The 112,775-nt window shown below is 66.4% G+C and carries 105 protein-coding genes and 2 pseudogenes (2 of these 107 running past the window's edge); 37 read left to right on the top strand and 70 right to left on the bottom strand.

Going from position 1 to position 112,775, the window contains the following annotated elements:
- The 3 genes and pseudogenes from QKY98_RS13485 to QKY98_RS24005 all read left to right on the top strand — a co-directional run.
- Positions 1–215, top strand: the end of a protein-coding gene (locus QKY98_RS13485) for an acetolactate synthase large subunit (RefSeq protein ID WP_027597019.1). Its footprint begins 1,432 nt before the window's first position; only the last 215 of its 1,647 coding nucleotides appear in the window; the start codon falls outside the window, past its left edge; its stop codon occupies positions 213–215.
- Between the two features lie 349 nt (positions 216–564).
- Positions 565–1,764 (top strand): annotated as a pseudogene (locus QKY98_RS24010) (methyl-accepting chemotaxis protein); the annotation flags it as partial.
- A gap of 33 nt (positions 1,765–1,797) precedes the next feature.
- Positions 1,798–2,670, top strand: a complete 873-nt coding sequence (locus tag QKY98_RS24005; RefSeq protein ID WP_420893620.1) for a methyl-accepting chemotaxis protein — start codon at positions 1,798–1,800, stop codon at positions 2,668–2,670.
- Positions 2,671–3,055: 385 nt separating this feature from the next.
- On the opposite strand, the gene QKY98_RS13475 is transcribed toward QKY98_RS24005, so the two are convergent.
- On the bottom strand, positions 3,056–3,925 hold the full coding sequence (locus tag QKY98_RS13475; protein WP_284671054.1) for a LysR substrate-binding domain-containing protein: 870 nt from the start codon (positions 3,923–3,925) through the stop codon (positions 3,056–3,058).
- Between the two features lie 134 nt (positions 3,926–4,059).
- On the opposite strand from QKY98_RS13475, the gene QKY98_RS13470 reads away from it, so the two are divergent.
- Positions 4,060–4,701 carry a DUF998 domain-containing protein gene (locus QKY98_RS13470; RefSeq protein ID WP_074584483.1) on the top strand — a complete coding sequence of 214 codons (642 nt, stop codon included), beginning with the start codon at positions 4,060–4,062 and terminating at the stop codon, positions 4,699–4,701.
- Positions 4,702–4,735: 34 nt separating this feature from the next.
- On the opposite strand, the gene QKY98_RS13465 is transcribed toward QKY98_RS13470, so the two are convergent.
- Positions 4,736–4,996, bottom strand: coding sequence for a DUF2798 domain-containing protein (locus QKY98_RS13465; RefSeq protein WP_077171901.1), 261 nt, complete (start codon positions 4,994–4,996; stop codon positions 4,736–4,738).
- A gap of 117 nt (positions 4,997–5,113) precedes the next feature.
- Between QKY98_RS13465 and QKY98_RS13460 the strand changes: the two genes are divergently transcribed.
- Positions 5,114–6,046: a LysR family transcriptional regulator gene (locus QKY98_RS13460; protein WP_284671053.1), complete on the top strand. Its 933-nt coding sequence runs from the start codon at positions 5,114–5,116 to the stop codon at positions 6,044–6,046.
- A gap of 26 nt (positions 6,047–6,072) precedes the next feature.
- Here the strand turns inward: QKY98_RS13460 and QKY98_RS13455 are convergent, their stop codons facing one another.
- The 7 genes from QKY98_RS13455 to QKY98_RS13425 form a co-directional block, all read right to left on the bottom strand.
- Positions 6,073–6,774 carry an ATP-dependent Clp protease proteolytic subunit gene (locus QKY98_RS13455; RefSeq protein WP_284671052.1) on the bottom strand — a complete coding sequence of 234 codons (702 nt, stop codon included), beginning with the start codon at positions 6,772–6,774 and terminating at the stop codon, positions 6,073–6,075.
- 96 nt (positions 6,775–6,870) lie between these two features.
- Positions 6,871–7,227, bottom strand: a complete 357-nt coding sequence (locus tag QKY98_RS13450; RefSeq protein ID WP_007159345.1) for a YajD family HNH nuclease — start codon at positions 7,225–7,227, stop codon at positions 6,871–6,873.
- Between the two features lie 78 nt (positions 7,228–7,305).
- Positions 7,306–8,925 (bottom strand): bifunctional aspartate transaminase/aspartate 4-decarboxylase, encoded by a 1,620-nt coding sequence (locus QKY98_RS13445; protein WP_284671051.1) that lies wholly within the window; start codon positions 8,923–8,925, stop codon positions 7,306–7,308.
- A 16-nt stretch (positions 8,926–8,941) separates the two neighbouring features.
- Positions 8,942–10,594, bottom strand: coding sequence for an aspartate-alanine antiporter (gene aspT / locus QKY98_RS13440; RefSeq protein WP_284671186.1), 1,653 nt, complete (start codon positions 10,592–10,594; stop codon positions 8,942–8,944).
- 525 nt (positions 10,595–11,119) lie between these two features.
- A complete protein-coding gene (locus tag QKY98_RS13435) occupies positions 11,120–11,551 on the bottom strand; it encodes a carboxymuconolactone decarboxylase family protein (RefSeq protein ID WP_027597025.1) in 432 nt (143 codons plus the stop codon).
- A gap of 3 nt (positions 11,552–11,554) precedes the next feature.
- Positions 11,555–12,193 carry an FMN-dependent NADH-azoreductase gene (locus QKY98_RS13430; protein ID WP_284671050.1) on the bottom strand — a complete coding sequence of 213 codons (639 nt, stop codon included), beginning with the start codon at positions 12,191–12,193 and terminating at the stop codon, positions 11,555–11,557.
- Positions 12,190–12,639: a GNAT family N-acetyltransferase gene (locus tag QKY98_RS13425; protein ID WP_074584473.1), complete on the bottom strand. Its 450-nt coding sequence runs from the start codon at positions 12,637–12,639 to the stop codon at positions 12,190–12,192. Before QKY98_RS13425 ends, QKY98_RS13430 begins: the two co-directional genes overlap by 4 nt.
- An 86-nt stretch (positions 12,640–12,725) precedes the next feature.
- Between QKY98_RS13425 and pdxR the strand changes: the two genes are divergently transcribed.
- From pdxR to QKY98_RS13405, 5 genes and pseudogenes are all read left to right on the top strand, one after another.
- A complete protein-coding gene (gene pdxR / locus QKY98_RS13420) occupies positions 12,726–14,126 on the top strand; it encodes a MocR-like pyridoxine biosynthesis transcription factor PdxR (protein ID WP_284671049.1) in 1,401 nt (466 codons plus the stop codon).
- 348 nt (positions 14,127–14,474) lie between these two features.
- Positions 14,475–15,248: pseudogene (locus QKY98_RS24000) on the top strand (CHASE3 domain-containing protein); the annotation flags it as partial.
- Positions 15,243–16,106, top strand: a complete 864-nt coding sequence (locus QKY98_RS23995; protein ID WP_394373029.1) for a methyl-accepting chemotaxis protein — start codon at positions 15,243–15,245, stop codon at positions 16,104–16,106. The pseudogene QKY98_RS24000 and the gene QKY98_RS23995, both read left to right, overlap by 6 nt.
- 129 nt (positions 16,107–16,235) lie before the next feature.
- The gene (locus QKY98_RS13410) at positions 16,236–17,429 is read left to right on the top strand and encodes a DUF2252 domain-containing protein (RefSeq protein ID WP_027597030.1); all 1,194 of its coding nucleotides are present in this window, start codon (positions 16,236–16,238) and stop codon (positions 17,427–17,429) included.
- 85 nt (positions 17,430–17,514) lie between these two features.
- The gene (locus tag QKY98_RS13405; RefSeq protein WP_284671047.1) at positions 17,515–20,127 is read left to right on the top strand and encodes an excinuclease ABC subunit UvrA; all 2,613 of its coding nucleotides are present in this window, start codon (positions 17,515–17,517) and stop codon (positions 20,125–20,127) included.
- Here QKY98_RS13405 and QKY98_RS13400 read toward each other — a convergent pair.
- Positions 20,124–21,257 carry an MFS transporter gene (locus QKY98_RS13400; RefSeq protein WP_284671046.1) on the bottom strand — a complete coding sequence of 378 codons (1,134 nt, stop codon included), beginning with the start codon at positions 21,255–21,257 and terminating at the stop codon, positions 20,124–20,126. The genes QKY98_RS13405 and QKY98_RS13400 overlap by 4 nt on opposite strands.
- A 203-nt stretch (positions 21,258–21,460) precedes the next feature.
- Here QKY98_RS13400 and cobF point away from each other — a divergent pair, with 203 nt between their 5' ends.
- A complete protein-coding gene (gene cobF, locus QKY98_RS13395; protein ID WP_044341518.1) occupies positions 21,461–22,222 on the top strand; it encodes a precorrin-6A synthase (deacetylating) in 762 nt (253 codons plus the stop codon).
- Here cobF and QKY98_RS13390 read toward each other — a convergent pair.
- Positions 22,189–22,734 carry a GNAT family N-acetyltransferase gene (locus QKY98_RS13390; RefSeq protein ID WP_284671045.1) on the bottom strand — a complete coding sequence of 182 codons (546 nt, stop codon included), beginning with the start codon at positions 22,732–22,734 and terminating at the stop codon, positions 22,189–22,191. The genes cobF and QKY98_RS13390 overlap by 34 nt on opposite strands.
- 103 nt (positions 22,735–22,837) lie before the next feature.
- Between QKY98_RS13390 and QKY98_RS13385 the strand changes: the two genes are divergently transcribed.
- From QKY98_RS13385 to QKY98_RS13375, 3 genes are all read left to right on the top strand, one after another.
- Positions 22,838–23,245, top strand: coding sequence for a hypothetical protein (locus QKY98_RS13385; protein WP_284671044.1), 408 nt, complete (start codon positions 22,838–22,840; stop codon positions 23,243–23,245).
- 89 nt (positions 23,246–23,334) lie between these two features.
- The gene (locus QKY98_RS13380; RefSeq protein ID WP_284671043.1) at positions 23,335–24,708 is read left to right on the top strand and encodes a PepSY-associated TM helix domain-containing protein; all 1,374 of its coding nucleotides are present in this window, start codon (positions 23,335–23,337) and stop codon (positions 24,706–24,708) included.
- 315 nt (positions 24,709–25,023) lie between these two features.
- The gene (locus QKY98_RS13375; protein ID WP_108581305.1) at positions 25,024–25,632 is read left to right on the top strand and encodes an FMN-dependent NADH-azoreductase; all 609 of its coding nucleotides are present in this window, start codon (positions 25,024–25,026) and stop codon (positions 25,630–25,632) included.
- Between the two features lie 131 nt (positions 25,633–25,763).
- Here QKY98_RS13375 and hutC read toward each other — a convergent pair whose 3' ends face one another.
- The 8 genes from hutC to QKY98_RS13335 all read right to left on the bottom strand — a co-directional run bounded on the left by hutC (position 25,764) and on the right by QKY98_RS13335 (position 35,847).
- Entirely contained in the window at positions 25,764–26,477 is a 714-nt protein-coding gene (hutC, locus tag QKY98_RS13370) for a histidine utilization transcriptional repressor HutC (protein ID WP_284671042.1), read from the bottom strand.
- Positions 26,478–26,553: 76 nt separating this feature from the next.
- Positions 26,554–28,086 (bottom strand): histidine ammonia-lyase, encoded by a 1,533-nt coding sequence (gene hutH / locus QKY98_RS13365; RefSeq protein ID WP_284671041.1) that lies wholly within the window; start codon positions 28,084–28,086, stop codon positions 26,554–26,556.
- A gap of 3 nt (positions 28,087–28,089) precedes the next feature.
- On the bottom strand, positions 28,090–29,760 hold the full coding sequence (gene hutU, locus QKY98_RS13360; RefSeq protein ID WP_284671040.1) for a urocanate hydratase: 1,671 nt from the start codon (positions 29,758–29,760) through the stop codon (positions 28,090–28,092).
- Positions 29,761–29,793: 33 nt separating this feature from the next.
- Positions 29,794–30,738 (bottom strand): formimidoylglutamase, encoded by a 945-nt coding sequence (gene hutG, locus QKY98_RS13355; protein WP_144960142.1) that lies wholly within the window; start codon positions 30,736–30,738, stop codon positions 29,794–29,796.
- A complete protein-coding gene (gene hutI / locus QKY98_RS13350; RefSeq protein ID WP_284671039.1) occupies positions 30,728–31,942 on the bottom strand; it encodes an imidazolonepropionase in 1,215 nt (404 codons plus the stop codon). Before hutI ends, hutG begins: the two co-directional genes overlap by 11 nt.
- A gap of 159 nt (positions 31,943–32,101) precedes the next feature.
- Positions 32,102–32,458 carry a hypothetical protein gene (locus QKY98_RS13345; RefSeq protein WP_027602602.1) on the bottom strand — a complete coding sequence of 119 codons (357 nt, stop codon included), beginning with the start codon at positions 32,456–32,458 and terminating at the stop codon, positions 32,102–32,104.
- A gap of 27 nt (positions 32,459–32,485) precedes the next feature.
- Complete coding sequence (locus QKY98_RS13340) at positions 32,486–33,367, bottom strand: transglutaminase family protein (protein ID WP_284671038.1); 882 nt, start codon at positions 33,365–33,367, stop codon at positions 32,486–32,488.
- Entirely contained in the window at positions 33,367–35,847 is a 2,481-nt protein-coding gene (locus QKY98_RS13335; RefSeq protein WP_284671037.1) for a circularly permuted type 2 ATP-grasp protein, read from the bottom strand. Before QKY98_RS13335 ends, QKY98_RS13340 begins: the two co-directional genes overlap by 1 nt.
- 312 nt (positions 35,848–36,159) lie before the next feature.
- Between QKY98_RS13335 and QKY98_RS13330 the strand changes: the two genes are divergently transcribed.
- Positions 36,160–37,359, top strand: coding sequence for a zinc-binding metallopeptidase family protein (locus tag QKY98_RS13330; RefSeq protein ID WP_144946850.1), 1,200 nt, complete (start codon positions 36,160–36,162; stop codon positions 37,357–37,359).
- Positions 37,360–37,371: 12 nt separating this feature from the next.
- Here QKY98_RS13330 and QKY98_RS13325 read toward each other — a convergent pair whose 3' ends face one another.
- Together QKY98_RS13325 and erdR are read right to left on the bottom strand one after the other, a co-directional pair.
- On the bottom strand, positions 37,372–37,740 hold the full coding sequence (locus QKY98_RS13325) for a diacylglycerol kinase (RefSeq protein WP_007159374.1): 369 nt from the start codon (positions 37,738–37,740) through the stop codon (positions 37,372–37,374).
- A 110-nt stretch (positions 37,741–37,850) separates the two neighbouring features.
- Positions 37,851–38,501, bottom strand: coding sequence for a response regulator transcription factor ErdR (erdR, locus tag QKY98_RS13320; protein ID WP_007159375.1), 651 nt, complete (start codon positions 38,499–38,501; stop codon positions 37,851–37,853).
- 172 nt (positions 38,502–38,673) lie between these two features.
- On the opposite strand from erdR, the gene QKY98_RS13315 reads away from it, so the two are divergent.
- A complete protein-coding gene (locus tag QKY98_RS13315) occupies positions 38,674–39,570 on the top strand; it encodes a DMT family transporter (RefSeq protein WP_027602598.1) in 897 nt (298 codons plus the stop codon).
- Here QKY98_RS13315 and QKY98_RS13310 read toward each other — a convergent pair.
- Entirely contained in the window at positions 39,563–40,300 is a 738-nt protein-coding gene (locus QKY98_RS13310) for a tRNA-uridine aminocarboxypropyltransferase (RefSeq protein ID WP_027602597.1), read from the bottom strand. The two genes, QKY98_RS13315 and QKY98_RS13310, sit on opposite strands and share 8 nt — an antisense overlap.
- Positions 40,301–40,441: 141 nt before the next feature.
- On the opposite strand from QKY98_RS13310, the gene QKY98_RS13305 reads away from it, so the two are divergent.
- Both QKY98_RS13305 and QKY98_RS13300 read left to right on the top strand, forming a co-directional pair.
- Positions 40,442–40,849, top strand: coding sequence for a quorum-sensing-regulated virulence factor family protein (locus QKY98_RS13305; protein WP_027597050.1), 408 nt, complete (start codon positions 40,442–40,444; stop codon positions 40,847–40,849).
- A 15-nt stretch (positions 40,850–40,864) separates the two neighbouring features.
- Complete coding sequence (locus QKY98_RS13300; protein WP_181084082.1) at positions 40,865–41,944, top strand: LOG family protein; 1,080 nt, start codon at positions 40,865–40,867, stop codon at positions 41,942–41,944.
- 378 nt (positions 41,945–42,322) lie between these two features.
- Here the strand turns inward: QKY98_RS13300 and recX are convergent, their stop codons facing one another.
- The 3 genes from recX to QKY98_RS13285 all read right to left on the bottom strand — a co-directional run bounded on the left by recX (position 42,323) and on the right by QKY98_RS13285 (position 44,471).
- Entirely contained in the window at positions 42,323–42,775 is a 453-nt protein-coding gene (gene recX, locus QKY98_RS13295) for a recombination regulator RecX (protein ID WP_007159380.1), read from the bottom strand.
- A gap of 65 nt (positions 42,776–42,840) precedes the next feature.
- Positions 42,841–43,884, bottom strand: a complete 1,044-nt coding sequence (gene recA / locus QKY98_RS13290; protein WP_007159381.1) for a recombinase RecA — start codon at positions 43,882–43,884, stop codon at positions 42,841–42,843.
- An 86-nt stretch (positions 43,885–43,970) separates the two neighbouring features.
- Positions 43,971–44,471, bottom strand: a complete 501-nt coding sequence (locus QKY98_RS13285) for a CinA family protein (RefSeq protein ID WP_027597052.1) — start codon at positions 44,469–44,471, stop codon at positions 43,971–43,973.
- A 163-nt stretch (positions 44,472–44,634) separates the two neighbouring features.
- Between QKY98_RS13285 and QKY98_RS13280 the strand changes: the two genes are divergently transcribed.
- From QKY98_RS13280 to fdxA, 9 genes are all read left to right on the top strand, one after another.
- A complete protein-coding gene (locus tag QKY98_RS13280) occupies positions 44,635–45,672 on the top strand; it encodes a LacI family DNA-binding transcriptional regulator (protein ID WP_074583774.1) in 1,038 nt (345 codons plus the stop codon).
- A 57-nt stretch (positions 45,673–45,729) separates the two neighbouring features.
- Entirely contained in the window at positions 45,730–46,512 is a 783-nt protein-coding gene (locus tag QKY98_RS13275; RefSeq protein ID WP_284671036.1) for a sugar phosphate isomerase/epimerase family protein, read from the top strand.
- The gene (locus QKY98_RS13270) at positions 46,505–47,434 is read left to right on the top strand and encodes a sugar kinase (RefSeq protein ID WP_027597055.1); all 930 of its coding nucleotides are present in this window, start codon (positions 46,505–46,507) and stop codon (positions 47,432–47,434) included. Before QKY98_RS13275 ends, QKY98_RS13270 begins: the two co-directional genes overlap by 8 nt.
- Before the next feature lie 37 nt (positions 47,435–47,471).
- On the top strand, positions 47,472–48,755 hold the full coding sequence (locus QKY98_RS13265) for an MFS transporter (RefSeq protein ID WP_074583776.1): 1,284 nt from the start codon (positions 47,472–47,474) through the stop codon (positions 48,753–48,755).
- Positions 48,756–48,769: 14 nt separating this feature from the next.
- Positions 48,770–49,753, top strand: a complete 984-nt coding sequence (locus QKY98_RS13260) for a 2-hydroxyacid dehydrogenase (protein ID WP_027597057.1) — start codon at positions 48,770–48,772, stop codon at positions 49,751–49,753.
- Between the two features lie 53 nt (positions 49,754–49,806).
- Positions 49,807–50,013, top strand: a complete 207-nt coding sequence (locus tag QKY98_RS13255) for a hypothetical protein (protein WP_007159388.1) — start codon at positions 49,807–49,809, stop codon at positions 50,011–50,013.
- A gap of 64 nt (positions 50,014–50,077) precedes the next feature.
- On the top strand, positions 50,078–52,027 hold the full coding sequence (locus QKY98_RS13250; protein ID WP_284671035.1) for an ATP-binding protein: 1,950 nt from the start codon (positions 50,078–50,080) through the stop codon (positions 52,025–52,027).
- Positions 52,028–52,119: 92 nt separating this feature from the next.
- A complete protein-coding gene (mutS, locus tag QKY98_RS13245; RefSeq protein ID WP_284671034.1) occupies positions 52,120–54,696 on the top strand; it encodes a DNA mismatch repair protein MutS in 2,577 nt (858 codons plus the stop codon).
- Positions 54,697–54,764: 68 nt separating this feature from the next.
- Positions 54,765–55,088 (top strand): ferredoxin FdxA, encoded by a 324-nt coding sequence (gene fdxA / locus QKY98_RS13240; protein ID WP_007159459.1) that lies wholly within the window; start codon positions 54,765–54,767, stop codon positions 55,086–55,088.
- A 407-nt stretch (positions 55,089–55,495) separates the two neighbouring features.
- Here the strand turns inward: fdxA and rpoS are convergent, their stop codons facing one another.
- From rpoS to QKY98_RS13200, 8 genes are all read right to left on the bottom strand, one after another.
- Positions 55,496–56,488, bottom strand: coding sequence for an RNA polymerase sigma factor RpoS (rpoS, locus tag QKY98_RS13235; protein WP_007159460.1), 993 nt, complete (start codon positions 56,486–56,488; stop codon positions 55,496–55,498).
- Between the two features lie 110 nt (positions 56,489–56,598).
- On the bottom strand, positions 56,599–57,444 hold the full coding sequence (locus QKY98_RS13230; RefSeq protein ID WP_007159461.1) for a peptidoglycan DD-metalloendopeptidase family protein: 846 nt from the start codon (positions 57,442–57,444) through the stop codon (positions 56,599–56,601).
- Positions 57,445–57,620: 176 nt separating this feature from the next.
- On the bottom strand, positions 57,621–58,259 hold the full coding sequence (locus tag QKY98_RS13225) for a protein-L-isoaspartate(D-aspartate) O-methyltransferase (RefSeq protein WP_007159462.1): 639 nt from the start codon (positions 58,257–58,259) through the stop codon (positions 57,621–57,623).
- 38 nt (positions 58,260–58,297) lie between these two features.
- Complete coding sequence (gene surE, locus QKY98_RS13220; RefSeq protein ID WP_284671033.1) at positions 58,298–59,053, bottom strand: 5'/3'-nucleotidase SurE; 756 nt, start codon at positions 59,051–59,053, stop codon at positions 58,298–58,300.
- On the bottom strand, positions 59,041–60,099 hold the full coding sequence (truD, locus tag QKY98_RS13215) for a tRNA pseudouridine(13) synthase TruD (RefSeq protein WP_077171872.1): 1,059 nt from the start codon (positions 60,097–60,099) through the stop codon (positions 59,041–59,043). Before truD ends, surE begins: the two co-directional genes overlap by 13 nt.
- Entirely contained in the window at positions 60,096–60,569 is a 474-nt protein-coding gene (ispF, locus tag QKY98_RS13210; RefSeq protein ID WP_027597063.1) for a 2-C-methyl-D-erythritol 2,4-cyclodiphosphate synthase, read from the bottom strand. Before ispF ends, truD begins: the two co-directional genes overlap by 4 nt.
- 66 nt (positions 60,570–60,635) lie before the next feature.
- Entirely contained in the window at positions 60,636–61,490 is an 855-nt protein-coding gene (gene fghA, locus QKY98_RS13205) for an S-formylglutathione hydrolase (protein WP_284671032.1), read from the bottom strand.
- A 38-nt stretch (positions 61,491–61,528) separates the two neighbouring features.
- Entirely contained in the window at positions 61,529–62,641 is a 1,113-nt protein-coding gene (locus QKY98_RS13200) for an S-(hydroxymethyl)glutathione dehydrogenase/class III alcohol dehydrogenase (RefSeq protein ID WP_074583781.1), read from the bottom strand.
- Positions 62,642–62,742: 101 nt separating this feature from the next.
- Between QKY98_RS13200 and QKY98_RS13195 the strand changes: the two genes are divergently transcribed.
- From QKY98_RS13195 to yedF, 4 genes are all read left to right on the top strand, one after another.
- Positions 62,743–63,648, top strand: coding sequence for a LysR substrate-binding domain-containing protein (locus QKY98_RS13195; protein WP_284671185.1), 906 nt, complete (start codon positions 62,743–62,745; stop codon positions 63,646–63,648).
- Positions 63,649–63,754: 106 nt separating this feature from the next.
- The gene (locus tag QKY98_RS13190) at positions 63,755–64,921 is read left to right on the top strand and encodes a baeRF3 domain-containing protein (protein ID WP_284671031.1); all 1,167 of its coding nucleotides are present in this window, start codon (positions 63,755–63,757) and stop codon (positions 64,919–64,921) included.
- Between the two features lie 71 nt (positions 64,922–64,992).
- Positions 64,993–66,219, top strand: a complete 1,227-nt coding sequence (gene yedE, locus QKY98_RS13185) for a selenium metabolism membrane protein YedE/FdhT (RefSeq protein ID WP_284671030.1) — start codon at positions 64,993–64,995, stop codon at positions 66,217–66,219.
- Positions 66,185–66,433, top strand: a complete 249-nt coding sequence (gene yedF / locus QKY98_RS13180) for a sulfurtransferase-like selenium metabolism protein YedF (protein WP_284671029.1) — start codon at positions 66,185–66,187, stop codon at positions 66,431–66,433. Before yedE ends, yedF begins: the two co-directional genes overlap by 35 nt.
- Before the next feature lie 3 nt (positions 66,434–66,436).
- Here the strand turns inward: yedF and ispD are convergent, their stop codons facing one another.
- From ispD to rpsB, 23 genes are all read right to left on the bottom strand, one after another.
- Positions 66,437–67,138 (bottom strand): 2-C-methyl-D-erythritol 4-phosphate cytidylyltransferase, encoded by a 702-nt coding sequence (gene ispD, locus QKY98_RS13175; protein ID WP_074583784.1) that lies wholly within the window; start codon positions 67,136–67,138, stop codon positions 66,437–66,439.
- The gene (locus QKY98_RS13170; protein WP_007159473.1) at positions 67,138–67,416 is read right to left on the bottom strand and encodes a septum formation initiator family protein; all 279 of its coding nucleotides are present in this window, start codon (positions 67,414–67,416) and stop codon (positions 67,138–67,140) included. Before QKY98_RS13170 ends, ispD begins: the two co-directional genes overlap by 1 nt.
- A 167-nt stretch (positions 67,417–67,583) precedes the next feature.
- Positions 67,584–68,873: a phosphopyruvate hydratase gene (gene eno, locus QKY98_RS13165; RefSeq protein WP_007159474.1), complete on the bottom strand. Its 1,290-nt coding sequence runs from the start codon at positions 68,871–68,873 to the stop codon at positions 67,584–67,586.
- Positions 68,874–68,952: 79 nt separating this feature from the next.
- Positions 68,953–69,801 carry a 3-deoxy-8-phosphooctulonate synthase gene (gene kdsA / locus QKY98_RS13160; protein WP_042136053.1) on the bottom strand — a complete coding sequence of 283 codons (849 nt, stop codon included), beginning with the start codon at positions 69,799–69,801 and terminating at the stop codon, positions 68,953–68,955.
- A gap of 2 nt (positions 69,802–69,803) precedes the next feature.
- The gene (pyrG, locus tag QKY98_RS13155; RefSeq protein ID WP_007159476.1) at positions 69,804–71,432 is read right to left on the bottom strand and encodes a CTP synthase; all 1,629 of its coding nucleotides are present in this window, start codon (positions 71,430–71,432) and stop codon (positions 69,804–69,806) included.
- 142 nt (positions 71,433–71,574) lie between these two features.
- Positions 71,575–72,891 (bottom strand): tRNA lysidine(34) synthetase TilS, encoded by a 1,317-nt coding sequence (gene tilS / locus QKY98_RS13150; protein ID WP_284671028.1) that lies wholly within the window; start codon positions 72,889–72,891, stop codon positions 71,575–71,577.
- 10 nt (positions 72,892–72,901) lie between these two features.
- Entirely contained in the window at positions 72,902–73,852 is a 951-nt protein-coding gene (locus tag QKY98_RS13145) for an acetyl-CoA carboxylase carboxyltransferase subunit alpha (RefSeq protein ID WP_017639042.1), read from the bottom strand.
- Between the two features lie 140 nt (positions 73,853–73,992).
- Positions 73,993–77,514 carry a DNA polymerase III subunit alpha gene (gene dnaE / locus QKY98_RS13140; RefSeq protein ID WP_145153256.1) on the bottom strand — a complete coding sequence of 1,174 codons (3,522 nt, stop codon included), beginning with the start codon at positions 77,512–77,514 and terminating at the stop codon, positions 73,993–73,995.
- A 76-nt stretch (positions 77,515–77,590) separates the two neighbouring features.
- The gene (gene rnhB / locus QKY98_RS13135; RefSeq protein ID WP_007159480.1) at positions 77,591–78,226 is read right to left on the bottom strand and encodes a ribonuclease HII; all 636 of its coding nucleotides are present in this window, start codon (positions 78,224–78,226) and stop codon (positions 77,591–77,593) included.
- Complete coding sequence (gene lpxB / locus QKY98_RS13130) at positions 78,226–79,386, bottom strand: lipid-A-disaccharide synthase (RefSeq protein WP_284671027.1); 1,161 nt, start codon at positions 79,384–79,386, stop codon at positions 78,226–78,228. The genes rnhB and lpxB overlap by 1 nt, the downstream gene beginning before the upstream one ends.
- Positions 79,370–80,146: an acyl-ACP--UDP-N-acetylglucosamine O-acyltransferase gene (gene lpxA / locus QKY98_RS13125; RefSeq protein WP_007159482.1), complete on the bottom strand. Its 777-nt coding sequence runs from the start codon at positions 80,144–80,146 to the stop codon at positions 79,370–79,372. The genes lpxB and lpxA overlap by 17 nt, the downstream gene beginning before the upstream one ends.
- Complete coding sequence (fabZ, locus tag QKY98_RS13120; RefSeq protein ID WP_007159483.1) at positions 80,143–80,583, bottom strand: 3-hydroxyacyl-ACP dehydratase FabZ; 441 nt, start codon at positions 80,581–80,583, stop codon at positions 80,143–80,145. Before fabZ ends, lpxA begins: the two co-directional genes overlap by 4 nt.
- 45 nt (positions 80,584–80,628) lie before the next feature.
- Complete coding sequence (lpxD, locus tag QKY98_RS13115) at positions 80,629–81,702, bottom strand: UDP-3-O-(3-hydroxymyristoyl)glucosamine N-acyltransferase (RefSeq protein WP_423814617.1); 1,074 nt, start codon at positions 81,700–81,702, stop codon at positions 80,629–80,631.
- A complete protein-coding gene (locus tag QKY98_RS13110; protein ID WP_007159485.1) occupies positions 81,702–82,205 on the bottom strand; it encodes an OmpH/Skp family outer membrane protein in 504 nt (167 codons plus the stop codon). Before QKY98_RS13110 ends, lpxD begins: the two co-directional genes overlap by 1 nt.
- 38 nt (positions 82,206–82,243) lie before the next feature.
- Complete coding sequence (gene bamA, locus QKY98_RS13105; RefSeq protein WP_144960103.1) at positions 82,244–84,613, bottom strand: outer membrane protein assembly factor BamA; 2,370 nt, start codon at positions 84,611–84,613, stop codon at positions 82,244–82,246.
- A gap of 73 nt (positions 84,614–84,686) precedes the next feature.
- Positions 84,687–86,039 carry a sigma E protease regulator RseP gene (gene rseP / locus QKY98_RS13100; RefSeq protein WP_284671026.1) on the bottom strand — a complete coding sequence of 451 codons (1,353 nt, stop codon included), beginning with the start codon at positions 86,037–86,039 and terminating at the stop codon, positions 84,687–84,689.
- Positions 86,040–86,105: 66 nt separating this feature from the next.
- The gene (ispC, locus tag QKY98_RS13095; protein ID WP_278895149.1) at positions 86,106–87,287 is read right to left on the bottom strand and encodes a 1-deoxy-D-xylulose-5-phosphate reductoisomerase; all 1,182 of its coding nucleotides are present in this window, start codon (positions 87,285–87,287) and stop codon (positions 86,106–86,108) included.
- Entirely contained in the window at positions 87,284–88,099 is an 816-nt protein-coding gene (locus QKY98_RS13090; protein ID WP_007159489.1) for a phosphatidate cytidylyltransferase, read from the bottom strand. The genes ispC and QKY98_RS13090 overlap by 4 nt, the downstream gene beginning before the upstream one ends.
- Complete coding sequence (uppS, locus tag QKY98_RS13085; protein WP_027602572.1) at positions 88,099–88,848, bottom strand: polyprenyl diphosphate synthase; 750 nt, start codon at positions 88,846–88,848, stop codon at positions 88,099–88,101. Before uppS ends, QKY98_RS13090 begins: the two co-directional genes overlap by 1 nt.
- 18 nt (positions 88,849–88,866) lie before the next feature.
- Positions 88,867–89,424 (bottom strand): ribosome recycling factor, encoded by a 558-nt coding sequence (frr, locus tag QKY98_RS13080; RefSeq protein ID WP_007159491.1) that lies wholly within the window; start codon positions 89,422–89,424, stop codon positions 88,867–88,869.
- A complete protein-coding gene (pyrH, locus tag QKY98_RS13075; RefSeq protein WP_007159492.1) occupies positions 89,421–90,164 on the bottom strand; it encodes a UMP kinase in 744 nt (247 codons plus the stop codon). The genes frr and pyrH overlap by 4 nt, the downstream gene beginning before the upstream one ends.
- A gap of 192 nt (positions 90,165–90,356) precedes the next feature.
- A complete protein-coding gene (tsf, locus tag QKY98_RS13070; protein ID WP_007159493.1) occupies positions 90,357–91,226 on the bottom strand; it encodes a translation elongation factor Ts in 870 nt (289 codons plus the stop codon).
- Between the two features lie 131 nt (positions 91,227–91,357).
- Positions 91,358–92,095, bottom strand: a complete 738-nt coding sequence (gene rpsB, locus QKY98_RS13065) for a 30S ribosomal protein S2 (RefSeq protein WP_007159494.1) — start codon at positions 92,093–92,095, stop codon at positions 91,358–91,360.
- Between the two features lie 286 nt (positions 92,096–92,381).
- Here rpsB and map point away from each other — a divergent pair, with 286 nt between their 5' ends.
- Genes map through dapC form a run of 3 tightly spaced genes read left to right on the top strand, consistent with a single transcriptional unit; the run spans position 92,382 to position 97,107 of the window.
- Positions 92,382–93,164 carry a type I methionyl aminopeptidase gene (map, locus tag QKY98_RS13060; protein ID WP_007159495.1) on the top strand — a complete coding sequence of 261 codons (783 nt, stop codon included), beginning with the start codon at positions 92,382–92,384 and terminating at the stop codon, positions 93,162–93,164.
- 10 nt (positions 93,165–93,174) lie between these two features.
- Entirely contained in the window at positions 93,175–95,874 is a 2,700-nt protein-coding gene (locus QKY98_RS13055) for a [protein-PII] uridylyltransferase (protein WP_027602571.1), read from the top strand.
- Positions 95,875–95,913: 39 nt separating this feature from the next.
- Positions 95,914–97,107 (top strand): succinyldiaminopimelate transaminase, encoded by a 1,194-nt coding sequence (gene dapC, locus QKY98_RS13050; RefSeq protein ID WP_197850870.1) that lies wholly within the window; start codon positions 95,914–95,916, stop codon positions 97,105–97,107.
- On the opposite strand, the gene QKY98_RS13045 is transcribed toward dapC, so the two are convergent.
- Positions 97,104–98,738: a Na+/H+ antiporter gene (locus QKY98_RS13045; RefSeq protein WP_007159498.1), complete on the bottom strand. Its 1,635-nt coding sequence runs from the start codon at positions 98,736–98,738 to the stop codon at positions 97,104–97,106. The genes dapC and QKY98_RS13045 overlap by 4 nt on opposite strands.
- 211 nt (positions 98,739–98,949) lie before the next feature.
- On the opposite strand from QKY98_RS13045, the gene QKY98_RS13040 reads away from it, so the two are divergent.
- Positions 98,950–99,264, top strand: a complete 315-nt coding sequence (locus tag QKY98_RS13040) for a hypothetical protein (protein WP_284671025.1) — start codon at positions 98,950–98,952, stop codon at positions 99,262–99,264.
- A gap of 50 nt (positions 99,265–99,314) precedes the next feature.
- Here the strand turns inward: QKY98_RS13040 and cysN are convergent, their stop codons facing one another.
- The 3 genes from cysN to QKY98_RS13025 form a co-directional block, all read right to left on the bottom strand.
- A complete protein-coding gene (gene cysN, locus QKY98_RS13035; protein ID WP_027597084.1) occupies positions 99,315–101,213 on the bottom strand; it encodes a sulfate adenylyltransferase subunit CysN in 1,899 nt (632 codons plus the stop codon).
- Position 101,214: 1 nt separating this feature from the next.
- Positions 101,215–102,132, bottom strand: coding sequence for a sulfate adenylyltransferase subunit CysD (cysD, locus tag QKY98_RS13030; RefSeq protein ID WP_007159501.1), 918 nt, complete (start codon positions 102,130–102,132; stop codon positions 101,215–101,217).
- A 165-nt stretch (positions 102,133–102,297) separates the two neighbouring features.
- Positions 102,298–103,053, bottom strand: coding sequence for a Nif3-like dinuclear metal center hexameric protein (locus QKY98_RS13025; protein WP_044341486.1), 756 nt, complete (start codon positions 103,051–103,053; stop codon positions 102,298–102,300).
- Positions 103,054–103,168: 115 nt separating this feature from the next.
- Between QKY98_RS13025 and QKY98_RS13020 the strand changes: the two genes are divergently transcribed.
- The gene (locus tag QKY98_RS13020; RefSeq protein WP_042136073.1) at positions 103,169–104,290 is read left to right on the top strand and encodes a S1C family serine protease; all 1,122 of its coding nucleotides are present in this window, start codon (positions 103,169–103,171) and stop codon (positions 104,288–104,290) included.
- A gap of 2 nt (positions 104,291–104,292) precedes the next feature.
- Here the strand turns inward: QKY98_RS13020 and hisC are convergent, their stop codons facing one another.
- From hisC to QKY98_RS12970, 10 genes are all read right to left on the bottom strand, one after another.
- Positions 104,293–105,348 carry a histidinol-phosphate transaminase gene (hisC, locus tag QKY98_RS13015; RefSeq protein WP_284671024.1) on the bottom strand — a complete coding sequence of 352 codons (1,056 nt, stop codon included), beginning with the start codon at positions 105,346–105,348 and terminating at the stop codon, positions 104,293–104,295.
- The gene (gene hisD / locus QKY98_RS13010; protein WP_284671023.1) at positions 105,345–106,664 is read right to left on the bottom strand and encodes a histidinol dehydrogenase; all 1,320 of its coding nucleotides are present in this window, start codon (positions 106,662–106,664) and stop codon (positions 105,345–105,347) included. Before hisD ends, hisC begins: the two co-directional genes overlap by 4 nt.
- Positions 106,665–106,954: 290 nt before the next feature.
- The gene (hisG, locus tag QKY98_RS13005) at positions 106,955–107,587 is read right to left on the bottom strand and encodes an ATP phosphoribosyltransferase (protein WP_007159506.1); all 633 of its coding nucleotides are present in this window, start codon (positions 107,585–107,587) and stop codon (positions 106,955–106,957) included.
- A 9-nt stretch (positions 107,588–107,596) separates the two neighbouring features.
- Positions 107,597–108,862, bottom strand: a complete 1,266-nt coding sequence (murA, locus tag QKY98_RS13000) for a UDP-N-acetylglucosamine 1-carboxyvinyltransferase (RefSeq protein WP_007159507.1) — start codon at positions 108,860–108,862, stop codon at positions 107,597–107,599.
- 22 nt (positions 108,863–108,884) lie between these two features.
- Positions 108,885–109,124, bottom strand: coding sequence for a BolA family protein (locus QKY98_RS12995; protein WP_007159508.1), 240 nt, complete (start codon positions 109,122–109,124; stop codon positions 108,885–108,887).
- Positions 109,125–109,197: 73 nt separating this feature from the next.
- Positions 109,198–109,512 carry an STAS domain-containing protein gene (locus tag QKY98_RS12990; RefSeq protein WP_027597089.1) on the bottom strand — a complete coding sequence of 105 codons (315 nt, stop codon included), beginning with the start codon at positions 109,510–109,512 and terminating at the stop codon, positions 109,198–109,200.
- Positions 109,509–110,159 carry an MlaC/ttg2D family ABC transporter substrate-binding protein gene (locus QKY98_RS12985; RefSeq protein WP_007159510.1) on the bottom strand — a complete coding sequence of 217 codons (651 nt, stop codon included), beginning with the start codon at positions 110,157–110,159 and terminating at the stop codon, positions 109,509–109,511. Before QKY98_RS12985 ends, QKY98_RS12990 begins: the two co-directional genes overlap by 4 nt.
- Positions 110,160–110,173: 14 nt before the next feature.
- Positions 110,174–110,650 (bottom strand): outer membrane lipid asymmetry maintenance protein MlaD, encoded by a 477-nt coding sequence (mlaD, locus tag QKY98_RS12980; protein ID WP_007159511.1) that lies wholly within the window; start codon positions 110,648–110,650, stop codon positions 110,174–110,176.
- Positions 110,650–111,444, bottom strand: coding sequence for a lipid asymmetry maintenance ABC transporter permease subunit MlaE (mlaE, locus tag QKY98_RS12975; RefSeq protein WP_007159512.1), 795 nt, complete (start codon positions 111,442–111,444; stop codon positions 110,650–110,652). The genes mlaD and mlaE overlap by 1 nt, the downstream gene beginning before the upstream one ends.
- A complete protein-coding gene (locus QKY98_RS12970) occupies positions 111,444–112,253 on the bottom strand; it encodes an ATP-binding cassette domain-containing protein (RefSeq protein WP_027597091.1) in 810 nt (269 codons plus the stop codon). Before QKY98_RS12970 ends, mlaE begins: the two co-directional genes overlap by 1 nt.
- 204 nt (positions 112,254–112,457) lie before the next feature.
- Between QKY98_RS12970 and QKY98_RS12965 the strand changes: the two genes are divergently transcribed.
- A protein-coding gene (locus tag QKY98_RS12965) for a KpsF/GutQ family sugar-phosphate isomerase (protein WP_007159514.1) crosses the window boundary here: on the top strand, positions 112,458–112,775 show its 5' end (the start). It continues 657 nt past the right edge of the window; 318 of the gene's 975 nt are visible here — the first part of the coding sequence; its start codon is at positions 112,458–112,460; its stop codon lies beyond the right edge, outside the window.

Below are 112,775 nucleotides of genomic sequence, written 5' to 3'. Positions count from 1 at the left end.
ACTTCGGCCTGGACTACGGCAACCCGGACTTCGTCCGCTACGCCGAAAGCTACGGCGCCCACGGCCATCGCGTGGAAAGCGCGGCGGCCTTCGCGCCACTGGTGCAGCACTGCCTGGACACCCCCGGCGTCCACGTCATCGACTGCCCGGTGGACTACTCCGAGAACGACCGCATCCTGCACCAGGACATCAAGGAGCGCAGCGCGGCGGTCTAATCGCTTAGCCCCGGCGATCCCTACGACGCCCCGGCCTCCAGGTCGGGGCGTTTTTCATGGCGCCCGAAGCAGCCAGTTAGTCCTCTCCGCCATCCAAGCTGGCGCCATATCGTCAAACTAATAGGCAGAAAAAGCCTGAAAAAACAAACAGATACGATGTGGGACCACACAAGACCCTGCCGGCTATCCGGGTAATCACACAGCCTATCGTCCGGACTCGAATATCGCGGCGATTCGCGTTCTATTAAGCAACCCTTAAGCACCGCGGTGGATGAGTTCTCGCCGTCCTTGAGCCGTCCTGACGAGCGCCCTGCCCTCGCCGAGGTCACGGATCGGGACCCGACGGCAGATGGCTCGGTACCCGCAAAGAGTCCTTGGGGTCAATCCGTGGTTACCCGCACAAGCTGCCAAGCGCCCCCTTCGCGCCGCCGGCTTCTGCCGGCCGGCTGACGAATCGACAGAGGCTGCCGTAACCGCGAAGCACGAGGCGCGAGGTCCCCGGACCCGCACCTTCCAACGCTCCGCTATCCAGGTAGTCCACATGCAGCAAGTTGGCTGGAATCCACTAAGCAATATAAGCGTCAGGGCCAAGCTGGGCCTTGGCTTCGCCCTGCTCATCGGCATGATCCTGCTGGTGGCCTACACCGGCTGGTCGGCCACCGATACCCTGCGCGATCGCAGCGAGCGCATGAACGATATCGCCGGCTACAGCACCCTGGCCCGCGACATGCGCATCGAGCGACTGGTGTATTTCACCAAGGCCGATGACGCCCAGGCGGCCAAGTGGCTCGCCGCCCTGGACAAGACAGAAGGCCAGTTGCAGGCCATCGTCCCGCACTTCAACTCCCCGGCGAACAAGGCCCTGCTCGACGAGGCCGGGGCCGCGCTCAAACGCTATCGCGACTTCTACAACCAGACGATCACCGCCACCCGCGAGCGGGAATCCATCCGCAAGATCGCCAGCAATGCGGCAGAGGCGGCCAATGCCCAGCTGCTGGCACTGGCCGAAGAGGCGAATGGCGAGACCGGCCGCCAGGCCGATCGCCAGCAGCTGGCGGCGCTGTTCATCGGTGTACAGCGGATGAGGGTCGATTTCCGCGGCTACGCCAGCTTACCCGGGAAGGACACTGAGCAGACGGCACGCACCTCCGTCAATGCCACCCTCACCCAGGCCAAGGCGCTCGGCACCACGGCGTTGCCGACCGAGACCGTGCAAAAGCTGGTCGGTGAAATCACCGCCTACGGGCAGCGTCTCGACCAGCTGGTGGCCGCGCAGGCGCAGGTGGATCAGGCGCAGGGCGGTATCACCACCACCATCACCACCCTGCTCGGCATCGCCGACAAGCTCACCGCCATCCAGCAGGAATTCCGCGCGGCCGACGTGGCCGGTGCCCGTCAGCTGCTGTTGATCTGGCTGGCCGTCGCCATCGCCCTGGGCCTGACCTGTGCCTGGCTGATCACCCGCTCTATCGTCAAGCCCTTGCAGGACACCGTGACCCTGGCCAAGCAGGTTGCCAACGGTGACTTCACCCATCAGCAGCAGGTCACGCGCAAGGATGAATTGGGCGCCCTGCAGACCAGCATGCAAGGCATGACCGGCAACCTGCGGCGCCTGATCGGCGAGGTGCGCGACGGGGTGGTTCAGGTGGCCAGTGCCGCCGAGCAGCTGTCGGCGGTCACCGAGCAGACCAGTGCTGGCGTGCAATCGCAAAAGGTCGAGACCGACCAGATCGCCACCGCCATGCAGGAAATGACCGCCACCACCCACGAGGTGGCGCGCAACGCCGGGAATGCCGCCAAGTCCGCACTGGAAGCGAGTCGGCAGGCCCAGCAAGGGGAGCAGTCGGTGAGCAAGGCGGTCGACCAGATCGAGGTGCTGGCCCGGGAAATGGAATCGACCAAGGCCGCCATGGCCACCCTGCGCGGCCATGCCGATAGCATCGGCGGCGTGCTCGACGTGATCAAGGCCGTCTCCGAGCAGACCAATCTGCTGGCGCTCAATGCCGCCATCGAAGCCGCTCGGGCCGGCGAGGCGGGCCGCGGCTTCGCCGTGGTCGCCGACGAGGTCCGCGGCCTGGCCCAGCGCACCCGCTCCTCGACGGACGAGATCGCCCAGCTCATCACCGGCCTGCACCAGAGCACCGACCGCATGGCGACGGTGCTCGACCACAACGTGCAGCTGACCGACAGCAGCGTCGGCCTGTCGCGCGAGGCGGGCGAGATGCTCAAGCGCATCACCCAGTCGGTCAAGGACATCGAATCGATGAACGAACAGATCGCCTGCGCCGCCGAGCAGCAGAGTTCGGCCGGCGAGGAGATCAGCCGCAATGTCACCAACGTCCGCGACATCTCCGACCAGACCGCGGCCGCCAGCGAGGAGACGGCTTCCTCGAGCATGGAGCTGGCCCGCATCGGCGTGCGCCTGCAGGAGATGACGGCGCGCTTCAAGGTGTAGGTCTGGCGCCGGGAGCTTCCCTCACCCCGACCCTCTCCCCCAGGGAGAGGGGGCGCACCCGGTGTGGCCCGCGCAGGGTGGAAAACGGCGCAGCCTTTTCCACGCGGAAGAGCCCGCTGCAATAGCGACTTCGCTGTAAACCAACCTGCAGATCCCTCACCTCGACCCTCTCCCCCAGGGAGAGGGGGCACACCCGGTGCGTCCCGCGCAGGGTGGAAAACGGCGCAGCCTCTTCCACGCGGAAGAGCCCGCTGCGATAGCGGCTTCGCTGCAAACCAGCCTGCAGATCCCTTACCGCGCCCCCAGGGAGAGGGAGCGCACCCGCTATGCCCCAGCGCAGGGTGGAAAACGGCGCAGCCTTATCCACCCTCGGGTAGCAATTCCCCTACTCCAGGCTGGCCTCTTCCAGCAACCACCGCTCGAAAAGCGCCAGCGTCGGATTGACGGCCTCCGCGGGACGGGTCACCAGCACATAGCGCTCGCGCAGTTCGGGCATGACCGGCCAGGGCGCCTGGAGGCGGCCGGTGGCCAGGTCTTCCTTGATGTAGCGCTGGGGCACCAGAGCCATGCCGAAACCGGCCTTGGCGGCCTCGATCAGCAGCGAATAGCGATCATAGGTAGGGCCGGTCGCCTGGGCACCTAAGGGCAGTCCGGTGAGCGCGGCATAACGACGCCAGCTGTGCGGACTCTCCCGCTTGTGCAACAACGGCAGACTGGCCGGCGGATGATCGGCCAGCCGCGGATGACAGACCGCGACCAGTTGCGCCTCGAACAGCCGTTGCACCCTCAGGCTCTGCCAGGCCGGATGCTCGTAGTTGATCGCGGCATGCAGGCCGCTGCCCTCCAGGGCGAAGGGCTGCGTCCGCTCGCGCAGGTTGACCTGGATCTCCGGATGGCGCTCGTGGAAACGCGCCAGGAGGGGGATCAGCCAGCGACCGGCCAGGGTCGGGATGACGCCGATCTCCAGCGTCGTGGCGCCGCGGGCCTGGGCGATCAGCTGCTGGGTATGGCGCTCGATGTCGGCGAGTGCCGTGCGTATATGGGCGGCATAGCCGGCACCGGCGGCGGAGAGCTCGACGCGATTGCCGATCCGATTGAACAGCCGGACACCCACCGCAGCCTCCAGCTTGGCGATCTGCCGGCTGATGGCGCCCTCACTCAGCGCCAGCTCCTGCGCGGCCTTGGCGAAGCTGAGATGGCGGGCAGCCGCTTCCAGGGCCACCAGCGCCGTGGTGCTGGGCAGGCGTCTAGTCATCGGCGGTCATCCTTGGCGGCGGGGCGGCACAGGATGACGCCTGGGCAAGCTGCCTTGCAAAAAAATCCGTAACGCTCGCCGGCCAGCGCCTCCTAGCATGAGCGGACCTGAAGACCAAGGAAGCGCGAGCCATGATGACGAGGACGTCCACCTTGAACAGGGTCGACCGGGTTCTGCTGGGCTTGGGTCTGGTGATTCCTGTCTGGTTGACGATCGGTGTAGGACTGACCGCCCTGGCCTATCCCGGCTATAGCCATGTTGACCACGCCCTGAGTCGGTTGGGCGCCATCGATGCGCCTACCCAGGGCTTTTCCGCCTGGATCAATAACCTGCCGCTCGGCGTGCTCTTCGTGCTGGTGGCCCTGGGCCTGGCCCGGCGCTTTCGCGGTTCGCGCCTGGCCCGCCTGAGTGCGGCCCTGATCCTGCTGCATGGCCTGGCGAGCTTCGCCACCGGCGTCTTTCCCTGCGATCAGGGCTGCGCCCCGGTGCAGCCCTCGCGCTCGCAAACGCTGCACAACCTGGCAGGCCTGGTGATGTTCCTGTCGCTGACCCTGGCCAGTGCACTCTGGGGCTGGCTTGGCAGGCGCCTGCTGGCCTCGCCGGGCTTTGCCTGCTTCTCGATCCTCTGCACCGCGCTAGCGCTGGTCACCGCGGCCCTGATGGCGGGAGCGGTCACCGACGGCCAGGGCTTCGGCCTCTACCAGCGCCTCAACTACGCCACGGGCGTCTGCTGGCTCGCGGTCCTGGCCTGGCTGGCCCGGCACGAACGCGGGTAACCGGCGGCCAGCGGCAAGCGCCATTCCGGACGCCTCAGGCCTGTACGGTCAGGGCGACCAGCCGCGCCACCAGCGGTCTGACCAGCAGCACGCAGACGAACGCCGCAGGCATCGCCACCTGGTAGGCGTTCATCACATTCCTGAAGTAATGGGCATCGAACCCGAACTCGGCCAGGGTGATCACCAGGCACATCAGCAAGGCCATGATGGTCGACATATAGAGGGCGAACACATAGGGCGTCACGCCCTTGGGCAGGCGTCGTCTGGCGGAAAGCGCTGGAGTCTGGGAATTCATCGGCTAGTCTCTGGTGGATGGGCGAGGCCAAGCTAACAAGCAGCGGAACCGGCCGGTAGCCGCCTCGTCGTTGGTTCACCTTCAACAGAAATCAACGAATACAGCGACGGGGATCTCGTGGACATCCTGGGTTTGATCAGTACCTACATCAAGGTCGTGGAAGCCGGCAGCATCGCCGGGGCTGCCCGTGGCCTGGGCCTGAGTGCGGCCGCGGTGAGTCAGAGCCTGGCCCGACTGGAGGCGCATCTGGGTGTGCGCCTGCTGTCGCGGACCACGCGCCGCCTGGCCATGACGGAAAGCGGGGCCCGCTATTTCGACCAGGTCCGACATATCCCGCAGGAGGTCGAGAGTGCCGCCCAGTCGGCGACCCTGGCCAGCGAACCCCAGGGAGCGCTGCGAGTGGCGACCACCGCCGCCTTCGGCCGGCATCTGCTGGCGCCGCTGCTGCCGGCGTTCAAGCGCCGCTATCCGGGCATCGACATCGAACTGATCGGCTCCGACCGGCGCCTGGATCATCGCCTGGAACAGATAGACGTCAGCCTGAGGATCAAGGCGCAGCTCAGCGACAGCCTGGTCGCCCGACGCATCGCGTCCCGGGCCTTTCTGTTCTGCGCGGCGCCCGCCTATCTAGCACACGCGGGCACACCGCGAACTCCGGAAGACCTGCAGCAGCACGCCTGCCTGCTGTTTCGCTATCCCACCGACGGGCGCTATCTGCCCTGGCGATTCGAACGCGAAGGCCAGGTCTTCGAGGCAGCCACGCGTCCCGGTTTCGTCTGCGACGACATCGACATCCTGGCGCAGATCGCGGTGAACGGCGGCGGCATCGCGCGCCTGGCGGACTTCGTCGCCCTGCCGCTGATCGAGCGCGGGCAGCTGGTACCGCTGTTCGGCGCGGCTAGCCAGGGCGCCACGTCGGCCCAGTCGGAAGCCATGGATATCTATGCCTGCGTCGCCGAACGTTCGGCGCTGACCGGCAAGGTGCGCGCCTTCATCGACTTTCTCGAAGAGGCGTTGCAGACCCGCGACGGGACGGTGCCCGCTCACTGAACAGGCCTGCGTCGGCAGCGCTGCGGTCAGTGCCCCCCGCCGTCGGTGATGAAGTAGGTAGCCCGGTCCAGGCCGCGTGGCAACTGCTCAGGGGTTCGGTTGATCAGGCCGATGTCCTTGGCGGCATCGTAGCCCAGGCGCCGTCTGTTGCTCTCGGAGGACAGCAGGGTGGTGAGCTCCTCCGGCGCCAGCTTGAGGCAGCCCTTGTAGATCTCACTGAACTTGAGGTTCGCCCGTTCCGCATCCTCGAAGGCCTGCCTGGCCTGGTCGGGCTTCATGTAGCCGTTGACGGCGATGGACGTCGCGGCCGGATGCAGGAGAAAGGTGGACAACGGCGCGGCATAGCGATCCTCGGTCGCGCAGTAGATCAGCGTGGCGGAAGAGTCCGTCGCGGCGGCATTGATGGTGTTTAGATGCAGCGGATAGTGACGGATGAATTCGTAGGCCACATAGCCCGCCTCCAGGTCGCCACCATGGCTGTTGAGATAGAGATTGACGTTCTTGACGGCGGGGTATTTGAAAGCGATGTCGCTGAGGGCGGCCAGCAGGGAGCTGACCGCTCGATCGCTGATGCCGCTGTTGAAGTACACCGAGGCGGTGTCGGCAGTGGCCGCTCCGCCCTCCCCGCGGATGACGGTCATGTCGGCCACAGCCTCCGTCACCCAGCTCGCGGCCAGCAGCGCCAGGACGACCCTGGACAGCCGTGGCGCACGCGTCGAACGTCCCATCCCTGCTCGCTCCCTTCTCGGCATCAGGCCTGAAAAGGTAGATAGCGCGGCTTAAGGTCGGCTTAACCCGCCAGGGCGAATCGGCGTTCGGTGCCCTCAGTCCTTTTTCAGCAGCCCGGCCAGTCCGGCGAAGGGATTGTGGGTGGCCTGGGCCACCTTGGGCGAGCTCAGGGAGCTGTCGCTGAAATACTGCTGATCGGTGTAGCGGCTGTGCTCGTTGTCGTGGCAGTACAGGCACAGCAATTCCCAGTTGGAGCCATCCTGGGGATTGTTGTCGTGGTTGTGGTCACGGTGGTGCACGGTCAGCTCGCTCAGGCGCTTGCCGGAGAATTCGCGGGCACAGCGACCGCAGACGTGGGGATACATCTTCAGCGCCTTGTCGCGGTAGCCGCGTTCGCGCTCGCGCTGGGTCTCGGCGAGGATTCGATCCAGCTTCGAGGTATCGGTGGCCATGCTGCGTCCTGAGGGGTCGTGTCGGGAGGCTCAGTATAGCCCGCGCCTGGCCCCGCGGGTGATCAGGCACGAGTCCACTCAGGGCTTCTTCTGGGCGCCCCCCTCCTCCCCCTCGAATTCGGCGAAATACTGCTCCGCCATGGCCCGCAACGAGCGGCCGATGTTGGCGTACTCGTATTCGTTGAGGTTGGCGAGGGACACCCGGGCAGCCGGTTGCTGGGTGCCGAAGCCCTTGCCGGACAGGAGCACGATGCCGGTCTCCCTGGCGATGCGGAACAGCAGGTCGCCACTGCTGAATTTGGCTTTCACCCAGGTGGCGAAGGCGTCGCCATGGAGCTTGCGCGCCAGGTCTTCCAGATCCAGCAGGGTGTAATAGTCGACGGCGTTGGGATCGTTCTCCGGGGCGACACCCAGTTCGCGATAGAGGGCGGCTTCGCGGCGCCGCACCAGCTTTTTCAGCTCGGTCTTGTAGCCGTCGCTTTCGTCCATCAGGGCGAACAGCGCGAACAGCACCATCTGCACCTGCTGCGGCGTGGAGAGCCCGGCCGTGTGGTTGAGCGCCACGGTGCGGCTGTCGGCGACGAGCCGATCGAGGAATTTGAGGCCGCGCACGTCCGGCAGCAGGCTGCCGTAGCGGCGGTCCAGGGAGGCCTTGGTCGCCTCGGGCAGTTCGGCCAGGGCCTGGTCGAAGATGCTGTCCTTGTGCGCGCCTATCACCCCCAGGCGCCAGCCGGTGGCACCGAAGTACTTGGAGAAGGAATACACCAGCAGGGTGTTGCGCGGGCAGGTGGCGAACAGCGAACGGAAGTCGTCGGCGAAGGTGCCGTAGACATCGTCGGTGAGGATGAAGAGGTCCGGACGCGCCTCGGCGACGAGGCGGGCGACGGTGGCCAGGCTGCGGTCGTCCATCTTCACCGAGGCCGGATTGCTGGGGTTGATGCAGAAGAAGATCTTGATCGTCGGATCGCGCAGCTTGTCGAGCTCGCTGTCCGGATACTGCCAGTTCGCCTGGGGATCGGCGTGGATGTGCACCTGCTCCAGCCCGAATTCTTCCAGCTCCGGGATCTCGATGTAGGGGGTGAAGGCCGGCATGCCGATGGCCACCTTGTCGCCCCGCTTGACCAGGCCGTTCTGCTGCAGCGAATGGAAGATGTAGGTCATGGCGGCCGTGCCGCCCTCCACGGCGAAGAGGTCGACCGAGCCGGCGGGCATGTAGCCGCCGATCATCTCCTTGACGATGTAGTGGCTGACCACCTGCTCGGAGATCTTGAGCATGCGCGGCGGCACCGGATAGTTGGCGCCGAGGATGCCCTCCACCATCTCGTGGAGAAAGGCCGAGGCCGACAGGCCCAGCTGGTCGCGCACATAGCTCAGGCTCTTGGCCAGGAACAGCACGCCGGGCTGGTCGCGGTGTTCGGCGGTATAGCGCTCGAAGCGCGCCTCGATGCCATCGATCTGCGGCAGGCCGCCGACCCCGTGGGGCATGTAGGAATAGGACAGTTCCGCCTCGCTGGTGGCGAACAGGCCGAGGCGAAAGAAGGCCCGCCGCGGCAGGGTGGCCAGGAAGTTGGGATTGCCGCGACCGGCGTTGAGCATCAGGCGGTTCTCGCTGCCCGAGGCGAGCTTGATCAGTTCGTCCTTGAGTTCGAACGGACTCAGTTTGGCGTACTGGGCGTAATCGTCTTGAACTTCGCTCATGACTTGTTTCCTTCGATTAGGCGAAGGCCACGACCAGTGGCCCGAGCAGGGTGAGAAACACGTTGGCCAGGGCGTAGGTGACCGCGAAGGGCACCGTGGGGATCGAGTTGCCGGCCTTGTCCAGCACCTCGCCGAAGGCGGGGTTGGCGCTGCGCGCACCGGCGACGGCCCCGGCGAACAGCGCCAGGTTGCGGTAGCGCAGCACATAGCGACCGACCAGGATGGTGATGACGATGGGCACCACGCAGACCACCACCCCAATGAGGAAGATGGAGAGGCCCTGGGTGGCGATGGTCTCCACCGCCTGGCGCCCGGACTGTAGTCCCACCACCGCCACGAAGCCGGCCAGGCCAAGGTCGCGCAACAGGGTCGAGGCCGGCAACGGCAGGTTGCCGCGGGTCAGGTGGCGACTGCGATACCAGCCAAAGACCAGGCCGGCGATCAGCGCCCCGCCGCCGCTGCCCAGGGTCAGGGGGATGGCGCCCAGGCGGATCACGACCAGGCCGATGAGCAGCCCGACGGCCAGACCGAAGCCATGGAAGACGAAGTCGGTCTTGTCGCTGGGGACGATGATGGAGCCGACCTGCTGGGCGACTCTCTGGATGTCGTCTGGGGTGCCATAGAGGGTGACCAGGTCGCCTGCCTCGATGACGGTATCGGGCTCCAGCGCCAGGGGCCGCCCGGCGCGTTTCACGCCAACCACGTAGACGCCGTGGCGCAGGGCCTGGCTGGCGGCCTGGCGGATCTCGGCCACGCGGCGACCGACGAAGGTCGGGTTGTCGAGGCTGACGTCGCGCTGCACCACCACCACGTCCATGTCGGGCGAGGACTGCAACTCGGCGCCCAGGCGCCCGGCGATGGCCACCACCCCGGCGCGCCGCCCCACCACCAGTACCACGTCGCCGGCTTCCAGCACCGTCGTCGGGGTCACCCCGACCAGGGCGCCGCCGCGCTTGATGCGCTCGATGGTGAGGGCCGCCTGGGGATCGCCCTGGTCGCTGACCTCCAGTTGTGCCACGGTCTGGCCGGCTGCCTGGTCGATGCGATAGAGCCGTCCCACCAGCGGCGGGATGGCGGGCAATTCCCCTGGGCCATAGACCTTGGCCCCGGCCAGCAACTCGGCCTCGGCCTGGGTCGCATCGTCGCGGATGCTGCGCCGCATGAACCAGGGCAGCACATTGACGCAGAGGATGATGGCGCCAAAGGAGCCGAAGATGTAGGTCACCGCATAGCCCACGGCGACGTTGCCCTGCAGTGCCTGGATCTGCTCCAGCGGCAAGTCGAGCTTGGCGATGGCGGCGCTGGCGGTGCCGATGATGGCGGACTGGGTCATGGAGCCGGCGGCGATCCCCGCGGCGATGCCCTTGTCGAGGCCGAACAGCCGGGCGCAAGCGATGACGGTCAGCAGGCCGCTGAGCGCCATTACCGCGGCCAGGACGATCTCGCGCAACGATTGCCGACCCAGGGAGCGAAAGAACTGCGGTCCGCTCTCGAAGCCTACGGCGTAGATGAACAGCGCGAAGAGCACCGACTTGATGCCGTTGTCGATGCTGATGCCGATCTGGCTGATGACCACCGCCACCAGCAGCGAGCCGGCGACCCCACCCAGCTGGAACTTGCCGAACTGGATGCTGCCGAACCAGTAACCGATGGCCAGGGACAGGAACAGGGCCAGTTCCGGTGCCTAATTCAAGATCTGCCGCAGGTATTCCATGGGAGCCGCCTTCGACCAGGGATTCGAGAGCGGAACGAAGTGAAGGGGGTCCGGGCTGGCCTTCGAACGGCCCGGCGAGCCACGGCTCCACCTGCTACGCCACCTTGCCCTGCAGGAAACTCCTGACAGCGAGGGCGCCCCGCCGACGTTAGTCTGGTCATATGAAGACCTATGGCGGCATGGCCCAAAGAACCTAAGCACAGCATTCTAGAGCTGTCAAAAGCGCAGCCACCGTGAATCGGCGCCGCGAAGACAGACTTCGCGGGCGTGAAATCCGCTCCCCATGGCGGGGCTCGGCAGGCCACCGGCAGCCCGCCGACACTGGCCTGGCAGGAAGGTCGAGCGCGCCAGCGCCTGGCGTTCTTCGGGTGAAACTCACCTGGCACCCGTACCTGCCATTCATCGGGTACTTCGGCGCGGTTCGTCCGGGTTTCGGCTGATCCTTTCACCCTCGGCCGCTGCCCTTGGCCGCGTCACCGGCTAGAGCTTCATGCCCACCGCCAGCCGGTTGAAGGCGTTCATCAAGGCCACGGCAAAGGTCAGGTCGGCGATTTCGGCATCGCTGAACTGCGCCTTGAGCGGTTCGTAAGCCGCATCGGGCGCGCCCTTCTCGGCGACGGCGGTCAGGGTTTCGGCCCATTCCAGGGCCGCGCGCTCGCGGGCGTCGAACAGCTCGCTGATGCGCCAGCCGGCCAGGCGATCCAGCTTGGCCTGGCTGACGCCCTGCCCACGCAGGGTCTCGGCGTGCTTGCCCAGGCAGAAGGCGCAGCCGTTGATCTGGGAGATGCGCAGGTAGATCAGCTCCACCAGCTTTAGGCCGAGGGCGCTCTGCGCCAGGGCCTGGCCTGTGGCGATCAGACCCTGATAGGCGGCGGGCGAGAGGGTGGAAAACGGCAGTCGTAGTTGGCTCATGGCTTACTCCAGGGTCGTGGTCACCGGGTGGGCGAGATGGCGGAAGGGCACCTCGCGGGAAAGTTGTTCACGGGCGCTCGCCAGGGTGTCGGCCACCTCAGCCGAGTCGCCGACCAGGCCCTCCAGATAGCTGAAGTGCAGGTCGAACAGCCCGAGCGTGCCCAGCGCATGGCGCACGTAGGAGGTCAGGAAATCCGGCTGCCGTGCGCGTGGCCCGCGGTGATGACCGCCCGAACTGACCAGCAGATAGACCGGCCGGTCGGTCAGCAGGCCGCGCTTGCCATCGGCGGTGGACTCGAAGGTACGGCCGATGCGCAGCACGAAGTCCAGCCACAGCTTGAGCGCCGCCGGCAGGGTGAAGTTGTGCAACGGCGTATTGATCAGCAGCAGGTCACTGGCCTCCAGCTCGCCGATGAGGGTTTCGGACAGGGCGAATACCGGCGCCTCCGGGGGCGTCCGCCGGGTCAGGGCCTCGGCATAGTCGGTGCTCAGCGGTGGCAGCGGCGCGGTAGCCAGATCCCGCTCCAGTACCTGCAGGCGGGGATAGCCCTGGCGCAGGGCAGCCAGGAGTTCGCCGGCCAGCCGATGTCCTTGGGAGGCGGCCGGGCGCGGACTGGCGTTGAGGTAGAGGGCGGTCTTCATGCCGGCACCTCTCCGCTCAGGCGCTCGGCGAAATGCAGGCCACGGGCGAGCAGGCCCTGACGGAAATAGAAGCGCTGGGCCAGGGGCATATGCAGCCCGGTATCCAGGATCAGATGGGAGCAGCCGCGCTCCAGGGCCTCGCTACGGACCGCTGCCAGCAGGCGGGCCCCCAGGCCATCGCGCTGGCGAGCCGGCGCCACCACCAGATCGTCCACATAGAGGAAACGACCGTAGAGCAGATTTTCCAGTTCGCGGTAACCGGCCAGGCCGACCACCTCGCCCTCCTCCAGGGCGGCCAGCAGCCGATAACCCTGAGCCGCCTGGCGCTGAAGTTGCGCCTGGTAGCGCTCGGCGTCGGCGAGATGGGGGCGCAGAACCTGCATCAGCGGCAGACTGGCCTGGCACAGGGGATGATCGGGCAGCAGTGGCTGGAAGGTCAGGGCCATGGTGAGGGTCTCTAGGAAAGATGCCGCCACTCTAGGCCGCCAATGGCCTAGGCTATAGAGCCAAGAAAGCTACAAACGACCAGGCCATGACCCTGAACGGCGCCCTCGACAGCCGCCTTGCCCTGCCGCTCTATCGCCAGCTCTACCAGCGCTTTCGCCAGGCGCTGGACGAGGGCCAGCTGCGGCCCGGTGACCGGGTCCCGGCGGTGCGCGCCCTGGCGGCGGAGTTGAACGTGGCCCGGGGCACGGTGGAAATGGCCTACCAGCAGCTGATCGCCGAAGGCTTTCTACTGCCGCGCGGTCCGGCCGGGACCATCGTCTCGCCGCAGTGGAGTCGCCCGACCGCTCCACCAGCGGCCGTACCCTCCTCGCCGACGGCCTCGGCAACCCATGCCGGCGGCGCGCCGTTGCCGCTGCAGCTGGGTCTGCCGGCGCTGGACGCCTTCCCGCGCAAGCTCTGGACGCGCCTGGCCGCGCGGCAACTGCGCAGCCAGGGACTGGAGGGTCTGGTCTATCCCGATGCCCGGGGTCACGCCGGCTTGCGCGCCGCCCTCGCCACCTACCTCGGCCTGTCCCGCGGGATCGCCTGTCGTCCGGAGCAGGTGTTCGTCTGCGCGGGCTATCGCGCCTGCCTGGATCTGATCGTGCAGACGCTGCTGGCGCCGGGTGCTGCCTGCTGGTTCGAGGAGCCCGGCTATTTCATCGCCCGCCGGGCATTGCAGGACGCCGGCCTGGAACTGGTGCCGGTTCCGGTGGACGCGGCGGGACTGGATGTCGCCGCCGGCCTCGCCCGGGCACCGACCGCCCGTTGCGCCCTGGTCACCCCCAGTCACCAGAGCCCGCTGGGCGTGTCTCTCGCCCTGCCCCGGCGGCTGGCACTGCTGGACTGGGCGGGGCGGCAGAACGCCTGGATCATCGAGGACGACTACGACAGCGAATACCGCTATCAGGGCAAGCCGCTGCCCGCGCTCAAGAGTCTGGATGACGGGGGACGGGTGCTCTACACCGGTACCTTCAGCAAGGTGCTGTTTCCCGGCCTGCGCCTCGCCTACCTGGTGGTGCCGCCCGGTCAGGTCGCCGCCTTCGGTCGCAGCGCCGACCGCTTGCACAACCACGCGCCCCTGCTGCTGCAGGGCACGGTGGCGAGCTTTCTCGAAGAAGGGCATTTCGCCCGCCATCTCAATCGCATGCGCAGCCTCTATCGGCAGCGCCGCCAATGGCTGGCCGAGGCGCTGGCGAATGCCTTGGGCGACGCGGCGCGGATCGAGCTGCAGGCCGGCGGCCTGCACCTGCTGGCACGCCTGTCCCAGGGCGACGATCGCCGCTGGGCGGAGGCCGCCCGGGCCGACGGCCTGGCGGTCCAGGCCCTGTCTCGCTGGTATCTGGAGACGCCCAGTGCCCAGGGCCTGCTGCTGGGCTTCACCAATGTCGTCAGCGCGGCGGAAGCCGTAGCCCTGGCCCGGCGGCTGGCTCAGCTGGCGCCCTGACCGCTCGCTGTTCGTCTCGGCCCTTCGCCCGTCCCGTCATCAGGGGCTGCCCCGAAGCGCAAAAATGTTTATTGCGTCACATTAAACTTTTTCAGATGCGACTGCTCAAAGACCAGGCTCGGAGGCTCTAGCCTGCCACTCTTGATCGGAAAGCCAGCCTTTTCGGCACTTACTCTATAGGGAGCGCTACGAGCAGAGTCACCCGCGATACCTGCACTACCAGGAGCTACGCTTCCCTGCCGTCCACGCAAGACACGGATCAGTCGCGTTTCCCTCCGCTCGTTCGCTGTACTCCCAAAACGTTGCCCTCTGGGCGTGAGTCGACAACCTGGCGCGTGAGGCCTTCCCATGCTGCAACAGCTGACCATCGCGAACAAACTCAGACTCGGCTTCGGTGCCATTCTGGTCATCATCCTGGCGCTGATCCTGGCGGCCCGGCAGGGCTTCAACCAGGTCAATCTGGCGGTTCAGCAGAACATTCATTCCTACCACGTCCTGCAGGATTCGGACGCGGCCCTGCTGGCGCTGGTCAACATGGAGACCGGCATGCGCGGTTTCGCCCTGACCGGCAAGGAAGAGTTTCTCGAACCCCTGAACAGGGGCGAGCAGCGCTTCGCCGAGCAGTTGCAGGAGCTGACTCAGCTCACCCGCGACAACCCCGCCCAGCAGGCTGATCTGGCGCAGCTGGGCCAGGCCAAGCAGCAGTGGAATAGCGAGTCCGTCCAGCAGATCCTGGCGTTGCGCCGGCAGGTCAATGCCGGCACCCAGCCGCTGGATGCCCTGACCGCCCGCATCGCCACCGCCCAGGACAAGGGCAGGATGGATGGCATGCGCGAGTTGTTGGCGCAGATCAAGACCCGTGAGAACGCCTTGCTGGACAGCCGGACCCAGTCGATGGCCGACGCCAAGCAGCAGGCCATGGCGATCCTCATCAGTGGTGGCATCCTCGCCGCCCTGCTGGCGCTGGGCATCGCCTGGTCGCTGACCCGTACCATCGTGGGTCGGCTCACCCAGACCGTCGCCATCGCTCGCACCATCGCCGCCGGCCAGCTGGATTCGCCGATTCCCACTGGCGGACGCGACGAACTGGGCCAGCTGCTGACCGCCTTCGGCCAGATGCAGGACAAGCTGCGCGGCATGATCCAGGGGATCAAGCAGGGCACCGACCAGTTGGTGGCCGCCTCCCACAGCATCTCGGCCAATTCCCAGCAGCTGTCCGCCGCTGCCCAGGAACAGTCCAGCGCCGCCTCCAGCATGGCGGCTACCGTGGAAGAGCTGACCGTGAGCATCAACCACGTTTCCGACAACGCCGGGGAAGCCCACGACCTCTCCAGCCAGTCGGGCCGACTGGCCCAGGACGGTGGCCAGACCATCCAGGCCTCGGTGGACAGCATGAGATCCATCGCCGGCACGGTGCAGTCCTCGGCCGCCCGCATCGGCGAACTGGGCGAGCATTCCGAGCGGGTCTCCTCCATCGTCAGCGTGATCAAGGGCATCGCCGACCAGACCAACCTGCTGGCGCTGAATGCCGCCATCGAGGCGGCGCGGGCCGGCGAACAGGGACGCGGCTTCGCCGTGGTGGCCGACGAGGTGCGCCAGCTGGCGCAACGCACCACCAATTCCACCCAGGAGATCGCCGCCATGATCGAGAAGATCCAGGCGGCGACCCAGGCCGCCATGAGCGACATGGAAGTGGGCGTGCGCCAGGTCAACGGTGGGGTCGACCTGGCCAATCAGGCCGGTGAAGCGGTGGTCAGTATCAACACCTCTTCGGACAAGGTGGTGCGGGTGGTCAACCAGATCTCCCTGGCCCTGCGCGAGCAGACCGCCGCCAGCCACGACGTCGCCCGTACCGTGGAGCGCCTGGCGCAGATGGCCCAGCAGAACAGCGAAGCCATCGGCGAGACGGTGCAGACCGCGGTGTCCCTCGACGCCCTGGCCAACGACCTGAATCGCCAGATCGGGCAGTTCCGCTGCTAGCGCCAGGCTCCCCCGCACCGCCTTTCCATCGATCCCGGTACCTGGCCGGGATCGCCTCGCCGAAACACCTCGCAACATTCTCTTAACGCAACGGTCACAAAGGCGTCTCCCTCAAGGCCTGCGCCCTGCATGAAAACCCCGCGTCCCGTCGATCGTCTGCCCCGCCTCAACCAGCTGCGCAATTTGAAAATGGCCCGCTCCGCCCACGCCTACGTCCGCGGCAGCACGGTGCAGTTCTACGAGTGGCTGCACAGCCAGCCCGGCCGCAACCTGCCCAATGGGCCAGCGGTGTGGATCTGTGGCGACTGCCATGCCGGCAACCTGGGCCCCACCGGCGATCTGCACGGCTCCACCGACGTCAACATCCGCGACCTGGATCAGACCGTGGTCGGCAATCCGGCCCATGACCTGGTGCGTCTGGCGCTGTCGCTGGCCACGGCGGCGCGCGGCTCCGACCTGCCGGGGGTGACCACGGCGCGGATGCTCGAAGAGATGATGCGCGGCTACGAGGTGGCCTTCGAAGACGATCTCGAGCGCGAGGTCCCGCGCCCCGCCCAGGTCAAGGCCGGGATGCGCAGCGCGGTACAGCGCACCTGGAAGCACCTGGCCAAGGAGCGCATGGAAAACACCCGCCCCAAGCTGCCGCTGGGCAAGCACTTCTGGCAGCTGAGCAAGGACGAGCGCAAGGCCATCGCCGATCTGTGCGAGACGCCGGGCATCCATGCCCTGGTGACCTCGCTCAAGGGTCGCAGCCACGACAGCCGCGTCGAACTGCTGGACAGCGCCTACTGGGTCAAGGGCTGCAGCTCCCTGGGGCTGCGCCGCTACGCCGTGCTGCTGGGCGTGGACGACGGCGACGACCAGGACTACTGCCTGATCGACGTCAAGCAGGCGGTGGCCGCCGCCGCTCCGCGCGTGGCCCATGCCACCATGCCCCGCGACAACGGCAAGCGCGTGGTGGAAGGCGCCCGCCAGCTCTCCCCGGCCCTGGGCAATCGCATGCTGGCGGTGCGCATGCTGGATCACTCCTTCTTCATCCGCGAATTGCTGCCTCAGGACCTCAAGCTTGAACTGGACGAACTCAGCGCCCGCGAAGCCATGAGCGCCGCCGCCTACCTGGCCCGCGTGGTCGGCCGCGCCCACGCCCGGCAGATGGACCTGGCCACCCGCGTCGAGTGGATGAGCGACCTGCAACGCAATCGCACCCGCACCCTGGATGCCCCCTCCTGGCTATGGAGCAGCGTGGTGCAACTGGTAGGCGCCCACGAAATGGGTTACCTCGCCCACTGCCGCGCCTATGCGCTGGAGCATGCGCAGGACTGATCCCGACGGCGCAGCACGCGCGGGGCACTGGTAAGGTTTGCTCAGGGTCCCATCCCCTATAGTCCAAACGAGTGCCCCTTCTGCCATGCCCTCCTCCCCCCGTCCCGGTTTCGTCTCCGTCCGCGGTGCCCGCGAGCACAATCTGAAGAACGTCGACGTGGACATCCCTCGCGATGCCTTGGTGGTCTTTACCGGGGTGTCCGGCTCGGGCAAGTCGTCGCTGGCCTTCGGCACCCTCTACGCCGAGGCCCAGCGCCGCTACTTCGAATCCGTGGCGCCCTATGCGCGGCGACTGATCGACCAGGTCGGGGTACCCCAGGTGGAAGCCATCGAGGGTCTGCCGCCGGCGGTGGCCCTGCAGCAGCAGCGCGGCCAGCCCAGCAGTCGGTCGTCCATGGGCAGCGTGACCGGACTGTCCAGCCTGGTGCGAATGCTCTACTCCCGCGCCGGGCGCTATCCCGCCGACCAGCCGATGCTCTATGCCGAGGACTTCTCGCCCAACACGCCCCAGGGCGCCTGCCCGGAGTGCCACGGCCTGGGCCGGGTCTACGAGGTGACCGAGGCCTCCATGGTGCCGGACCCCGCGCTGACCATCCGCCAGCGCGCCATCGCCGCCTGGCCCACCGCCTGGGGCGGGCAGAATCTGCGAGACATTTTGGTCACCCTGGGCTATGACGTCGACATCCCCTGGCGCGACCTGCCGCAACAGCAGCGCGACTGGATCCTCTTCACCGAGGAGCAACCCACCGTCCCGGTCTATGCCGGCCTCACCCCCGAGCAGACCCGCGCCGCGCTCAAGCGCAAGGCCGAGCCCAGCTACCAGGGCACCTACACCGGTGCACGGCGCCATGTGCTGCACACCTTCGCCAATTCCCAGAGCGCCAAGATGAAGCAGCGCGCGGCGCGCTTCATGATCGGCCAGACCTGCCCGCTGTGCCATGGCAAGCGGCTGACCCGGGCGGCGCTCTCGGTGACCTTTGCCGGCCTGGACATCGGCGAGCTGTCGCGGCTGCCGCTGGACGACCTCACCGTACTGCTGCGCCGGGTCGCGGCCGGCGATTTTGACGAGGCGAAGGATGTCCGCGTGCTGGACGCCCAGACCGGCAAGCAGGATCGCGCCCGGCGCAAGGCCGCCGGTGGCAGCGACCACGCCGGCGCACCGGACGTGCGCCGCACCCCCGATCTATCCCCGGAGAAACGCCTGGCCGCCCAGCGCATGGCCAGCGAATTGCTGGAACGGCTGCAGACCCTGACCCGCCTGGGCCTCGGCTACCTGGCGCTGGAGCGCAGCACCACCACCCTCTCTTCCGGCGAGTTGCAGCGGCTGCGCCTGGCCACCCAGCTGGTGTCCCAGCTGTTCGGTGTGGTCTATGTGCTGGACGAACCCTCCGCCGGTCTGCATCCGGCCGATGGCGAATCCCTCCTGGAAGCCCTCGACGGCCTCAAGGCCCAGGGCAACTCGCTGTTCGTGGTGGAGCACGACCTGGCCACCATGAAGCGTGCCGACTGGCTGGTGGATGTCGGTCCCGCCGCTGGCGAAGGCGGTGGCCGGGTGCTCTACAGCGGTCCGCCCGCCGGTCTCGCCGAGATCGAGGAATCAGTGACGGCGCGCTATCTGTTCGCCGCGCCGCAACGCGAGACCCGGCCACCGCGCGAGCCCCAGGGCTGGCTGCGGCTGGCCGGGGTCACCCGCAACAACCTGCAGGGCCTGGACGCCGCCTTTCCGCTGGGCTGCCTGACGGCGGTGACCGGTGTCTCCGGTTCGGGCAAGTCCAGCCTGGTCAGCCAGGCGCTGCTGGAACTGGTGGGCGTCGAGCTGGGCCAGCGCGCCGCCGAGGACAGTGACGAGGCAACGGAGCTGGAGGCCGATGCCCTGCCCGCCACCACCGGCCAGGTGGTCGGTGGCCTCGGCGGCATTCGTCGCCTGGTGCCGGTGGACCAGAAACCCATCGGCCGTACCCCACGCTCCAACCTCGCCACCTATACCGGGCTGTTCGACGGAGTGCGCAAGCTGTTCGCCGCCACCCCAGAAGCCCAGGAAAGAGGCTTCGACGCCGGACGCTTCTCCTTCAACGTCGCCAAGGGCCGCTGCCCGACCTGCGAGGGCGAAGGCTTCGTCAGCGTCGAGCTGCTGTTCATGCCCAGCGTCTATGCCGCCTGCCCCACCTGCCAGGGCGCGCGCTACAACCCCGAGACCCTGGAGGTGCGCTGGCAGGGCAAGACCATCGCCGAGGTGCTCGGCCTGACGGTGGACGAGGCCCTGGCCTTCTTTGCCGAGGAAGCCCCGGTGGCGCGAGCGCTGCGGGTACTGGCCGACATCGGCCTGGGCTATCTGCGCCTCGGCCAGCCGGCCACCGAACTCTCCGGCGGCGAGGCCCAGCGCATCAAGCTGGCCACCGAGTTGCAGCGCACCAGCCGTGGCACCACCCTCTATGTGCTGGACGAACCCACCACCGGCCTGCACCCGGCCGACGTGGAGCGCCTGATGCGCCAGCTGCACGGCCTGGTCGACGAAGGCAATACCGTGGTGCTGGTGGAGCACAATCTGCAGGTGGTGGCCGGCAGCGACTGGCTGATCGACATCGGCCCCGGCGCCGGCACGGCCGGCGGTCGCATCGTCGCCAGCGGCACGCCACGCGCGGTGGCGGACGATCCCGCCAGCCCCACGGCGCCCTATCTGCGCCCCCTGTTCGACTAGCTGGCCAGCGGTGCCAGGCTGCGGCGACAGGCCGCCAGCACCAGCAGGGAAGCCACCGCCGCCAGGGCACCGAACTGGAAGGTGGCGGCGGAGCCGAGAAAGTGCCAGAGCGCGCCGGCGATGCTGCTGGTCAGCAAAAGGGCGATGCCACTGACCAGGTTGAACAGGCCGAAGGCGGTGCCGCGCAATTCGGCTGGGGCGGTGCGGGCGACCATGGCGGCAAGCAGCCCCTGGGTCATGCCCATGTGCAGGCCCCAGAGCACGACGCCCAGCGCCAGACCGGTCCAGCCGCTGCTGAAGGCCAGCGCCAGGTCGGCCAGGATCAGCAGCACCAGGCCCCAGGCCAGCAGCGCGCGGTGACTGACCCGGTCGGATAGCGCCCCCAGCGGATAGGCCGACAGCGAGAACACCAGGTGCATGCCCACCATCACCAGCGGCACCAGCGCCAGGGGTACCCCCACCTGCTCGGCCTTGAGCACCAGGAAGGCTTCGCTGAAACGCGCCAGGGTGAAGACGCCGCCGAGCAGCGCCACCTGCCAGAAGGCCGCCGACAGCTTGCGCAGCTGGCTGCGGGTCAGCGGATTGGTGCGCGCCTGGACGATGGCCGCCCTGGGTTCGTCCAGGCCGAAAACCAGCAGGGCCACGGCGATGAAGGCCGGGATCACCGCCACCCAGAACACCGCGCGGAAATCGTTGGCCCAGAGCAGCATCAGCCCCACCGCCAGCAGCGGGCCGAGAAAGGCGCCGAAGGTGTCCAGCGACTGGCGCAGGCCATAGGCGGCGCCACGGATCTCCGGCGGCGTCACGTCGGCCACCAGGGCGTCGCGCGGCGCGCCGCGGATGCCCTTGCCGATGCGATCCATGAAGCGCGCGCCGAATACCAGGCCGGCACCGCTGGCCAGGGCGAACAGTGGCTTGCTCAGGGCGCCCAGGCCATAGCCCAGCACCGCCAGGCCCTTGCGCTTGCCCAGGTAGTCGCTGAGTACGCCGGAAAAGATCTTGGTGATGAGCGCGGTCGCCTCGGCCACCCCTTCGAGAATGCCGATGTAGAGCACGCTCAGGCCCAGGCCGGTGGCCAGGAACAGCGGCAGCAGGCTGTGGATCATCTCCGAAGAGATGTCCATGAACATGCTCACTCCACCCAGAATCCAGACCCCTCGGGGTATCCGTCGCCAGCTCGCCGTCATCGTCACGCCCCTGTCCCCCTCGATCCCGTCCATCCCTGCCTGGCGGCAGGCAAACCGGTCGAAACTAGCATGACGATTGCCTGAGTCTCTACGGACGTGACATCCCCCGTTACACTGGGCGCCGCTCCTTTCCTCGAGGCCACCCCATGAAAACCCTGCTGGTCATCGGCATCGGCGCCGGCGACCCCGACTACCTCACCCTCCAGGCCATCGCCGCCCTCAATCGCGCCAGTACCTTCTTCCTGTTCGACAAGGGCACGGAAAAGGACAGCCTGATCCACCTGCGCGAAACCATCTGCGCCCGCCACATCCGTCAGGCGGACTATCGCTTCGTCACCGCGCCCATCCCCGAGCGTCGCCGCGAAGGCGACTACCGCCAGGCGGTGGACGACCTCAATGCCGCCAAGCAGGCGCTGATGGTGGAGATGATCGAGCAGGAACTGGCGGACGATGAATGCGGCGCCTTTCTGGTCTGGGGCGATCCGGCGCTGTACGACAGCACCCTGCGCATCCTGGCGGCGATCAAGCGCGAAGGCCGGCTGGACTTCGACTACGAGGTGATCCCCGGCATCTCCAGCGTCCAGGCCCTGGCCGCGCGCCACCGGGTGCCGCTCAATCGCATCGGCCAGGCCCTGGAGATCACCCCCGGTCGGCGCCTGGAGCGCTTCCCCGCGCACCTGGACAGCCTGGTGGTGATGCTCGATTCCCACGAAGCCTATCGCCGCCTGGACGAACCCGGCCTGTATATCTACTGGGGTGCCTATGTGGGTACGGCGGACGAGCTCCTCATCGCCGGTCCGCTGCAGGAGGTGGCCGAGGAGATCCACCGGGTGCGCAGCGCCGCGCGTGAAGAGCACGGCTGGATCATGGACACCTATCTGCTCTGTCGGGGGCCGGCGGACGCCTGAGAGTTGTCCAGGCGTCGATCCAGGTGAAGGGTCTGCCAGGGCAAGGCCGTCTCCCGCGCGACGACCTGAAACCCCTGGTCGAGCCAGAAGGCCTCGGCCCCGGGCAGGAAGGGATGGGTGTGCAGGTAGAGGCGCTCGACCGCGTCGCGCCGTGCCTGGGCCAGTAGCGCCGCGAACAACCGCCGCGCCAGGCCCTGGCGCCGCTGCCGGGGCACCACGAACAGTCGTACCACTTCGACCACCCTTTCACCGGGATAGGCCAGCTGGGGAAAGCGTCGGTCGTAGGGTCGATAGGCGATGCTGCCGATCGGCTCTCCGGCGGCGCCCCGGGCGAGCAGCAGGCAGCCACGATCCGCACCATAGTGGTCGGCGAAGCACCGTAGATCCTGGGGTACGGCCGTCGCCTCGACCCGGCTACCGAACAGCTCGCGATAGCTCGCCAGCAGAAAACCCAGCGTCTCGTCATCCGCCACGGTGAGCCGTTCGAGGGTGATGGGTGGCGCTTCGCTCATGGTCCTGTTCGTCTCTCCAGCAGCGGCAGGGCCGCGACATTTCGGCGCAGGTTCGCGCCGGCCGGGCTGTGCGTGGCCCGCGACGATGATACAGTCCCCCGCCATGATAACCGTCCGTTCCCCGCGCGCCTCGCTCGCCTGGATGCTGCTCGCCTGCATCCTGCTGAACGGACTCGTCTGCGCCCTGGGCCATGGCCAGATGCTGGCGCGCTTCACCCTGCCGGTCTCGCCGCCGCTGGCTCAGGGGCACGAGCACCACCACGGCCTGCACGCCCAGACCGCCCAGGACGACATGGCCGGCATGCATGCGGGCCTGCCGGGCGGCAGCGTGACCGCCCTTTCCCCCACGGGTGACTGCGTGTTCGCCGCCACCCTGTTCCTCGCCACGCTGGCCGCCGTCGTGCTGCAGTGGCTGCTGCGCCCCGGCGATCCTCATCGTCCTCGCTACCAGAGTGCCCTGCCGCCGCCACCCCGCGCACGGCGCTCCACGCTGCATCCCCAGGCGCCCTGACACCCCGGCGACGAAAGACGGCTGTCCTCCTTTCTCGTAATCCTGCGCGTGGCCCCTTGCTGGCCGCGCGTCGCTCCGTGGTGAACGCTATGACTTCGCACCCCTCCACTCCGGCCACCAAGACGCCGGGGCCGCTGCTGCAACTGTTGGCGCGGCTGCATTTCCTCATCGGTCTGTTCGTCGGTCCCTTCCTGCTGGTGGCCGCCGCCAGCGGCCTGATCTATGCCCTCACGCCGCAACTCGAGGCCCACCTCTATGCCGAGGCCCTGCACACCCCCAGTCGCGGCAAGCCCCTGCCGCTGGCCGAGCAGATCCATATCGCCCAGGCCGCGGTAGGCCCCACCCTGACCCTGGGCGCGGTACGCCCGGCGCCGGCCGAGGGCGACACCACCCGGGTGATGTTCAACGATCCGTCGCTGGGCGAGTCGACCCACCGGGCGCTGTTCATCGACCCGGTCACCGGCGCCATCCGCGGCGATCTGGCGGTCTATGGCACCAGCGGCATCCTGCCGCTACGCACCACCATCGACCAGTTCCACCGCAGCCTGCTGCTGGGCGAACCCGGTCGCCTCTACAGCGAACTGGCCGCCTCCTGGCTGTGGGTCGCGGCCCTCGGCGGTCTGACCCTGTGGCTGGTGCGCCGCCGCCAGCGCCGCCCGACCCGCGGCCTGCGCGGCCTGCATGCCAGCACCGGGTTCTGGCTGCTGGGTGGCCTGCTGTTCCTCTCCGCCACCGGTCTGACCTGGTCGCGCTTCGCTGGCGACAACATCGGCGTGCTGCGCGCCCACTACGGCTGGTCCACGCCGGGCGTGAAGACGGCCCTGGGCACCGCACCCGCGCCGGCCGTGGCCCATGACGAGCACGCCGATCACCATGGCGCCATGCACATGGCCAAGGCACCGGTTCTGGATCCGGCCACCTTCGACGGGGTGCTGGCCAGCGCCCGCGCCGCCGGCATCGACGCCGGCAAGCTGGAGATCCGTCCGGGGCGCAGCGCCGACAAGGCCTGGACGGTCAGCGAGATCGACCGCCGCTGGCCGACCCAGGTGGATGCCGTCGCCGTCGACCCGACCAGCTTCAAGGTGGTCGATCAGGTGCGTTTCGCCCAGTACTCGCTGCCGGCCAAGCTGACCCGCTGGGGCATCGATGCCCACATGGGCGTGCTGTTCGGCCTGGCCAACCAGCTGGTGCTGGCGGTCGTCGCCCTGGGCCTGCTGGTGATGACCGTCTGGGGCTATCTGCTCTGGTGGCGCCGCCGCCCCAGCCGCGATCCGGCGCAACCCGGCCTGATCACCCTCTGGCGCCAGCTGTCGCCCCTGCCGCGTCTGCTGGTCCCGGCGACGGCCCTGCTACTCGGCCTGTGCCTGCCGGTGCTGGGCGGCAGCCTGCTGCTGTTCCTGGTGGTGGACGCCCTGCTGGGCCTGCGCGGCCCGGCGCTGCGCACGGAGGCCGGTTCGGCCTGAGGTGGGGATGGGTGGTTGTTGGGCTTCGCCCTGACCTAGTCGTAGCGTGGAAAACCGCGCAGCGTTTTCCACCTGTGCCCACCCCGGACGCGTGGACAAGGCTGCGCCGTTGTCCACCCTACCCGCACGCCGCCTCCCGCTCGCACCAACCAGCCCTCTCCCTCCGGGAGAGGGCTGGGGTGAGGGCCCGCCCAATACCAGTCGTCACGCCAGGAACCGCCTCACAGACCATCCATCGGCACACCCTATCCGACGCTGGCGCACCCCAGCGAGACGCTTATAGTTATCGCAATCCCCATCCTCCAAGGATCTGCCATGCCTCGCCTGTTGCACGTGATAGGTTCGCCCCGCCAGGATCGCTCCGCCTCGCTGGAAGTCGCCACTGCCTTCATCCAGGCCTGGCAAGGCAAACACCCCGATGCCGAGGTCGATACCCTCGACGTCTGGCAGTGCGACCTGCCGGAATTCGACGGTCCCATCCTCGACGCCAAGTACGCCGGCATCCAGGGCGAGTCCCTCAGCAGCGAGCAGGAGCATGCCTGGAAGGTGGCCAAGGCACTGGCACAGCGCTTCAAGGCCGCCGATGTACTGGTATTCGGCGTGCCCTGCTGGAATTTCGGCATCCCCTACAAGCTCAAGCAGCTGTTCGACGTGGTCAGCCAGAAGGACCTGCTGTTCACCTTCGACGACCGCGGCCTCAATGGCCTGCTCGGCGGTCGCCAGGCGCTGGTGATCGCGGCCCGTGGTGCGGCCCTAGATCGCCAAGAGCACCAGGAGTCCTATCTGCGCACCTGGTGCGAGATGGTCGGCATCGACCGGATGCACACCGTGGTGGTCGAAAAGACCCTATTCGGGCCGGAAGTCGACCAGGCGTCGCGCGACCAGGCCAAACAGGACGCCGTGGCCCTGGTGAGCAAACTCTGATCGCTGACTGCAGGGGCCACCCTCACCCCAACCCTCTCCCCAAGGGAGAGGGGGCAGAGCGGCGCGGGCGAACAGTCGCGTAGGTTGGGTTGAGCGCCGCGAAGCCCAACCCCCTCCCCGCGCCAGGTCCCTCAGCGATGCCGGGTGGTCGAGCTCAGCTTGTACCTGTCGCCCGGATGCAGCAGCCGCACATAGCTGACTAGGTGCTCGTCCGACCAGGTCCGGCGGATCATCGACAGGCAGGCCGCGCCCTCGGCGATGTCCAGCCAGCGTGCGGTCTGGGCGGTGGCCAGCACCGCCTCGACGATATGCTCCACATCACTGATCGGACAGCTGGCCACCAGCACCTCGTTGGGCGTCTGGCGGCTGAAGTCGCTTTCCAGGTAATGCGGCACCCAGCGCGGATTGACGTAACGATCCTCCAGCTGGATGGGCAGGCCGTTCTCGCGGTGCACCAGGATGCTGTGAAACACCTGGCTGCCGATCCGCAGGCCCAGCCGCAGGGCGACTTCATCGTCGGCGGCGATGGCCTCGCTGCGCAGCACCTCGTTGGAATAGACATGCCCGCGGGCGCGCACCTCGGCGGCGATGTTCATCACCTCGTGCAGCGAGGACTCGACCTTGCGCTCGATGACAAAGGTCCCGAGTCCTGCCTGGCGCGTCAGGTAGCCCTGCTGCACCAGGCGGGTGATGGCCTTGTTGGCGGTCATGCGGCTGACCGCGAAATCCCGCGCCAACTGCTCCTCGGTGGGGATCTGGTGATGCACCGGGTAGGCGCCACCCTGGATGCGTTCGAGCAGAAAGTCCTCGATCACCTTGTAGCGCGGGGGTGTCGTGCTGCTCACGCGAACTCCAGGTCGGAAAATGGACAGCCGATGATAACGCGCGGTCCGGCCTTCTGGCTGCCGGACCGCGTCCGCCTCAGAGACTGGGCAGCAGCCGCGGCGTGACCAGCCCGTTCAGGCAACCGCTGGCCAGTAGCGCGCTGGCCGCCTCGATGTCCGGGGCGAAGAAGCGGTCCTCCTGGTAGTAGGGCACCCTCTCGCGCAAGAGGCTGCGCGCCCTTTCCAGGCGTTCCGAACTCTTCAGGCCATGCCGGAAGTCCAGGCCCTGGCAGGCGCCCAGCCACTCGATGGCGAGGATGCCGCGCACATTCTCGGCCATGGCCCACAGCCGCTTGCCGGCATTGGGCGCCATGGACACATGGTCTTCCTGGTTGGCCGAGGTGGGCAGGCTGTCGACGCTGGCCGGGTGCGCCAGGGCCTTGTTGTCGCTGGCCAGGGCCGCGGCGGTGACCTGGGCGATCATGAAGCCGGAATTGACCCCGCCGTTCTCCACCAGGAAGGGCGGCAGCTGGGACATGTGCCGATCCATCATCAGCGAGATGCGCCGCTCCGACAGGGCGCCGATCTCGGCCAGGGCCAGGGCCAGGTTGTCGGCGGCCATGGCCACCGGCTCGGCGTGGAAGTTGCCGCCCGAGATGACGTCGCCCTCTTCCGCGAACACCAGCGGGTTGTCGGACACGGCGTTGGCCTCCACCTCCAGCACCTCGGCGGCCTGGCGCAACTGGGTCAGGCAGGCGCCCATCACCTGGGGCTGGCAGCGCAGCGAATAGGGATCCTGGACCTTGTCGCAATTGGCGTGGGAGCGGGACACCTCGCTGCTGTCAGTGAGCAGCTCGCGATAGGCCGCGGCCACGTCGATCTGACCACGCTGGCCTCGCGCGGCATGGATGCGCGCATCGAAGGGCGCCCGGGAACCGAGCATGGCCTCGACGCTCAGGCCACCGCAGACCGTGGCCGCGGCGAACAGGTCTTCGCCTTCGAACAGCCCGCGCAAGGCATAGGCGGTGGACACCTGGGTACCATTGAGCAGCGCCAGGCCCTCCTTGGCGGCCAGGGTCATGGGTTCGAGACCCGCCATCGCCAGCGCCCCGCGGGCCGGCAGCCACTGGCCCTGGTAGCGCGCCTTGCTCTCGCCGATCAGCACCAGCGACATGTGCGCCAGCGGCGCCAGGTCACCCGAGGCCCCCACAGAGCCCTTGAGCGGGATGTGCGGATAGACCTCGGCATTGATCAGGGCGATCAGCGCCTCGATGACCTGGCTGCGAATGGCGGAGAAACCGCGGGCCAGGCTGTTGACCTTGAGCAGCATGATCAGCCGCACCAGGTCATCATCCAGCGCCTCGCCCACGCCGGCGGCGTGGGACAGCACCAGGGAGCGCTGCAGCTTTTCCAGATCCGCCGGCGCGATCCGCGTCGAGGCCAGCAGGCCGAAGCCGGTGTTGATGCCATAGGCGGTCCGGCCTTCGGCCAGGATGCTTTCCACGCAGGCCACGCTGGCGTCGATGGCGGCATAAGCGGCGGGATCCAGCTCCATGCGTAGCGGCTGCAGATAGGCCTGGCGCAGCTGGGCCAGATCGAGGGTGCCGGGTTTCAGGACAAGGGTGTTCATCGATCAGACTCCTTTGCCGATCATGGGCAGATTCAGGCCCTGCTCGCGGGCGCAGTCGATGGCGATGTCATAGCCGGCGTCGGCGTGGCGCATCACCCCGGTGGCCGGATCGTTGTGCAGCACCCGGGCGATACGGGCGGCGGCGGCGTCGGTGCCGTCGCAGACGATGACCATCCCGGAATGCTGGGAGAAGCCCATCCCTACCCCGCCGCCGTGGTGCAGCGAGACCCAGGTGGCGCCGCTGGCGGTGTTGAGCAGGGCATTGAGCAGTGGCCAGTCGGAGACGGCATCGGAGCCGTCCTGCATGGCCTCGGTCTCGCGGTTGGGGCTGGATACCGAGCCGCTGTCCAGGTGGTCACGCCCGATGACGATGGGCGCCTTGAGTTCGCCGCTGCGCACCATCTCGTTGAAGGCCAGGCCCAGCTTGGCACGCAGGCCCAGGCCGACCCAGCAGATGCGCGCCGGCAAGCCCTGGAAGGCGATGCGCTCGCGGGCCATGTCCAGCCAGCGGTGCAGGTGGGCGTCATCGGGGATCAGTTCCTTGACCTTGGCGTCGGTGCGATGGATGTCCCCGGCATCGCCCGACAATGCGGCCCAGCGGAACGGACCGATGCCGCGGCAGAACAGCGGACGGATATAGGCCGGCACGAAGCCCGGGAAGGCGAAGGCATCGGCGACGCCGGCTTCCTGGGCCATCTGGCGGATGTTGTTACCGTAGTCGAAGGTGGGGACGCCCATCTTCTGGAAGTCGAGCATGGCCTGGACGTGCACGGCCATCGACTGCTTGGCCGCGGCGACCACGGCAGCCGGATCGGTTTGGGCGCGATCACGATACTGCTCCCAGCTCCAACCGGCCGGCAGGTAGCCATTGAGCGGATCGTGGGCGCTGGTCTGGTCGGTGACCATATCCGGGCGCACGCCGCGGCGGACCAGTTCCGGCAGGATCTCGGCGGCGTTGCCCAGCAGGGCGACGGACACCGCGGCACCGGCGGCGGTGTGCCGGGCGATGCGTGCCAGGGCGTCGTCCAGGTCGCTGGCCTGTTCGTCCACATAGCGGGTCTTGAGGCGGAAATCGATACGGCTCTGCTGGCACTCGATGTTCAGCGAACAGGCACCGGCCAGGGTCGCGGCCAGGGGCTGGGCACCGCCCATGCCGCCGAGGCCGGCGGTCAGCACCCAGCGTCCGCGCAGGTCGCCCTGATAGTGCTGGCGCCCGGCCTCGACAAAGGTCTCGTAGGTGCCCTGGACGATGCCCTGGCTGCCGATATAGATCCAGCTGCCGGCAGTCATCTGGCCGTACATGGCCAGGCCCTTGGCATCCAGTTCGTTGAAGTGCTCCCAGCTGGCCCAGTGCGGTACCAGGTTGGAGTTGGCGATCAGCACCCGCGGGGCATCGGCGTGGGTCTTGAACACCCCGACCGGCTTGCCCGATTGCACCAGCAGGGTTTCGTCGTCACCCAGCGCCTTGAGGCTCTCGACGATCCTGTCGTAGCACTCCCAGTTGCGCGCCGCCCGGCCGATGCCGCCGTAGACCACCAGCTCCTCGGGATTTTCCGCGACCTCGGGATCGAGATTGTTCATCAGCATGCGCAGCGGCGCCTCGGTCAGCCAGCTCCTGGCATTGAGCTGGGTGCCGCGGGGGGCGCGAATCTCACCTTCACGAAAGCGGGTCATGGGGTCTTCCTCTCTTGTTGTTCGCGGCAGGCCCTAGAGGTCCAGTGCCAGGGTATGGATCAGCCGCGCCGCGACCCGGGCCGTGCGGCCGTCCTGGTCGAGCGCGGGATTGAGTTCGGCCACGTCGGCCAGGCGCAACTTGCCGCTGGCCTTGAGCCGACGGATCAGCGGTTCCAACAGGGCGAGGCTGACGCCATGGGCGGCAGGCGCGCTGACCCCGGGGGCGTCGGCCGCGGGTAGCACATCCAGGTCGAAGGTGAGATAGAGGGCATCGCAGCCGGCGGCGAAGGCGTCCAGTTCGGCGCCGATGTGCTCAAGACTGCCCTCGCGAATCTCATGGTCTTCGCGGATCAACACATCCAGCTCGGCGGCACGCCTGAGCAGGGTGCGGGTATTGGCCGCCAGACTCAGGCCCAGGCAGGCATAGTGGAAGGGCCAGCCGTGGGTGGCGCAGTGCGCGGCGATCTGGGCGAAGGGCGTACCTGAGGTGGGTCCCCGCGTCGGATCGCGCAGGTCCAGGTGGGCATCGAAATTGACGATGCCGATGCGTGGCTTGGGTAGCGTCTTGGCCAGGTGCAGCGCCAGGCCCGACCAGCTGGCCCAGGCGACTTCGTGACCGCCGCCCAGCACCAGCGGCAGATGACCGCCGTCCAGCAGACCGCGCACGGCCCCGGCCAGGCGCGTCTGAGCGCCTTCCAGATCACCGTCGGCGCAGCGGACATCACCGGCGTCATAGGCCGGGCCCTGCCGCTGCCAGGCGACATTGGCCAGGGCCCGCCGCAGGGCGACGGGACCCTCGGCAGCGCCCACGCGACCCTGGTTGCGCCTTACCCCCTCGTCGCAGGCGAAACCTAGCAGCGCCATACCCGGCGCGCTGTCCACGGCCAGTGGCTGGATGCACTGGTGCCAGCGCAAGGCGTCGGCTTCCGGATCGATACGACCGGTCCAGCATTCCAGGGTCTGGCGATCAGCGAACATGCTGCACCTCCCCGGCGAAGACGCGCTGACGCAGGCGCCCCGGACGCACCTCATAGGCCAGCTCCGCCGGCTGACCGACGTCCCATAGGCAGAGATCCGCCGGGGCGCCCACCTGGATACGACCAAGCTCCGGACGCCCCAGGGCCTGGGCCGCATGGGCGGTCATGCCGGCCAGGGCCTCGCGGGGGGTCAGGCGAAACAGGGTGCAGGCCAGGTGCGCGATCAGGGTCGGCAGATAGAGCGGCGAGGTGCCGGGGTTGGCATCACTGGCCAGGGCCATGGGCACCCCGTACCGACGGAGCAATTCCACGGGCGGATGCTGGGTTTCGCTCAGCATCAGGAAGGCACCGGGCAGGAGCACGGCGACCGTACCGGCGGCGGCCAGGGCACGCACCCCGGCTTCGTCGAGATACTCCACGTGATCCGCCGACAACGCGCCCAGCCGCGCGGCCAGAGCGCTGCCACCCAGGTTGGACAGCTGCTCGGCATGGGCCTTGATCGGCAGACCGTGCTCGCGCGCCGCCAGGAATACCCGCTCACACTGGGCAGGCGAAAAGGCGATGCCCTCGCAGAAGACATCCACCGCATCGGCCAGGCCCTCGGCCACCGCGGCCGGGATCATCTCCCGACAGACCAGATCGACGTAGCCCTCGGCATCGCCCTGGAATTCCGGCGGTACGGCATGGGCGCCCAGCAGCGTGGTGATCACCCGTACCGGCAGCGCCTCACCCAGACGCCGAGCGACCCGCAATAGCTTGAGTTCGTCGGCCACGGTCAGGCCATAGCCGGACTTGATCTCCACGGTGGTGACGCCCTCGTCGATCAGCGCCTGCAAGCGCGGTCGGGCAACGGCGAAGAGCTCCGCCTCGCTGGCCGCCCGCGTCGCGCGCACCGTGCCGAGGATGCCACCACCGGCCCGGGCGATCTCGGCATAGCTCGTCCCTTCCAGCCGCTGCTCGAATTCCCCGGCACGCTGGCCGGCATGGACCAGGTGGGTATGGCAATCCACCAGCCCGGGCGTCAGCACCCCGCCCTCCCTGGCCAGTTCGGCCCCCTCGCCCTGCGCGGCCTGGAAGTCGGCTTCCGGCCAGAGTCCGACAATGCGGCCAGCCTCCACCCGCACGGCCATGGGCGTGGGCCAGGTCTGGAGGCCATCGAACAGGGTGACATGACGCCAGAGCAGCGCTTGGGTAGCGACGGACATGGTGACCTCTCCGGTTAATGTATATACATTTAATCCAGAGTCGATCCCTCGTCAAGCATTCCCGATATAGCTATCGTCTCAAAATAGCAGACAAGCGCCTCCGTTCATGGGCGGCCAATGTTAGGTAAAAAGGCAGCCTATTTTGTATAGACAATAGCTTCAGTGGATATCTGGAAACCAGATGCCCACCTGTTGCCATAGCCAGCTCGTAACTGGCCGCGACAACGGCTCAATCTTGAAAATCGCCACGATCAGTGCCGCTCTTGCCAGCAAGACCAGTAGAGGCGCGAAGCCGTAACGGCAGCGTCGGCTCCAGTCGTCCAGCCAATGAAGGCGCGTAAACACTGCCCAGGTCAGGGGAAGGCCGATCAGTAACAGATACATCCAGGCTTCCGGCGTCGCAGGTCGACCGATCCGGATGCCTAGGAGCAAGGCCAGGAGGACCGTTATGCAGAACAGGAAGGTATTGGGTCGTGCAGGGCCGAGCGGGATGTTCAGCCACTTGGGATCTTTCATCAATGGAGTCCTTTCCAAACCAGCACGCTACAGCGGCGTCACCGTCACCTCGACCACCGGATCGTGGTCGCCGCCGCCGAGGATCACCCCGCGCAGCGGCGAGACGTCGGTGAAGTCGCGCCCCCAGGCCAGGGTGATGTGCTCCAGGTCCGGCAGGACATCGTTGGTGGGATCGAAGTCGACCCAGCCCAGCAGCGGGCAATGCACGCTGACCCAGGCGTGGGAGGCGTCGGCACCGATCAGCCGCGGCTTGCCCGGCGGCGGCCGGGTCAGCAGATAGCCGCTGACATAGCGCGCCACCAGCCCCAGGGCGCGCAGGCAGGCCAGCATCAGGTGGGCGAAGTCCTGGCAGACGCCATGGCGATGCTCCAGCACCTCGCGCAGCGGCGTCGCCACCTGGGTGGCGGTGGCGTCGAAGCGGAATTCGCGGTGGATCTTTTCCATTAGCGCCCGGCAGCCCAGCAGCAGGGGGCGGCCCACTGGGAAGCAGTCCTCGGCGAAGCGGGCGAAGATGGCGTCCAGGGGCACCGCCGGGGATTCGAAGCGGAAGTGATGGACATCCAGCGGCACCCGGGCCGCGGGATAGCGCAGGCCATCGCGCACCTGTTCCCAGGGGGGCGAATCCGCCAGCCCGAGACCGGCGCGGGAGCCCACTTCCACCTCCAGCTCGGTGCCGACATAGAGTTCGTCGTGGGGCCGCTCGAAGGACAGCCGGGTCAGCGGATTGCCGAAGGCGTCCCAGGCGTCCTGGCGCTGGGTCGGCTGCGGCAGGATCACCAGTTGCCGGGACAGGCAACGCTGCCAGGCGCAGTCGCGTGGCAACAGGTGCAGCAGCTGCTGCGACAGCGACACCGGCGCCTCGTAGCGATAGTGGGTGTCGTGCTGGATGCGGTAGCGAACCTGATTCATCACATGGACACCGTGCGCTGGCTGACGGCATCGACATGGGCGAAGCAGCGATAGATGACCCGTTCGGACAGCTGGCTGCTGGCCTCGGCGATCTGTCGCAGCAGGCGCGCCAGGCCCTGCTGCACCTCGACCCGGCCGGCGTCGCCGAACAGGGTGTTCTCCAGGGTGCCGAGGTCGAAGCGGCGCAGGCGGTCGTAGGTATCGTGCAATGCCGGATCGCGGGGCAGACCGTAATAGCGCTCCAGGTGCTCCACGGCGTTGATCAGCGCATGCAGCTGGAAACGGATCGAATAGGGGTTGTGCTCGTGCAGCATCAGCAGATCCAGTACCGGGATCAGCTGGGGCGCCGCCTGGTAGCGCGAGCGATAGGTGATGATGCTGTTGCCCAGCTCCAGCAGCCATTCCAGGCCCGCCGCATCCCAGGTGGCGCCGCCTTCGAGGAAGTGCGCCAGGCTGCCGGCGAGGAATTGCACCCGTTCGATGCGCCGGCCGATCATCAGAAAGCGCCAGCTCTCGTCGTGGGTCATGTCGTCGAAGGTGAAGCCGGCCACCGCCGCCAGCGCCATCACCAGGCGGTTGAGACTCTGCAGCGCCTCGCCCGGCTCGCTGCCGACCTGGCCCAGGCCATGGGCCTCGCGCTCCACCTCCCGGATGGCGCGCCAGTTCTCCGGCGACAGCCGGCCGCGGACCTGGGCCGCAGCCCAGTGCAGCCGTTGCAGATTGGCGCCCAGGCCGCTGGGAAAGTCGCCCGGCCCCAGGGCGGCATGCAGCTGCTCCGCCAGTCGGCCACCCGCGGGCAGCAATTCCAGGGCCGTGGCCAGATCGATGGCCGACTGCACCGCCGGCCCGCCGTCGTCGGCGTCCAGGTAGCGACTCAGGACGATGCGCAGCAGGCGCGCGGCATCCTCGCAGCGCTCGCTGTAGCGACCGTACCAGAACAGATTCTCGGCGGTGCGCGAGGGCAGGAAGGGGTCCTTGCGCACCAGGTCGCGCACCCCCAGCACCCGCGCCCCGGGCACCTCGGCGGCGCCGCGACTGCCGCCCAGCACCCAGGTGTCCTTGCTCGACCCGCCGCGCTGCATGGACACCACCGCGGCGCCTTCATGAGCGACCCGGGTCAGCCCCCCGGGCATCACCCAGTAGCCGTCTTCGCTGGCCACCGCATAGACGCGCATGCCGATGGCCCGCGACTGCAGACTGCTGCCCTGCCAGACCGGCGCCTGGGACAGCTGGATGCGTTCCTGGGCCACAAAGGCGTGGGGCGTGGCCAGGATGCGCGCGCGCAGTTCGGCCAGCCCCGCGGCATCCAGGGCCTTGCCGAACACCGGCTCGAAGCCCTGGGCCGGATAGGCCGGCTTGATCACCAGCTCCGCCAGCCGCGCCAGGGCCGCTTCGCGCACCGGCGTCTCGCCGCACCACCAGGTGGCGACGGAGGGCAGTGCCAGGGTCTCGCCCAGCAGGGCCTGGCAGACACCGGGCAGAAAGCCCAGCAGGCCGGGCGACTCCAGCAAGCCGCTGCCCAGGGCATTGGCCATGATGACATTGCCCTGGCGCACCGCTTCCAGCAGCCCGGGTACGCCCAGCGCCGAATCGGTGCGCAACTCCAGCGGATCGCAGAAGTCGTCGTCCAGCCGGCGGAACACCGCATGGACGCGCCTCAGCCCGCTCAGGGTCTTGAGATAGAGGCAGGCGTCGCGCACCGTGAGGTCCTGGCCTTCCACCAGCGGAAAGCCCAGTTGCCGCGCCTGGTAGAGGTGCTCGAAGTAGGTCTCGTTGTAGCGCCCCGGCGTCAGCAGCACCGCCAGCGGCGCCTCCTCGCCGGTGTCCAGGCCCGTGCTCAGGGTGCGTTGCAGCGCCTGGAAGTAGCCGTTGAGCGGCTGGACCTGCAGATCGCGGTGCAACTCGGGAAAGGCCCGCGCCACAATGTGGCGATTCTCCAGGGCATAGCCGGCGCCGGACGGCGCCTGGGTGCGATCGGCCAGCACCCACCAGCGACCATCGGGCGCCCGCGCCAGATCCACCGCATAGACGTGCAGCCAGGTATCGCCCGGGGGACGCAACCCCTGGCAGGCCCAGAGAAAGTTGTTGTGCCCGAACACCAGCTCCGGCGGCAGCAGCCGCTCGTGCAGCAGGCGCTGTTCGCCATAGAGATCGCCCAGTACCCGATTCAGCAAGCGCGCCCGCTGCGCCACGCCGGCGGCCAGGGGCGCCCACTCCTCCGCCGAGATCAGCTGGGGCAGCAGGTCCAGCGCCCAGGGCCGATCGCTGCCCTTGGGATCGGCGTAGACGTTGTAGGTCACGCCGTTTTCCTGGATCTGCCGGGCGATCAGGGCCTGGCGCTGATCGAGCTGGGCGGGTCGCAGCCCGGCCAGGTGCCCGTAGAAGCGCCGCCAGGGCGGCCGCACGCCGCCCCGCGGACTCCAGAGTTCGTGGTAGCTGCCGGTCATGTCGCTGGCATTGCGGGAAGCGTTCGGGGGCATGGTCAAGGGACGGCTGACAGGGTACGGAAGCGGATTCGGACGGCGCGCAGCGGCGGGGGCGCCGCAACGCCCGCGCCCGTTTCGATGGTCACTAGGGTAGTGGTGTGGCTCGGGATGCGCCACCGCAAACGCGGGCCACCACGGCCAGCGGAGCGTCAGCGGGTGCCGGGACCGATCCCAGAGCCCTCGCCAGTCGTCCCAGGCGACGAACAACCCGGAACTCCAGGGTCTGGCCGCTCTACTAATTCGCTAGCAAGACGCCGGCGCTCCGCCGGCGTCCGACGCGGCCGCTCTCGCCAGGTATCAGCACCCATGCGCAATTTTCTCGGAAGCTACAGTTCCAATCGTCAGCAACGCAACGCCCTGCGCGCCCTGCCCGTCCAGCGCAAGGTCGCCAACTGCACCTGCGGCCAGGCCATCTTCTTTCCCAACAGCGAATGCCTGGCCTGTGGCAACGCCCTGGGCTACGCCCCGGACCAGGGCACGCCGACGGCGCTGCTGCCGGGCGAAGGCGGTCTCTGGCAGTTGCCCGAGGCCGGCAGCGGCCTCTATCGCCGTTGCGCCAACCTGGACACGCCCGCTGCCTGCAACTGGCTGGTGCCGGCCGATTCCGGCAATGAATTCTGCGTGGCCTGCCAGCTCAACCACACCATTCCGGATCTGTCCTTCGAGGGCAACGGCGAGCGCTGGCGCAAGCTGGAGCTGGCCAAGCGGCAACTGGTCGCCCAGTTGCTGGGGCTGGGGCTGCAGGTGATCCCCCAGACCGTGGATGCCGAGCACGGACTCGCCTTCGACTTCCTCGCCCCCGACGCCACCGGCACCCCCACCACCGGGCATGCCAATGGCCTCATCACCCTGAACATCCTCGAGGCAGACGACGCCCACCGGGAAAAGGTCCGTGCCGACATGCACGAGCCCTATCGCACCCTGCTCGGGCATTTCCGCCACGAGGTCGGGCATTACTACTTCGATCGTCTGGTCGCCGGGACCGACTGGGAAGAGCCCTTCCGCGCCCTCTTCGGCGACGAGCGCGCCGACTATGGCGAAGCCCTGCAGCGCCACTATGAACAGGGCGCACCGGCCGGCTGGGAAAGCCAGTACGTCAGCGCCTACGCCACCATGCACCCCTGGGAGGACTGGGCGGAGACCTGGGCGCACTACCTGCACATGATGGATACCCTGGCCACCGCCGCCAGCCTGGGCATGAACGCCGGCAGCCTGCAGCTGGACTTCCAGCCCTTTACCCGCGAGGCGCTATACGAGGCGGAAGACCGCAGCGACGACGAATTCCTCGGCTTCGCCAATGCCTGGATCGAACTGGCGGCCATGCTCAACGAATTGTCCCGCAGCATGGGCCAGCCGGACTTCTATCCCTTCGCCCTGCCCGCCCCGGTGATCGCCAAGCTGCACTTCATCCACAAGGTCATCCATTCGGCCCAGCCCAGCCTGCTGGAACGGGGCCTCGCCACGGACGACACGGCAGCCGGCGCCACCCTGGGCGCGACCCTGTGATCCTCGTCCTGCTCAGCCGAGCAGGACGATGCCCCAGACCACGGCGATGATGATCATGGCCACGAACTGCGCGGCACTGCCAAGATCCTTGGCGTTCTTCGACAGTTCGTGCCAGTCCAGGGAAATGCGATCCACCACCGCCTCGATGGCGGCGTTGAACAATTCGACCACCAGCGACAGCAGGCAGACCGCCACCAGCAGCGCCCGCTCGCCGCGACTCACATCCAGCCAGAAGGCCAGGGGCACCAGCACCACGTTGAGCAGCACCAGCGAACGAAAGGCCGCTTCCTGGCGAAAGGCCGTGCGCAGGCCGGCCAGGGAATAGCCGGTGGCGTTGATGACCCGGCGCAGACCGGTCTTGCCTTTGTAGGGAGAGATCACGAAAAAGCTCCATCCAGCAGGGGCGAACCGCCGACGCACGTGGACGGCAGGTGCGGAAAAAGGGGAAAGCGGGCAGTCACGCCTACGCCGGGCGCCGCTGCCAGCGGACATCAGCCGGACGTGCTCTCCAGCTGCTGCAGCAGCAGGGCCGCCTGGGTGCGGGTGCGGACGCCGAGTTTACGAAAGATGGCCGTGGCATGGGCCTTGACCGTGGCTTCGGAGACATTTAGCTCGAAGGCGATCTGCTTGTTGAGCAGCCCCTCGCAGAGCATGGTGAGCACCCGGAATTGCTGCGGCGTGAGACTGGCGAGGCCGGCACTGGCGGCCTTGGCCTCCTCGCTCAGGGCGGCAGCGCCTTCCACCTGGGGTGGCCACCAGGTATCGCCATCCAGCACCTGACTGACCGCCTGTTGCAGGGTGCTCAGATCGCTGGACTTGGGAATGAAGCCACTGGCGCCGAATTCCCGGGCGCGCTGCACCACGGCGGGCTCTTCCTGGGCCGAGATCATCACCACCGGCACCTGGGGATACTGGCCGCGCAAGAGGACCAGTCCGGAAAAGCCATAGGCGCCGGGCATGTTGAGATCGAGCAGGACCAGATCCCAGTCGGTGCGCTCGGCCAGGCAGGCCTGGAGTTCGGCGATGTCGGCCACTTCGGTGAGCCGCGCCTGGGCACCCAGCCCCAGGGTCAGGGCCTGCTGCAGCGCGCTGCGAAACAGCGGATGATCGTCGGCGATCAGGATCTGGTAGGCAGCCGCCATGGTGTAGCTTTCCTTGTTGTCGTGAGCGCCCCCATCGACCAGGAAGCTGGCGCACGGGCTGCACGCAAGCATGCCGAACGGCGCGGACGGGAGCAAGGCCGGGTGGCTCGCCGACGGTAGGCAAGGCCCTGCGGTTTGCGGCACAGTTGCCGTTTTGCCCAAGAGATGCCCCATGCCCAGCGCCGCCCTGCGTGCCGATCTGCTCATGCTGCTCACCGCCCTTATCTGGGGCAGCGCCTTCGTCGCCCAGACCGGCGGTATGGAGCACATCGGTCCCTTTCTCTACACCGGCCTGAGATTCGCTCTGGGCGCCCTGACCCTGGTCCCGCTGCTACTGTTCCTGCGCCGCCGCGGCCGTCAGCAGCGCCTGACCCGCGACACCCTCAAGGGCGGCCTGCTGATGGGCCTGGTGCTGACCCTGGGCATCAATCTGCAGCAGGTGGGGCTGCTGTTCACCAGCGTGACCAACTCCGGCTTCATCACCGGTCTCTATGTCATCGTGGTGCCGCTGCTGGGGCTGCTGCTCGGCCAGCGCAGCCACCTGGGCACCTGGATCGGCGCCAGCCTGGCGGTGGTGGGCATGGGGCTGCTGAGCATCGGCGACAACTTCCAGGTGGCCTCGGGCGATCTGCTGCAACTGGCCGGCGCGCTGGCCTGGGGTGTCCATGTCCTGCTGGTGGGCCACTATTCCAGTCGCCACGACGCCACGGTGCTGTCGATCCTGCAATTCGGCGTCTGCGCCGTGCTCAGCCTCGCGCTGGCGCTGGCCTTCGAGCCGATCCAGTCGGCCGGGGTCGTCCTGGCCCTGCCCGAGCTGCTCTATGGCGGGGTGATCGCCGCCGGCATCGGCTACACCTTGCAGGTCTTCGCCCAACGCGGCGCCATCGCCTCCCATGCGGCGGTGATCTTTTCCCTGGAGGCGGTGTTCGCCGCCTTCTTTGGTGCCTGGCTGCTGGGCGAGGCCCTCAGCGGCCGTGGCTACCTGGGTTGCGTCCTGATGTTCGCCGGCATGCTCGCCGCCCAGCTCTGGCCGCGCCAGGCGCCGGTCGAGGTCAAGCCGGTCAACTAGCGCGCAGGGTCTTCAGTTGCTGGCTGGCCGGGCTGTCCGCCGCCAGCGGCAGGTGATGCTTGGCATCCAGGTAGCGCTCGCTGAAGACATCCAGATAGGCCTCCAGCAGGCGTCCGGCCGGTGCCTCACCGGCCAGTTCCAGGCACAGGGCGGCGACCTCGGCGGTGCACAGGTGCTCGCCGCGGGTGGAGCGCCGCAACCGGTAGCGCGACAGCGCATTGGGCTGAAAGCTCAGCACCGGCAGGTGGTCCAGATAGGGACTCTTGCGAAACATCTTGCGCGCCTCGGTCCAGGTGGCATCCAGCAGCACGAACAGCGGGCGCTGACCGGGGGCCAGCGGCAGGCTCTCGACCACCCGCTCGGGCGCGGCGTATTCGCCGGGAAACACCAGCAGCGGCTGCCACTCGGGCTGCGCGAGCAAATCCGGCAGCGCCGGATCCACCGCCGTGCGACTCCAGCCGAAGGCGTGGGTGTCGGCCACCACGTCGGCGATCAGCCAGCCGGTGTTGCTCGGCTTGAGCGGCTCGACGTCGTGCATCAGCAGGCACATGCCGGCCTGGGTCTGGCGCAGGGGACGCAGGTCGCAGAGGCAGTGGCTGGGCGCCAGGCGGCAATTCGGGCAGCGCGCCATGCGCGAGCCACGAGCGATGAAGGGCTTGATGCTGCGCGCCAGGCGCTCCTGGCGCAAACGGGCCACGGCATGCAGAGGGGTGTCGCTGATCGGGGTCATGCCGGGCTCGCGGGCAAAAGCGCAGTTTACCAGAGCGATCGGGATGCCCGCGGCGGCCAGGCAGGTTACCCTGCGCAGACGCCTTGCGAACCCCCGCCCGCGACCACGGTCGAAACGGGCTCCTCTACGCTGGAGAACACGATGCCTCGTTTTGCTTTGCTCGCCCTGACCCTCGCCCTGCCCTTCACCGTCCAGGCGGCCGAGTCGCTCAAGGACCACGAGCTCAACCAGATGCTGCGCAAGGTGGCCACCGAAAGCAGCCAGGGCACGCCCCGCGCCATCAACGAGGACATCCTCGACCGCGGCTACACCGTGCAGGGCAAGCAGCTGATCAACAACCTCAGCGTCCGCCCGGCCCATGCCGCCCGCATGCGCGAGAATCCGGCCACGGTGCGGGTGCAGCTCGCCGAGAGCGTCTGCCAGAACAACGGCTATCGCCAGTTGCTGGCCCGCGGCGCCACCCTGGTCTATGACTTCACCGAATACCAGACCAACAAGCCGGTCATGGTCGAGCGCTTCCAGGCCGCCGACTGCGGCCTGGGCAAGTAAGCGGAGACCGCGGCCATGACCGAGGACAGCGACGACAGCTACCTGGCCCGCCATGTGGAGCCCAGCGCCGCGGACCTCGGTCAGCGCATCGACGAATTGCTGGCGCACGCCCTGCCGGGCGGCAGCCCCAATCTCGGCCTCTACCGCGAGATGCTGGTGACGGTGGTGCGCATGGCGCAGACCAATCCGGCGCGCTGGGACGCCAAGATCATGCTGCAGACGCTCAAGGAGCTGGAGCAGGCCTTCCGCACCCTGGAGCGCTTTCGCCGGCGGCGCAAGGTCACGGTGTTCGGCTCGGCGCGGACCCGCATCGATCACGGCCTCTATACCCTCGCCCGCGAGCTGGGCAGCGCCCTAGCCCGCCGCGACATGATGGTCATCACCGGCGGTGGCGCCGGCATCATGGGCGCCGCGCACGAGGGCGCGGGGCCCGAAGCCAGTCTCGGCTTCAACATCACCCTGCCCTTCGAACAGCGCGCCAATCCGACCATCGAAGGCACGGATCACCTGCTGTCCTTTCACTTCTTCTATGTGCGCAAGCTGTTCTTTTTGAAGGAGGCGGATGCCCTGGTGCTCTGCCCCGGCGGCTTCGGCACCCTGGACGAGACCTTCGAGGTGCTCACCCTGATCCAGACCGGCAAGAGCCCCCTGGTGCCGCTGGTCCTGCTGGACACCCCCGACGGCCATTTCTGGGACGACACCCTGGCCTATCTGCAGCGCAATCTGCTGGAAGAAGGCTACATCCTTCCCGCCGATCTCAAGCTGGTGCGCCTGGTGCGTTCGCCGGAAGCCGCCGCGGCCGAGATCGAGCACTTCTACGGCAACTACCACTCCACCCGCCGGCGTGACGGCCTGCTGCACATCCGTCTCAAGCACGCCGTGACCCCTGCCTGCCTGGAGCAGCTGGCCGCGGATTTCGCCGACCTCTGCCGCACCCCGGGCTTCACCCAGCTGGCCCCGGGCGAAGGCGAGGCCGACGAAGCGGAATTCGCCCACCTGACGCGCCTCACCTTCGACTTCCACGGCCGTCACTATGGCCGTCTGCGCGAACTGGTGGACGAACTCAATCGGCCGGAGCATTGGGCAGCCACGTAGGTTGGGTTGAGCGCAGCGAAGCTCAACGCTCTCCAACACCAGAATCGATGTTGGTCTGCACTCTGCTCAGGGCAAACCTGCGCGACCGAGGTTGATTGCTGACATCGCGGCCATGGGCCGCTCCTACAGACGCTGATTTGACTGTAGGAGCGGCCCATGGCCGCGATGGCTCTGACCGCGATCCCTTTCTGGCAAGCGCACGGGAAATGGCGCCGGCTTTTCCACTCGGCATCACCGCGAAGCGCCCTCACCCCAACCCTCTCCCTCAGGGAGAGGGGGTTAGCCGTGCGTGCGTTTGTCTTCCACAATCAGGCCTCACCGCGGGCGGGATGGACCTGCGGTCTGGGTCAAGCGCAGCGAAGCCCGGCACCCCAGGCACTACCGCCGGCTCAGCACCCGGTTGATCCCGTCCATGGCATAACCTCGGTAGGCCAGGAAGCGGCCCTGCTTGGCGCGCTCCTTGGCGTCGGCCGGCGGTGTACCGAATTTCCGGCGCCACACCTCTTCCAGCTGCGCCTGCCAGTCCACATCCGCTTCGCGCAGGGCCGTTTCCACCTGCTCTCTTTTCAGGCCACGCTGGCCCAGTTCTTCGCGGATCCGCATGGGGCCGTAACCGGAACGGGCACGACTGGCGATATAGCTCTCCAGATAGCGACTTTCGTCGAGCAGGCCATCCTCGGCCAGGCGATCCAGCACCGGACCGAGCAGGCTTTCCTCGGCCCCGCGCCGCCGCAGCTTGCGCGACAGCTCTTCACGGCCATGCTCGCGACGCGCCAGGAGGTCCATGGCGGCGAAACGGATGGCAGCGGTGGTATCCAGTGGATTGCCCAAGGGTGATCCTCCTTATGCGAAAACCCCCGCACGGGGCGGGGGTCGTCTAGAGCACTGGCCGGCGATCAGAAATCGACGTCAGCGTCTTCTTCAGCGGCCACTTCGGCCTTCTGATTGGTCGGCTGGCTCAGCAGCTTCTCGCGGATCGCCTTGTCCACGGCGCCCTTGATCTCGGGGTTGTCTTCCAGGAACTTGGCGGCGTTGCCCTTGCCCTGGCCGATCTTGCTGCCCTGGTAGCTGTACCAGGCGCCCGACTTCTCGATCAGACCCAGTTGCACGCCCAGATCGATGATCTCGCCGTTCAGGTAGATACCCTTGCCGTAGAGGATCTGGAACTCGGCCTGACGGAACGGCGGTGCCACCTTGTTCTTGACCACCTTGACACGGGTTTCGCTGCCGATCACCTCGTCGCCTTCCTTCACCGCGCCGATGCGGCGGATGTCGAGACGGACCGAGGAGTAGAACTTCAGGGCGTTACCGCCGGTGGTGGTCTCGGGGTTGCCGAACATCACACCGATCTTCATGCGGATCTGGTTGATGAAGATGACCAGACAGTTGGCGTTCTTGATGTTGCCGGTGATCTTGCGCAGCGCCTGGGACATCAGACGCGCCTGCAGACCCACGTGCATGTCACCCATCTCGCCTTCGATCTCGGCCTTGGGCACCAGGGCGGCCACGGAGTCGACGATGATGACGTCGACCGCGTTGGAGCGCACTAGCATGTCGGTGATTTCCAGGGCCTGTTCGCCGGTATCCGGCTGGGACACCAGCAGGTCGTCGACGTTGACGCCCAGCTTGCCGGCATAGTCCGGGTCCAGCGCGTGCTCGGCGTCGACGAAGGCGCAGGTGGCGCCCTGCTTCTGGGCCTGGGCGATGACCGACAGGGTCAGGGTGGTCTTGCCTGAGGACTCGGGACCGTAGATTTCGACGATACGGCCCTTGGGCAGACCGCCGATGCCGAGGGCGATGTCGAGACCCAGGGAGCCGGTGGAAATCGCCGGAATGGCCTGGCGATCGTGATCGCCCATGCGCATCACGGTGCCCTTGCCGAATTGCTTTTCAATCTGTCCCAAGGCCGCGGCCAGGGCACGCTTTTTGTTGTCGTCCATTAGATTCCTCTCGGAGAAAGAAGGGCCAGACGGCCGTGGATACCTGTATAAGTGAACAGTATTAAACCATAGTCGCCCCCTGGTTGCTACACCTGAGGGCCTTTTTCCTCGGTCAGAAACGCCAATAAAACCTCCAGCGCGCGGACCTGGGTCTGCTGGCGGACGGCGGCGCGATCGCCGGCAAAGACCTGCCGTTCAGTGCGCAATTTCTCGCCGTCGCGCCAGGCCAGCCAGACGGTGCCGACCGGCTTGCCCGGCACCGCGCCACCCGGCCCGGCGATCCCGCTCACCGCCACGGCGAAGCGCGCCCCGGCGCGCTGTTGCGCACCCAGCGCCATGGCCGTCACCACCTCTTCGCTGACCGCTCCGACCTGCTCGAACAGGGCCTCGGGCACGTCCAGCTGCAAGGTCTTCTGGCGGTTGGAATAGGTAACGAAGCCGGCCTCGAACCAGGCGGAGCTGCCGGCGATGCGGGTAATGGCTTCGGCGATACCGCCACCGGTGCAGGATTCGGCGGTGGTGACTTGGGCGCCGGCCGCCTGCAGGGCTTCACCGAGGCGTTGGGCCAGGCTGTCGAGGAGGTCCATCGAGAGCTTCCTGTGCAAAGAGACTTAGAAGGTGACCGCGGCAAGCGAGTGGCTGCGGCGACCACTGGTCGGCCTGCACCTTAGACCGGCTTGCCGCCGTGCGTGAGAAAAGATTTACTGAAACCGGTTTCAGGCACCCACAAAAATCTAACAGCGGTACGCCATGAACGATGTCTACCTCCCCGGTCCGCGCGCCACCCGTGCGACCATCGCCGAAGTGGCCGCCGCCGCCGGCGTGTCCAAGGCCAGCGTGTCCCGCTACATCAGCGGTGATCGCCGCCTGCTGTCCGACTCCCTCGCCGCGCGCATCGAGCAGGCCGTGATCGCCCTCGATTTCCAGCCCAACCAGATGGCCCGCGGCCTCAAGCGCGGTCGCAGTCGCCTGATCGGCATGCTGGTGGCCGACCTGCTCAACCCCTACTCCACCGCGGTCATGCATGGCGTCGAAACCGCCTGCCGCCAGCAGGGCTATTCGCTGCTGATCTGCAACACTGACCAGGACGCCCGCCAGGAGCGCCAACAACTGGCCGCGCTGCAGTCCTACAGCATCGAAGGCCTGATCGTGAACACCTTCGGCCAGCACGCCGCCGACCTGCGCCAGCTGGGCAGCCGCCTGCCGCTGGTGCTGCTGGACCGCGAACTGCCCGGCGTCGAGGCCGATCTGGTCGGCCTCGACAACCACCAGGCCATCGCCACCGGGGTCGCCCACCTGCAACGCCAGGGCTATCGCGACCTGCTGCTGGTCAGCGAACCCCTGGACGGCACCAGCTCCCGTCGCCAGCGCCTGACGGCCTTCGACACGGCACTGGCCGAACACCCTGGCTGCCGTGGTACCCATTGCGCCCAGGCTGACGATGCCCTGGCGCTGCAGACCGCCCTCGCCACCTTCCTCGCCGCTCCCGGTCCCGGTCCCAAGGCGCTGCTCACCGCCAACGGCGTGGCGACACTGGCCACCACCCTGGCGCTGCAGGCCCTGGGCGAGCCCCTGTTCGAGCGCTTCGGTCTGTTGGCCCTGGATGATCTGGATTGGTTTCCCCTGGTGGGCGGCGGTATCAGCGCCCTGGCCCAACCGACCCATGCCCTGGGCGTGGCCGCCTTCGAGCGCCTGCAGCGGCGTATCGACGGCGATCGCAGCGCTCCGGTGCAGCAGACCTTCGGCGCGGAGTTGCGTATCCGCCAGTCGACTCGCGCCAGAACCTAGGGGCACCTTTCGTCCTTTTGTGCGTCTTTCTTTGAAACCGGTTTCAGGAGAACAACAATGCCACCGGAGATCGCCATCACCACCTCGGCCTTTGGCGCCGACGGGGTCCGTGCCCAGGGTCAGGCCGCCTGGCTCGATCTGATCGCCGCCGCGGGAGCCTCCCATGTGGAGATCCGCGCCGAACTCTTTACCGAGGCCCCCGACTTCGCGGCCCTGGGCGCCGCCATCCGGGCCGCCGGCCTGGGCTGCATCTATTCCGTCCCCCTGGAGCTCTGGCCCGAAACCGACGCCGCGCTCTCGCCGCGCCTCCCCGCCGCCCTCGCCGAGGCCCGCCTGCTGGGCGCCGACACGCTCAAGGTGTCCCTCGGGCACTATCGCGCCGCAGCCGATCTGGCGGCGCTCGCCCCCCTGCTGACCGACGCGGGCCCTCAACTGCTGGTGGAAAACGACCAGACCGCCCAGGGTGGCCGGATCGAACCGCTGCGCGCCTTCATCCAGGCGGCGCGGGCAGCGCAGCTGCCGGTGGGACTGACCTTCGATGTCGGCAACTGGCGCTGGCAGGACGAAGACCCGCTGCAGGCCGCCCGCCTGCTCGGCCCGGACGTCCGTTACCTGCATTGCAAGGCGGTGCGCCGGCGTGCCGGCGGCCTGCATGCGGTGCCGCCGGAGGCCGCGGACCTGCTGGCCTGGCAGGGGCTGATGACGCACTTCCCCAGCGGCCTGCGGCGGGCCATCGAATTTCCCCTGATGGGTGCGGATCTGCTGGCCGAGACCCGTCGCCAGGTGGCGGCGTTGCGCACCCTGGATGCCCAGGTTCAGGAGGCGCGCCGGCATGGCTGACATCGACATCCTCGCCTTTGGCGAAACCATGACCATGTTCGTCGCCGAGACGCCGGGCGAGCTGGCCACGGTCGGCCAGTTCGGCAAGCGCATCGCCGGCGCCGACAACAACGTGGCCATCGGCCTGAGCCGCCTGGGCTTCAAGGTCACCTGGCTGTCGCGGGTCGGCGATGACTCCTTTGGCCGCTTCGTGCGCGCCAGCCTCGAAGCCGAGGGGCTGGACTGCCGCCGCCTCAGGATCGATCCCCGGCACCCCACCGGCTTTCAGCTCAAGTCTCGCGCCACCGATGGCAGCGATCCGGTGGTCGAGTACTTCCGCCGCGGCTCGGCGGCCAGCCACCTCAACATCGAGGAAGACTTCGACCCCAGCCTGCTCCAGGCGCGTCACCTGCATGCCACCGGTATCCCGCCAGCGCTGTCGCCCAGCGCCCGCGCCTTCAGCCGGCACCTGCTGCAGGCCATGCGCGACGCCGGCCGCAGCATCTCCTTCGATCCCAATCTGCGGCCGTCGCTGTGGGACAGCGAAGACCAGATGCGCCGTGAACTCAACGACCTCGCCGCCCTGGCCGACTGGGTGCTGCCCGGCCTGGCCGAGGGCCGCCTGCTGACCGGCTACGACACCCCGGCGGACATCGCCGCCTTCTACCTCGACCGTGGCGCCAAGGCCGTGGCCATCAAGCTCGGCCCCGAGGGCGGCTACTGGCGCACGCCCGACGCCGAGGGCGAGGTCCCCGGTGTGCCCGTGGCCGAAGTGGTCGACACCGTCGGCGCCGGCGATGGCTTCGCCACCGGCTTCGTAAGCGCCCTGCTCGACGGTCTCGACGTCGCTACCGCCGTCGCCCGTGGCAACTGGATCGGCGCCCGCGCCGTGCAGGTGGTCGGCGACATGGAAGGACTGCCCTACCGTCACGAACTACCCTGATCTACACCCCTACAAGAACAATCAAGCAGGTGACCCCATGAACGCCTCTTCTCTCGCTCCACGCCGCTGGTGGTATCTGATGCCGGTGGTCTTCATCACCTACAGCCTGGCCTATCTCGATCGAGCCAACTATGGCTTCGCGGCCGCCTCGGGCATGGCCGACGACCTGGGCATCACTCCGGCGATGTCGTCGCTGCTCGGCGCACTGTTCTTTCTCGGCTACTTCTTCTTCCAGGTGCCTGGCGCCATCTACGCCGAGAAGCGCAGCGTCAAGCGGCTGATCTTCTGGAGCCTGATCGGCTGGGGCGGCCTGGCGACCCTGACCGGCATGGTGCCCAACGTCACCCTGCTGATCGCCATCCGCTTCCTGCTCGGTGTGGTGGAAGCCGCGGTGATGCCGGCGATGCTGGTCTATCTCTGCCACTGGTTCACCAAGCGCGAGCGCTCCCGGGCCAACACCTTTCTGATCCTCGGCAATCCGGTGACCATCCTCTGGATGTCGGTGGTCTCGGGTTATCTGATCCATGCCCTGGATTGGCGCTGGATGTTCATCATCGAAGGCCTGCCGGCGGTGATCTGGGCCTTTATCTGGTGGCGGATCGCCGACGAGCGCCCCAAGGATGCCAAGTGGCTCGATCAGGCCGAGAAGGCCCGCCTGGAAGAAGCCCTGAAGGCCGAGCAGCAGGGCATGAAGCCGGTCAAGAACTACGCCGAAGCCTTCCGCTCGCCCAAGGTCATCCTGCTGTCCCTGCAGTATTTCTGCTGGAGCATCGGCGTCTACGGCTTCGTCATCTGGCTGCCCTCGATCCTGCGCAAGGGTGCCCAACTGGACATCGTCCAAGCCGGCTGGCTGTCCTCGCTGCCCTACCTCGCCGCCGTGCTGGCCATGGTCGGCGTGTCCTGGGCGTCGGATCGCCTGCAGAATCGCAAGCTGTTCGTCTGGCCGCCATTGCTGATCGCCGCCCTGGCCTTCCTCGGCTCCTTCGCCCTCGGCACCCAGCACTTCTGGTGGTCCTATGCCCTGCTGGTGGTGGCCGGTGCCTGCATGTACGCCCCCTATGGCCCCTTCTTCGCCATCGTCCCGGAAATCCTGCCCGGCAACGTCGCCGGTGGCGCCATGGCGCTGATCAACAGCATGGGTGCCCTGGGCTCCTTTGCCGGCTCCTACCTGGTGGGCTATCTCAATGGCGTGACCGGCGGTCCCGGGGCGTCCTTCGGCTTCATGGGTGGCGCCCTGCTGGTGGCCGTGGTCCTGACCCTGCTGCTGCGCCAGGAGCCGGTCGCCCGCGCCGCGGCGCTCAAGCCCGCCACCAGTCACTAGAGGAAACGCTGTCCATGAAAAAGAAGGTGATCCACTACAAGGCCCTGTCCCCGGCGCTCACCGCGCGCCTGGAAGAAGCCTTCGACCTGGAATACGTCGACGTCAAGGCGCCGGGCGGCGAAGCCCGGCTGCGCGAGCGTCTGCCCGAGGCCCAGGGCCTGCTCGGCTCCAGCTTCAAGTTGACACCCGAGTTGCTTGACCTGGCGCCAAGGCTGGAAGCCATCGCCAGCGTCTCGGTCGGCTTCGACAGCTATGACCTGCCCTATCTGCAGCGGCGCGGCATCCTGCTCTGCAACACCCCGGATGTCCTGACCGAGAGCGTGGCCGACGCCGCCTTCGCCCTGCTGCTCGCCACCGCGCGGCGCATCGTCGAGCTGGCCGACTGGGTGCGCGCCGGCCAGTGGCAAGCCAGTCTGGGCGAGGCGCACTTCGGTTGCGACGTCCATGGCAAGACCCTGGGGCTGGTGGGCATGGGCCGCATCGGCCAGGCCATCGCCCGCCGCGCCCACCTGGGTTTCGGCATGCAGGTCAACTACACCGCCCACGCCGCCAAGCCCGAGGTGGACGAGCGCTTCGGCGCGCGCTTCCTGCCGCTGCCCGAGTTGCTGGCGAGCTGCGACTTCCTCTGCGTCACCGTGCCCCTGAGCGAGGAGACCCATCACCTGCTGGGCGCCGCCGAGCTCGCGCGGCTACCGGCCCACGCCATCCTGATCAACGTCTCGCGCGGACCGGTGATCGACGAGGCCGCGTTGATCACGGCCTTGCAGGAAGGCCGCCTGCGCGGCGCCGGCCTGGATGTCTTCGATCAGGAACCCGTGGCAGCGGACTCGCCCCTGCTGCAACTGCCCAACGTGGTGCCTACGCCGCACCTGGGCTCGGCGACCCGGGAGACGCGTGAAGCCATGGCCCGCTGCGCGGTGGACAATCTGCTGGCCGCCCTGGGCGGTCAACGACCGGCGAATCTGGTGAATCCCGAGGTCTGGCAGCGGCGCGAGTGAGCCTTGGCCGTCATTTGTGGTCAGACAAGTATCATCCCCACGGAGAATGCCCCATGACCGCCTTCGACGATCCCCAAGCCTTCGTCAACCGCGTGCGCGAGCAGGCCGCCGATGCCGAGCGCAGCGGCGACATCCCGCGCCTGCTGCAGCTGGTCAACGAACTGGCCACCGCCTTCGAGCGTCAAGCCCGCAGCACGGCGGCGGACAATGCCGAGGTGGCACGTGCCGTCGAGGAATTCGAGCGGCACGAGGGCACCTGATCGGCCTGCCGCTCGTGCAGCCTTTCGCTACCGTGACGGACCCGCGTCCCGAGGTCTAGCGCCAGTGCCCATCGCCCCTTACATCCTGCTCGGCCGGCTGCTCAAGCTGGCCCCGCGGGACGCCCCTGCCCCCTTGCGCTATCTGGGCGCGGCCCTGCTCATCGCCGTCGCGGCCGGCATTCGTCTGAGCCTGGGGATCGACAGCCTGCCCTATCTGCTGTTTATTCCCTTCATCATGGCCGGGGCCTTCTGGTTCGGCCTCGGTCCCGGGATCTTCGCCACCCTGCTGTCGGTACTGCTGGCCGAGACCCTCTTCGTCAAGGCCCCGGCCTATTTCGCGTTGTTCTCCGAACGCTGGGTGTCCCATGCGCTGTTCGTGCTGGTCAACGTCATCATGGCCATGGTCTGCGCGGCCCAGCGCCGCAGCCTGGAGTCCCTCCATCGCTTCGCCGGCAATCTCGGCGAAGAAGTGGCCCTGCGCACCCGGCAGCGGGACCTGATCTGGCAGGCCAGCCCCGACCTGCTCTGCACGGCCACCCTCGAAGGCCAGCTGCTGGACCTCAATCCGGCCTGGACCAGCACCCTGGGCTGGAGCGCAGAGCAACTGCGCCACGAACCCTTCATGGCCTTCGTCCACGTCGAGGATCGCGCCCGCACCGAGGCGGCGCTGGAACGCCTGACGCTTGGCGAACCCGTGTTCGGCTTCGAGAATCGCTATCGGCATCGCGAAGGCGGCTATCGCTGGCTGTCGTGGAATTCGGTCTTGCAGGATGGCCTCATCTATTCCGCGGTACGCGAGGTGACGGCCATCCGCGAGCAGCAGGAAGCCCTGCGCCAGACCGAGGAACAGTTGCGCCAGAGTCAGAAGATGGAGGCCGTGGGCCAGCTGACCGGCGGCATCGCCCATGACTTCAACAACCTGCTGACCGGCGTGATCGGCAGTCTCGACATGCTCAGCCTGAGACTCGCCCAGGGCCGCTACACCGATCTCGAACGCTATGCCACGGGCGCCAAGGGCGCCGCCGAACGCGCCGCGGCCCTGACTCACCGCCTGCTCGCCTTTTCCCGCCGCCAGGCGCTGGACCCCACCGCCACCCAGACCAACGCCCTGGTGCTGGGCATGGAAGAACTCATCCGCCGCTCGGTCGGTCCCCAGGTCGAGATCCACATCGAACTGGCCGAGGCGTTGAATCCCACCCTGTGCGATCCCCACCAGCTGGAGAACGCCCTGCTCAACCTGTGCATCAACGCCCGGGATGCCATGCCCGAGGGTGGGACGCTGCGCATCGTCACCGCCAATCGTCGGCTCAACGACGCCCAGGCTGCCGCCCTGGAATTGCCGCCTGGCGACTATGTGACCCTGGCGGTGCTCGATACCGGGACCGGCATGCCGCCCGAGGTCCTGGCGCGCGCCTTCGATCCCTTCTTCACCACCAAGCCGGTGGGCATGGGCACCGGCCTCGGTCTGTCGATGATCTATGGCTTCGCCAAGCAGTCCGGCGGCGTCGCCCATATCGTCTCGGCACCCGAGCGGGGCACCACCGTCACCCTCTATCTGCCGCGCCTGGTGGACGCCCCGCCGCCGTCGGTCGAGACGCTGCGCCCCTCGCCGTTGCGCTATCCCGCTGGCATGACGGTGCTGGTGGTGGACGACGAACCCCTGGTGCGGACGCTCGTGGACGAGGCCCTGCGCGAACACCGCATCCGCACCCTGGAGGCGACCGATGCCGCCACCGCCCTGCAGGTGCTGGAATCGGACACGCCGCTGGATTTGCTGATCGCCGATGTCGGCCTGCCGGGCGGGCTGAGTGGCTGCCAGCTCGCCGCCCTGGCCCGTGAACGCCGCCCCGGCCTGATGACCCTGCTGATCACCGGCTACGCCGAGGCGGACCTGCCCGGTCAGCCCCTGCCGGTCCCCGGCGTCGAGGTGCTGGCCAAGCCCTTCACCCTGGAAAGGCTCATGACCCAGATCGATCTGCTGCTGGCCGCCCGCGAACAACGACCGCAGGCCTGATGCCGCTGCCCTGAGCCGAGCGGGGCCGACAAATGCCGCCAGTTGATGGACAATACGCGGCTATCCACAGGCAACCGGATCGAAACACCCGCATGAGCGATCTCTCCGCGCACACGCCCATGATGCAGCAGTACCTCAAGATCAAGCATCAGCATCCCGAACAGCTGCTGTTCTATCGCATGGGCGATTTCTACGAGCTGTTCTATGACGACGCCCGGCGTGCCGCCAAGTTGCTCGACATCACCCTGACCGCCCGTGGCGCCTCGGCCGGCAAGTCCATTCCCATGGCCGGCATCCCCTTCCATTCCGCCGAAGGCTACCTGGCCAAGCTGGTCAAGCTCGGCGAATCCGTGGTGATCTGCGAGCAGATCGGCGACCCGGCCACCAGCAAGGGCCCGGTGGAACGCCGGGTGGTGCGCATCATCACCCCGGGTACGGTCAGCGACGAGGCGCTGCTCGACGAGCGCCGCGACAACCTGCTGACCGCCGTGCTGGGCGACGAACGCCTGTTCGGCCTGGCCGTGCTGGACATCGCCAGCGGTCGCTTCACCGTCCAGGAACTGGCCGGCTGGGAAACCCTGCTGGCGGAGCTGGATCGCCTCAATCCCGCCGAGCTGCTGATCCCCGACGACTGGCCCGCCGGCCTGCCCGCCGAGAAGCGCCGCGGCGTACGTCGCCGGGCGCCCTGGGATTTCGACTGCGATTCGGCGCTCAAGAGCCTCTGCCAGCAATTCGGCACCGGTGACCTCAAGGGCTTCGGTTGCGACAAGCTGGGCCTGGCCCTCGGCGCCGCCGGCTGCCTGCTGGCCTATGCCAAGGAAACCCAGCGCACCGCCCTGCCGCACCTGCGCAGCCTCCGCCACGAGCGCCTGGACGACACCGTCATCCTCGACGGCGCCAGCCGCCGCAACCTGGAACTGGACGTCAACCTGGCCGGCGGTCGCGACAACACCCTGCAATCGGTGGTGGACCGCTGCCAGACCGCCATGGGCAGTCGCCTGCTGACCCGCTGGCTGAATCGCCCGTTGCGCAATCGCGCCATCATCGAAGCCCGCCAGGACGCCATCACCTGCCTGCTGGAAGGCTATCGCTTCGAGTCGCTGCAACCGCAGCTCAAGGACATCGGCGACCTGGAACGCATCCTCGCCCGCATCGGCCTGCGCAACGCCCGTCCGCGGGATCTCGCCCGCCTGCGCGATGCCCTGGCCGCGTTGCCAATGCTGCAGGAGGGGCTGACGCAGATGATCGCCCCGCACCTGCTCGACCTGGCCCGGAGCATCCAGACCTATCCGGAGCTGGCCGCCACCCTGGCCCGCGCCATCATCGACAATCCGCCCGCGGTGATCCGCGATGGCGGCGTCATCAAGCGCGGCTACGACAGCGAGCTGGACGAGTTGCAGACCCTGAGCGAGAACGCCGGCCAGTTCCTCATGGACCTGGAGGCCCGGGAAAAGGCCCGCACCGGCCTGCAGGGCCTCAAGGTCGGCTACAACCGCGTCCACGGCTACTTCATCGAGATCCCCAGCCGCCAGGCCGAATCGGCCCCGGCCGACTACATCCGCCGCCAGACCCTCAAGGGCGCCGAGCGCTTCATCACCCCCGAGCTCAAGGCCTTCGAAGACAAGGCGCTGTCGGCCCAGAGTCGCGCCCTGGCGCGGGAAAAGGCGCTCTACGAAGCCCTGCTCGACGAGCTCATCGGCCACCTGGCGCCGTTGCAGGACAGCGCCGCCGCCCTGGCCGAACTGGACGTCCTGGCCAACTTCGCCGAGCGGGCCCTCAACCTGGACCTGAACAAGCCGCGCTTCGTCGAGGAGCCCTGCCTGAAGATCGGCCAGGGGCGCCACCCGGTGGTGGAACAGGTGCTGGAAACGCCCTTCGTCGCCAACGACGTCACCCTCGACAACGACACCCGCATGCTGGTGATCACCGGTCCGAACATGGGCGGCAAGTCCACCTACATGCGCCAGACCGCGCTGATCGTGCTCCTGGCCCATGTCGGCAGCTTCGTCCCGGCGGCCAGTTGCGAGCTGTCGCTGGTGGATCGCATCTTCACCCGCATCGGTTCCAGCGACGACCTGGCCGGCGGCCGTTCCACCTTCATGGTGGAGATGAGCGAGACCGCCAACATCCTGCACAACGCCAGCGAACACAGCCTGGTGCTGATGGACGAGGTCGGTCGCGGCACCAGCACCTTCGACGGCCTGTCGCTGGCCTGGGCCGCCGCCGAGCAACTGGCGCGACTGCGCGCCTGGACGCTGTTCGCCACCCACTACTTCGAGCTGACCGTGCTGCCGGACGGCCAGCCGAGCGTGGCCAACGTTCACCTCAACGCCACCGAGCACAATGACCGCATCGTCTTCCTGCACCATGTGCTGCCCGGCCCGGCCAGCCAGAGCTACGGCCTGGCCGTGGCGCAGCTGGCCGGAGTACCGGAAGACGTCATCCTGCGCGCGCGCGAGCATCTCGCCCGCCTGGAAGCGGCCAGTTTCAACGGTGAGGTGGGTACGCCGCTGCCGGTGAGCGCGCCAGCCAAGGATCGTCCGCTACAGGCCGATCTGTTCGCCAGCGCCGTCCATCCTCTCATCGAGGAACTGGAACGCCTGCAGCCTGACGACATCACACCCAGGCGGGCCCTGGAGCTTATCTACGAATGGAAAAAGCGTATCTGAGTTAACGGATACGAGGGTTCCGGCAATGCTGCTAGAATCCGCCGCCTTAGCCTGAGGAGAACGAGCAGATGACCTTCGTCGTCACTGACAACTGCATCAAATGCAAATATACCGACTGCGTGGAAGTCTGCCCGGTGGACTGCTTCTACGAAGGCCCCAACTTCCTGGTGATCCACCCGGACGAGTGCATCGACTGCGCCCTGTGCGAACCCGAATGCCCGGCCCAGGCGATCTTCTCGGAAGACGAGGTGCCAGCCGGCCAGGAAGCCTTCATCGAACTCAACAGTGAACTGGCCAACATCTGGCCGAACATCACCGAGAAGAAGGACGCCCTGCCTGACGCCGCCGAGTGGGATGGCAAGCCCAACAAGCTCCCCCAGCTCGAACGCTAGGCCTTGCCTGGAATCTCCAGGCAATAAAAAAGGGGGCGGATCGCTCCGCCCCCTTCGTCCCTGTCCCTGCAATCCTGCCACCGTCCTGGTGAACCTCGTCCTGAGGTGGTCCTGATCCGCATCCTGCCGATCCGTGTCGTCCCAGACACAGCGCCGATAGTACGCTTCTCCCGCAGGCTGGCAATCTGCCATAGCGCACCTTTCGATCTCGCCTCGCGCTTCGACCGGAAACAGAAAAACGTTATGTAGCAGGCACTTGGCGTCTTCCCGCGCTGATCAAGCGATGCTTTCTGGCAGCTCCAAGCGATACAGGCTTACGCAGCCTGTAAGCCCTGGCTTACAGGAACACGCAGAAAAAAGCCCGGAAAAATCCGGGCTCCGTTTGGCTGACATTCAGCTAGGCGCGATCAGAACAGCGAATCACTGGACAGGCCGTTGCGTTCGAAGATTTCCCGCAACCGCTTGAGCGCCTCGACCTGGATCTGCCGGACCCGCTCGCGGGTAAGGCCTATCTCCTGCCCTACCTCTTCCAGGGTGCAGGCTTCGTGACCGCGCAGCCCGAAGCGCCGGATCACCACTTCGCGCTGCTTTTCCGGCAACTCCAGCAGCCACTGGTCGATGCTCTGGTTGAGATCCGAATCCTGCAGCAGTTCGCAGGGATCGGTGGGACGATCATCGGTCAGGGTATCGAGCAGGGTCTTGTCGGAATCGGGGCCGAGGACCATGTCCACCGAGCTGATCCGCTCGTTGAGGCCCATCACCCGCTTCACGTCCGCCACCGGCTTTTCCAGCAGGGCGGCGATTTCCTCGGGAGAAGGTTCGTGATCGAGCTTCTGGGTCAGCTCCCGCGCGGCGCGCAGGTGCAAATTGAGCTCCTTGACCACATGGATCGGCAGGCGAATGGTGCGGGTCTGATTCATGATCGCCCGCTCGATGGTCTGCCGAATCCACCAGGTGGCATAGGTGGAGAATCTGAAGCCCCGCTCGGGATCGAATTTCTCCACCGCGCGGATCAGGCCCAGGTTGCCCTCTTCGATCAGATCGAGCAGCGACAGGCCACGGTTGATGTAGCGCCGGGCGATCTTGACCACCAGACGCAGGTTGCTTTCGATCATGCGCTTGCGACCGGCGGGATCGCCGCGCTGCGCGAGACGGGCGAAATGCACCTCTTCTGCCGGTGACAGCAGTGGCGAGAAGCCGATTTCGTTGAGATAGAGCTGAGTGGCGTCGAGTGCACGGCCATAGTCGGCCAGCTTGGCACCGCGCAAGACCTGGTTGCCGCGCCCGGACAGGGCCTTGGTCATGGCGGTATCGGCGGATTCCTCACCGAAGGGATTGGAATCGAGAAGCAGGACATCGTCGCCGAGATCGTACTCGGTTTCTTGTTTGTTCTGGATCATCTTGAGTAACCCTTGCTCGTCTGTGCTTCGAGCCAGGGCGTATCGATACGTTGCCGATGCGCCATGACTCGCCCCCAAAGAGCTGCGGGATCGAGTCGGCGCCTAGCGAATCAGCGATTGGGCAAAAACTGCAAGGGATCCACCGGCTTGCCCTGACGGCGAATCTCGAAATGGAGCTTGACGCGGTCGGTCCCGGTCGAACCCATCTCGGCAATCGTCTGCCCTATCTTGACACGCTCACCTTCCCGAACCAGCAACCTACGATTGTGACCGTAGGCACTGACGTAGGTTTCGCTGTGTTTGACGATAACCAGTTCACCATAACCCCGTAGACCATTTCCCGCATAGACCACGGTGCCATCGGCGGCGGCCATCACGGGCTGACCTTCCTGGCCGGCGATGTCTATTCCCTTGTTCAGGCTGCTGCTGGCCGAGAAGCGACTGATCAACGTACCTTTCGTCGGCCAGGCCCAACCGGCGGCGGATTGGGGGACGTCACGGGTCGGCGTCTGGGCCGGTGTCACCGGCGTCGGCGGCGGTGCCGCGGGCAGATTCGGGGTCACCACCGGGGTGGCGGCGGTGGGATTGGAGGTCACGGGCGGCGGAATGGGTACCGGGGTCGCCACCGGATTGCCGGGTGCCGGCGCGGAAGCGACAGGGGTGGCCGAGCCCGTGGCCGGCCGGCGAATGATGCGACTGGAACCCGTGGCGCTGCCGCCATTGCCGAAGCGGATCACCTGGCCGACATGGATGACATAGGGCGCGGCGAGGCCGTTCTGGGCCGCCAGGGCGCGCCATTCCCAGCCGTTGCGCGAGGCGATGGAAAACAGGGTGTCTCCGCGCTTGACGCGATACTGGCCGGAGGTGACCTGGGGCACGCTGCTGCGGCCATCGCCGCGGTCGACCACCGGCGCTCGCGAGCCGTTGCTCGAACAACCCGTCAGCAGCAGGGCCACGAGCAATGTCGCCAGCCAGCCTGAACGCCCTCGTCCTGGAAATCCTTGCGCTCGGGCCTTCACCCGTTCCTCCCGCAGAGTCTGATCATCTACCGTCCGGCCATCCTGCCGGCCTCAAGCGGCCGCTGCCGTCAGGCAGCCTTGGAGCGCGGTACCGGGGTAACGTTCCCTGTCTCTCACTGGGCCAGAGGTCCGTTGAGCAGGGGCACGAAACGGACGGCGTTGAGTTCGTGGCGGACGAAGCCTTCGGCCTCGCGCACGATCAGCAGGAGCTTCTGCTCCTCGTCGACGCCTACCGGGATCACCAGGCGACCGCCAGGGGCCAGCTGGTCGAGCAGCGCCTGCGGCACTTCCCGCGCGGCGGCGGTGACGATGATGCCGTTGTAGGGTGCCAGTGCCGGCCAGCCTTCCCAGCCATCGCCCCAGCGGAACACCACGTTGCGCAGGTTGAGTTCGAGCAGACGCTCCTTGGCCCGATCCTGCAGCGACTGGATACGCTCCACGGAAAACACCCGCTCCACGGTCTGCGCCAGGATGGCGGTCTGGTAGCCGGAGCCGGTGCCGATCTCCATGACCTTGTCCAGCGGCCCGCCGGCGAGCAGCAGCTCGGTCATGCGCGCCACCATGAACGGCTGGGAGATGGTCTGGTTGTGGCCGATGGGCAACGCCGTGTCTTCGTAGGCGCGATGGGCCAGGGCCTCGTCGACGAACAGATGACGCGGCGTACGGCGGATCACCTCCAGCACCTGGGCGTTGGACAACCCCTCTTCGTAGAGGCGCTGGATGAGCCGCTCCCGGGTGCGCTGGGAGGTCATGCCGATGCCGTGTCTTTGCATATGCTCTTGCCCCTGAGTCATGCCAGCAGCTCCGTCAGCGCCGACAGGCCGGCGAAGCCCTCGCGGAAGGTGCGATCGAACTGCAGCGGCGTCACCGAGACATAGCCTTCCAGCACGGAGTGGAAGTCGGTACCCGGTCCGCCATCCACCGCATCGCCGGAAACCGAGATCCAGTAACCGGCCTTGCCGCGCGGATTGATCTCGCGCACCGGCGGCTTGGCCTGGGCCCGGTGCCCCAGGCGGGTCAGCTGCAGGCCCTTGATCTGCTCGAGCGGCAGATCCGGGATGTTGACGTTGAGCACGGTGCGCGGCGGCAGATCGAAGCGTTCGTGCAGGGCCACGATGCGGGCGGCGATCTCGGCCGCCACCGCCATGTTGTCGGCACTGCGCGACACCAGCGAGAAGGCCAGCGCCGGACGATCGAGGAACCGTCCTTCCATGGCCGCGGCCACGGTGCCGGAATAGAGGACGTCGTCGCCCAGGTTGGCACCCAGGTTGATGCCGGCCACCACCATGTCCGGCGTCTCTTCCAGCAGGCCATTGAGGCCCAGGTGAACGCAATCGGTAGGCGTGCCGTTGACGCCCAGGTAGCCATTGGGCAGGCGCTGCGGATGCAGGGGGCGGTCCAGCGTCAGGGCACTGCTCACACCGCTCATGTCATAGAGCGGCGCGACTACCTGGCACTCGTAGTCCGCACGGGCGGAGAGCGCGGCATGCAGCGCGGCGATACCGGGGGCCAGCACCCCATCGTCGTTGGCGATCAGAAGTCGCATGGATGTTCCGTCTGCCCTGCCTCGCCAAGCGTTACCAGCTCGCGAACCACTGCGGTGGCGAAACAGCCGGCCGGCAGGACGAATTCGAGTTGCAGAATGTCAGGAGCGGGATAATGCCACGTCAGGCCGCCGATGGGGAGGCGCAGGATGCGCCGTTCATGCGAGAGGCCGGCACCGGCCAGCCAGGCGGGCAGCTCTCCGGCGGCCTCTGCGACCTGCCGCTCCAGGTCTGCGGCCGGCCCCTGCACCGGCGACTCGCCGGCGCCCCACAGGGGGCCGGTGGGGTGCAGATCGAGCGCCGCCAGGCGCGGATCGGTCAGATCGGCGGCGGTGGCCGGAAAGTGGCTGCGGCTGTCGGTGAAGGCCAGCAGATCGCCCTCCTGCGCCCGCTTCCAGGAGCCATCGGCGATGCGCCCGGCCAGCACCTGATTGAACAGCCAGCTGCGCGCGGCGGACAGGGTGCGCGAGCGCCGATTGCGCTGCTCGGGCAGGCGCTGCTCGCGGGCGCACTGCTGAGCGTCCGCCAGGTTGCCGCCCTGATAGCCGAAGCGCTGCGGACCGAAATAGTTGGGCACGCCGCCGGCGACGATGGCCTGCAGCCGCGCCTCCAGCGCCACCGGATCGGCCTGGAGCCCGGTCAGCCGCAGGCGGAAGCCGTTGGCGGCATGGGCGCCGCGCTGCAGCTTGCGGCGGTGGCGACCCTGCTGGAGGATTACCAGCGTCTCGTCACAGGCGGCCGCGAGATCCGGATCGGCCTTGCCGGGCAGGTGCAGGCTGAACCACTGGCGGGTCAGGGCCTGGCGATCCTTGAGACCGGCATAGCTGATCGCCCGCTGCGGCACCCCGGCGGCGCGCGCCAGGCGGCGCACGGCTTCCTCGGTGTTGAGGCCGCGCTTCTCGACCCACAGCCAGAGGTGCTCGCCATCACCGCTGAGCGGGATGTCCAGCACCTCGTCCACCTGGAAGTCCTCGGCGCTGGCCTTGAGGATCGCCTGGCCGCAGGGCTCGCCATGGGCGCGCGGCCCGAGCAGTTGGTCTTCGGTCATAGCGGCAGCAGCAGGGCCACGGCGTGTACGGCGATGCCCTCTTCGCGCCCGACGAAACCCAGGCGTTCGGTGGTGGTGGCCTTGACGTTGACCTGACCCAGCTCGACCTGCAGATCCTCGGCAATGGCCTGGCGCATGGCTTCGATGTGCGGCGCCATCTTGGGCGCCTGGGCGGCGATGGTGCCGTCGACGTTACCGACCTGCCAGCCCTGCTCGCGGACCAGGCCAACCACATGACGCAGCAGCACCCGACTGTCGGCGCCCTTGAAGCGCGGATCGGTGTCGGGGAAATGCTTGCCGATGTCGCCCAGGGCGGCCGCGCCCAGCAGGGCATCGGCCAGGGCATGCAGCAGCACATCGCCGTCGGAGTGGGCGACCAGGCCACGGTGATGGGGAATACGGATGCCGCCGAGGGTGATGAAGTCGCCCTCGCCAAAGGCGTGAACGTCGAAACCGTGACCTATGCGCATGAAAAGAGACGCCCTTGAGACTGACAGGGCGTCGATTCTACCGGCTGGGGACAGCTCCCGTCGCCCTCAGGGGGCCGTGAGCGCCGCCGCGTGATGCCGCAGATGGTCGTCGATGAAGCTGGCGACGAAGAAATAGCTGTGGTCATACCCCGGTTGCAGACGCAGTTCCAGCGGATGGCCCACGGCTTCCGCCGCGCGCTGCAGCGCCTGGGGCTTGAGCTGTTCGGCGAGGAAGCTGTCCTGCTCGCCCTGGTCGATCAGCAGCGGCAGGCGCTCCTCGGCCTTGGCCAGCAGCGCACAGGCGTCCCACTCGGCCCAGGTGCTGCGGTCCTCGCCCAGGTAGTTGGAGAACGCCTTGTGCCCCCAGGGACAATCCAGCGGATTGACGATGGGCGAGAAGGCCGACACCGAGCGATAACGACCGGGATGCCGCAAGGCGCAGATCAGGGCACCGTGGCCGCCCATGGAGTGACCGCTGACGCCGCGACGATCCGAGACCGGGAAATTGGCCTCGATCAGCGCCGGCAATTCTTCCACCACATAGTCGTGCATGCGGTAGTGCCGGGCCCAGGGCTGCTGGGTGGCATTGACGTAGAACCCCGCCCCCAGGCCGAAATCCCAGGCTTTTTCGGGGTCGTCCGGCACCCCTTCGCCGCGCGGACTGGTGTCCGGCGCCACCAGCACCAGGCCCAGCTCGGCGGCCAGGCGCTGGGCACCGGCCTTCTGCATGAAGTTCTCGTCGGTGCAGGTCAGCCCCGACAGCCAGTAGAGCACCGGCAGGTCGCTGCGCGCCTCCGCCTGGGGCGGCAGGTAGACGGCGAAGGTCATGTCGCAGTCGAGACTGCAGGCGCGATGGCGATAGCGCTTGTGCCAGCCGCCGAAACTCTTGTTGCTGGAGAGCAGTTCGAGACTCATGGTCATCTCCCGCGCAGAGGGCGCACTGGGCGCCCTCCCGCCGATCAGTAGTGGACGACGGTGCGGATGCTCTTGCCTTCGTGCATCAGCTCGAAGGCCTCGTTGATCTGCTCCAGGCCCATGGTGTGGGTGATGAAGGTGTCCAGCGGGATCTCGCCGCTCTGCGCCTTGCGCACATAGCCGGGCAGTTCGCTGCGGCCCTTGACGCCGCCGAAGGCGCTGCCGCGCCAGACACGCCCGGTCACCAGCTGGAACGGCCGGGTACTGATTTCCTGGCCGGCCCCGGCCACGCCGATGATCACCGACTCACCCCAACCCTTGTGGCAGCACTCCAGGGCCGCACGCATCAGGTTGACGTTGCCGACGCACTCGAAGCTGTAGTCGACGCCGCCATCGGTCAGCTCGACGACGACCTCCTGGATCGGCTTCTGGTGATCCTTGGGATTGATGAAGTCGGTGGCGCCCAGTTCACGGGCGATGTCGAACTTGGACGGATTGATGTCGATGGCGATGATGCGGCTGGCCTTGGCCATCTTGGCGCCGATGATGGCGGCCAGGCCGATGCCGCCCAGGCCGAAGATGGCCACGGTGGCGCCCTCTTCCACCTTGGCGGTGTTGAGCACGGCGCCGATGCCGGTGGTCACGCCACAACCCAGCAGGCAGACCTTCTCCAGGGGCGCTTCCTGGGGGATCTTGGCCACCGAGACCTCCGGCAGCACCGTGTACTCGGAAAAGGTGGAACAGCCCATGTAGTGGTAGATCGGCTCGCCGTTGTAGGAGAAACGGGTGGTGCCGTCGGGCATCAGGCCCTTGCCCTGGGTGGCGCGTACCGAGCTGCACAGGTTGGTCTTGCCGGATTTGCAGAATTTGCACTGACCGCATTCGGCGGTGTACAGCGGGATGACGTGATCGCCCACGGCGACCGAGGTCACGCCCTCGCCCACCGCCTCGACGATGCCACCGCCCTCGTGACCGAGGATGCAGGGAAAGACCCCTTCGGAATCCTGACCCGAGAGGGTGTAGGCATCGGTGTGGCAGACACCGGTGGCGACGATGCGGATGAGCACCTCACCGGCCTTGGGCGGCTCGACGTCCACTTCGACGATCTTGAGGGGCTCGTTGGGCGCGAAGGCTACGGCGGCGCGGGACTTGATCATGGTCGACTCCAGAGGGGCGAAAAAACGAGAGGACCAGTTTAGACGCCAGAATTCCTGGAACAATCGGGCATACTGGAATTCATTTTTGCCACAGGGAAACAATCATGAGCTGGGAGGGCATCGACGAATTCGTCGCCGTGGCGAGCACCCTGCACTTCGGCCAGGCCGCCGATCGGCTCGGCACCTCGACCTCGCACGTGAGCCGGCAGGTGGCCCGACTGGAAGAACGGCTGCAGGCGCGCCTGCTCTATCGCAGCACCCGCAGCGTCGCCCTCACCGAAGCCGGCCACACCTTTCTGCAGCACTGCCGCCGGCTGCAGGAGGCACGCGACGAAGCCCTGCGCGAGGTCAGCGATCTCTCCAGCCAGCCCAAGGGGCTGATCCGCATGACCTGCGCCGTGACCTATGGCGAGCGCTTCGTCGTGCCCCTGGTCAACGACTTCCTCGCCCGTTATCCCGAGGTCAGCCTGGAACTGGACCTGACCAATCGCACCGTCGATCTCCTGCACGAAGGCTACGACCTGGCCATCCGCCTGGGGCGCCTGGCCGATTCCCGCCTGGTAGCGACCCGTCTGGCGCCGCGGGAGCTCTATCTGTGTGCCGCGCCCAGCTACCTGGAGCGCTTCGGCGCACCCCATACCCTGTCGGAACTCGGGCGCCATCGCTGCCTGGTGGGCACCAGCGATATCTGGAGCTTTCGCGAAAACGATCGCGAGGTGCTGCACCGGGTCCAGGGTTCCTGGCGCTGCAACAGCGGCCAGGCGGTACTGGACGCCGCCCTGCGTGGCTTCGGTCTGTGCCAGTTGCCGGACTACTACGTGCTGCCGCATCTGGCCCGTGGCGAGCTGCGCCCCCTGCTGGACAATCGCCAGCCGCCCAACAGCGCGGTCTGGGCCCTCTATCCGCAGCGGCGCTTTCTCTCGCCGAAGATCCGTCTGCTGGTGGAACACCTCAAACAGGGCCTGAGCACCCCGCGCCCCGGCGCTCGCCACCCATCCGGAAGCTGAGCGCAGCGGAGGAACCGGGTCTTTCGAGCGGCCTTCGAAAGGGTGTCGGTCGTCCTGACCCCGCCCCGCCGGTGGCGTCACGGCGACTCCTGCAGCCGGAGGTCCCATGAACGACACCCTCGATCATCACGCACTCGCCACCTGGATGAAGGAGGCGACCCCACCATGCCTGTCTCTCTACATGCCCACCGAGCGCACCTTTCCGCAGCGTGAGCAGAATGTCATCCGCTTCAAGAATCTGTTGCGGCAGCTGGAAGCGGATCTCGTCGAGCGCTTTCCCGAAGCCGATCACGTCGCGCTGCTGGCGCCGCTGCAGACCCTGGTGGACAACGCCGATTTCTGGCACTACCCGCGCGGCGGCCTGGCCATCCTGCGCGACCGCGATCAGATCCGGGTGCTCAAGGTACTGGATCCCCTGGAAGAGACCGCCCGGGTCAATCACCACTTCCAGTTGCAGCCGCTGCTGCGCCTGGCCCAGGCGCGGGATCGCTATCAGGTGCTGTGCCTGACCCGCAATCAGGCGCACCTGTTCGAAGGCAACCGCGACAACCTGGTGGAGGTGGAGCTGGGCGAAGGGGTGCCGCGCACCCTGGAAGACGCCCTTGGCACCGAGCTGACCGAAGGCAACCAGCGCGGCCTACCCCAGGGCTTCAGCCGGGCCGGCGAGCGTGGCGACTCCATGCAGCACAACGCCGGCGGCATCAGCAAGCATGATGAGCAGGACGCCGACCGCGAGCGCTACTTCCTGGCCCTGGACCGCGCCCTGACCCGGGTGCACAGCAACACCGCTCGCCTACCCCTGGTGCTGGCCGCGCTGCCGGAGCACCAGGCCGCCTTTCGCCGCCTGAGCCAGAATCCCCATCTGCTGCCCGAAGGCATCGCCGGTGATCCCGGTCCCCTGGACAACGACGTCCTGCGTGCCAGGGCCTGGGCGGTGATGGCGCCCCGCATGGAACAGCGACTCGACGACCTGCTGGATACCTACGCCCAGCGTCATGACCAGGGGCTGGCCTCGGATCGCCTGGAAGACATCGGCGGCGCCCTGCTGGACGCCCGGATCGACACCCTGCTGGTGGAAGCCGATCGCCATATCCCGGGCTATCTGGACCTGGAGCGGCGCCTGCTGGTCCCGGCCAAGCCGGAAGGCGCCAATGCCGACGACCTGCTGGACGAACTCAGCTTCCAGGCCCTGCAGCAAGGTGGCGAGGTGCTGGTCCTGCCGCGCGAGCGGATGCCGGGCGGCACCGGCGTGGCGGCCATCTATCGCTACTAGCCGCTGCGCTGGACCGGATTGGCGCTTGAACTAGACTTCAGCGCCAATCCGCCCCTGCCAAGGTTGTCACCATGTCTGCCCTAGCCGCCTTTCGCGAGCGCTATCTGCTGCGCTTCTGGGCGCCCCTGCCCACGCTGATCGCCCTCGGCGTCGCCTCGGCCTACTACTTCGCCCTGACCGGAACCTTCTGGGCCGTGACTGGCGAATTCACCCGCTGGGGCGGCCATGTGCTGGCCTGGTTCGGCGTCCCGGTAAGGGACTGGAGCTATTTCCGGCTGATCGGCCTGCAGGGCACGCCCCTGGATCGCATCGATGGCGTCATGATCATCGGCATGCTGCTGGGCGCCCTGGCCTGCGCCCTCTGGGCCGGCAACGTCGGCCTGCGCTGGCCCACCAGTCGCCGCCGGCTGCTCCAGGGCCTGGTCGGCGGCATCATCGCCGGCTTCGGTGCCCGCCTGGCCATGGGTTGCAACCTGGCGGCCTTCTTTACCGGCATCCCCATGTTCTCGCTGCATGCCTGGGCCTTCATGCTGGCCACGGTGGCCGGCGCCTGGCTTGGCGTGAAGCTGACCCTGCTGCCCTGGCTGCGCATTCCGCTGAAGGTCACTGCCCACGCCGCCACCCTGCCCGATGCCGGGCAACTGGCCCGGCGCGCGCGTCGCCAGGCGCGGCTGGGTCTCGCCGTGCTGGTGGTGGCGCTGCTCTTCGCCGCCTGGCGTTTCGAGGTCTCCCTGGTACTGGGTCTGGCTACGCTCTTCGGCCTGGTCTTTGGCGGCCTGATCGAGCGGGCGCAGATCTGCTTTACCAGCGCCGCCCGCGACCTCTGGACCACCGGCCGCACCCAGGCGGCGACCGGCATCCTGCTGGGCATGGCGGTGGCCTGCCTCGGCACCTTTGGCGCCATCCAGCTCGGCATGGCGCCCAAGATCTTCTGGATGGGCCCCAACGCCGTGATCGGCGGCCTGCTGTTTGGTGTTGGCATCGTCCTCGCCGGTGGCTGCGAGACCGGCTGGATGTACCGCGCGGTGGAAGGCCAGCTGCATTTCTGGGTGGTGGGCCTGGGCAACGTCATCGGCGGGACCCTGGTGGCGGTCTACTGGGACCGCCTGGGCAGCGCCCTCGCCCTGCCCTATCCCAGGATCAATCTGCTGCAGCAGGCAGGTCCTGGCAGCGGCCTGCTGCTGACCTTTGCCGGCCTGGCCCTCTGCCTGCTGCTGGTGCAACTCAACGCCCGCCGTTTCACTCGCCCCCGGAAGCCTGTCCATGACACTCGCCAAGACGCCGACGCTGTCGCTTGATCTACGGGGCGAACACTGCCCCTACAACGCCATCGCCACCCTGGAGATCTTGCAGACCCTGCAGCCCGGCGATCTCCTGGAGGTGATCACCGATTGCGCCCAGTCGATCCACGGCATTCCGGAAGATACCCGGCGCCAGGGCTACGATTGCCAGGCGGTGGAACAGCATGGCGCGCTGTTCCGCTTTCTCATCGAGGTGCCGCTGCGGGCCTGAGGGCTAGGCCTCGGCGAAGACACTTTGCAGTCGCTGCAGGTCTTCGGGGGTGGTGACCTTGATGTTGTCCGCGCGGCCTTCGACCAGGCGCGGCGCATGCCCCGCCCACTCCATGGCCGAGGCCTCGTCGGTGATGGCGGCGCCCGCGGCCAGACCGGCGCTCAGGGCGTCACGCAGCGCGCCGAGGCGGAACATCTGCGGCGTATAGGCCAGCCAGACCTGGCTGCGGTCGACGGTCTCGCTCACCCGGCCATCGCGGCCGACGCGCTTGAGGGTATCCCGCGCCGGGACGCCCAGAAGACCACCCACCGGGTCCTGGGCCAGTTCGGCCAGTAGCCGATCCAGATCGGCGCGGCAGAGATTGGGCCGTGCGGCATCGTGCACCAGCACCCAGTCGCCATCGCTGGCGCCCTGCTCGCTCAGCAGCAGCAGGCCGCCCAGCACCGAGTCGGCGCGCTCACGACCGCCCGGGGCGCGCAGGATGCGGGCATCGCGGGCGCAGGCCAGCGTCGGCCACCAGGGGTCTTCCGGCGCCAGGCTCACCGCCAGCCCGCGCAGGCGCGGATGGTCGAGAAAACAGTCGAGGGTGCGCTCCAGCAGGCTGCGGCCGCACAGGTCGAGGTATTGCTTGGGTCGGTCGGCACGCATCCGCGCACCCACACCCGCGGCGGGAATGACCGCCCAGAAGGAAGGCAGAAGGGACATTATTTGGATTGCAGGAAAAGGGTTTCGCCTTGTTTGACCATGCCGAGTTCGTGGCGGGCACGCTCCTCGACGGTCTCCATGCCTTTCTTGAGCTCGACGACCTCGGCTTCGAGGATCTCGTTGCGCTCCAGCAGGCGCTTGTTCTCACCATTCTGGTCGGCGATCTGCTGCTTGAGTTCGCGCACCTGGGCGAAGCTGCCATCACCGACCCACAGGCGATACTGAAGACCGCCAAGCAGCAGGAGCAGGAAGGGGAACAGCCAGTAGGGACTTCGCATGGGAGATAACGGATTCGCGGACGGCGGATGCCGCAAAGGCGGCGGCAGAGACGAAAACAGGATAGAAGCCCGGCTCTACGCTTGTAAACTGGGCATCTATCCTGTGGTCCGTCGGACGTGGCGGAAGGCGACGATCTCTGTCATCGCCTCCCCGGTCGCGCAAACCCTTAGCTGCGGAATTCGGCACGACCGCGGTAAGGCGCCTTGGCACCCAGCTGCTCTTCGATGCGCAGCAGCTGGTTGTACTTGGAGACGCGATCGGAACGGCACAGCGAACCGGTCTTGATCTGACCGGCGGCGGTGCCCACTGCCAGGTCGGCGATGGTGGAGTCTTCGGTCTCGCCGCTGCGGTGGGAGATCACCGCGGTGTAGCCGGCGGCCTTGGCCATCTGGATGGCTTCCAGGGTCTCGGTCAGGGAGCCGATCTGGTTGAACTTGATCAGGATCGAGTTACCGATGCCCTTCTCGATGCCCTCCTTGAGGATCTTGGTGTTGGTGACGAACAGGTCGTCGCCCACCAGCTGCACCTTGCTGCCGATCTTGTCGGTCAGGGCCTTCCAGCCAGCCCAGTCGGACTCGTCCATGCCGTCTTCGATGGAGATGATCGGGAACTGCTCGGTCAGCCCGGCCAGGTAGTCGGCGAAACCGTTGGCGTCGAAGGCCTTGCCCTCGCCGGACAGGTCGTACTGGCCGTCCTTGTAGAACTCGCTGGAGGCGCAGTCCAGGGCCAGGGTCACGTCGGTGCCCAGCTCGTAACCGGCGTTCTTAACCGCTTCGGCGATGGCAGCCAGGGCGTCGGCGTTGGAGGCCAGGTTGGGCGCGAAGCCGCCTTCGTCACCCACGGAGGTGCTCAAGCCACGGGCCTTGAGCACGGCTTTGAGGTGATGGAAGATCTCGGCACCCACGCGCAGGGCATCGGCAAAGCTCTTGGCGCCAACCGGCTGGACCATGAATTCCTGGATGTCGACGTTGTTGTCGGCATGCTCGCCACCGTTGATGATGTTCATCATCGGCACCGGCATGGAGTACTGACCGGGGGTGCCGTTCAGGTTGGCGATGTGGGCGTAGAGCGGCAGGTCCTGGTCTTCGGCAGCGGCCTTGGCGGCCGCCAGGGACACGGCCAGGATGGCGTTGGCGCCCAGCTTGGCCTTGTTGTCGGTACCGTCCAGCTCGATCATGGCGCGGTCCAGGGCCTTCTGGTCGCTCGGATCCTTGCCCAGCAGCAGGTCACGGATCGGGCCGTTGATGTTGCCCACGGCCTTCAGGACGCCCTTGCCCAGGTAACGGCTCTTGTCGCCGTCGCGCAGCTCCAGTGCCTCGCGCGAACCGGTGGACGCGCCGGACGGCGCGGTGGCGCGACCGACGATACCATTGTCCAGGATCACGTCCGCTTCAACGGTGGGGTTGCCGCGGGAATCCAGGACCTCACGTCCCTTGATGTCGACGATGTTAGCCATTTTTGTATCGATCTCCATGTTACCGGTCATTGACGGATCAGCCTTCGGCTGCGCCTGGGCCTTTTGGTTCAGCCGCCGCTTAGGCAGTTTCGATCGGCGTGAACGACTTCACCAGCTCGTCCAGCGCCTTGAGCTGGGCCAGGAAGGGCTCCAGCTTGTCCAGGCGCAGGGCACAGGGGCCGTCGCACTTGGCATGTTCGGGATCCGGATGGGCTTCGAGGAACAGACCGGCCAGGCCCTGGCTCATGCCGGCCTTGGCCAGGTCGGTGACCTGGGCGCGGCGGCCGCCGGCGGAATCGGCACGCCCGCCCGGCATCTGCAGGGCATGGGTGACATCGAAGAACACCGGGTAGCCGAAGCTCTTCATGATGCCGAAGCCGAGCATGTCGACCACCAGGTTGTTGTAGCCGAAGGAGGAGCCCCGCTCGCAGAGGATCAGCTGGTCGTTGCCGGCTTCTTCGCACTTGGCGAGGATGTGCTTCATCTCCTGGGGCGCGAGGAATTGCGCCTTCTTGATGTTGATCACGGCGTCGGTCTTGGCCATGGCCACCACCAGATCGGTCTGCCGCGAGAGGAAGGCCGGCAGCTGGATGATGTCGCACACCGCCGCCACTGGCGCCGCTTGGTAGGGCTCGTGGACGTCGGTAATCACCGGCATGCCGAAGGTGGCCTTGAGCTCTTCGAAGATGCGCAGGCCGGCTTCCATGCCCGGACCGCGATAGCTGGTCACGGAGGAGCGGTTGGCCTTGTCGAAGCTGGCCTTGAAGACATAGGGAATGCCCAGCTTCTCGGTCACCTTGACGTATTGCTCGCACACCTGCATGGCCAGGTCACGGGATTCGAGCACGTTCATGCCGCCGAACAGCACGAAGGGCTTGTCGTTGGCGATCTCGATGTTGCCGACGCGGACGATCTTCTGCACGGTCATGATCAATCCTTCTTGGCGTAACGCAGGGCGGCGTTGACGAAGCCGCTGAACAGCGGATGGCCGTCACGCGGGGTGGAGGTGAACTCCGGGTGGAACTGGCAGGCGACGAACCAGGGATGATCCGGGGCTTCCACCACTTCGACCAGGGCGCCGTCGCCCGAGCGACCGGAGATCTTCAGGCCGGCGGCCTCGATCTGCGGCAGGAGGTTGTTGTTGACCTCGTAGCGGTGACGATGGCGCTCGACGATGACGTCCTGGCCGTAGCAGTCGTGCACCTGGGTACCACCGATCAGCTGGCACTCCTGGGCGCCCAGGCGCATGGTGCCGCCCAGGTCGGAGCCTTCGGTACGGATCTCGGTCGCGCCGGTGGAATCCTGCCATTCGGTGATCAGGCCGACTACCGGGTGGCCACTGGCCTTGTCGAATTCGGTGGAGTTGGCGTCTTTCCAGCCCAGCACGTTACGGGCAAATTCGATGACCGCCACCTGCATGCCCAGGCAGATGCCCAGGTAGGGGATCTTGTTCTCGCGGGCGTACTGCACGGTGGCGATCTTGCCTTCCACGCCGCGCAGGCCGAAGCCGCCCGGCACCAGGATGGCGTCCACGCCCTTGAGCAGATGGGTGCCCTGCTGCTCGATGTGCTCGGAGTCGATGTAGCGCAGGTTGACCTTGGTGCGGCTCTGGATACCAGCGTGGGTCATGGCCTCGATCAGCGACTTGTAGGCGTCGAGCAGCTCCATGTACTTGCCGACCATGGCGATGGTGACTTCCTGCTCGGGGTTGAGCTTGGCGTCCACCACGCGATCCCACTCGGACAGATCGGCCGGTTTGCACTCCAGGCCGAAGCGCTCGACGACGAATTCGTCCAGGCCCTGGGCGTGCAGCACGGAGGGAATGCGGTAGATGGTGTCGACGTCTTCCAGGGAGATGACCGCGCGCTCTTCGACGTTGGTGAAGAGGGCGATCTTGCGGCGGGAAGAGCTGTCGACGGTGTGGTCGGAACGGCAGATCAGCACATCGGGCTGCAGGCCGATGGAGCGCAGTTCCTTGACCGAATGCTGGGTCGGCTTGGTCTTGGTCTCGCCGGCGGTGGCGATGTAGGGCACCAGGGTCAGGTGCATCAGCATGGCACGGCGCGCGCCGATCTCCACCCGCAGCTGGCGGATGGCTTCGAGGAAGGGCTGCGACTCGATGTCACCGACGGTGCCGCCGATCTCCACCAGGGCCACGTCGGCATCGCCGGCGCCCTTGATGATGCGTCGCTTGATCTCGTCGGTGATGTGCGGGATCACCTGCACGGTGGCGCCCAGGTAGTCGCCACGACGCTCCTTGCGCAGGACGTCCATGTAGATGCGACCGGTGGTGAAGTTGTTGTTCTGGGTCACGGTGGTGCGGATGAAGCGCTCGTAGTGACCCAGGTCCAGATCGGTCTCGGCGCCGTCATGGGTGACGAACACCTCGCCGTGCTGGAAGGGGCTCATGGTGCCGGGATCCACGTTGATGTAGGGATCCAGCTTGAGCATGGTGACCTTCAGCCCTCTCGCTTCCAGAATGGCGCCCAGGGAGGCCGAGGCGATGCCTTTCCCCAAAGAAGAAACAACACCGCCCGTGACGAAAATAAAGCGCGTCATGAAAATTCCTAGAATCTGCGTTGAGGCGGAGAGCCGCCGATGAAAGCGAGAGCGGTCGGCCTGGCGCCGGACCAATGCACACCGTCCACTCGGGGCGAGCGGAAAATGCGATATAAGACGGGAGCGTAGTCTAGCCTAAAGGTCATCCCAGCTCAAACCCGCCCATGCCGTCTGCGGGCTGCCACTCAAGCCGCCCTCCCCCCGGCAGGCCATCCAGACCGGGCAGGTTGGCCACCGCCAGCAGTTCGTCGCCGCCCCAGAGCAGCGGCAATCGGCCGCGCAGGAACGGCGGCACCCCCTGTTCGTTGAGCAGACGCTTGAGATCGCGACTGCCGCGACCCGGTACGACCAGCCGCTCGCCGCCCTGGCGATAGCCGATTCGCCAGCCGGATACGACGACCGGTACGCTGAATCGCAGGCGACCATTCCCTTGGAGTTCCAGGGTGGTTTCCTGCCCGTTAATGACCTGGGGTGACGGCGTGACCTGCCAGGCCGCAGGCACCCACCAGATCCGCCCTGCCCCCCGGCGCAGACTGCCACCTTCGAGACGCCAGACCGGATCGCCGGCCTCGCCCGCCTCGCGCAATGCCTGCCAACCGGCCCAGTGGGCGCTGTCGGGCTGGCGGGTGAAGCTGTCCAGCCAGACCCGCAGGGCATTGCGCTGGCGTGCCTCGCTCAGGGACTGCAAGGGCGCCAGGGCCAGACTGGGCAAGGGGATCCAGGGGAAAGGCTGTTCGGCCCGCCGGGCCTGCTGCAGATCCAGGCTGGCCAGTTCGCCGAGCAATTCGTCGGCTTCGGCCAGATGCCGGGCACTGCGCGCCATGACCTGATCGACGCCCGGCCAGCGGTCGCGTAGCCGCGGCAGCACCTGGTGCCTCAGGTAATTGCGATCCAGCCGGGTATCGGCATTGCTGGGATCCTCGATCCAGTCCAGCCCCTCAGCTTCGGCATAGGCCAGCAGCGCGCGCCGCGGCTCGTCCAGCAGCGGTCGCCAGAGCCGACCGGCGGCCAAGGAACGGGTCTCGGGCATGCCGGCCAGGCCCTTGACCCCCGCGCCGCGCACCAGCCGCTGCAGCAGGGTCTCCAGCTGATCGTCGCGATGCTGGCCCAGCACCAGGCAGCCCTCCCTGGGCAGCACCCGGGCGAAGGCGGCATAGCGCGCCTCGCGGGCAGCCCGTTCGAGACTGGCGGCGCCATCGATGTGGACGTGCAGGATATCGAGAGGAATGGCCAGCGCTTGGCAGACCCGGGTGCAGTGCGAGACCCAGGCATCCGCCGCGGCTTGCAGACCATGGTGCACATGCACCGCCTGCAGATCGGCGAACAGGCCGCGCTCGCGCAGTCGCGCGAAGAGGTGCAGGAGAACGGTGGAATCGAGTCCGCCGGAAAAGCCCACCCGCCAGTGACGGGTAGGCGGCTGCCGCTCCAGGCGGGCGCGCAGCCGATCCAGCAGACTCATAGGGGCGGGATCAGGCGATGCCGTAGCTCATCAGGCGCTCGTAGCGACGTTCCAGCAGCGCCGGCATGTCGTAGCCCTTGAGTTCGTCCAGCTGTTCCAGCAGCGCGGTGCGCAGGCTGTTGGCCATGGCCTGGGGATCGCGGTGCGCACCACCCAGGGGCTCGTCGATCACCTGGTCGACGATGTTCAGGCTCTTCAGTCGCTCGGCGGTGATGCCCATGGCCTCGGCGGCATCGGGCGCCTTCTCGGCGGTCTTCCAGAGAATGGAGGCGCAACCTTCCGGCGAGATCACCGAGTAGGTGGAGTGCTGCAGCATGTTGAGCTGGTCGCAGACGCCGATGGCCAGGGCGCCACCGGAACCACCCTCGCCGATCACGGTGGCGATGATGGGGGTCTTCAGGCGCGCCATGACGCGCAGGTTCCAGGCGATGGCCTCGCTCTGGCCACGCTCTTCGGCGTCGATGCCCGGGTAGGCGCCGGGGGTATCGATGAAGGTCAGGATCGGCATCTTGAAGCGCTCGGCCATTTCCATCAGGCGGCAGGCCTTGCGATAGCCTTCCGGACGCGGCATGCCGAAATTGCGGCGGACCTTCTCGCGGACTTCACGACCCTTCTGGTGACCGATGATCATCACCGGACGGCCTTCCAGACGGGCGATGCCACCGACGATGGCCGGATCGTCGGCGAAGTGGCGGTCGCCGTGCAGCTCTTCGAAATCGCTGAACAGGTAGTTGATGTAGTCGAGGGTGTAGGGACGCAGCGGATGACGCGCCAGACGAGCCACCTGCCAACTGGACAGGTCGCTGAAGATGCTCTTGGTGAGCGCCTGGCTCTTCTCCTGCAACCGGGCGATCTCGTCACTGATGTTCAGCGCATTGTCGTTACCGACCAGTCGAAGTTCTTCGATCTTGGCCTGGAGATCGGCGATGGGCTGTTCGAAATCGAGATAGTTCGGGTTCATGGGCATCCGTTAGTGCAATCTAGAGCCAAGGGCCGGGGCGCCTACCTTAAGGGATCGGACGGGACAGGTCGAGACTCCTGCCACGTCACCGGCACCCGCCGCTGGCGAGGGTTGGGACGAAGCGCACGAGGCGCTCGGACTTAACGATAGTTCAGAAAGACGTTCTCCCTGCCGAACTGGTCACGCAGGGTTTGAATCAGGCCATCGGCCGGGTCGATCCGGTAGTTCTCGCCAAACTGCAGCAGCGCCCGCGCGGTGGGGCCCTGGTAGTCGATTGTCACCGGACAGGCGCCGCGATGACGACCGCACAACTCGCCCAGCCAGCGCAGCCGGTCGCCGGCCAGCGCCTCGCTGCGCACCGCGATCCTGAGGCTTTCCGCCAGGGCGGTCCGGGCTTCTTCCAGCCCCAGCACGCGCTTGGCGCGCAGACGCAGGCCACCGGAGAAATCGTCCTGGCTGACCTCGCCCTCGACGATCACCAGGGCATCGGTCTGCAAGAGCGCCTGGGCGGCGTTGAAGGCTTCGGCGAACAGCGAGGCCTCGATGCGCCCGGACCTGTCGTCCAGGGTGACGAAGCCCATCTTGTCGCCGCGCTTGTTCTTCATCACCCGCAGATTGACGATCAGCCCGGCCACGGTCTGGGTTTCGCGCGACGGCTTGAGGTCGACGATGCGCTGGCGCGCCAGCCGGCGCACCTCGCCTTCGTATTCCTCGATGGGGTGACCGGTCAGGTACAGCCCCAGGGTTTCCTTTTCCCCGCGCAGGCGCTCCTTGAGATTGAGCTCGCGGGCGCGACGATGATTGGCATAGACGTCGGCCTCGGGTTCGGCGAAGACGCCACCGAAGAGATCGACATGGCCGCTGTTGTGGCTGCGGGCGGTCTGTTCGGCCGAGGCGATGGCCTCTTCCATGGCCGCCAGCAGCACGGCGCGATTCTGGTCGATGGTCGCCTGATAGGCCTTGAGCTCGTCATGGTAGTGCGGACCCAGGCGGTCCAGGGCACCGGAGCGGATCAGGGCTTCCAGGGTGCGCTTGTTGATGCGCTTGAGGTCGACCCGGGCACAGAAGTCGAAGAGATCCTTGAACGGTCCCTCGGCACGCGCCTCGACGATGGCCTCCACCGGGCCCTCACCGACACCCTTGATCGCCCCCAGGCCGTAGACGATGCGCCCGCCGTCGTTGACGGTGAACTTGAACTCGGAAATGTTCACGTCCGGCGTGTCGATGCGCAGCTTCATGTGGCGGCATTCCTCGATGAGGATCACCACCTTGTCGGTGTTGTGCATGTCCGCCGACAGCACCGCGGCCATGAAGGGCGCCGGATAGTGGGTCTTCAGCCAGGCGGTCTGGTAGGACACCAGGCCATAGGCCGCCGAGTGCGACTTGTTGAAGCCGTAGCCGGCGAATTTTTCCACCAGGTCGAAGATGTTGCCGGCCAGGTCCGCATCGATGCCGTTGTTGGCGCAGCCTTCGATGAAGCCGCCGCGCTGCTTGGCCATCTCCTCGGGCTTCTTCTTGCCCATGGCGCGGCGCAGCATGTCCGCCTGGCCCAGGGTGTAGCCGCCCATGACCTGGGCGATCTGCATCACCTGTTCCTGGTAGAGGATGATGCCGTAGGTGGGCGCCAGCACCGGCTGCAGGCCTTCGTACTGGTAGTCCGGATGCGGATAGGCCAGCTCGGCGCGGCCGTGCTTGCGGTTGATGAAGTCGTCCACCATGCCCGACTGCAACGGACCCGGGCGGAACAGCGCCACCAGGGCGATGAGGTCTTCCAGGCAGTCAGGCTTGAGCTTCTTGATCAGCTCCTTCATGCCGCGGGATTCCAGCTGGAAGACGGCGGTGGTCTCGGCCTTCTGCAGCAAGGCATAGGTCGGCTTGTCGTCCAGCGGGATGAAGTCGATGTTGAGCGGCTCGCGCCCCTCCTCCACTTCCGTGCGGTTGATGGTCTCCAACGCCCACTTGATGATGGTCAGGGTGCGCAGACCGAGGAAGTCGAACTTGACCAGACCGGCCTGCTCGACGTCGTCCTTGTCGAACTGGGTCACCAGGCCATTGCCGTCTTCGTCGCAGGCGATGGGCGAGAAATCGGTCAGCTTGGTCGGCGCGATCACCACGCCCCCGGCGTGCTTGCCGGTGCCGCGGGTGATGCCTTCCAATTTCAAGGCCATGTCCCAGATTTCCTTGGCGTCCTCGTCGGTCGCCAGGAAGTCGCGCAGCGGCTCCTCCTGCTCGAAGGCCTTCTGCAGGGTCATGCCCACTTCGAAGGGGATCATCTTCGACAGGCGGTCGGCCAGGCCATAGGACTTGCCCTGCACCCGCGCCACGTCGCGCACCACCGCCTTGGCGGCCATGGTGCCGAAGGTGATGATCTGGCTCACCGCCTCGCGGCCGTACAGGTCGGCCACGTATTCGATCACCCGGTCGCGACCGTCCATGCAGAAGTCGACGTCAAAGTCGGGCATGGAAATCCGTTCGGGATTAAGGAAGCGCTCGAACAGCAGGTCATAGGCCAGCGGATCGAGGTCGGTGATCTTGAGTACGTAGGCAACCAGGGAGCCGGCACCCGAGCCCCGGCCGGGGCCGACCGGCACGCCGTTGTTCTTCGCCCACTTGATGAAGTCCATCACGATGAGGAAGTAACCGGGGAAGCCCATCTGGATGATGATGTCGAGCTCGAAGTTGAGTCGGTCGACGTACTCCTGGCGCTTTTCCTCGTAGTTCGGCGTGGTCTCGCGCGGCCAGAGCACGGCCAGGCGCTCTTCCAGGCCCTCGAAGGACACATGGCGCAGGTAGTCGTTGATGGTCATCCCGTTGGGGATCGGGAAGTTGGGCAGGAAGTACTTGCCCAGCTGGATCTCGATGTTGCAGCGCTTGGCGATCTCGACGGTGTTTTCCAGCGCCTCGGGCAGGTCGCTGAACAGCTCGGCCATCTCGGCCGCCGACTTCAGGTACTGCTGGTCGCTGTACTTGCGCTCGCGCCGGGGATCGTCGAGCGGCCGGCCCTCGCCGATGCAGACGCGGGTCTCGTGGGCCTCGAAGTCCTCGGCCTTGAGAAAGCGCACATCGTTGGTCGCCACCAGGGCGCCCCCGCAGCGATCGGCCAGGGCCACGGCGGCATGCAGGTGCTCTTCGTCACCGACTCGCTCGGTGCGCTGCACCTCCAGATAGAAGCGATCCTGAAAGACCTGCTGCCATTCCTCGAACAGCTGATCGGCCAGCGCCAGGTCGCCTTCGAGCAGCGCCAGGCCGATCTCACCCTCCTTGGAACCGGACAGGGCGATCAGGCCTTCGCTGGCGTCCTTCACCCAGTCGCGCTGGATGACGATCTGACCGTCCTGCTGGCCTTCCTGGAATCCACGGGACAGCAACTCGGTGAGGTTGCGATAGCCCTTGGCGTTCATGACCAGCAGGGTCATGCGGCTCAGGGGCGCGTCGCCTTCGCGGCCGGCCAGCCAGATGTCGGCGCCGGCGATGGGCTTGATCCCGGCGCCCATGGCCGCCTTGTAGAACTTGACCAGCGAACAGAGGTTGCCCTGGTCGGTCACCGCCACGGCCGGCATCCCGGCGGCTTCGGCAGCCTTGACCAGCCCCTTCACCCGCACGATCCCGTCGACCAGGGAGTATTCCGTGTGGAGACGCAGGTGGACGAAGGATGCGGACATGGCAGAGACCCCTTGATGCATGAGGCGCGAGATTGTACTGGATTGTCGACCCGGGGTCAGAACGCCGCGACGGCCGTCAGTAGGTCGCGATGATCTGGGTGGAGGCCTGGGTCTCGAGGGCGTGCCAGGCATCGCGCACCGGCGCGAAGGAGCGCCGGTGGATGGGCGTGGGCCCCAGGCGCCGGAGCGCGTCGAGATGTTCGGCGGTGGGATAGCCCTTGTGCCCGGCCAGGCCATAGCCCGGATAGAGGGCATCCAGCACCTGCATCTCGCGATCGCGGGTCACCTTGGCCAGGATGGACGCCGCGGCGATCGCCGGGACCTGGCTGTCTCCCTTCACCACCGGCGCACTGGGCACCGCCAGCTTGGGACAGCGATTGCCATCGATCAGGGCCAGCCGCGGCTGCACCTGGAGGCCTTCCACCGCGCGCTGCATGGCCAGCATGGTGGCGTGCAGGATGTTCAGCCGGTCGATCTCGGCGACCTCGGCGCGGGCCACGCACCAGGCCAGGGCCTTTTCCTGGATCTCGTCGAACAGGGCTTCGCGGCGCGCCAGCGACAGCTTCTTCGAATCGTTCAGGCCGAGGATGGGCTTGCCCGGATCGAGGATCACTGCGGCGGTGACCACGGCGCCGCACAGCGGACCGCGACCGACTTCGTCGACGCCGGCGACCAGCGCCTCGACCAGATTGAAATCCAGGCCCAGCTGCATCAGCCACGCTGCCGCAGGAGATTCAGCACGGCAGCGGCCGCCTGGACCGAGGCATCGCGCCTCAGGCTGTGATGGATGGCGGCGAAGCTGTCGGTCTGCTGCTGCGGCTGCTCCAGCAGCGGCAGGAGTTCGGCCACCAGCCGCTCCGGCGTCGCCTCGTGCTGGATCAGCTCGGGCACCAGCTTGCGCCCGGCCAGGAGGTTGGGCAGCGAGATGTAGGGACTCTTCACCAGCTGCTTGAGGATCAGATAGGTCAGCGGGGCCACCCGATAGGCCACCACCATGGGTCTCTTGAACAGCAGCGTCTCCAGGGTCGCGGTGCCCGAGGCGATCAGCACGCCATCACAGGCGGCCAGCACCTCATGGGATCGCCCATCGGTCAGCAGCAGCGGCAGCGGCGGCCGGCCTTCCAGCAGCTGCTCCACCTGCGCCCGCCGCGCGGCATTGGCACAGGGCAGAACGAAGCGCACACCAGGACGTACGGCCAGCAGCTGGGCGGCGGCGTCGAGGAAAAGCGCACCGAGACGCCCTACTTCACCACCGCGACTGCCCGGCAACAGGGCGACGACCTGCCCCTCTTCCGGCAAGCCCAGGGCCTGCCGGGCGGCCAGGCGGTCGCTGTCCAGAGGGATGGTATCGGCCAGTGGATGGCCGACGAAGCGCACCGGCACCTGCTGTTCTTCGTAGAAACGCGCTTCGAAAGGAAACAGGGTCAGCATCAGGTCGCAGCCGTCGCGGATCTTCAGCACCCGCTTCTGTCGCCAGGCCCAGACCGAGGGACTGACATAGTGCACGGCCGGAATGCCCGCGCGATGCAGCTGGGCTTCGATCTCGAGGACGAAATCCGGGGCGTCGATGCCGATGAAGACATCGGGACGGGCGTCGAGCAACTGACTGATCAGCGCCTTGCGCCGACCCAGGAGTTCCCGCAGGCGACCGAGTACCTCGACCAGCCCCATGACCGCCAGACGCTCCATGGGAAATTCGGACACCAGCCCTTCGGCTTCCATCCGCGGACCGCCCACGCCCATGAAGGAGATATTCGGATGCTGCGCACGCAGCGCCTGCATCAGACCGGCGCCGAGCAGATCACCCGACGCCTCCCCTGCCACCAGCGCCACGCGTAGCGGGCGCTGGGCGAACTCAGCGGGTGATGCCACGCGTCGCACTCAGGATGGAATCGCGGAACACCGCCACTTCGGGAAACTGCTGAGCCACCGGCTCCAGCTCGCGCAGGGCGTCATCGACGGTGAGGCCCTGGCGGTAGACCACCTTGTAGGCGCGGCGCAATTCCTTGATGGCTTCGGCCGAGAAACCCCGGCGGCGCATGCCTTCGAAGTTCATGCTGCGGGCTTCGGCCGGATTGCCGAACACCGTGACATAGGCCGGTACGTCCTTGCCGATGGCCGTGCCCATGCCGGAAAAGCTGTGGGCGCCGATGCGGCAGAACTGATGCACCAGGGTATAGCCGGACAGGATCGCCCAGTCATCGACGTGCACGTGCCCGGCGAGGGCCGTGTTGTTGACCAGGATGCAGTGATTGCCGATCACGCTGTCATGGCCGATGTGCACATAGGCCATCAGCAGGTTGTGATCGCCAAGGGTCGTCTCTTCCCGATCCTGCACGGTACCGCGATGGATGGTGACCCCTTCGCGGATGGTGTTGTGATCGCCGATCCGCAGCCGGGTCGGTTCGCCCTGATACTTGAGGTCGGGCGTATCCTCGCCGATCGACGAGAACTGGAAGATACGATTGTGACGCCCGATCACGGTCGGACCCTTGAGGATGACGTGAGGCCCGATGACGGTCCCCTCGCCAATCTCGACATCCGGTCCGATGATCGACCAGGGGCCGACCTGGACATCGGCGGCGAGCCGTGCCTTGGGGTCGACGATAGCCCTGGGGTCAATCAACGTCATAGCTTGCGTTCCGCACAGATGATTTCAGCCGAGCAGACTGGCTTGTCGTCCACACTGGCGTGGCATTCGAATTTCCAGATGCCGCGCTTGGTGCTGATGAAGCGAGCGTCGAGCATCAGCTGATCGCCCGGCGTCACCGGCTGGCGAAACCGCAGCTTATCCGATCCGACGAAGTAGTACAGGGTGCCATCGGCCGGCGAGGAATTCATCATCTTGAAACCGAGCACGCCGGCAGCCTGGGCCATGGCCTCGACGATCAGCACGCCCGGCATGATCGGATGCTGGGGGAAGTGGCCAGTGAAGAAGGGCTCGTTGATGCTGACGTTCTTGTAGGCACGAATGCGCTTGGCTTCGATATCCAGCTCCAGCACGCGATCCACCAATAGAAAGGGATAGCGATGCGGGAGATATTCACGGATCTCGTTGATGTCCATCATGGTCGGGGAAGGCCTGTTCAGAAAGGGGAAACATCCGATGCAGAATCAAGCATCAGAAGCAGCGTCATCCCGCGAGGTCACGGTAGCAACGATTTTTTCCAGATGTTGCAGACGGCGGGCCATGTCGTCGAGGTGACGAATCCGCGCGGCGCTCTTCTTCCATTCGCCGGCCGGCTGCATGGCCGTACCGGAGGAATAGGCGCCAGGCTCGGTAATCGAGCGGGTCACCATGGTCATACCGGTGACGAACACGTGGTCGCACACCTCGATATGACCGACCATGCCCACGCCGCCGGCGATGGTGCAGTGTTTGCCGATCTTGGTACTGCCAGAGATGCCGACGCAGGCGGCCATGGCGGTGTGCTCACCGACCTGGACGTTGTGCGCGATCATGATCTGGTTGTCGAGCTTCACGCCATTGCTGATGACCGTGTTCGCCAGGGCGCCGCGGTCGATGGTGGTGTTGGCACCGATCTCGACATCGTCGCCGATCAGTACGCCACCCAGCTGGGCGATCTTCTGCCACTGACCGCGCTCGTTGGCGAAGCCGAATCCCTCGGCGCCGATCACGGCACCCGACTGCACCACGGCACGCTCGCCAATGGTCACGTCGTGATAGAGCGTGACCCGCGGCGCCAGCCAGCTGTCGGCACCGATGACGCTGCGCGCACCCACCACGCAGTGGGCGCCCAGACTGACACCGGCGCCGATACGCGCCTGCGCCTCGATCACCACATAGGGACCGATGGCCGCCGTCGGATCGACCTGGGCATCCGCCGCGACCAGCGCGGTGGGATGGATACCGGCTGCGCTGCGCGGCTTGAGATCGAACAGATGGGAAAGGCGCGCATAGGCCAGATAGGGATTCGCCAGGATCAGGGCGTCACCGGCGTAGCCGTCGGCGTCCTTTTCCGTCAGCAGCACGGCCCCGGCCTGGGTGTCGGCCAGGTAGCGGCGGTACTGCGGATTGGCGAGAAAACTCAACTGCTCAGGACCGGCCTCGGGCAGGGTAGCCAGACCGGTCACCAGGCGCTCGGAGGAACCGCGTAACTCCACGGTCAACTGGCGGCTTTCCAACCACTGCGCCAGTTCGCCCAGCGTAAAGGTGCTATGGCTCATCAACGACCCGCGTTCATGCGCTCGATGACCTGGCGCGTGATGTCGTACTGCGGCTTCACGTCCACCACGGCGCCACGCTCGAGCACCAGATCGTAATCACCCTTCTTCAGCACCTCCTCCACGGCCTTGTCCAGGCGCGGCTTGAGCAGCTTGAGCATGTCGCGATCCGAGGCCGCCTTGGCGTCGTTGAGTTCCTTGGACTGGAACTGGAAGTCACGGGCCTTCTGGCGGAAGTCGTTCTCCAGGCGGGTGCGCTCGGCCTGGGCCATCTTGTCACCGCCCTTGTTGAGCTTGTCCTGGATGTCCTTGGCGGAGCTTTCCAGACCCTTGAGCTTGTTCAGCTGGGGACCGAACTTCTTCTCGGAATCCACCGCGTACTTCTTGGCGGCGTCGGACTCCAGCAGGGCCATCTGGTAGTTCAGGACAGCGATCTTGGTATCGGCGAACACCGGAGCGGCGACGAGAACGGCAGCGAACAGAGCGTAACGGGTGTACTTGTGCACAGTTGACTCCTGCGTAAAGCGCAAAGGTGTAGCCTGGGTCAGAACGTCTGACCCAGCGAGAACTGGAAGACCTGCGGATCGGAGTTGCTCGGCTTCTTGACCGGCACGCCCAGGCTGAAGCTCAGCGGACCGAGGGCGGTAACCCAGGTCACACCGACGCCGACGGAACTGGCCATATTGGAGAAGCTGACGTCGCCGCAATTCTGCGTGCTGCTCAGGTAGCACTTGGTGCTGAACACATTGCCCACGTCCCAGAACAGCACGGTACGCAGGGACTTCTGGTCCTTCACGAAGGGCAAGGGGAACAGGTATTCCACACCGCCGGTAATCAGGACATTGCCACCGAAGGCTTCGTCGTTGTCACGATCACGATAGCCCTGGCCTTGATCGGCATATCTCGGATTCGGACTGGGCGGCGTAGTCCGCGGACCCAGGCTGCTATCCTCGAAACCCCGTACCGAGTTGAAGCCACCGGCGTAGTAGTTCTCGTAGAACGGCAGGCCATCGGTGCTGCCATAGCCGTCGCCGTAACCCAGCTCGGTATGGAAGCGCAGCGCCGTATTGTCGGTCAGCGGGGTGAACAGCTGGCCGCGATAGTCGAGCTTGTAGAAGCTCAGGTCGCTGCCCGGGATGGTGATCTGGCCGGTCAGGCTCTGGGAGGCCCCGCGGGTCGGCAGGACGCCACGGTTCAGCGTCGAGCTCGACCAGCCGATGCTGGCCTTGAAGTTGGTGAAATTGTCCCCCTCGCGCTGGACGAAATCATAGATCTCGTCGGCGCTGTAGGTACCCGGATTGATCTCGTCTTTCTGCACGCTCAGACCATAGGTCAGGCGCGAGGTCTCGCTGATCGGATAGCCCAGGGTGACACCGGTACCCAGGCTGTTGATCGAATAGTAGGAGACATCACTGTCGTACAGTTTGCTGTAGTCGGTGCTGCGATAGAAGATGTTGTAACCCAGGCTCACGCCGTCCGGCGTGAAATAGGGATCGGTGAAGCTGAAGTTGTAGCGGCTCTGGTACTGGGAACGGGTCAGACCGATGCTGACCTGGTTGCCGGTACCCAGGAAGTTGTTCTGGCTGATGGAGCCACCCAGTATCAGACCGGCGCTCTGGGCGAAGCCGATGCTGGCGGTAATGGAGCCCGACGGCTGCTCTTCGACGTTGTAGTTGACGTCGACCATGTCGTCGGTGCCAGGTACCTGGGGCGTCTCGACCTTGACTTCCTTGAAGTAGCCCAGGCGCTCGAGGCGGGTCTTGGACTGGTCGATGAGATAGGTGGAGGCCCAACCGCCTTCCATCTGGCGCATCTCACGACGCAGCACCTCGTCCTCGGTCTTGGTGTTGCCGCGGAAGTTGATGCGGTTGACGTAGGCACGCTTGCCCGGATCGACCACATAGGTCAGGGACACGCTGTGGTCGTCGTCATGGGGCTCGGGCAGGCCGTTAACGTTGGCGAAGGTATAGCCTTCGTTGCCCAGCCGGCGGGTGATCAGGTCCGAGGTGCTGGTCATGACCTTGCGCGAGAAGACCTGGCCCGGCTGGACCAGCATCAGTTTGCGCAGCTCTTCCTCCGGCACCTTGAGGTCGCCCGACAGCTTGACTTCACGAACGGTGTACTTCTGCCCTTCGTTGACATTGACCGTGATGTAGACGTGCTTCTTGTCGGGCGTGATGGACACCTGGGTCGAGGTGATGTCCATGTTGATGTAGCCGCGGTCCAAGTAATAGGAGCGCAGGCGCTCGAGGTCACCCGCCAACTTTTCCCGGGAGTACTTGTCATCGTTGCGGAAGAACGACAGCCAGTTGCTCGGCTTGAGCTCGAACAGGGAGGTCAGGTCATCCTCGGCGAAGACCGTGTTGCCCACCACGTTGACGTGGGAGATGGTCGCCACCTCGCCTTCGTTGATGGTGATCTTCAGCTGCACCCGGTTACGGGGCTGCGGCACCACCTCGGCGTCGATGCTGGCGGAGTAGCGACCCTGGGCGACGTACTGGCGCAGCAGTTCGTTGCGCACGCCTTCCAGCGTCGCGCGCTGGAAGATCTCGCCTTCGGCGAGACCGGCCTGCTTGAGCCCCTTCATCAGGTCGTCACTGGAGATCGCCTTGTTGCCTTCCAGGGTGATGCTGGAAATGGAGGGACGCTCGACCAGGTTCACGACCAGGACGTTGCCGTCACGACCCAGCTGGATGTCCTGGAAGAATCCGGTACGGAAGAGCGAGCGGGAGGCTTCGGCCAACTTGTTGTCGTCGACGGATTCGCCGACGTTGAGCGGCAGGGCACCGAAGACGCTGCCGGACGATACTCGTTGCAGTCCGTTGACGCGGATATCGGAGATGGTGAAGGACTCGGCGTGTACCTCGCCGATCATCAGCGCGGCTATTACCGCAGGTAGCAGCAGGCGTTTCATGAGTCCCTTTTATTCCAACTGGCAAATAAAGAATCTGCCGCACGGGGCGGCAGATTAGGCAATCAGCAGCGTGTCAGAGGCGACCGAGGTCATTGACCAAGGCCAGCAGCATCACACCCACGACGAGGCTAATACCGATCTGCATGCCCCATGTCTGTACACGCTCGGACAAGGGCCGCCCGCGAATCCACTCGACGAAGTAGAAGACCAGATGACCGCCGTCGAGCACAGGGATAGGCAACAGATTCAGAACCCCCAGGCTTATGCTCAGGTACGCCAGAAAATTGAGGAAATCCCCCAGGCCTGACTGAGCTGAAGCGCCCGCCACTTTAGCAATGGTTATCGGCCCGCTCAAGTTTTTTACCGACAGCTCTCCCAAGAGCATCTTCTTCAGGGAAACCAGTGTCAGCACGCTCATCTGCCAGGTTCGGCTGATACCTTCGCCCACGGCCGCCACGGGTCCGTAGCTGATTTCGCGAACCATTTCCGCTGGCCACTTGACCGGCGCCACACCCGCACCGAGGTAACCGGTCTCGGCGCTATCGACGCGCCGCGCGCCCAGGCGCAGGGACAGCTCGCGTCGCTGACCCTCCCGCTCATAGCTCACCTTGACCTGCTGATCCGGGTGCGCCCGCACCCAGTCCACGGCCTGCTGCCAGTCACCGATGGGCGTATCGTTCAGGGCGATGAGGCGATCACCCGCCTGGAGGCCGGCGGCTTTCGCCGGACCGGCCGGATCCAGCTCGGCGAAGATGGCCGGAATCTGCGGCCGCCAGGGCTTGAGACCCAGCGCCTGGATCGGGTCCGGATCTTCCGCGCCGCGCAGCCAGTCGTCGAGCTGGATGACCGCGTTCTGCTCGGCAGTGGTGCCCGGGACCCGGTAGCTCAGGCGTAGCGGACCGCTTTCACCCAGGCGATCGACCAGGCGCAGATTGACCGCCGACCAGCTGTCTACCGCCGCGTCATCGACCGCGGTCAGTTCGGCGCCCGCCGGGATACCCGCGGTGGCAGCCAGGGTATCAGGCGTGACCGATCCCACCACCGGACGCGGCTGCTGGGAGCCGAGCATGGCCAGCATCCAGAAGAACAGGATGGCGAGCAGGAAGTTGGCGATCGGACCGGCGGCGACGATGGCGATGCGCTGGCGTACCGTCTTGCGATTGAAGGCGGCATGCTGTTCTTCAGGCGCCACCGGCGCTTCGCGCTCGTCCAGCATCTTCACGTAGCCGCCCAGCGGGATCGCGGCCACCACGAATTCGGTGCCCTGGCGATCGTGCCAGCGCAGCAGCGGTTTGCCGAAGCCAACGGAGAAGCGCAGGACCTTGACGCCGCAACGGCGCGCCGTCCAGAAATGGCCATACTCGTGGATGGTCACCAGCACGCCCAGGGCGATCAGGGTTCCCAGAATCGTATAAAGGATGGACATTGGCTGCCTCCGCTACCTCAGTGTGCAGATTCTGCGGACTCGCAGGCCAGGTGTCGAGGCGCGGGATCAGCGTCTCGACAGCCACTCCCGAGCCAGCCGCCGAGCGGTGCTGTCGGCCGCGAAGACCGTGTCGAGATCGCTGGCCGGACAGGGCTCGACAGCCTTGAGCACCGCTTCGATCAGCTGCGGGATCTCGGTAAAGCCCAGTCGCCCCTCGAGAAAGGCCTCGACGGCGACCTCGTTGGCCGCATTCAGCGTAGCCGGCATGCAACCACCCGCCTGAGCCGCCTCCCGCGCCAGCCGCAGGCAGGGAAAGCGTTCTTCGTCGGGCCGCTCGAAGTCGAGCCGGCCGATCTCGAACAGGTCCAGCGCTGCGACGCCGGAGTCGATGCGCTCGGGCCAGGCCAGGGCGTGGGCGATAGGGGTGCGCATATCGGGATTGCCCAGCTGGGCCAGCACCGAGCCATCCACGTAGTCCACCAGCGAATGAATCACGCTCTGGGGATGGATGACCACCTCGACCTGCTCCGGCGTCGCCTCGAACAGCCAGCAGGCCTCGATCAGCTCCAGCCCCTTGTTCATCAGGGTCGCGGAGTCCACCGAAATCTTGCGCCCCATGGACCACTTGGGATGGGCACAGGCCTGATCCGGCGTCACCCCAGTCAGTTGTTCGGCCGGTGTCTCGCGGAACGGGCCGCCCGAGGCGGTGAGCAGGATGCGTCTTACGCCCTTGCGGGCCAGGCCGGGTGTCGCCGGATCGGCCAGGCATTGGAAGATGGCATTGTGCTCACTGTCGATGGGCAGCAGGGTCGCGCCACTGGCCTGCACGGCCTCGATGAAGAGCGCGCCGCTCATGACCAGGGCTTCCTTGTTGGCCAGCAGTACGCGCTTGCCGGCCTTGACCGCCGCCAGGGTGGGCTTCAGACCCGCCGCGCCGACGATGGCCGCCATGACGGTATCCACCCGGGGATGGGCCGCGATGGCCTCCAGGCCACCCTCACCCACCAGGATCTCGGGGCAGGCTTCAGCCCCTCGCAGCAAAGCGGCCAGCTGATCGGCGGACGCCTGATCCGGCACGGCTGCATAGACCGGCTGGAAACGCCGGCAGAGGTCTGCCAGCTCGCTCAGCCGACGATGCCCGCTGAGGGCGAAGATGCGATAGCGATCGGGATGCCGGGCCACGACATCCAGGGTGCTGGCGCCGATGGAGCCTGTCGCACCCAGGACACAAAGCTGCTGGAGACTCACTGGACACCCCAGCCGGCCCACCAGAGCAACAGGGCGAACAGCGGTACGGCGGCCGTGAGGCTGTCGATGCGATCCAGCACACCACCGTGCCCCGGCAGCAACTGGCTGCTGTCCTTGAGCCCGGCCTGACGCTTGAACATGCTTTCGGTGAGATCACCCACCACCGAGATCAGCACCACGCAGGCGGCGCCGATGAGTGCCTGCAGGAGGTCGCCCAGGCCCCAGCCACGGACCAGACCAAGTACCAGCGTAGCCACCAGCGCGGCGGCCAGGCCGCCATAGAGACCTTCCCAGCTCTTGCCCGGACTCACGGCCGGCGCCAGCTTGCGCTTGCCGAAGGCCCGTCCGGAAAAATAGGCAAAGATGTCGGCCAGCCACACCAGCATCATCACTTCGAGAATCAGCAGATTGCCACCCGGTGCCGCCTTGAGCAGCATCAGCCCCTGCCAGGCCGGAACCAGCACCACCAGACCGATCAGCAGGCGCCGCCAGGAGGCCTGCCAGGCGCGAGCGCTGTCGGGATAGGTAAGCACCAGCACAGTCGCATAAAGCCACCAGGCCAGGCTGATGAACAGCAGGCCATGGGCACCGGCGGGGAGCCACCAGCAGAGCAGCAGCGCCAGCGCGACCACGGCGGCATAGGCGCAACGCAGCGGCTGGGCTTCCAGACCCGCCAGCCGCGCCCATTCCCAGGCGCCCAGGACCACGACCGCACCGATGAACAGGGCGAAAGCCGCCCCTTCCAGCCAGAAAAATCCGGCCAGGGCGATGGGCAGGAGCACCATCGCCGTGATAACTCGCTGCTTCAGCATTAGGCGCGTAGCTCCGCTTCCACCTGTTCGCAGGTCCGGCCAAACCGCCGCTGGCGGGTGGCAAAGTCCGCCAGGGCGGCGTGCATGGCCTCGTGCTTGAAGTCCGGCCAGAACAGGTCGGAGAAATACAGCTCGGCATAGGCGATCTGCCAGAGCAGGAAGTTGCTGACCCGGCGCTCGCCGCCGGTGCGGATGCACAGGTCGGGCAGCGGCAGGTCGGCGGTCGCCAGACAGCCTTGCAGCAACTCCGGCGTGATCTCACCCGGCTGCAGCGAACCCTGCTGGACCCGCGCCGCCAGTTGCTGGGCGGCCTGGGTGATATCCCACTGCCCCCCGTAGTTGGCGGCGATCTGCAGCACGAACCGGGTGTGATGGGCAGTGAGCGCCTCGACTTCCGCCATGGCCGCCTGCAGTTCCGGATGGAACAGCGAACGATCGCCGATGATGCGCAGCCGGATGCCATTCTGGTGCAGCTTCTTCGCCTCCCGCCGCAGGGCGGACAGGAAGAGCTCCATCAGGGCGCCGACCTCGTCGGCCGGACGCCGCCAGTTCTCGCTGGAAAAGGCGAACAGCGTCAGCACCTCGACGCCCGCATCGCCGCACACCTCGATGACCGCGCGCACGGCGTCCACTCCGGCCTTGTGACCGGCGACGCCCGGCAGCAGCCGACGGCGCGCCCAGCGATTGTTCCCATCCATGATGATCGCCACGTGACGTGGCACCACCTTGCCTGGCTTGCTCATGCCCATGTTACGTCCCAACCGTTGTCAAACAGCCATCAAGTCGGCTTCCTTGGCCTCCAGAGCCTTGTCCACCTCGGCGACGAATTTATCAGTCAGCTTCTGGACTTCGTCCTGGGCGCGACGATCCTCGTCTTCACTGATTTCCTTTTCCTTGAGCAGATCCTTGAGCTGAGCCAGGGCATCGCGACGGATGTTGCGCACGGAAACCCGCGCCTGCTCGGCCTCGGCACGCGCCTGCTTGGTGAAGCCCTTGCGGGTTTCTTCGGTCAGCGCCGGCATCGGTACGCGAATGGTGGTACCGGCGGTGGCCGGATTGAGGCCCAGGTCGGAGGTCATGATGGCCTTCTCGACCGCCTGGATCATGCTCTTGTCGAACACGCTCAGGGCCAGGGTCCGCGAATCCTCGACGGTGACGTTGGCCACCTGACGCAGCGGGGTGTCGCTGCCGTAGTAGGACACCATGACGCTATCCAGGATGCTCGGATGAGCGCGTCCGGTACGGATCTTGGCAAAGGCGTGGCCCAGGGCTTCCAGGGTCTTGGTCATGCGCGTCTGCGCATCCTTCTTGATCTCGTTGATCATGCTGCTCCCTCCTCGATCAGGGTGCCCTCACCACCGCCCACCACGATATTGAGCAGGGCGCCGGGCTTGTTCATGTTGAAAACCCGCAGGGGCATGCTGTGGTCACGGCAGAGACAGATGGCCGTGAGATCCATGACACCCAGCTTGCGGTCGAGCACTTCGTCGTAGGTCAGGCGCTCGAATTTTTCGGCATTGGGATCCTTGAAGGGATCGGCCGTGTATACACCATCCACCTTGGTGGCCTTGAGCACCAGGTCGGCTTCGACCTCGATGGCGCGCAGGCAGGCGGCGGAATCGGTGGTGAAGAAGGGGTTGCCGGTACCGGCGGAGAAGATGACGACTTCGCCATCCTTCAGCTGACGCAGGGCCTTGCGCCGATCGTACTGATCGGTCACGCCGACCATGGAGATGGCGGACATCACCGTGGCGGGAATGTTGGAACGCTCCAGGGCGTCGCGCATGGCCAGGGCGTTCATCACCGTGGCCAGCATGCCCATGTGGTCACCGGTCACCCGATCCATACCGGCAGCGGACAAGGCCGCGCCGCGGAACAGGTTGCCACCGCCGATCACCAGACCGACCTGGACACCGATACCCACCAGCTGGCCGATCTCCAGCGACATGCGATCCAGCACCTTCGGGTCGATCCCGAAGTCTTCACTTCCCATCAGGGCTTCGCCACTGAGCTTCAGCAGAATACGCTTGTAACGGGGTTGGCGACCACTCATCTGCTGTGCCATTCACTCTCTCCTGTGGCGATGAACATGTGCGGGGGATTTTGATCCAGCGATAGGAAAGCGCAACCGCAGTTGCGTTCACTCCAATCGGCAAAAAACTCCTTGGAAGAGCAGAAATCAGACCTGCCTTCCAATTTGACAAAGAGGCCGCGCGCTCGAAGCGGGCGGCCTCCTGGTCAACGGCAGATGCCGGGCTTACTGCTTACTGGCAGCCAGCTGGGCAGCCACTTCGGCAGCGAAGTCGACTTCGGCCTTCTCGATGCCTTCGCCCACTTCGTAACGCACGAAGGAGACGATTTCGGCGCCGGCTTTCTTGGCCAGTTCACCGACCTTGACTTCCGGATCCTTGATGAAGGGCTGCTCAACCAGGCTGGCTTCGGCCAGGAACTTGTTGATACGACCCTTGACCATGTTCTCCACGATGTTTTCCGGCTTACCGGCGATCTTGTCGGCGTTCAGCGCCAGGAAGATTTCCTTTTCCTTGGCGACAGCTTCTTCGGAAACCTGGGAGGGATTCAGGAACTGGGGATTGCTCGCCGCAACGTGCATGGCGATTTCCTTGGCCAGCTCGGCGGTGCCACCCTGCAGGGTAACGACTACACCGATGCGGTGACCGTGGAGGTAGGCGCCAACGACATCGCCTTCGACACGGGTCAGACGACGGATGTTGACGTTCTCGCCGCACTTGGCGACCAGGGCCTCACGGGCGGCTTCCTGAGCGGCGATCAGCGGAGCGGCATCGCTCATCTTCTCGGCGAAGGCCTTGTCCAGGCTAGCGGCGACGAAGCCCTTGAAGTCGTCCTGCAGAGCCAGGAAATCGGTCTGGGAGTTGACTTCGATGATGACGGCAGCCTTGTGATCGTCAGCGACCTTGACCGCGATGGAGCCTTCGGCAGCCACGTTACCGGCTTTCTTGGCGGCCTTGATGGCGCCAGCGGCACGCATGTCGTCGATGGCTTTCTCGATGTCGCCACCGGCAGCGGCCAGGGCCTTCTTGCAATCCATCATGCCTTGGCCGGTGCGCTCGCGCAGTTCTTTGACCAGGGCTGCAGTGATTTCTGCCATGTTTGAAATCCTCTTGAATCGGTTTCGAGGTCACTCCGCACGGAGACGGAGCCAATGAAACGCCAGTAGGCAAAAAGGGGGCTAGGCCCCCTTCTCGCACGTCGAACCGCTCGACCCTAGGGTCGACCTGCTCAGCCCTCGACGGCTTCGGCAGCGGTTTCTTCGACGAATTGCTCGTTGGCACCGCCGTTGTTGCCGCCACGGATCACGGCATCAGCAACGCTGCTCAGGTACAGCTGAACGGCGCGGAAGGCGTCGTCGTTGCCGGGGATGACGTAGTCAACGCCTTCCGGGCTGCTGTTGGTATCGACTACGCCGATGACCGGGATACCCAGCTTGTTGGCTTCGGTGATGGCGATGCGCTCGTGGTCGACGTCGACGACGAACAGGGCATCCGGCAGACCGCCCATGTCCTTGATACCGCCCAGGCTGCGCTCGAGCTTCTCGAGGTCGCGGGTGCGCATCAGGGCTTCTTTCTTGGTCAGCTTGTCGAAAGTACCGTCCTGGGACTGGACTTCCAGATCGCGCAGACGCTTGATCGAGGCACGGATGGTCTTGTAGTTGGTGAGCATGCCGCCCAACCAGCGATGGTCGACGAAGGGCTGACCGCAACGAGCGGCTTCTTCGCGAACGATCTTGCCGGCGGAACGCTTGGTGCCGACGAACAGGATCTTGTTCTTGCCGGAAGCCAGGCGCTCAACGAAGGTCAGGGCCTCGTTGAACATCGGCAGGGTCTTTTCGAGGTTGATGATGTGGATCTTGTTGCGCGCGCCGAAGATGTACTTGCCCATCTTCGGGTTCCAGTAACGGGTTTGGTGGCCGAAATGCACGCCGGCTTTCAGCATGTCACGCATGGAGACTTGAGACATTTAGATGTTCCTCGTAGTCGGGTTGGGCCTCCACGCATCCCAATGACCAACTTCCCATCGGGAAGCACCCAGGTCATCGTGTCGATGCGTGTGTGGGGTTAGGAGCGCTAAAGGGCGGAGCCCCGAAAAAGCGCGCGACTTTATATCACGCCTTGCCGGATACCACCAGCGGCGATTGCCGGACACCGGAGATCCGGGGCCGCGCCGGTGACCACAGTGCGGGCGCCGGCTCTGATAGAATAGCGGATCGAAAGCTGACACCCGGCGTGATACCTAGAGATTTCCGATGACCGTCATCCTCAAGACCCCTGAAGACATCGCCAAGATGCGCATCGCCGGCCAACTGGCCGCCGAGGTGCTTGAAATGCTGGACGAGCACGTGCGTCCCGGCATCACCACCGAAGAACTGGATCGACTGGCCCACGACTATATCGTCAACGTGCAGCAGGCCATCCCCGCCCCGCTGAACTACAAGGGCTATCCCAAATCCATCTGCACCTCGCTCAACCACGTGGTCTGCCACGGCATTCCCAATGACAAGCCGCTCAAGAGCGGCGACATCATGAACGTGGACATCACCGTGATCAAAGACGGCTACCACGGCGACACCAGCAAGATGTACCTGGTGGGCGACGTGCCCGAGTGGGCCGAGCGCCTCTGCCAGATCACCCAGGAATGCCTCTACAAGGGCATCGACCTGGTCCGCCCCGGGGCGCGCCTGGGCGATATCGGCGAGGTCATCCAGAAGCACGCCGAGAAGAACGGCTTCTCGGTGGTTCGCGAATACTGCGGCCACGGCATCGGCAAGGGCTTCCACGAAGAGCCGCAGGTGGTGCACTACGGTCGCGCCGGCACCGGCCTCGAGCTGCAGGCCGGGATGATCTTCACCATCGAGCCGATGATCAACCAGGGCCGCTACGAGACCCGCCTGCTGGGCGATGGCTGGACCGCCATCACCAAGGACCGCAAGCTGTCCGCGCAGTGGGAGCACACGGTGCTGGTCACCGAACAGGGTTACGAGATCCTGACCCTCAGAAAGGACGAAACCTTTCCCCGCGTTTCTGCGTGAGTGAGCGCCCATGCCCCAGGTCGATTCGGAGTTGTTCGACGCCGGCCAGTTCCAGGCTGAGCTTTCGCTGAAAGCCAGCCCCATCGCGGCCTTCAAGAAATTCATCCGGGCCGCGAACGCCACCCTCGATGCCCGCTTCCTGGCCGGGCGCAGCGTGCGCCGGCTGGTCGAGGATCGCGCCTGGTTCATCGACCAGATGCTGATCGCGGCCTGGAGTCGCTTCAGTTGGCCGGACGACGGCATCGCCCTGCTCGCGGTGGGCGGCTATGGCCGTGGCGAACTGCATCCGCACTCGGACATCGACCTGCTCATCCTGCTCGCCGAAGAAGAGCAGGAGCGCTTCCGTGACTCCATCGAAGGCTTCCTGACCCTGCTGTGGGACGTGGGCCTGGCCGTGGGGCAGAGCGTCAGATCCCTGCGCGAATGCACCACCGAGGCGCTGGCCGACCTGACGGTGATCACCAACCTCATGGAAAGCCGTACCCTGGCCGGCCCCGAGCACCTGCGCCAGGCGATGCTGGCGGCCACCAGCGTCGAGCACCTCTGGCCGGGACGGGCCTTCTACCTGGCCAAGCGTGCCGAGCAGAGCGCCCGGCACGCCAAGTACAACGACACCGAGTACAACCTGGAACCCAACGTCAAGGGTTCCCCCGGCGGCCTGCGCGACATCCAGACGCTGCTGTGGATCGCCCGGCGGCAATTCGGCACCCTCAATCTGCAGGCCCTGGTGGGCCAGGGCTTTCTCACCGAGAGCGAGTGCAGCCTGCTGATCTCGGCCCAGGAATACCTGTGGAAGGTCCGCTACGCCCTGCACATGTTGGCCGGTCGCCCGGAGGATCGCCTGCTGTTCGACCATCAGCGGCGCATCGCCAACCTGCTCGGCTACGAGGACAACGACGCCAAGCTGGCGGTCGAGCGCTTCATGCAGAAGTACTACCGGGTGGTGATGGACGTCTCCCAGCTCAGCGACGTGGTGATGCAGCACTTCGAGGAAGTGAATCTGCGCGACGAGCAACTGCCCGCCGCGGTGACGCCGCTCAACAACAGATTCCAGATCCGCAACGGCTATCTGGAGGTGGTGCATCCGCAGGTGTTCCTGCGCACCCCCTTCGCCCTGATGGAGCTGTTCGTCCTGCTGGCGCAGAATCCGGCGATCAAGGGGCCCAGCGCCGGCACCATCCGCCTGTTGCGCGACAGCCGCCACCTGATCGACGACGCCTTCCGCCAGGACATTCGCAACACCAGCCTGTTCATCGAACTGCTCAAGAGCGAATCCGGCATTCATCGCAATCTGCGGCGGATGAATCGCTACGGACTGCTGGGACTCTACCTGCCCGAATTCGGCCAGATCGTCGGCCAGATGCAGCATGACCTCTTCCACATCTATACGGTGGACGCCCACACCCTCAATCTCATCAAACACCTGCGCAAGATGAGCTACGACGTCCTGGCGGAAAAGTATCCGCTGGCGACGCGGGTGATCCACAAGCTGCCCAAGCCGGAGCTGATCTACATCGCCGGTCTCTACCACGACATCGCCAAGGGCCGTGGCGGCGATCACTCGGAACTGGGAGCGGAAGACGTGGAAGCCTTCGGTCGCCGCCACCAGCTGCCGGAGTGGGACACCCGCCTGGTCAGCTGGCTGGTGCGCAATCATCTGGTGATGTCCACCACCGCCCAGCGCAAGGACCTCTCCGATCCCCAGGTGATCCACGACTTCGCCCTGACGGTGGGCGACCACACCCATCTCGACTACCTGTACGTCCTCACCGTGGCCGACATCACCGCGACCAATCCGTCGCTGTGGAATTCCTGGCGCGCCACCCTGCTGCGGCAGCTGTACACCGAGACCAAGCGCGCCCTGCGTCGTGGCCTGGAGAATCCGGTCAATCGCGAAGAGCAGATCCGCAGCACCCAGCAATCGGCCCTCGACACCCTGATGCGTCGCGGCATCGATGCCGATGACGCCGAGCAGCTGTGGTCGCAGCTGGGTGACACCTACTTCCTGCGGCATACCGCGCTGGATGTCGCCTGGCACACCGAGGCCATCCTCGGCCACGGCGATACCGCCGAGCCCCTGGTGCTGATCCGCGAGACCACCCAGCGTGACTCCGAAGGCGGCACCCAGATCTTCATCTATGCCGCGGACCAGCACGATTTCTTCGCGGTGACCGTGGCGGTGATGGACCAGCTCAACCTGAACATTCAGGACGCGCGCATCATCACCTCCACCAGCCAGTTCACCCTGGACACCTACATCGTGCTGGATACCGATGGTGGCTCGATTGGCAACAATCCCGCGCGCATCGCCCAGATCCGCGGCGGCCTGATCGAGGCGCTCAAGCATCCCGAGGAATACCCGAGCATCATCAACCGGCGCGTGACCCGCCAGCTCAAGCATTTCGCCTTCTCGCCCCAGGTGAACATCTATACCGACACCATGCGCTCGGCGAGCCTGATCGAGCTGACGGCGCCGGACCGCCCCGGTCTGCTGGCACGGGTGGGCCGCATCTTCCTCGACTTCGACCTGTCCGTGCTCAACGCCAAGATCGCCACCCTCGGCGAGCGCGTGGAAGACGTCTTCTACGTCACCGACGCCGATGGCCGTCCGCTGGCGGATCCCGGTCTGTGCAGCGCCCTGCAGCAAGCCCTGATCAAACAGCTGGGCGAGCCGGACAGCCAGACGCCACTCAGTCGCATCAGCATCTAGCTCCCTGATCTAACGCCTCGAACGAAGGACCACCCGACGATGAATCCCACCCTCGACCTGCTGCAGCCCTACCCGTTCGAGAAGCTGCGCGCCCTCCTCGCCGGCGTGACCCCGCCGACGGCCCTCAAGCCGATTCCGCTGTCGATCGGCGAGCCCAAGCATCCGTCCCCCGCCTTCGTCGCCGAGGCGCTGACGGCGAATTTGGATCAGCTGGCGGTCTATCCGACCACCCTTGGCATCGCCGAGCTGCGCGAGGCCATCGCCAGCTGGGCTGGCCAGCGCTTTGGCGTACCGGCCGGCTGGCTGGATCCGGCGCGTCATGTGCTGCCGGTGACCGGCACCCGGGAGGCGCTGTTTTCCTTTACCCAGGCGGTGGTGGATCGCAGCCAGGCCGGCCTGGTGCTGAGCCCCAACCCCTTCTACCAGATCTACGAAGGCGCGGCCCTGCTGGCCGGCGCCGAGCCGCACTACCTGCCGTGCCTGGCGGACAAGGGTTTCAATCCCGATTTCGACAGCGTGCCGGACGAGGTCTGGCAGCGCTGCCAGCTGCTGTTCCTCTGTTCGCCCGGCAATCCCACCGGCGCCCTGCTGCCGGTGGCCACGCTGAAAAGGCTCATCGCCCTGGCCGATCGCCACGACTTCGTGATCGCCGCCGACGAGTGCTACAGCGAACTCTATTTCGACGAAGCCAGTCCGCCGCCCGGGCTGCTGACCGCCTGCGCCGAACTGGGGCGCAGCGACTTCGCCCGTTGCGTGGTGTTCCACAGCCTGTCCAAGCGCTCCAACCTGCCGGGCATGAGATCCGGCTTCGTCGCCGGCGATGCCGCCATCCTCAAGCGCTTCCTGCTCTATCGCACCTACCACGGTTGCGCCATGCCGGTGCAGGTGCAGAAGGCAAGCGCCGTGGCCTGGCGCGATGAAGCCCATGTCCGCGAGAACCGCGAACTCTATAGGCAGAAGTTCGCCGCCGTGCTGGACATCCTGCAGGGCAGCCTGGAGGTGTCACTGCCGGACGGTGGTTTCTATCTCTGGGCCAGGACGCCGGGCGATGACGAAGCCTTCGCTCGCGATCTGTTCGCCCGCGAACATGTGACCGTGGTGCCGGGTTCCTACCTGTCGCGGGAAGTCGCGGGCGTCAATCCGGGTGCCGGACGGATCCGCATGGCCCTGGTCGCCCCTCTGGCCGAATGCGTGGAAGCGGCGGAGCGCATCCGCCGCTTCTGCCAGGGCTAGCGGTTGCCCTGATCGCGCATCAGCGCGGTCTCCTGGATGTCCAGCTCCCGGAGGAATTCGGTGACCACCAGGTCATCGATCACGCCGGCGATACGCAGCCGATAGAGTTCACGGCGCTGGGCACGGATGGCGAGCAGGCGCAGCTCGCCATCCAGGGTGTCCCGCAGACGCGCCAGCGAACGGGCATCCTCGCTGTCATCGGCGGAACTCAGCTCGTCACGGAATTCGGCGATGATGCCTGCCTTGATCTCCGCCTGCAGCGCCGCCCGCGCCGGCTCGTCGGCATCGCTGGACTCCACGTCTTCCAGTGCCGTGATGGCGGCGCGGGCGGCGTTGATCCGCACCTCGCAGCGTTCCCGCTCCAGCAGGTCGTTGGATTGCTCCGGCAGCCGCGCCAGCAGCAGCGGAATACCGATGCTCGCCACCACCAGGGACAGCAGAATCACCCCGGCGGCGATGAACACCAGGACGTCACGCAGGGGAAAGGGCGTGCCATCCGAGAGCAGCAGCGGCAGCGACAGCACACCGGCCAGGGTCACGGCGCCGCGCACCCCGCTGAGGGAGGCGATGGCGGCGATCAGGCGCGGATCGCCCGCGATGGTCATGGGTCCGCTGCCAGGCTGGGTCAGGTGCCAATAGCCGAGGATGACCCCGAAGCGGATGGCCATGATCACCAGATAGGCACCCAGCACATAGAGCGTCAGCCAGCCCGCGGCCGGCCAGAGCGCCTGGGAGGCCGGCAGCGCGGCCGCCAGGATGTCCGGCAGTTGCAGCCCCAGGATCAGAAACACCAGGCCGTTGAAGGCGAATTCCACCAGTCCCCAGACGCTGTGGTTGAGCAACCGGGTGGCGGTCTGACGGGGCAGCATGTCGACCCGGCTCTGCATCATCCCGGCGGCCACGGCGGACAGGATGCCGGAAACGCCCAGTCGCTCGGCCAGGACATAGGCGGCGAAGGGCAGCAACAGCATGAAGACCACATGGGGCGCGGCGTCGCTCCAGCCGCGCTTCACCACCATCCAGGCGCGCGCCCGCCCGACCAGCCAGCTCAGCACCCCACCGACCAGCACGCCGCCCACCGCGACGATGACGAATTCCAGACTGGCCTGGCTCAGCGAAAAGGCGCCGGTCAGGGCCGCCGCCACGGCGAACTTGAAGGTCACCAGACCCGAGGCGTCGTTGAGCAGGGCCTCGCCCTGGATCACATGCAGCAGGGCGCTGGGCAGCCGGCCACGGACGATGCTGGACACCGCCACGGCATCGGTGGGCGACAGCACCGCCGCCAGGGCGAAGGCCACCGCCCAGGGCAGGTGCAGCATCCAGTGCAGGAACCAGCCGGCACCCAGCACCGTGAGGAACACCAGGCCGAAGGCCAGGACGAAGATCGGTCGGCGCAGCCGCCAGAATTCGCGCTTGGGCATGCGCCAGCCATCGGAGAACAGCAGCGCCGGGATGAACAGCAGCAGGAAGAGTTCCGGGTCCAGGGCCACGTGCAGCCCCAGGGTGGGCCAGGCGAGCAAGGCGCCGACCACTACCTGGATCAGCGGCAGCGGGATGGGAATCAGATGGGCGCTGAGTCGGGTGGCACCCACCATCAGCAAGAGGATCAGAGCGGTATAGAGAATCTGCACGGTGGTCTCGTGGTCAGGGCACCGGTCGCGGTGCCAGATACAGGAGATGCATCCCGCGGGAGTGGGGACACGTCGACCTCGAGTTGTTGGGACTGATGTCCCCGGATTTGGTTTTACCCAAACTTTACCCGAGGCGATCTAGGCGACTGGCCACCGTTGCGGTCTGATAGACATACCCGGTTTCATTTCCCCGGGTCGCAGGAGAAAGATCATGCTACGTCGCATCACTCAAGTCGTGGTGCTTGCCGGTTGCCTCGCCATCGCCGGTCAGGCGTCCGCCCACGGTCGTGGCCCCGGTCCGGCCTTTCTCGGTGCCGTGGTGGGCGCTGTGGTCGGCGGAGCCATCGTCTCCCATTCCTACGCCCGCGAGCCAGTCTACGTCGAAGCCCCCCCGCCGCCTCCGCCGCCGCGCGTGGTCTATTACGAGCCGGCACCGGTCTACGAATATCGCGTGGTGGAACCCCGCCCGGTGTACTACGGCCCGCCGCCCGGCGCCTACTACTACGGCCCGCCACCGCGCTGGTAAGGCCCATGAAAAAACCCGCCTCTCGGCGGGTTTTTTCATGGCTGGACGCCCTAGACCACCTGGCGCCGACGCAGGACGTCGAGGATCTGCTGGACCCCCTCCTCCACCGACAGCTGCTCGGTGTCGATCACCAGATCGGCATCTTCCGGTGCATCGTAGGCGAAGGAGATACCCGGGATGTTGTCGCCACCGGCGGCATAGAGACCCTGGGGATCACGCTCGGCGCAGGCCTTGGGCGACGCCTTGACGTGCACGGTCAGCAGACGCTCGGCACCGATCAGCGCCTGGGCCTGGGCACGGCCCTCGGCATCCGGCGCGACAAAGGCTGCCAGGGCGATCAGACCCGCTTCGTTGAACTGGCGGGCTACCTGGGCGGCACGCAACCAATTCTCGCGACGCCCGGCGCGATCCTGTGGCAGACCCTTATTCAGGTCGTGGCGCAGATTCTGACCGTCCAGCACGAAGACCGCACGACCGGCATCGAACAGGCGACGCTCCAGGGCATAGGCCAGGGTGGTCTTGCCGGCGCCGGAAAGGCCGGTGAAGAGCACGGTGCTGGGCTGCTGACCGAAGCGCGCGGCCCGCTCGCTGGTGCCGACGTGCAGCTGGTGCGCGCCCTGGCCATGACCGCCCCTGCCCACCGGGTCGGCGATGATCATGCCGGCACCGACGGTGCCATTGGTCAGGCGATCGATGACGATGAAGGCGCCGGTGGTGCGGTTGACGCCATAGCCATCCAGGGCGATGGACGCATCGAGAGCCACCTTGACCCGGGCGATCTCGTTGAGCTTGAGCTCGCTGGCGGCGCCACGTTCCAGGGTATTGACGTCAACCGTGTGCACGATGCTCGGCAGCGAGCCGGGCACGTAGCTGGTGGCGCGCTTGATGTCGTACTTCTTGCCGGGCCGCATGGGTTCTTCGGCCATCCACACCAGCATGGCCTCGAAGCTGTCGGTGACCTGGGGACGGTTGTCGGCATGCACCAGGACGTCGCCCCGGGAGATGTCGATCTCGTCTTCCATGGTCAGGGTCACCGCCTGGCCAGGTCCGGCCTGCTCCAGCTCGCCTTCGTAGGTGACGATGGACTTGATGCGGCTGCCCTTGCCCGACGGCAGGACCACCACGGCATCGCCCTTGGTGACCACGCCCGAAGCCAGGGTTCCGGCGAAGCCGCGGAAGTTGAGGTTGGGCCGGTTGACGTACTGCACCGGGAAGCGCAGATCGTCGAGATTGCGATCCGCGGCGATCTCCACGGTCTCGAGGATTTCCATCAGCGGCTTGCCGCTGTACCAGGGCGTCTGCTCGCTGCGATTCACCACGTTGTCGCCCTTGAGCGCCGACATGGGCACGAAGTGGATGTCCTTGGCGTTGAGGTCGATGCGCTGGGCGAAAGCCAGGTAATCGTCCTTGATGCGCTCGAACACCGCCTCGTCGAAGCCCAGCAGGTCCATCTTGTTGATGGCGACCACGATGTGCTTGATGCCCAGCAGCGAAGCGATGTAGCTGTGCCGGCGGGTCTGGGTCTGGATGCCGTGACGGGCGTCGACCAGGATGATCGCCAGGTCGCAGGTGGAAGCCCCGGTGGCCATGTTGCGGGTGTACTGCTCATGGCCGGGGGTATCGGCGATGATGAACTTGCGCTTGGCGGTGGAGAAGTAGCGGTAGGCCACGTCGATGGTGATGCCCTGCTCGCGCTCGGCCTGCAGGCCGTCCACCAGCAGCGCCAGATCGACCTCTTCGCCGGTGGTGCCGACCTTCTTGGAATCGCGGGTGATGGCTTCCAGGTGATCCTCGTAGATCATCTTGGAATCGTGCAGCAGGCGCCCGATCAGGGTGCTCTTGCCGTCGTCGACGTTGCCGCAGGTGAGGAAGCGCAGCAGCTCCTTGCGTTCGTGCTGTGCGAGGTAGGCCAGGATGTCCTGGCCGATCAGATCGGATTGGTGCGACATCTTAGAAATACCCCTGACGTTTCTTCTCTTCCATGGATCCGGCGCCATCGTGGTCGATGACCCGGCCCTGGCGTTCGGAGGTGCGGGTGAGCAGCATCTCCTGGATGATGTCCGTCAGCGTGGTCGCCTGGGACTCCACCGCGCCGGTCAGGGGGTAGCAGCCAAGGGTACGGAAGCGCACCTGGCGCTTGTGGATGCGGGCCTTCTCCTCGGGCGAGAGGTGCTCGAGGATACGGTCGTCGTCGATCATGAGCAGGGTGCCGTTCTTCTCGATCACCTCGCGCTCGGCGGCGAAGTACAGCGGCACGATCGGGATGCCTTCGAGGTAGATGTACTGCCAGATGTCCAGCTCAGTCCAGTTCGACAGCGGGAAGACGCGGATCGACTCGCCCTTGTTGGTCTTGCCGTTGTAGATGTTCCACAACTCGGGACGCTGGTTCTTGGGATCCCAGCGGTGCTTGCTGTCCCGGAAGGAGTAGACGCGCTCCTTGGCGCGGGACTTCTCCTCGTCGCGGCGGGCACCGCCGAAGGCGGCGTCGAAGCCGTACTTGTCCAGCGCCTGCTTGAGGCCCTGGGTCTTCATGATGTCGGTGTGCTTGGCACTGCCATGGGTGAAGGGGTTGATGCCCTGGGCGACCCCTTCCGGATTCTTGTGCACCAGCAGGTCGAGGCCCATGTCGGCGACCATGCGATCGCGGAATTCGTACATGGCCTGGAATTTCCAGCCGGTGTCCACGTGGAGTACCGGGAACGGCAGCTTGCCGGGAAAGAAGGCCTTGCGGGCCAGGTGCAGCATCACGGCCGAATCCTTGCCGATGGAATACAGCATGACCGGATTGTCGAACTCGGCGGCCACTTCACGGATGATGTGGATGCTTTCCGCCTCAAGCTGTTTGAGGTGCGTCTGTTTGTCGAGCATGGCTACTCACGATTGCAGAAAGGTGGCCTAGGAGATGTCCGTTGCGGCATCCAGTCGACTGGACACACCGGACAGAGCGGGCCGTGGACGAACCTCAACCTTACCATAGGCAACGGTTATGGCCCGCCAGGCTATTTAGAACCAGAAGTTCTATGCTTATGACGCTCAGGCGGGATTGTCGCAGTCGATGAAGAGGTGCTGGATCCCCAACTGCGCGGCCAGATGGTCGCCCAGCGCCTGCACCCCGTAGCGCTCGGTGGCATGGTGGCCGGCGGCGAAGAAACTCACGCTGTTCTCGCGAGCGCTGTGCACCGTCTGCTCGGACACCTCTCCGGTCAGGTAGGCATCCACTCCGCCGGCGATGGCCTGGTCGATATAGCCCTGGGCGCCACCGGTGCACCAGGCCAGGCGTCGGATCGAGCGCCCGCCGTCGACCACCAGCGGCTCGCGCTGCAGCACGTCCGCCACCTGCCGACCGAAGTCCGCGGCGGATTGCGCCTGCGGCAACTCCCCCTGCCAGATCAGCCCCTTGGCATCGCCTGGCAGCGGCCGGATATCCTGCAGCCCCAGGCGGCGTCCCAGCTGGACGTTGTTGCCCACCTCGGGATGGACATCCAGGGGCAGGTGGTAGGCCAGCAGGCTGATGTCATGGCTCAGCAGCGTCTTGATCCGCCGGTGCTTCATGCCGATGAGGCGGGCATCCTCGTTCTTCCAGAAATAGCCATGGTGCACCAGGATGGCATCGGCACCAGCGGCGACGGCGGCGTCCAGCAGCTGCTGGGAAGCCGTGACGCCACTGACCAGCAGGCGCACCTGCTCACGGCCCTGGACCTGCAGGCCGTTGGGGCAGTAATCCTGGATCCGGGCCGATTCCAGGTAGCGGTCGGCGGTCTCTACCAGTTGCTCAAGGGACAGGGTCACGTGCGGCTTACCTCCTCGTTGGCGGCGCCAGCGTGTCTTCGGCTGGCGCCGCTCCTTATAATGGCCGCCAGCTTATCCGGCGCACCCCGGGTGGACAAATTTAAGGATGTGATCGATGTACAAGGCTTTGCGTTATCTCGGCTGGCCCGTGCTGTGCGGTCTGCTCGTTGCAGCCCTGATCATGCAGCGCTATCCCCAGTGGCTCGGCCTGCCCGCCCAGCCGCCGCTGTTCGAGGCCGCCCAAGCGCCCGCCAATTCGCGCCAGGAGGGACCGGTTTCCTATGCCGACGCGGCCAGTCGCGCCGCGCCCGCGGTGGTGTCGTTGCGCTCGACCAAGGCCGCCAAGCCGGGCAAGGCCGGGGATACGGCCAGCGACCGCAAGGGCGCGACCAAGCCGGTGGAAGAACTCAGCCTGGGTTCCGCCGTGCTGATGAGCCATGACGGCTATCTGCTGACCAACAACCACGTGACCCTGGACGCCGAATCCATCGTGGTGGCCCTCGCCGACGGGCGCCAGACCCTGGCCAAGCTCATCGGCAACGATCCGGCCACGGACCTGGCCGTGCTCAAGATCGACCTGCCCAACCTGCCGGCCATCTCGGTGGGCGATTCGACCGCCATCCGCATCGGCGACGTGGTGCTGGCCATCGGCAACCCCTTTGGCGTCGGCCAGACGGTGACCATGGGCATCATCAGTGCCACCGGTCGCAACCAGCTGGGTCTCAATACCTACGAGGACTTCATCCAGACCGATGCGGCGATCAACCTGGGCAATTCCGGCGGGGCGCTGGTGGATGCCAGCGGCAATCTGATCGGCATCAACACCGCCATCCTCTCCGGCGGCTCCCAGGGCATCGGCTTCGCCATCCCGATCAAGCTGGCCATGGAGGTCATGCGCTCGATCATCCAGCACGGCCAGGTCATCCGTGGTTGGCTGGGCGTGGCGGTGGAGGTGATCACCCCGGAGCTGGTCAAGACCTATGGCCTCAAGGTCGACCAGGGCATCGTGGTGACCGACATCGATCCCGATGGACCCGCGCACAAGGGCGGTCTGCGCGCGGGCGACGTGCTGGTCAAGCTGGCTGGCCAACCGATCAGGGACGGCCGGCTGGCGATGAACCAGATCGCCCGCAAGCAGCCTGGCGACAGCATCCCCATCGAGGTGCTGCGCCAGGACAAGACCGTGCAGGTCAAGGTGACCGTCGGGATGCGCCCCCTGATGGAGAAGGCGCGCTAGGCTCAGAGGGTGTCGAGGGCCGTGATCAGCGCCTGATTCTGCGTCGGCGTGCCGATCGTGATGCGCAGGAAGTCGGCGATGCGCTCGGGGCGGCTGAAGTGGCGCACGATGACGCCGTGCTCGCGCAAGCCCGCGGCCAGCGCCGCGCCGCCCTTCTGCACATGACGGGCGAAGATGAAGTTGGCGGCGGAGGGCAGGACCTCGAAGCCGCGCTCCAGCAACTGGCCCACCAGCGCTTCGCGACTCTCGATCACCTGCCGACAGGTCTCGTCGAAATAGGCGCGATCCTCGAAGGCCGCGGTCGCGCCGGCCAGGGCCAGGCGATCCAGTGGATAGGAGTTGAAGCTGTTCTTGATCCGCTCCAGGGCTTCCATCAGCGGCGCCTGTCCCAGGGCCAGCCCTACCCGCAGACCGGCCAGCGAACGGGACTTGGACAGCGTCTGGGTCACCACCAGGTTGGGATGGCGCTCGATCAGGGCGACCGCCGACTCCGCCCCGAAGTCGACATAGGCCTCGTCCACCACCACCACCGAGGTCGGATTGCCGGCGACGATACGCTCGATGGCGTCCAGCGCCAGGGCGCTGCCGGTCGGCGCATTGGGGTTGGGGAAGATGATCCCGCCATTGGGGCGCAGATAGTCCTCGGGGACGATCTGGAAATCCTCGTCCAGCTCCGGCGTCTCGAAGGCGATGTCGTAGAGGCCGCAATAGACCGGATAGAAGCTGTAGCTGATGTCCGGAAACAGGATCGGGCGGCCATGGCCGAACAGGCCCAGGAAGATGTGCGCCAGCACCTCGTCCGAGCCGTTGCCGACAAACACCTGGTCGCTCTGGAGGCCGTAGTAGCGGGCGACGGCGTCCTTCAGCGCCTGACCGTTGGGGTCGGGATAGAGGCGCAGGTCGTCGGTGGCCGCGGCGCGAATGGCTTCCAGCGCCCGCGGTGACGGACCGTAGGGATTCTCGTTGGTATTGAGCTTGACCAGGTTGGTCAGCTTGGGCTGCTCACCCGGCACATAGGGCACCAGGTTCTTGACGAAGGGACTCCAGAGCTCGCTCATGCCTGCTCCTCCTGAATACGGTATTCGGCGCTGCGGGCGTGGGCGGTCAGGGACTCGCCACGCGCCAGCACCGAGGCGACCCGGCCCAGCACGGAAGCGCCCGTAGCCGAGCAGTGGATGATCGAGGAACGCTTCTGGAAGTCGTACACGCCCAGCGGCGAGGAGAAGCGCGCGGTGCCCGAGGTCGGCAGCACATGGTTGGGACCGGCGCAGTAGTCGCCCAGGGCCTCGGCGGTGTAGCGACCCATGAAGATGGCGCCGGCGTGGCGGATGCTGGGCAGCCACTGCTCGGGTTCGGCGACCGACAATTCCAGGTGTTCGGGGGCGATGCGGTTGGCCACCTCGATGGCCTGGGCCATGTCGGTGACCTGGATCAGGGCGCCGCGGCCTTCCAGGGAGGCGCGGATGATCTCGGCGCGCTCCATCTCCGGCAGCAGACGGGCGATGCTTTCCGCCACGGCGTCGAGGAAGGCGGCGTCGGGACTGACCAGGATGGCCTGGGCGTCTTCGTCGTGCTCGGCCTGGGAGAACAGGTCCATGGCGATCCAGTCGGGATCGGTCTGGCCGTCGCAGACCACCAGGATCTCCGACGGGCCGGCGATCATGTCGATGCCGACCTTGCCGAATACGTGGCGCTTGGCGGTGGCGACATAGATGTTGCCGGGGCCGACGATCTTGTCCACCGGCGGTACGCTTTCGGTGCCATAGGCCAGGGCGGCAACGGCCTGGGCGCCGCCGATGGTGAAGACGCGATCGACACCGGCCAAGGCTGCGGCGGCCAGCACCAGTTCGTTGACCTCGCCGCGGGGCGTGGGCACCACCATGACCACTTCTTTTACGCCGGCGACCTTGGCGGGGATGGCGTTCATCAGCACCGAGGAGGGATAGGAGGCCTTGCCCCCCGGCACATAGAGCCCGGCACGATCCAGCGGGGTGACCTGCTGGCCGAGCACGGTGCCGTCGGCCTCCTGGTACTGCCAGGAATCCTGGCGCTGCTTTTCGTGATAACGACGGACGCGCTCGGCAGCGGCTTCCAGCGCGGTGCGCTGCTCCGGCGTAATGCGGGTCAGGGCTTCTTCCAGACGCGCCCGCGGCAGGATGAGATCGCTCATGGCGGTCGCTTCGACGGCATCGAAGCGCCGGGTGTATTCCAGCAGCGCGGCGTCGCCCTGGTGGCGCACGTCGGCGATGATCGCCAGGACCCGCTGGTTGATGTCGGCATCCGACACCCCTTCCCAGCTCAGCAGATGATCCAGATGCTCGGCGAAATCCGGAGCGGCGGCGGCGAGTCGGCGGATGGCGAGCGGAGCGGTCATGGCGGATCCTCTTCAGGAGAGCGAAAGGGGCGCCCGAGAGTAACAGCCGGTTCCGTGTGGGCGCCCGACAATTTGGCTATGGCACGGATAGGCGAAGCTGGAGGGATGCAAGCAGTCTGAGCCGGCATTCGGCATGCCGACCAGGACGTAGAGCCTGTTCAAAGTCTCGCGAGCTAGAGACAAACAAGGCAAAAATGGCTGAGGAAGCGGAGTTTACGAGTGGTAAATGAGCATTCCGAAGCCATTTTTAACGCAGTTTGGCCGACGCGTAGCAGGCTTTGAACAGGTTCTCAGGCGCCGCGCGCCTCGACGGCGTGTCTCAGGGTCTCGATGAGGGCCTGAATGCGGCCATGCTGCATCTTCATCGAGGCCTTGTTGACGATCAAGCGCGAGCTGATATGGGCGATCAGCTCCTGGGGTTCGAGTCCGTTGGCCTTGAGGGTATTGCCGGTGTCGACCACGTCGATGATCTTGTCAGCCAGGCCTACGAGCGGTGCCAGCTCCATGGAGCCGTACAGCTTGATGATGTCGACCTGCCGACCCTGCTCGGCATAGTAGCGCTTGGCGACATTGACGAACTTGGTCGCCACCCGCAGCCGGCCACGCGGCGCCGGAGCGCCCACGGCGCCCGCGGTCATCAGCTTGCAGCGGGCGATGCGCAGGTCCAGCGGCTCATAGAGACCGTCGCCGCCGTATTCCATCAGCACGTCCTTGCCGGCCACGCCCAGGTCCGCGGCGCCATGTTCCACATAGGTGGGCACATCGGTGGCGCGGACGATGAGCAGCCGTACATCGTCCTGGGTGGTCGGGATGATGAGCTTGCGGCTCTTGTCCGGATTCTCGGTCGGAGCGATCCCCGCCGCCGCCAGCAGCGGCAGGGTGTCGTCGAGGATACGGCCCTTGGACAGGGCGATGGTCAGCATCGGAGGTCCTTACTTGGGCGTGCGACGGATCTTGGCGCCGAGCAGCTGGAATTTCTCCTCGATGCATTCGTAGCCGCGGTCGATGTGGTAGATGCGATCGATCAGGGTATCGCCTTCGGCCACCAGGGCGGCGATGACCAGGCTCGCCGAGGCGCGCAGGTCGGTCGCCATGACCGGGGCGGCCTTCAGGCTGGGCACGCCGGTGACGATGGCGGCATTGCCTTCGATGGCGATGTTGGCGCCCATGCGCACCATCTCGTGAACGTGCATGAAGCGGTTCTCGAAGATGGTCTCGACCACGGTACCGGTGCCTTCGGCGACGGCGTTCATGGAGATGAACTGGGCCTGCATGTCGGTGGGGAACGCCGGGTAGGGCGCCGTGCGGATGTTGACCGCGCGGGGGCGATTGCCCTTCATGTCCAGCTCGATCCAGTTGCTACCGGTGGCGATGTGGGCACCGGCCTCTTCCAGCTTGGCCAGCACGGCCTCGAGGATGGTCGGATCGGTGTCCTTGAGCTTCACGCGACCGCGGGTGGCGGCGGCGGCGACCAGGTAGCTGCCGGTTTCGATGCGGTCCGGCAGCACCGAATAGGTGGCGCCACCCAGGCGCTCGACGCCTTCCACGGTGATGGTGTCGGTACCGGCGCCCTGGATGTTGGCACCCATGGCGATCAGGCAGTTGGCCAGGTCGACGACCTCGGGCTCGCGGGCAGCGTTCTGGATGACGCTGCGACCCTTGGCCAGGGTGGCGGCCATCAGCACGTTCTCGGTACCGGTCACGCTGACGGTGTCGAAATAGTAGTGGGCGCCGCGCAGGCCGCCGGCCGGCGCCTTGGCCTTGATGTAGCCGCCTTCGACGGTGATCTTGGCGCCCATGGCTTCCAGGCCGCGCAGGTGCAGATCGACCGGCCGCGAACCGATGGCGCAACCGCCGGGCAGGGCGACTTCCGCTTCGCCGAAGCGGGCGACCATCGGGCCCAGCACCAGGATCGAGGCGCGCATGGTCTTGACCAGCTCATAGGGCGCGACCAGGGTCTTGATGCTGGAGGCATCGACCTCGACGTTGAGCTTTTCACCGATCACCGGCTGGACGCCCATGCGACCGAACAGCTCGATCATGGTGGTGATGTCGTGCAGGTGCGGCAGGTTGGCGATGGTCACCGGGGTGTCGGCGAGCAGGGTCGCGGCCAGGATCGGCAGGGCGGAGTTCTTGGCCCCGGAAATGCGAATTTCACCGTTCAGGCTGTTGCCGCCGGTAATGATCAGTTTGTCCATAGCGAGTTCTCGGCGCTGCGAATCAGGCGCGTTCGGCCCAGGCAGCACGGGTGAAGAATTTCATGGTGACAGCGTGAATGCTGCCATCGGCGATCTGCGGCTGGAGATGGGAGTAGACCTGCTGCTGACGCTTGACCGGGCTGAGTGCCTGGAGCTCGTCGCTGATCAGGTAGAGCTGGAAGTTGCAGCCCTCGCCTTCCACTTCGACCTGGGTATCGGCCAGTTTTGCCTCCAGGAGGCTTTTGACTTCTTGGGCCTGCATGGCGGCACCTCGGCAATCTAGTACAGCCGGCGATCATACAAAAAAACCGGCTGTACGGCGACTGCGATGACCGCTACCCGTGCGCGTCTTCCGCCAGGGGCAGCAGGGCGAGGGCATCCGAGACGTCGGCGATCTGCCGCAACTCGGAAGGCAGGCTGGCGATGGTCAGCGTGCGCCCCGCGGCCTGGGCATCGCGCAACCAGGCCAGCAACAGCGCGAGGCCGGCGCTGTTGGAGCGTTCGACACCGGCGCAATCGAGCACCAGCGGACCACTGCCCTGGCCGATCAGCGCCCTGCCCTGCTCACGCAGGGTGGGCACATTGGCGTGATCGAGCACGCCCGACAGCTGCAGTCGGGCGCCTTCGCCGGTGATGGCGGCGCGACTCACGAACCGACCTTGGCCTTCTGGGCCTCTGGAGAATCCTTGGCCTTGGCCACGGTGCCCGCCCAGTTGTTGATGGTCTTGTCCAGGTCGTTGCCGTTTTCCTGCATCGCCTGGGCGAACTGGTCACGGAACAGCTTGCCGAGGTTCAGGCCATTGATGATGACGTTGCGCACCTTCCACTCGTTGCCCTGCTTGACCATGCTGTACTGCACGGGGTACACGGCGCCGTTGTTGCCCTTGACCTCCATGCCCACGCTGGTGCGATCGGGACCGTCGGACGGCCCTTCGGGCAGCACCCGGATGCCTTGGTTGTTGTACTCCAGCAGCGCATTGCCATAGAACTGCATCAGGCTGCGCTTGAAGTTTTCCTGGAAGCGCGCCATCTGCTCGGGCGAGGCGCTGCGGCTGTAGCGCACGGTCATGATGCTGCGCGAGATGCCTTCGGCATCCACCACCGGGCCGAGGATATTGTTGAGCGACTCGTAGAAGGCTTCCGGGCTGCTGCGATACTTGTCGCGGTTGGCCTCGAGGTCGCTGAGCAGGGTGGTGGTGGTCTGCTGGATCACGTCGTGGGCCGAGGGCGCCGCCTGGGACACCAGGGGCAGCAGGGCCAGGATCGCGATCACTCCGTGACGAAGTAGCTTGAGCATGGAAAAGCCTCTCATCATTTATTGGCGGAAGAGTCTTTATTGACCGAATTGAGCAGGAATTTGCCAATCAGGTCTTCGAGAACCAGCGAGGATTGTGTATCTCGAATGGTCGAGCCTTCCTTGAGCACCTGCTCGTCACCGCCCACGCTGATGCCGATGTACTTCTCGCCGAGCAGGCCGGCAGTCAGGATCGAGGCGATGGAGTCGGTCGGCAGGTTGTCCACCTGCTTGTCGATCTGCATGGTGACCCGGCCGCGGTAGCTGTTGCGGTCGAGATCGATGGCGGTGACCTTGCCGATGGTCACGCCCGACATGGTCACCCGCGATCTCACGGTGAGACCGGCGATGTTGTCGAAGTAGGCGTAGACCTTGTAGGTATCGTGATGGTCGCTCATCGTCAGACCGCTTACCCGCAGCGCCAGCAGCAGCAGTGCGAGCACGCCGGCCAGCAGGAAGAGTCCGACACCGATTTCCTGGGTGCGGGTTTGCATCAGAGATCTCCAAACATCAGGGCGGTAAGAATGAAGTCGAGGCCGAGCACGGCAAGCGACGCATAGACGACGGTACGGGTAGTGGCGCGGCCGATGCCTTCGGAGGTGGGCTCGCAGTCATACCCCTGGAAGACGGCGACCCAGGTCACCACGAAGGCGAACACCAGGCTCTTGATCACACCGTTGAGCACGTCGCTGAGCATCACGCTGTTCTGCATGGTGGCCCAGAAGGAACCGTCATAGACGCCGAGCCAGTCGATGGCGACCATGGCCGCGCCCCAGATGCCCACCACGTTGAACATGGCGGCCAGCAGCGGCATGGAAATGAAGCCGGCCCAGAAACGCGGCGCGACGATGTACTTGAGCGGGTCCACGCCGATCATTTCCAGACTGGACAGCTGCTCAGTGGATTTCATGTTGCCGATCTCGGCGGTCAGGGCGGAGCCTGCCCGGCCGGCGAACAGCAGGGCCGTCACCACCGGGCCGAGTTCACGCAGCAAGGTGAGGGCGACCATCTGCCCCACCGCCTGCTCGGAGCCGTACTTGACCAGGATGTTGTAGCCCTGCAGGGCGATCACCATGCCGATGAAGAAGCCCGACACCACGATGATCGGCAGCGACATCACCCCTACCGAATAGAGTTGCTTGCCCAGCAGCTGCAGACCGCTGCCCACGCCACCGCGACCGAACACCGCCAGCAGCAGGACGATGACCGAGCGGCCGATGGCCGCCACGACATCCAGCCCGGCGCGGCCCAGTCGACGAATCCGCTCCACGGCGGAGACCTTACGCATCAGTGTTTCCCCAGCAAGGCATCGCGCAGATCCGGCGCGGCGAAGTGGAAGGGTACCGGGCCATCGGGGATGCCCTGCATGAACTGGCGAACCCGCGGATCCGGCGATTCGCGCAATTCCTTCGGCGTGCCCTGCCCCAGCACCTTGGTATCGCCCACCACATAGAGGTAGTCGGCGATGCTGGCGGTCTCGGCCAGGTCGTGGGAAACCACGATGCTGGTCAGTCCCAGCGCCTGGTTGAGCAGGCGGATGAGGCGCACCAGCACGCCCATGGCGATGGGGTCCTGGCCGACGAAGGGCTCGTCGTACATGAGGATCTGCGGATCCAGGGCGATGGCCCGCGCCAGGGCGACCCGGCGCTTCATCCCACCCGACAGTTCATCCGGCATCAGTTCGATGGCGCCGCGCAGTCCCACTGCCTGCAGCTTGAGCAGGACGATGTCACGGATCATCTCCTCGGGCAGCTTGGTGTGCACACGCAAGGGAAAGGCCACGTTCTCGAAGACATCGAGATCGGTGAACAGCGCGCCGCTCTGGAACAGCACGCCCATCTGCCGGCGCATCTCGAACAGCTCGCCGCGGGACAGCTGCGGCAGGTTGGCGCCATTGACCCAGATCTCGCCACTGCTCGGTCGCAACTGGGCGGCGATGAGGCGCAACAGGGTGGTCTTGCCACTGCCGGACGGTCCCATGATCCCGGTGACCTTGCCCCGCGGGATGCGGATATCGACCCGGTCGTAGATCAGACGCGTGCCGCGCTTGAAGGAAACGCCCTTCAGCTCCACGGCGTACGGGCTATCGACGGTCATCAGGACTCCTAAGGTTCAACTCTGTGCAGGGAGACGCCGCTCCGCCGCTTCAGGGCACGCGACACTCGCGTTCGGCGGCCCCGGCAAAAGGGCGGCACTATAGCATTCGTTGCCGATGAGACTCCTGAGCCACGGGCGGCGTTGCTGAGTGTCGCGGCTTTGCGCATATAATTTCCGATTGTCCCGTCACCTGCCTTCTGACCCATGTCCGACTCAATAGATTTCATCGCCTCCGCCAAGCGCACCATAGATGTAGAGCGAGCGGCAGTGGCCGCCCTGGGCGAACGCATCGACGACAGCTTCGCCGCTGCCTGTCGCCGGCTGCTGGCCTGCCGCGGGCGCATCGTGGTCCTGGGCATGGGCAAATCCGGGCATGTCGGCAACAAGATCGCCGCGACCCTGGCCAGCACCGGCAGCCCGGCCTTCTTCGTGCACCCGGCGGAAGCCAGCCATGGCGACATGGGCATGATCACCCGCGATGACGTCATCATCGCCATCTCCCAATCGGGCACCTCCAGCGAG

The sequence above is a fragment of the Pseudomonas sp. HR1 genome (assembly GCF_030175875.1).
In the GTDB taxonomy this organism is placed as follows: domain Bacteria; phylum Pseudomonadota; class Gammaproteobacteria; order Pseudomonadales; family Pseudomonadaceae; genus Chryseomonas; species Chryseomonas oryzihabitans.
This window is presented reverse-complemented; position numbering and strand designations above follow the sequence as displayed.

What these genes read in the sequence shown, in the direction of transcription:
- QKY98_RS24005 (WP_420893620.1), top strand. Translation starts at nt 1,798, where the DNA reads ATGCAAGGCATGACCGGCAACCTGCGGCGCCTGATCGGCGAGGTGCGC.
- QKY98_RS13475 (WP_284671054.1), bottom strand. Translation starts at nt 3,925, where the DNA reads ATGACTAGACGCCTGCCCAGCACCACGGCGCTGGTGGCCCTGGAAGCG.
- QKY98_RS13470 (WP_074584483.1), top strand. Translation starts at nt 4,060, where the DNA reads ATGACGAGGACGTCCACCTTGAACAGGGTCGACCGGGTTCTGCTGGGC.
- QKY98_RS13465 (WP_077171901.1), bottom strand. Translation starts at nt 4,996, where the DNA reads ATGAATTCCCAGACTCCAGCGCTTTCCGCCAGACGACGCCTGCCCAAG.
- QKY98_RS13455 (WP_284671052.1), bottom strand. Translation starts at nt 6,774, where the DNA reads ATGGGACGTTCGACGCGTGCGCCACGGCTGTCCAGGGTCGTCCTGGCG.
- QKY98_RS13450 (WP_007159345.1), bottom strand. Translation starts at nt 7,227, where the DNA reads ATGGCCACCGATACCTCGAAGCTGGATCGAATCCTCGCCGAGACCCAG.
- QKY98_RS13445 (WP_284671051.1), bottom strand. Translation starts at nt 8,925, where the DNA reads ATGAGCGAAGTTCAAGACGATTACGCCCAGTACGCCAAACTGAGTCCG.
- QKY98_RS13435 (WP_027597025.1), bottom strand. Translation starts at nt 11,551, where the DNA reads ATGAGCCAACTACGACTGCCGTTTTCCACCCTCTCGCCCGCCGCCTAT.
- QKY98_RS13430 (WP_284671050.1), bottom strand. Translation starts at nt 12,193, where the DNA reads ATGAAGACCGCCCTCTACCTCAACGCCAGTCCGCGCCCGGCCGCCTCC.
- QKY98_RS13425 (WP_074584473.1), bottom strand. Translation starts at nt 12,639, where the DNA reads ATGGCCCTGACCTTCCAGCCACTGCTGCCCGATCATCCCCTGTGCCAG.
- pdxR (WP_284671049.1), top strand. Translation starts at nt 12,726, where the DNA reads ATGACCCTGAACGGCGCCCTCGACAGCCGCCTTGCCCTGCCGCTCTAT.
- QKY98_RS23995 (WP_394373029.1), top strand. Translation starts at nt 15,243, where the DNA reads ATGCAGGACAAGCTGCGCGGCATGATCCAGGGGATCAAGCAGGGCACC.
- QKY98_RS13410 (WP_027597030.1), top strand. Translation starts at nt 16,236, where the DNA reads ATGAAAACCCCGCGTCCCGTCGATCGTCTGCCCCGCCTCAACCAGCTG.
- QKY98_RS13405 (WP_284671047.1), top strand. Translation starts at nt 17,515, where the DNA reads ATGCCCTCCTCCCCCCGTCCCGGTTTCGTCTCCGTCCGCGGTGCCCGC.
- QKY98_RS13400 (WP_284671046.1), bottom strand. Translation starts at nt 21,257, where the DNA reads ATGTTCATGGACATCTCTTCGGAGATGATCCACAGCCTGCTGCCGCTG.
- cobF (WP_044341518.1), top strand. Translation starts at nt 21,461, where the DNA reads ATGAAAACCCTGCTGGTCATCGGCATCGGCGCCGGCGACCCCGACTAC.
- QKY98_RS13390 (WP_284671045.1), bottom strand. Translation starts at nt 22,734, where the DNA reads ATGAGCGAAGCGCCACCCATCACCCTCGAACGGCTCACCGTGGCGGAT.
- QKY98_RS13385 (WP_284671044.1), top strand. Translation starts at nt 22,838, where the DNA reads ATGATAACCGTCCGTTCCCCGCGCGCCTCGCTCGCCTGGATGCTGCTC.
- QKY98_RS13380 (WP_284671043.1), top strand. Translation starts at nt 23,335, where the DNA reads ATGACTTCGCACCCCTCCACTCCGGCCACCAAGACGCCGGGGCCGCTG.
- QKY98_RS13375 (WP_108581305.1), top strand. Translation starts at nt 25,024, where the DNA reads ATGCCTCGCCTGTTGCACGTGATAGGTTCGCCCCGCCAGGATCGCTCC.
- hutH (WP_284671041.1), bottom strand. Translation starts at nt 28,086, where the DNA reads ATGAACACCCTTGTCCTGAAACCCGGCACCCTCGATCTGGCCCAGCTG.
- hutU (WP_284671040.1), bottom strand. Translation starts at nt 29,760, where the DNA reads ATGACCCGCTTTCGTGAAGGTGAGATTCGCGCCCCCCGCGGCACCCAG.
- hutG (WP_144960142.1), bottom strand. Translation starts at nt 30,738, where the DNA reads ATGTTCGCTGATCGCCAGACCCTGGAATGCTGGACCGGTCGTATCGAT.
- hutI (WP_284671039.1), bottom strand. Translation starts at nt 31,942, where the DNA reads ATGTCCGTCGCTACCCAAGCGCTGCTCTGGCGTCATGTCACCCTGTTC.
- QKY98_RS13345 (WP_027602602.1), bottom strand. Translation starts at nt 32,458, where the DNA reads ATGAAAGATCCCAAGTGGCTGAACATCCCGCTCGGCCCTGCACGACCC.
- QKY98_RS13340 (WP_284671038.1), bottom strand. Translation starts at nt 33,367, where the DNA reads ATGAATCAGGTTCGCTACCGCATCCAGCACGACACCCACTATCGCTAC.
- QKY98_RS13335 (WP_284671037.1), bottom strand. Translation starts at nt 35,847, where the DNA reads ATGCCCCCGAACGCTTCCCGCAATGCCAGCGACATGACCGGCAGCTAC.
- QKY98_RS13330 (WP_144946850.1), top strand. Translation starts at nt 36,160, where the DNA reads ATGCGCAATTTTCTCGGAAGCTACAGTTCCAATCGTCAGCAACGCAAC.
- erdR (WP_007159375.1), bottom strand. Translation starts at nt 38,501, where the DNA reads ATGGCGGCTGCCTACCAGATCCTGATCGCCGACGATCATCCGCTGTTT.
- QKY98_RS13315 (WP_027602598.1), top strand. Translation starts at nt 38,674, where the DNA reads ATGCCCAGCGCCGCCCTGCGTGCCGATCTGCTCATGCTGCTCACCGCC.
- QKY98_RS13310 (WP_027602597.1), bottom strand. Translation starts at nt 40,300, where the DNA reads ATGACCCCGATCAGCGACACCCCTCTGCATGCCGTGGCCCGTTTGCGC.
- QKY98_RS13305 (WP_027597050.1), top strand. Translation starts at nt 40,442, where the DNA reads ATGCCTCGTTTTGCTTTGCTCGCCCTGACCCTCGCCCTGCCCTTCACC.
- QKY98_RS13300 (WP_181084082.1), top strand. Translation starts at nt 40,865, where the DNA reads ATGACCGAGGACAGCGACGACAGCTACCTGGCCCGCCATGTGGAGCCC.
- recA (WP_007159381.1), bottom strand. Translation starts at nt 43,884, where the DNA reads ATGGACGACAACAAAAAGCGTGCCCTGGCCGCGGCCTTGGGACAGATT.
- QKY98_RS13285 (WP_027597052.1), bottom strand. Translation starts at nt 44,471, where the DNA reads ATGGACCTCCTCGACAGCCTGGCCCAACGCCTCGGTGAAGCCCTGCAG.
- QKY98_RS13280 (WP_074583774.1), top strand. Translation starts at nt 44,635, where the DNA reads ATGAACGATGTCTACCTCCCCGGTCCGCGCGCCACCCGTGCGACCATC.
- QKY98_RS13275 (WP_284671036.1), top strand. Translation starts at nt 45,730, where the DNA reads ATGCCACCGGAGATCGCCATCACCACCTCGGCCTTTGGCGCCGACGGG.
- QKY98_RS13270 (WP_027597055.1), top strand. Translation starts at nt 46,505, where the DNA reads ATGGCTGACATCGACATCCTCGCCTTTGGCGAAACCATGACCATGTTC.
- QKY98_RS13265 (WP_074583776.1), top strand. Translation starts at nt 47,472, where the DNA reads ATGAACGCCTCTTCTCTCGCTCCACGCCGCTGGTGGTATCTGATGCCG.
- QKY98_RS13260 (WP_027597057.1), top strand. Translation starts at nt 48,770, where the DNA reads ATGAAAAAGAAGGTGATCCACTACAAGGCCCTGTCCCCGGCGCTCACC.
- QKY98_RS13255 (WP_007159388.1), top strand. Translation starts at nt 49,807, where the DNA reads ATGACCGCCTTCGACGATCCCCAAGCCTTCGTCAACCGCGTGCGCGAG.
- mutS (WP_284671034.1), top strand. Translation starts at nt 52,120, where the DNA reads ATGAGCGATCTCTCCGCGCACACGCCCATGATGCAGCAGTACCTCAAG.
- fdxA (WP_007159459.1), top strand. Translation starts at nt 54,765, where the DNA reads ATGACCTTCGTCGTCACTGACAACTGCATCAAATGCAAATATACCGAC.
- rpoS (WP_007159460.1), bottom strand. Translation starts at nt 56,488, where the DNA reads ATGATCCAGAACAAACAAGAAACCGAGTACGATCTCGGCGACGATGTC.
- QKY98_RS13225 (WP_007159462.1), bottom strand. Translation starts at nt 58,259, where the DNA reads ATGACCTCCCAGCGCACCCGGGAGCGGCTCATCCAGCGCCTCTACGAA.
- surE (WP_284671033.1), bottom strand. Translation starts at nt 59,053, where the DNA reads ATGCGACTTCTGATCGCCAACGACGATGGGGTGCTGGCCCCCGGTATC.
- truD (WP_077171872.1), bottom strand. Translation starts at nt 60,099, where the DNA reads ATGACCGAAGACCAACTGCTCGGGCCGCGCGCCCATGGCGAGCCCTGC.
- ispF (WP_027597063.1), bottom strand. Translation starts at nt 60,569, where the DNA reads ATGCGCATAGGTCACGGTTTCGACGTTCACGCCTTTGGCGAGGGCGAC.
- fghA (WP_284671032.1), bottom strand. Translation starts at nt 61,490, where the DNA reads ATGACCATGAGTCTCGAACTGCTCTCCAGCAACAAGAGTTTCGGCGGC.
- QKY98_RS13200 (WP_074583781.1), bottom strand. Translation starts at nt 62,641, where the DNA reads ATGATCAAGTCCCGCGCCGCCGTAGCCTTCGCGCCCAACGAGCCCCTC.
- QKY98_RS13190 (WP_284671031.1), top strand. Translation starts at nt 63,755, where the DNA reads ATGAACGACACCCTCGATCATCACGCACTCGCCACCTGGATGAAGGAG.
- yedE (WP_284671030.1), top strand. Translation starts at nt 64,993, where the DNA reads ATGTCTGCCCTAGCCGCCTTTCGCGAGCGCTATCTGCTGCGCTTCTGG.
- yedF (WP_284671029.1), top strand. Translation starts at nt 66,185, where the DNA reads ATGACACTCGCCAAGACGCCGACGCTGTCGCTTGATCTACGGGGCGAA.
- ispD (WP_074583784.1), bottom strand. Translation starts at nt 67,138, where the DNA reads ATGTCCCTTCTGCCTTCCTTCTGGGCGGTCATTCCCGCCGCGGGTGTG.
- QKY98_RS13170 (WP_007159473.1), bottom strand. Translation starts at nt 67,416, where the DNA reads ATGCGAAGTCCCTACTGGCTGTTCCCCTTCCTGCTCCTGCTGCTTGGC.
- eno (WP_007159474.1), bottom strand. Translation starts at nt 68,873, where the DNA reads ATGGCTAACATCGTCGACATCAAGGGACGTGAGGTCCTGGATTCCCGC.
- kdsA (WP_042136053.1), bottom strand. Translation starts at nt 69,801, where the DNA reads ATGACCGTGCAGAAGATCGTCCGCGTCGGCAACATCGAGATCGCCAAC.
- pyrG (WP_007159476.1), bottom strand. Translation starts at nt 71,432, where the DNA reads ATGACGCGCTTTATTTTCGTCACGGGCGGTGTTGTTTCTTCTTTGGGG.
- tilS (WP_284671028.1), bottom strand. Translation starts at nt 72,891, where the DNA reads ATGAGTCTGCTGGATCGGCTGCGCGCCCGCCTGGAGCGGCAGCCGCCT.
- QKY98_RS13145 (WP_017639042.1), bottom strand. Translation starts at nt 73,852, where the DNA reads ATGAACCCGAACTATCTCGATTTCGAACAGCCCATCGCCGATCTCCAG.
- dnaE (WP_145153256.1), bottom strand. Translation starts at nt 77,514, where the DNA reads ATGTCCGCATCCTTCGTCCACCTGCGTCTCCACACGGAATACTCCCTG.
- rnhB (WP_007159480.1), bottom strand. Translation starts at nt 78,226, where the DNA reads ATGCAGCTGGGCCTGGATTTCAATCTGGTCGAGGCGCTGGTCGCCGGC.
- lpxA (WP_007159482.1), bottom strand. Translation starts at nt 80,146, where the DNA reads ATGACGTTGATTGACCCCAGGGCTATCGTCGACCCCAAGGCACGGCTC.
- fabZ (WP_007159483.1), bottom strand. Translation starts at nt 80,583, where the DNA reads ATGATGGACATCAACGAGATCCGTGAATATCTCCCGCATCGCTATCCC.
- lpxD (WP_423814617.1), bottom strand. Translation starts at nt 81,702, where the DNA reads ATGAGCCATAGCACCTTTACGCTGGGCGAACTGGCGCAGTGGTTGGAA.
- bamA (WP_144960103.1), bottom strand. Translation starts at nt 84,613, where the DNA reads ATGAAACGCCTGCTGCTACCTGCGGTAATAGCCGCGCTGATGATCGGC.
- rseP (WP_284671026.1), bottom strand. Translation starts at nt 86,039, where the DNA reads ATGTCCATCCTTTATACGATTCTGGGAACCCTGATCGCCCTGGGCGTG.
- QKY98_RS13090 (WP_007159489.1), bottom strand. Translation starts at nt 88,099, where the DNA reads ATGCTGAAGCAGCGAGTTATCACGGCGATGGTGCTCCTGCCCATCGCC.
- uppS (WP_027602572.1), bottom strand. Translation starts at nt 88,848, where the DNA reads ATGGGCATGAGCAAGCCAGGCAAGGTGGTGCCACGTCACGTGGCGATC.
- frr (WP_007159491.1), bottom strand. Translation starts at nt 89,424, where the DNA reads ATGATCAACGAGATCAAGAAGGATGCGCAGACGCGCATGACCAAGACC.
- pyrH (WP_007159492.1), bottom strand. Translation starts at nt 90,164, where the DNA reads ATGGCACAGCAGATGAGTGGTCGCCAACCCCGTTACAAGCGTATTCTG.
- tsf (WP_007159493.1), bottom strand. Translation starts at nt 91,226, where the DNA reads ATGGCAGAAATCACTGCAGCCCTGGTCAAAGAACTGCGCGAGCGCACC.
- rpsB (WP_007159494.1), bottom strand. Translation starts at nt 92,095, where the DNA reads ATGTCTCAAGTCTCCATGCGTGACATGCTGAAAGCCGGCGTGCATTTC.
- map (WP_007159495.1), top strand. Translation starts at nt 92,382, where the DNA reads ATGACCGTCATCCTCAAGACCCCTGAAGACATCGCCAAGATGCGCATC.
- QKY98_RS13055 (WP_027602571.1), top strand. Translation starts at nt 93,175, where the DNA reads ATGCCCCAGGTCGATTCGGAGTTGTTCGACGCCGGCCAGTTCCAGGCT.
- dapC (WP_197850870.1), top strand. Translation starts at nt 95,914, where the DNA reads ATGAATCCCACCCTCGACCTGCTGCAGCCCTACCCGTTCGAGAAGCTG.
- QKY98_RS13040 (WP_284671025.1), top strand. Translation starts at nt 98,950, where the DNA reads ATGCTACGTCGCATCACTCAAGTCGTGGTGCTTGCCGGTTGCCTCGCC.
- cysN (WP_027597084.1), bottom strand. Translation starts at nt 101,213, where the DNA reads ATGTCGCACCAATCCGATCTGATCGGCCAGGACATCCTGGCCTACCTC.
- cysD (WP_007159501.1), bottom strand. Translation starts at nt 102,132, where the DNA reads ATGCTCGACAAACAGACGCACCTCAAACAGCTTGAGGCGGAAAGCATC.
- QKY98_RS13020 (WP_042136073.1), top strand. Translation starts at nt 103,169, where the DNA reads ATGTACAAGGCTTTGCGTTATCTCGGCTGGCCCGTGCTGTGCGGTCTG.
- hisC (WP_284671024.1), bottom strand. Translation starts at nt 105,348, where the DNA reads ATGAGCGAGCTCTGGAGTCCCTTCGTCAAGAACCTGGTGCCCTATGTG.
- hisD (WP_284671023.1), bottom strand. Translation starts at nt 106,664, where the DNA reads ATGACCGCTCCGCTCGCCATCCGCCGACTCGCCGCCGCCGCTCCGGAT.
- hisG (WP_007159506.1), bottom strand. Translation starts at nt 107,587, where the DNA reads ATGCTGACCATCGCCCTGTCCAAGGGCCGTATCCTCGACGACACCCTG.
- murA (WP_007159507.1), bottom strand. Translation starts at nt 108,862, where the DNA reads ATGGACAAACTGATCATTACCGGCGGCAACAGCCTGAACGGTGAAATT.
- QKY98_RS12995 (WP_007159508.1), bottom strand. Translation starts at nt 109,124, where the DNA reads ATGCAGGCCCAAGAAGTCAAAAGCCTCCTGGAGGCAAAACTGGCCGAT.
- QKY98_RS12985 (WP_007159510.1), bottom strand. Translation starts at nt 110,159, where the DNA reads ATGCTCAAGCTACTTCGTCACGGAGTGATCGCGATCCTGGCCCTGCTG.
- mlaD (WP_007159511.1), bottom strand. Translation starts at nt 110,650, where the DNA reads ATGCAAACCCGCACCCAGGAAATCGGTGTCGGACTCTTCCTGCTGGCC.
- mlaE (WP_007159512.1), bottom strand. Translation starts at nt 111,444, where the DNA reads ATGCGTAAGGTCTCCGCCGTGGAGCGGATTCGTCGACTGGGCCGCGCC.
- QKY98_RS12970 (WP_027597091.1), bottom strand. Translation starts at nt 112,253, where the DNA reads ATGACCGTCGATAGCCCGTACGCCGTGGAGCTGAAGGGCGTTTCCTTC.